The sequence below is a fragment of the Streptomyces sp. NPDC005551 genome (assembly GCF_042871785.1).
Classification (GTDB): domain Bacteria; phylum Actinomycetota; class Actinomycetes; order Streptomycetales; family Streptomycetaceae; genus Streptomyces.
In genome coordinates this window covers 335,543-450,077 of the sequence record NZ_JBIAJE010000003.1, presented here as the reverse complement: position 1 = coordinate 450,077, position 114,535 = coordinate 335,543, and the positions used below count along the sequence as shown (strand labels likewise).

The window sequence follows — 114,535 nt, the reverse complement described above, 5'->3', positions numbered from 1 at the left end:
CGGTGACCGTTCGCTCTCCGACTGTGGGCCCTGCCCGGCCACCCCGGGATGACACCGTCCCCATGTGGGAATCCTGTGACGAAACTCGCAGGCAGTCCCCGTACGGCCCCTGACGGGCCTGCCGGGGCTCCGGAGAAAACCGGGACGACTGAGAACGGCTTCCCGGGGTAGGAGCGCCCTGCAGCAGCTTCAGGACGTCCCGGCTTCCGAGAGAGACAGGCATGATCGAGCACTTGGGCGGAGCAGTGATACCGACTGGCTTCGACGTGCCCGTGGAACCGCTTCGGCGGACGGCGCACTACACGGGCGAGCCGGGGTGCATCGCAGAGGCACGGGCGTTCGCCGAGCTGTTTCTCGAGCAGCTCCGCTCCGAGTGGTGCGCCGAGGCCGACCCGCGGACCGGCGGCGACCTCCTGCTGATCGTCAGCGAACTGGTCACCAACGCGGACCGGCACAGCCAGGGACCGTACATCCTGGAACTCGAAGGAACCGACAGCTCCGTGGCCGTCGCGGTCTACGACAGCAGCGTGGCCCTGCCCCGGCGCTTTCCGCGCGACCCCCAGCGGATCGGCCGGCACGGACTCGAGATCGTCCACGCCCTCGCCACCGAGGTCTCGGTCGCCCGGGTCCCGGTCGGCAAGTGCGTCAGAGCCGTCCTCGACCTGCGCCCTTGAACCGGACACGCAGGATGCGACCACGACCCCGACGGCACACAGCTGCACCCGACGGCCTCCTCGCCCGGTGGACCGGCCGTGACACGGCCCGGTGCGCCGCCGCGGCATGCCCACGCGCAGGTGATTCGAGGGGATGAGCGTGGCAGATCGCCCGCTGGGGATCAGTGAACGCGGTGTCATGCCTCGCCTGGGGACGTCCGACCCGCTCTGGGAACTGGAAGCCGCCCCCGCGCTGCTGCTGGTCGAGGACGACGCCGGGGACGCCCTGCTGGTGCGCGAGGTCCTCGCGGACAGCGGCCTGCCGATGGGCATCACCTGGTGCAAGTCCCTGTCCGAGGCCCGCGCCTTCCTGCAGCGCTCCCGGCACTCCGTGTGCGTCCTGCTCGACCTGCACCTGCCCGACACCCACGGACTCAGCGCGGTCCGCCTCGTCCGCGACGCGTCACCCGACGCGGCCGTCGTGGTGCTCACCGGCGTGGCCGAGAACGAGGCGGGCCTCGCCGCGGTCGCCGAGGGCGCCCAGGACTTCCTCTCCAAGGACGGGCTGGGCCCGGAGACCCTGAGCCGCGCGGTGCGCTACGCCCTCCAGCGCAAGCAGGTGGAGCGCTCCAGCGCCGAACTCCAGGCGAGCCGGCTGCTGGCCCAGGAGAACGCACGTCTGGAGCGCGGGCTGCTGCCCACACCCCTGCTGCGCGGAGACGGCTGTGCGGTGGCCTCCCGCTACAGCCCCGGCCGGGACCACGCCCTGCTCGGCGGGGACTTCTTCGACGTCGTCGAGAGCGCGGACGGCACCGTCCACGCGGTGATCGGCGACGTCTCGGGCCACGGAGCGGCCGAGGCGGCCCTCGGCGTCTGCCTGCGGGTGGCATGGCGGGCCGCCGTGCTCTCCGGATGCGTCGGCACGGAACAGGTCCGCCTCCTGGAGGAGATCCTCGGTGCCGAGCGCGCCGCCGACTACATCTTCGCCACCCTCACCATTCTGCGACTGAGCGAGGACCGCAGCCGGCTGCGCCTCATCCGGGCCGGGCACCCCGGGCTGCTCGTGCGCACGTCCGGCGGGATCGACCTGCTGGAGCCGCCCCCCGGCCCCGCGCTCGGGCTGATCCCGGGCCTGGCCCGGTGGCCGGAGACCGAACTGCCCGCGCACGACATCAGCGCCCTGACCCTGTTCACCGACGGCCTGTTCGAGGGCGTCGTGGCACAGGACAGGCGTCTCGGAGAAGAAGGACTGCTCGAAGTGGCGAGGAAACACATGGGCCTGCACGGGCGGCCGTTCGTCGACGCCGTCGTCGACGAGGTCGCGGAACTGACCGCCGCCCACGGAGGGCTCGCCGACGACGTGGCCGTCCTGCACCTGGCGACGGACGGCGCCTCGTGAACCGTCCGGCAGCGTCCCGGGAGAACGGCGGGGCCACGGTGAGCGGTACGGACGAGAAGCCGACGGGCATGGCCCGGCTGAGCGTGCAGGGCTGGATCAACGTCGTGCTGGCGGCGAACGTGCTGCTGGTCGTCGTCTTCGCCGTGGCCGGCAGCATCCTGCAGTCCCGCGCCGAAGAGCGCATGGACCGGCTCGGCTACCGCATCCAGCCCGCCCGGTCGGCAGCATTCCAGCTGGAGACGTCACTCGTGGACCAGGAGACGGGCGTGCGCGGCTTCGTGCTGAGCAAGGACCCCTCCTTCCTGGAACCGTACGAGTCCGGGGTGCGGGCCGAGAAGGAGCTGAACGACCGGCTCGCCACGGCACTCGCCGGACATCCCCGGATCGCCGCCGACCTGCGCGAGGTCCGGCGGACCGGGGAGGCCTGGCGCCGCGACCACGCGCGGCCCCTCATCGAGGCGGCCCGGTCCTCCGCCGGACGGGACACGCCCGGCCTGGACGCGAGCAAGACCGCGTTCGACACGACCAGGACCCGGCTCGCGCAGCTGGAGAGGGACATCCGGCAGCTGCGCGACGAGACCCGCGCCTCGGCACAGGACAGCCGCCGGCTCCGCACCTACTTCTTCGTCGGCATGCTCGCCGCCTTCCTGGCGAGCGGCGTCGCGCTGACGCTGCTCCTGCGCCGGATCGTGGGGCGCCCGCTGCGCGCCCTCGAGGCGGCCTCCGTGGAGGTCGGCGGGGGAGACTTCACGCACCGGATCCGGCTGGACGGGCCCCGGGACCTGGAGGCGGTGGCCCGGTCCGTCGAGGAGATGCGCCGGCGCATCGTGGACGAGCTGTCCGAGTCGAAGAGCCGAGAGGGACTCCTGCGCGAGCAGACGGCCGAACTGGACGCCCAGACCCTCGAACTGAAGCGCTCCAACGCCGAGTTGGAACAGTTCGCCTACGTCGCCTCGCACGACCTCCAGGAACCGCTGCGCAAGGTCGCGTCCTTCTGCCAGCTCCTGGAGAAGCGCTACGGGGATCAGCTCGACGACCGGGCCAAGCAGTACATCGACTTCGCCGTGGACGGCGCCAAGCGCATGCAGGTCCTCATCAACGACCTGCTGACCTTCTCCCGGGTCGGCCGCGTCGGCGAGGAGCAGGCCGGGGTCGCGCTGGACGACGTGCTGGACCGGGCACTGGCCAACCTCAGCGTGTCCCTGGAGGAGACCGGGGCCCGCGTCGTGCGCGAGGGGCCGCTGCCCACCGTGACGGGCGACCCGACGACCCTCGCGATGCTGTGGCAGAACCTGATCGGCAACGCGGTGAAGTTCCGGCACCCCGACCGGGCGCCCGAGGTCGTCGTCGGCTGCGCGGCGGAGCCGGAGGACGGCCGGTGGCAGCTGTCCGTGAGCGACAACGGGATCGGTATCGAACCGGAGTTCAGGGAGAAGGTCTTCGTCATCTTCCAGCGGCTGCACGGCCGTGACGAGTACGACGGCACGGGCATCGGACTTGCCCTGTGCCGGAAGATCGTCGAGCATCACGGAGGCGGCATCAGCCTGGACGGTGCCGCCGGTGAGGGCACGCGCGTGTGCTTCACCCTGCCCGCCGCGACGCAGCAGCCGAAGTCCCCGGAGCGGGCCGAGGCGTCGCGCCCCCATGAAGGAGCCCGTACGTGACTTCCCCCGCGGAACCCATTCAGGTCCTGCTCGTCGAGGACGATCCTGGCGACGAGCTGATGACCCGTGAGGCGTTCGAGGACAACAAGATCCGCAACACCCTGCACGTCGTCCGGGACGGCGAGGAGGCGCTCGACTTCCTCTACCGCCGGGACAAGCACGCGGACGCGCCACGGCCCGATCTGATCCTGCTGGACCTCAACCTGCCCAAGTACGACGGCCGGCAGGTGCTGGAGCGGATCAAGTCGGACGACGACCTCGCACTCATCCCGGTCGTCGTGCTGACCACGTCCTCCGCGGAGGAGGACATCCTGCGCAGCTACCGGCTGCACGCCAACGCGTACGTGACCAAACCGGTCGACCTGGACCAGTTCATCGCGGCCGTCCGGCAGATCGACGACTTCTTCGTGACCGTGGTGAAGCTGCCCAAGACCACGTGACGCTCCGGTGCGGATGTCACCGAGTGGGCTCCGTTCCCCTTCCTCGCCGGTGACATACGGCGGGGCGGCCGTCCATGAATGCCGCGAGCCGGGGCACAGTGAGAGGGGCGGCACGTCCTTGCCGGCCAGGAGATCCGTTGTCGAGACGCAAGGGTGGGCCGACCATGACAAGGCGTAAGGCATGGCTGCGGGCGGGCGGCGGCATCCGCGGCCTGCCGGGCAGCGGAACGGTGCTGCGGGCAGGCCTCGGGAGCACCGGCGTACCCAAGGGGCGCCGGGTCGCGGCGGGCGGTCTGCTGTGGGCCGCCGCGGCCGCGGCGCTCGGCGCGTCCGGTGACCGCACCGCGCGCCGAGCGGCGCTGCGGGGGCTCGGTACCGTCGCTCTCGCCTCGGCCGCGACCCGTGCCCTCGCCCGCCCGGCGGCGCGCAAGGTCCAGCCGCTCGAGGCCGCCGGGCACGCAGCGTCCGCCGCGGCGTTCGCGGCGGGGGTCGTCCTCGAGGCACCTCGCTACGGCCTGCTCGTCGTCCCCGGCGCCGTCGCACTGACCATGGCCCGCATACGGTCCCGGGTCCGGCACCCCGGTGACGTGGCCGTCGGTGTCGCGATCGGCGTCGGTGCCGCCGCGCTCAGCGCGCGCTGGTGGCCGGTCAAGCCGGACGCGGCAGCCGCGGCGGCACCCCCGCGGCGGCCCGCGCCCGCGCTGCCCGACGGCGCCGGACTCCACGTCGTCGTCAACCCGTCGTCGGGTCTCTCGCGCGGCGACACCCCCGACGCGGCCGAACGCGTACGCTCCCTGCTGCCCAAGGCCGAGGTCACGGTGCCCCGGCCGGGGGAGCCCCTGCCCGGCCTCCTGGAGCAGGCCGCACGCCGGGCCAAGGAGCAGGGCGGCGCCCTGGGCGCCTGCGGCGGCGACGGGACGATCAACGCCGCGACGGAGGTGGCGGCCCGGGTGGGCGTGCCGCTCGCGGTGTTCCCGGGCGGGACCTTCAACCACTTCGCCGTGGACCTCGGCAACCAGTCCGCCGAGGACGTCGCACGTGCCGTGCAGGACGGCGACGCGGTCGTCGCGGACATCGGGCGCGCCAGGACGCCGGGCGGCCCGGAGCAGGTGTTCGTCAACACCTTCAGCCTGGGTGTCTACTCCGAACTGGTCAGCGCCCGGGAGCTCCTGGAGCAGCGGATCGGCAAGTGGCCCGCTCTGGTGGTCGGTCTGGCCAAGGTCCTCGCCACGGGCAGCCCGGTCAGCGTGTCGGTCAACGGCCGGCCCAAGCGCCTGTGGCTCCTGTTCGCGGGCAACGGCATCTACCACCCGGCCGGCTTCGCCCCCACGTACCGGACCCAACTGGACGACGGCCTGCTGGACGTACGCGCCGTCGACGGCGGCACTCCGCTGGCCCGGACGCGGCTGCTGATCGCCGTGCTCACCGGCACCCTGCACAACAGCCGGGTCCTCACCACGGCGCAGGTCCGCAGCCTGCGGCTCGAAGTACTGCACGGCGACCCGCGGTTCTCCTACGACGGAGAGGTGACCAGCGCTGCGGGGCCCCGGCTGGTCCTCGACAAGGTGACGCGCGCCGTGACCCTGTACCGGCCCGCCGACAAGGACCAGTGGCTGCGCTGAGACGTGCGTGAAACGTGCGTCCTTGCGCCGAACGGCCGGTGGCGCCACCCCGGACATCGTGGGGGTGGCGCCACCGGCCGTTCGGTCGCTGTGGCGGAGATACGGGGTGTCAGGCCCGCTCGACGCGGTTCAGGTCGCTCAGCATGCCGGTGCGCAGCTGGGCGATGATCCGCTTGATCAGCCGCGAGACGTGCATCTGGGAGCAGCCGAGGCGTTCTCCTATTTCCGCCTGGGTGGCTTCCTCCACGAACCGCAGGTGGATGATCTGCCGGTCGCGCTCGCTGAGCTCCGCCACCAGCGGCGCCAGCGTGTGGAAGTCCTCGACGAGGCGCATGCCGTCGTCCTCGACGCCGATGAAGTCGGCGAGGACGGCCTCGCCGTCCTGGTTTCCCTCGCCCGTGAGCGCGGCGTCCAGGGAGGAGGAGTTGTAGCCGTTGGAGGCGATCTGGGCCTCGACGACCTGATTCTCGGGCAGGTTCATGAGGGTGGCCAGCTCGGCGACGCTCGGGTCCCGGTCCAGCCGGCTGGACAGTTCCTCCCGCGCCTTGGCCAGCTCGACCCGCAGCTCCTGGAGACGGCGCGGCACGTGCACCGCCCACGTCGTGTCACGGAAGAAGCGCTTGATCTCGCCGACGATGTACGGCAGCGCGAACGAGGTGAACTCGACCTCACGCGAGATCTCGAAGCGGTCGATGGCCTTGATCAGGCCGATCATCCCGACCTGGGCTATGTCCTCCAGGTCGTCGCCGCGGTGGCGGAAGCGGCCCGCCGCGAAGCGGACCAGCGACATGTTCATCTCGATCAGGGTGTTGCGCGCGTACTGGTATTCCCGCGTGCCCTCTTCGAGTTCCGTCAGGCGCTGGAAGAACTGACGGGACAGCTCCCGCGCATCGCGCGGAGCCACGGCACGCGGATCCTCGATGACCGGCAGTTCCTCCCGACCAGTTCCGGTCCGGGCGGACTCCTGGCTGACCTTCGACCGGCTCACGGCGGTGACGGTGTCCATTACCTCTCCCACGAAACTAGTCGCCCTTCCGGGCATCGTGTTCCGCGGCTACCCCGGATGTCCCGGCGCATGTCTGTCTTTTCCGGAGAACTTTCTGACGTACCGTCAGCTCGTGAGGACGGAGTCGTCGGCGGTGCGGGCTCCGGGCAGCCGGTAGCGGGCGGCGATGAGGGCCGCGTCCACGTGCTTGGTGCCGGTCGCGACGCACAGGGTGTAGGCCAGATCGTCCATACGCTGCCGGACCTCCGCACTGCCGCCCTCGGCGTGCAGCACCCGCAGCGTGTCGTACTCCTCGACGAGGTTGGTCAGGACCGCGGGGTGGGCCATCAGCACTGTGTTCTCCATGGGGTAGGTCGGTGACGGTGATCGACCGTCACCGGCGATCGCTCTCGACGGCGCCTACCCGGCATTCGCCGCCGTACGCCGGGCCGGCTCGCCGAGGCATCCGGGGAGCCCTTCGCGGTCGGTGGCGTCCCGCTCGTCCTCCGCCCGCATGCCCGGTGCGGTGGCCGGGTCCCGGCGCCGGTAACAGCCGTGCGCCCGGGCGAAGAAGAAGCCGCTGCCGCCGGCCACGGGGTACGACGCGGTTCCACCGACAGCGGAACCCCCGGGCCTCGCCCGCCCGGCGCTCCTACCCTGAGGCGGTGAGCAACCACATGTCGAACGAAGCCCGCGTCCTCCGTCTGCGCCCGGCGGCGGGACCGTCACCCGCCGCGGCCCCGGCGCGCGCACCGCAGGAGCCGCGGCCCGTCCGCACGCCCCACGGCCCGACCGGCGGCAGGCCGACGGTCAAGGAGCCCTTGTGGCGCGACCTCGTAGGTGATGTGCTGCGGCGCGAGCGCCTCGCCCAGGAGCGGACGCTCAAGGACGTGGCCGACGCGGCCCGGATCTCGATGCCCTATCTCTCCGAGCTGGAGCGCGGCCGCAAGGAAGCCTCCTCCGAGGTCCTCGCGGCCGCCGCCCACGCCCTCGGGCTCGGCCTCGCCGATCTGCTCTCCCGGGCCCAGGGCGAACTGGTGCCGCGTCAGCCAAGGTTCGCCCCGTCGCGACGCCCGGCACGCACTCTCGCCGCACCGGCCGAAAGCCCAAGTACGTCCAGTACGAGGACTTCCGGCCGGCCCGCCGAGAGCACGCACCGGACGCCGCTCCTTGACGGGCGAACCTTGGCTGACGCGGCACTGGTCCGCCTCGCCCAGGCCAGGTCGGCGGGCACCCGCGGCCACGGCAGGCGCACGCCGTCCGCGTCGCCGTACGACGGCATGTGCCTGGCTGCCTGACGAGCCGACGGCCGACGCTCCGGCGGGTTCGTGGCACGTGCCCGCCGGAGCGGGCTGCCGCTGCGCCGCCCCACTGTGGACGGCTCGCGGGATGCCGCGCCGCCGGCACGGAGGTGGGGTGTCAGACCCGCGCGAGCCGACGGCTCAGCACCTCGTCGGCCAGCCCGTACGCCACCGCCTCCTGCGCGGTGAAGACCTTGTCGCGGTCCATGTCCGTGCGCAGGGTCGCCACGTCGTGGTGCGTGTGCCGGGAGAGCACGTCCTCCACCTGGGAACGGATGCGCAGCATCTCCTTCGCCTGGAGGCTGAGGTCCGAGACCGTTCCCTGGCGTCCGCCGCTCACGGGCTGGCCCAGCAGAACCCGCGCGTGCTCCAGTACGAACCGCCGGCCGGGATCTCCGCCGGCCAGCAGCACGGCGGCCGTCGACGCCGCCTGCCCGACGCAGAACGTGGAGATCGGCGCCTGCACGAACGTCATCGTGTCGTAGATCGCCATGAGCGAGGTGAAGGAGCCCCCGGGCGAGTTGAGGTAGATCGCGATCTCGTTCTCCGGGCCCGCCGACTCCAGATGGAGGAGTTGCGCGATGACCACGTTGGCGACGCCGTCGTCGATCTCCGTCCCCAGGAAGATGATCCGCTCGGAGAGCAGCCGGCTGAAGACGTCGTAGGACCGCTCACCCTGCGGCGTCCGCTCGACGACGTTCGGAATCGTGTAGGAACCCATGTCACAGCCCCATCCGTGGACGCGACGCGGCCGGCCGGACGTCGTCGAGGGACTCCACGACCCGGTCGACCATCCCGTACTCCAATGCCTGCTGGGCCGTGAACCAGCGGTCGCGGTCGCCGTCCCGGGAGATCGTCTCCTCGCTCTGCCCGGTGTGCTCCGCGGTGATCCGCTCGATGGCCTTCTTCGTGAACTCCAGGTTCTGCGCCTGGATCTCGATGTCGGCCGCGGTACCGCCGATGCCCGCGGAGGGCTGGTGCATCATGATCCGCGCGTTCGGCAGCGCGAACCGCTTGCCGCGTGTGCCGACGCTGAGCAGGAACTGCCCCATGCTCGCCGCGAATCCCATGGCGAGCGTGGAGACGTCGTTCGGGATCAGCCGCATGGTGTCGTAGATCGCGAGACCGGCGGTGACCGAACCGCCCGGGCTGTTGATGTACAGGCTGATGTCGGTGCGCGCGTCCTCCGCGGAGAGCAGGAGCAGCTGCGCGCAGACCCGGTTCGCGGAGACCTCGTCGACCTGGGTGCCGAGGAAGACGATCCGCTGCCCGAGCAGTTGTGCGGCGAGATGGTCGTCGAAGCGCGTCGCGGGGGTGTCTCCGTCCTCGCCCCGAGGCCTCAGGGCCGGGTCCCAGCCGGTGATGAGTGGCGTCATGGGTCCTCCTTGTCGTGGGCGGCTTCCGTCGCCGCGCACTCCACTGTCGGACCGCCCCCGCCACCGCATCGACTTTCTCTGCCCGCAGCAGATTCGCCAGGAGCAGACGACTTCGGGGATTCGCTCAGCCGGACCGCTTCTCGCGCAACCGGCGGAAGAACGCCCGCACATCAGCGACCAGCAGGTCGGGTTCCTCCATGGCGGCGAAATGCCCGCCGCGGTCGAATTCCGTCCACCGTACGATTCTGTTCGTCCGGTCAGCGACGTGCCGCAGCGGGACGAAATTGTCGTGGGGGAAGACGGCGAGCGCGGTCGGTGCGGCCGACGGGTCCGGAGGCGAACCCCAGTAGTCCGCGTGCGCGCGCTCGTAATACAGGCGGGCGGACGAACCGGCGGTTCCGGTCAGCCAGTACAGCATCACGTTGGTGAGGAGCTGATCGCGGTCGACGGCGTCCTCGGGGCGCTCGCGTGAATCCGTCCACTGCTTGAACTTCTCGGCGATCCAGGCGAGTTGGCCGACCGGTGAATCCGTCAGCGCGTAGGCGAGCGTCTGCGGCCGGGTGGCCTGGATGTCCGCGTAGCCCTGTTCCTCACGGGCCCATCGCTGTCCGCGTTCCCAGGAGGCGAGAGTCCGCTCGCGTTCCCCGGGGGTCAGCCCGGCCAGTTCCTCCGGGGACGGTTCGCAGGTCGCGGACCCCGCGGGCAGCAGGTTCAGATGGACGCCGACCACATCCTCGGGGCGGATCCGGCCCAGCTCTCGGGAGATGGCCGCGCCCCAGTCCCCGCCCTGTGCGCCGTACCGCTCATAACCGAGGCGCCGCATCAGCTCGGCGAACGCGAGAGCCACCCGCCGGAATTCCCAGCCGGTGTCCCGTGTGGGCCCCGAGAAGCCGAATCCGGGAATACTCGGCAGTACGAGGTGGAAGGCGTCGGCGGGGTCGCCGCCATGGGCCCGCGGATCGGTCAGGGGACCCACGATGTCGAGGAACTCGACGATCGAACCGGGCCATCCGTGGGTGACGATCAGCGGAGTCGCGCCGGGTTCCGGGGACCTGATGTGCGCGAAATGGACCGTGGCTCCGTCGATCTCCGTGAGGAACTGCGGCCATTCGTTGAGCCGCGCCTCCGCAGCCCGCCAGTCGTACTCGTGCCGCCAGTACCGCACGAGTTCCTTCAGGTAGTCACGCGGGATTCCGTACTCCCAGCCCACACCGGGGAGCTGGTCCGGCCAGCGCGTGCGGTCGAGGCGCTGCCGCAGATCGTCCAGATCACTTTCGGGAATGTCGATGCGAAAGGGGCGGACGAGAGGCGTGCTGTCCTTCGGCGTGCTCATGTCCACGGATGCTATCGGCACTGTAGGGAGCGCGGCTTGGTGGTACGGGGTCCTGCGGAAACGTTGGCGCTCGCGAGTGATGACCACTGCTCGAGTCGGAGCCGGTCGAGGCCGGCGCGCCCGCCCTATGTCATCGAGACGACGACCTTGCCGGCCTTCGCCCGGCCCTTCTCGACGTACTCCATGGCCTGAAGGGTTTCGTCGAACGGGAAGACACGGTCGACGACGGGGCGGATCTTCCCGACGGCGATGAGACGGTTGAGTTCGCGCAGCTGGTCGCCACTCGCCTTCATGAACAGAAACGAGTACGTCACGCCGAGGCGCTTGGCCCGGCGTCGGGTCTTGTGACTGAGCGCGGTCATCGCCAGGCGGAGGACCGGGTTCGCGTCGAGTTCGCGGGCGAAGGCCGGGTCGGGCGGGCCCGCGACGCTGATGGCATGGCCGCCGGGCCTGAGTACACGCAAAGACCTCGCCAGGTTGTCGCCGCCGAGGCTGTCCAGGACGACGTCGTAGCCCTCGAGGACCTCCTCGAAGTCCTGGGTGCGGTAGTCGACGGCGACGTCCGCGCCGAATTCCTTGACCAGGTCGATGGTGGCGGTGCTCGCGGTGGTGGCCACGTACGCGCCAAGTGCCTTCGCCAGCTGGACGGCGATGGAGCCGAGGCCACCGGCGCCCGCGTGGATGAGGACCTTCTGACCCGGCTGTACCTGGGCCCGCTCGACGAGTGCCTGCCATGCGGTCAGGGCGACCAGGGGCAGGGAGGCGGCCTCGGTCATGGTGAGGGCGGCGGGTTTGGGGGCCAGGTCGTTCTGGTGGACGGCGATGAATTCGGCGAAGGTGCCGATGCGGTCCTTGTCGGGGCGGGCGTAGACCTCGTCGCCCACCGCGAACCGGGTGACGGACGACCCGACCCGCAGGACCTCTCCGGCGAGGTCGTTGCCCAGGACAAGTGGCAGCCGGTACGGCATGAACGCCTTGAAGTCCCCGTTGCGGATCCTGATGTCCAGCGGGTTGATTCCCGCCGCGTGGACCTTGACCAGGACATCTTCGGACCCCACCTGGGGGTCGGGCACGTCGGCGGCGCGCATCCCGGCTTGGTCGCCGTACTTCTCGACCGTGAAAGCCTTCATCGTCGTCTCCGATCCGTTTCCCGTCCATGCGAGGGCGGGCTCTCCGTTCGTCCCGGGCTTCCCCCAGTACGAGACAGTCTGTGTCGCTATTCCGGCTGACGTGCGGGCGGACTGTGTCCTCAGCCGTGCGGGCGCCGTCCGGACGCACGCATCCAACAAATTTAGATTACGGTAGTCATCTAAACACGGTCCACGATAGATGCCAGTCGACATCCAATCCGGCTTCGCGCAGCAGGTGGCCATGGGCCGCGTGCCGCAGGTGCGGGCGGAGGAGAACCGGGAATGCCGACGCAGCCGGTGACCTGGACGATGGGCGCAGCCGGCCAGGGCGTCGCACGGCCGCCTGCCGCGTACGGCGCTCCCCGCGTCACCGATGAGTTTTCGGACGAGGATCGGTCGAAACAGGTGAAGAGGTTCCCGCCCGAGGAGGTATCGCATGTCCACCGACGGATTCACCACCTGCCTGTGGTTCGACGGCCAGGCCGAAGAGGCCGCCGACTTCTACGTCTCGGTCTTCAAGAACTCCCGGCTCGGCAGGGTCGGCCGCTACACCGACGCGGGGCCGGGACCCGCCGGTTCCGTGATGGTCGTCGAGTTCGAGGCCAACGGCCAGAAGTTCGTCGCCCTGAACGGAGGCCCGCAGTTCACGTTCAGCGAGGCCATCTCCTTCCAGATCCCCTGCGCTGACCAGGAAGAGGTGGACCACTACTGGAACCGGCTCACCGAGGACGGGGGCGAGGGCGGTCCCTGCGGCTGGCTGAAGGACAGGTTCGGGCTGTCCTGGCAGGTCTTCCCGGCCCGGCTCATCGACATGATCGCAGACCCGGACCCGGTGAAGGCGGCGCGTACGACCCAGGCGATGTACGCCATGAGCAAGCTCGATCTGGCCGCCCTGGAGAAGGCCTACGCCGGCGAGTAGCGGACCGGGAGAACCGCGGCCGGCCCGCCCACGGTCCAGACGGACCGGGGCGGGCCGGCCGCTTTGCTGTGCCCGCTTCCGGGCCCCTCCGCGCGCCGCCGCCCGGTCTTGTCCTGTCGCACAGTCGGGGGCAAGTTTCTCTGTGCGGACTGTGGACTCAACAACATCAGCGTGCAACTCTCCAACAACTGAACGCAAAAAGACGACCCTTGCTCCCTTGTGGCTCTTGCGCGTCCCCCGTGACACCCCTCCAGGGCAGGAGAAGGATGACCAGACACCGTTGGAGAGGCCGCTTGCTGGCCGCTCTGCTGACCGCAGCGCTCGCCCTCATCGGGCTCCCCGCACTGACCACGACCACGGCCACGGCGGCCGGCGGCCCCAACCTCGCCGCGGGCAGGAGCGCCACGGCGAGCAGCTCCAAGGCCGAGTACGGCGCGTCCCGGACCACCGACGGAAACGCGTCCACGTACTGGGAGAGCTCGGGCTCCGGGTTCCCCCAGTGGGTGCAGGCCGACCTAGGGGCGCCCACCCGCATCGACGAGGTGGTCCTGAAGCTGCCCGCCTCCTGGGAGAGCCGGAACCAGACGCTCGCCGTACAGGGCAGTGGTGACGGCACGAGCTTCGACACGATCAAGTCCTCGGCGTCGTACGCCTTCACGCCGGGCGCGGGCAACACCGTGACCATCGCGTTCCCGGCCACCCAGGCCCGCCACGTGCGGATCGCCATCACCGCGAACACCGGCTGGGCCGCCGCGCAGCTCTCGGAGCTGGAGGTGCACGGCGCGAGCGACTCCTCCGCCAACCTGGCCGCGGGCAAGCAGTTCACGGCCAGCAGCACCACCCAGACATACCTGGCCGCGAACGCGGGCGACGGGAACCGCGCCAGCTACTGGGAGAGCAGGAACGGCGACCTTCCGCAGTGGGTCCAGGTGGACCTCGGCGCGTCCGTGCGCGTCGACCGCGTGGTGCTGCGACTGCCGTCCGGCTGGGGCGCCAGGACCCAGACGCTCAAGCTCCAGGCCGGCACGAACGGCTCGGACTTCAGCGACCTGACCGCCTCGAAGGGCTACGACTTCGACGAGGCGAACGACCTGACGCAGAGCCTGACCTTCAACGCCACCACGACCCGCTTCGTCCGGGTGCTGGTCTCGGCCAACACGGGCCAGGCGGCCGGGCAGTTGTCGGAACTGGAGGTGTACGGGCCCACCACGGGCGACACCCAGGCACCGGCCGCGCCCGCCGACCTGGCCTGCACCGAACCCGCCTCCGGCCAGATCGAGCTGACCTGGAAGGCCGCCACCGACAACGTCAGGGTCACCGGGTACGACATCTACGCCAACGGGGAGCTGCGTACCTCCGTCCCCGGCGACGTCACGACGTACACGGACACCCAGCCCGCCTCGGCGACCGTCGCCTACTACGTGCGCGCCAAGGACGCGGCGGGCAACCAGTCCGCCAACAGCAACACCGTGACCCGCAAGGGCGATTCGGGCGACACCCAGGCCCCGACCGCCCCCGCCGACCTGGCCTTCACCGAGACCGTGAGCGGACGGGTCGAGCTCACCTGGCGGGCGTCCACGGACAACGTGAAGGTGACCGGCTACGACCTCTACGCGAACGGAACCCTGCGCAAGAGCGTCCCCGGCGACGTCACGACGTACACGGACACCCAGCCCGCCTCGGCGACCGTCGCCTACTACGTGCGCGCCAAGGACGCGGCGGGCAACCAGTCCGCCGACAGCAACACCGTCACCCGCAACGGTTCCGCGAGCGACGACGTGAACCTCGCCGTGGGCAAGCCGGTCACCGCCTCGTCCAGCGTCTTCACCTTCGTCGCGGAGAACGCCAACGACGACAGCACCAGCACCTACTGGGAGGGCGGTCCCGGCAGTTACCCGAACAGCCTGACGGTGAGGCTCGGTGCCAACGCCGACGTCGGCACCGTGGTCCTCAAGCTCAGTCCCGACGCGGCGTGGGCCGCCAGGACCCAGCGGATCCAGGTCCTCGGGCGGGAGCAGAAGGCCACCTCGTTCACGAGCCTGGCCGCCGCCAAGGACTACACGTTCGACCCGGCGAGCGGGAACACGGTGCGCATCCCCGTCACCGGCCGCATCGCGGACGTCCGGCTGGTGTTCACCGCGAACTCCGGCTCCTCGGCCGGACAGGTCGCCGAGTTCCAGGTCCTGGGCACCCCGGCGCCCAACCCCGACCTCCAGGTCACCGGCATCACCTCGGCACCGGCGAGTCCCGTGGAGTCCGACGCGGTGAAGCTGACCGCGACCGTGCGCAACACCGGTACGGAGGCCTCCGAAGCCACCGACGTCGAGTTCCGCCTCGGCGGCAGCAAGGCGGGCACCGCCGCCGTCGGCGCGCTCGCCGCCGGTGCGTCCACGACCGTCACCGCCGACATCGGCGCCCGTGACGCCGGGACCTACCGGATCAGTGCCGTCGTGGACCCGGCCGACAAGGTCATCGAGCAGAACGAGGGGAACAACTCCCACACCAGCCCGGCCTCCCTCGTCGTCAAGCCCGTCTCCAGCTCCGACCTGGTGGCCGCCTCCGTCGGCTGGTCGCCCGGCGCGCCGGCCGAGGGCAACACGGTCACCTTCTCCGTCACCTTGAAGAACCAGGGCACGGTGGCCTCAGCGAGCGGCGGCCACGGCATCACCCTCACCGTCCTCGACTCCGCCGGCACGACCGTCAGAACGCTCACCGGTTCCTACGACGGGGCCATCGCGGCCGGTGACACCGCCGCCCCGGTGAAGCTCGGTACCTGGACCGCCGGCAAGGGCAAGTTCACCGTGCGGACCGTGATCGCGGCCGATGCCAACGAACTGCCGGTCAAGCGGGACAACAACACCGCCGGCCAGCCCCTGTTCGTCGGCCGGGGCGCCAACATGCCGTACGACATGTACGAGGCCGAGGACGGCACCGCGGGCGGCGGCGCACAGACCGTAGGACCCAATCGCACGGTCGGCGACATCGCAGGCGAGGCGTCGGGCCGCAAGGCGGTCACCCTCAACAGCACGGGCAACTACGTGGAATGGACCACCAAGGCCCCCGCCAACACCCTGGTGACCCGCTTCTCCATCCCGGACTCCGCGGGAGGCGGCGGTACGAACTCCACCCTGAACGTCTACGTCGACGGCAAGTTCCTCAAGGCCGTCGACCTGACGTCGAAGTACGCCTGGCTGTACGGGGCGGAGACGGGCCCCGGCAACTCGCCCGGCTCGGGGTCACCGCGGCACATCTACGACGAGGCGAACCTGATGCTCGGCCAGACCGTCCCGGCCGGCAGCAGGATACGGCTCCAGAAGGACGCCGCCAACGACTCCACGTACGCGATCGACTTCGTGAGCCTGGAGCAGGTCTCGGCGGTCCCGAACCCGGACCCGGCCGCCTACACCGCGCCGGCCGGCTTCTCCCACCAGGACGTGCAGAACGCGCTCGACAAGGTACGCATGGACACCACCGGCAAGCTCGTCGGCGTCTACCTGCCCGCCGGTGACTACGAGACGTCGAGCAAGTTCCAGGTCTACGGCAAGGCGGTCAGGGTAGTCGGCGCCGGCCCCTGGTTCACACGCTTCCACGCCCCGTCGTCGCAGGAGAACACGGACATCGGTTTCCGGGCCGAGGCCAGTGCCAAGGGGTCGTCGTTCGCGAACTTCGCGTACTTCGGCAACTACACCTCGCGTATCGACGGCCCCGGCAAGGTCTTCGACTTCTCCAACGTCTCCGACATCACCATCGACACCATCTGGAACGAACACATGGTGTGCCTCTACTGGGGCGCCAACACCGACGGCATCACCATCAAGAATTCGCGGATCCGCGACATGTTCGCCGACGGCATCAACATGACCAACGGCAGCACGGACAACCACGTCGTCAACAACGAGGCACGGGCGACCGGCGACGACAGCTTCGCGCTGTTCTCCGCGATCGACGCGGGCGGGGCCGACGAGAAGAACAACGTGTACGAGAACCTCACGTCGATCCTGACCTGGCGCGCGGCCGGCATCGCCGTCTACGGCGGGTACGACAACACCTTCCGCAACATCCACATCGCCGACACGCTGGTCTACTCGGGCATCACGGTCAGCTCACTGGACTTCGGCTACCCGATGAACGGCTTCGGCACCGCTCCGACGACCCTGGAGAACATCTCGGTCGTCCGGGCCGGAGGCCACTTCTGGGGTTCCCAGACCTTCCCGGGGATCTGGATGTTCTCCGCCTCGAAGGTCTTCCAGGGAATCCGCGTCAACAACGTCGACATCGTCGATCCGACCTACAGCGGCATCATGTTCCAGACCAACTACGTGGGAGGACAGCCACAGTTCCCGATCAAGGACACCGTCCTCACGGACGTGACGATCACCGGAGCGCACAGGAGCGGTGACGCGTACGACGCGAAGTCCGGCTTCGGCCTGTGGGCCAACGAGATGCCGGAGGCCGGCCAGGGCCCCGCCGTCGGTGAAGTCACCTTCCACAACCTCAGGATGAGCGACAACGCGCAGGACGTGAGGAACACGACGTCCACGTTCAGGATCAACCGGCTGCCGTAGCGCCCACCGCGTGCCGATGGCCGGACAGCCGCACGGGGCGGCGGGGTCTCCCACCCCGCCGCCCCGTGCGGCACCCCGCCGCCGGGCACCCCGCCCGGTACGGCCGCGTACGCGGTCCCGTTGATCGGCCCGGTACGCGTTGATCGACTGGTGGAGCGGGACACCCCGGCTTACGTTGGTCAAGTGAATGCCGGCGCCCATGCCGGCCTGCGACGACGCACGGACATCCCATGATGACGGCCGCTCACTCGACACCCCCGAAGTCTGCCGAAGCCCCGAAGCGGGGCCACGGCAGCGGTGTCGCACTCCTCGTCATCGCCTCGTGCCAGCTGATGGTGGTCCTCGACATCACCATCGTGAACATCGCGTTGCCGCACATCCAGACCTCGCTCGGCTTCTCGACCGAGAGCCTCTCCTGGGTGGTCAACGCGTACACGCTGACCTTCGGCGGCCTGCTCCTGCTCGGCGGACGGCTGGGCGACATCCTCGGCCGGCGCCGCGTCTTCGTCTTCGGCGTCCTGCTGTTCGTGTTCGCCTCACTGCTCGGCGGACTCTCGCAGGAGGCCTGGCACTTGCTCGCGGCCCGCTCGCTCCAGGGCGTCGGCGGCGCCATCGCGTCCCCCACCGCCCTCGCGCTGATCACCACCACCTTCCGCGAAGGCCCCGAGCGCAACCGGGCGTTCGGCGTGTTCGCGGCCGTCTCGGCGGGCGGCAGCGCGATCGGACTCCTCGCGGGCGGACTGCTCGTGGAGTGGCTGGACTGGCGCTGGGTGCTCTTCGTCAACGTGCCCATCGGCCTGCTGATCGTCCTCGCGACGCCCCGCTACATCCGCGAGTCCGAGCGGCATCCGGGGCACTTCGACCTCCTGGGCGCCCTCACCTCCACCCTGGGCATGGTGCTGCTCGTCTACGGGTTCATCCGGGCCTCCGAGGAGGGCTGGAGCGACACCCTGACCCTCGCGTCCTTCGCGGCCGCGGTGCTGCTGCTGGCCGCGTTCATCGTCGTCGAGCGCCGCTCGAAGCAGCCCATCACGCCGCTGTGGATGTTCCGTGACCGCAACCGCGCGGGTGTCTACGGAATGATGCTGACACTGGCCGCGGCGATGTTCGGCATGTTCTTCTTCCTGACCCTCTTCGTGCAGAACGTCCTGCACTTCAGTCCGCTGCGCGCGGGTCTGGCCTTCCTGCCGGTGAGCGCGATCATCGCGGTGGGCGCGGGCTTCGCCTCGCAGATGCTGCCCCGCTGGGGCCCCAAACCGTTCATGGCGGGCGGCTCCGTCCTGGCCGCCCTCGGACTCGGCTGGCTGACGCTGACCGACGTCGGCAGCACCTATCTCGGCAGCATCCTCGGCCCGATGCTCGTCTTCGGCTTCGGCATGGGCATGCAGTTCGTGTCGCTGACCCTGATGGCGGTCTCGGGTGTCTCGCCGCAGGAGTCGGGCGCCGCGTCCGGCATCCTCAACGCCACCCAGCAGGTGGGCGGTTCGCTCGGCCTGAGCGTGTTGGTCACCGTCTTCGGTACGGCCAGCCGCAGCGAGGCCACCGACCAGATCCGGCAGTTCATGTCTCAGGCCACCCCCGCCCAGCGGCTCGAGTTCCGCAGAACCGGGCAGCTCCCGCCGCCGTACAGCGACCAGGTGCTGACCTCGGGCATCTCGAGCGCGTTCGTCGTGGCGGCCGTCCTCGCCGTCGTGGCCGCACTGATCGCCGTGATCGTCATCCAGGTGCGCCCGGACGACCTGAAGCGGCTCCAGGGCGGCGCGGCCGTCCCCGGTGTGCCGGCCGACAGCGTCCCCGAGGACTCGGCCCACGGAGTGGCGGCAGAGGAACCGGACACCCGCAAGGGCCCGCCCGGCTGAGACCGGCCGCCCGGCCCCGTCAGCGGAGGTGGCCCGCGACGACCCGGGCGATCTCCCGCGTCATCGGAGCGTCCCGACGCTCGCAGCCTCAGAATGACGCCGGGCCAGGCCCGGACACGCCATCGATCACACCCGCAGCGACGCGAGGAGGCGCCGGCGCCTTACCGCTCTCACCGCTCTTGTGTCGGTCCGCGCCGGGGTCGTGGCGATACTCCTGGATCCAGATTCGCTACAGCCAGGAATATGGGATGAGCTGAGTCCGAAAATCCCGCCGCGGCGCCTGAGCCTGACTGCCGTATTGACGCACCCTCCTGCGCTCTGTCCCACTGGAAAATGACGTCAGGTGCTGTGGTCCCGCATTCTGCCCTCCGCGCCGTCCACGGTAACCGTGGTGAAGGACTCGGCGGGCCGTTACTCTTCAATTCACGGGCGTGCGAAGTCCGGCAGTGTCGAAGTCCGCGACATCTCAGTGCCAGCGACGCGTGAGACCATCAGAGCGGTGTCTCATGGATTTTGATGACCTTGACCCCCGTCGAACCCTGTCTTTCCTCCCAGGGGACCCAGACCGTCCCGTCGTAGGAATGTCCGGCCTGGACGGTGCGGGTAACCCACTTCGGTTCGGTTGCCAGCCCGTCACTGTCGAGGAAAACGAACGCGATCTGATACTTGATGGGTGATCGGGCGGTGTTGTGGATCACATAGTCGGCGGAGAACCTGCGGTGGCCGTCGTGCTGCTCGACGCGGTACTCGGACACCTGAACATGTGCGGCTGAAGTGCTGGCGGAGGGTTTCGGCGCTTGGCTGTCGCTACAGGCGCTCAGGGGCAGCGCGGCCAAGGGCAAGCCGAGACCCAGGCGCATGAACCTGCGGCGAGACGGGGGCACTGTCACTGTGGAGTCTCTCTGTTTCGGCGACGGACCCGGTCCCCTGCGTTCGGTGGAATGGGAACAAGGCCCACGGAAGGATTGGCGCCAGTGCTTGCCAAGCGTGGGCTGAAGAATGGGGAAGGCGGAGCGGCTAGTTCTGCGCAAGGACGGCTCGCGCGTTTGCGATTAGCTCGGCGTTGCGGGCCTCCTCTGCGTCCAGCTCCGCCTTGTGGTCGGAGATCTGCTTCGTCTGATAGGCAATCTCCGTCTTGTGCCAGACGGAGACCAGGTTGGAAGACTGTTTACAGCCGACGTCAGCTACGGCCATCTGCGTCTCCTCAGTGGACGGCTGCGCCCCCGTCGACGTCTGAGCGAAGCTCTCACCGGCATGCTGCGGGGTTGGGCCGGTTTGGTAGTTTTCCCGGGACATGCACCCCTGCCAGTTACTGATTGCCGCTTGGACTTTGAGGTTGCTCGCCGTGTTCTCCAGCGATTCAGCGGCCAGGTCTGCGGCGATATCGGTCTCGTAGAGGATGCCGATCTTCTTGTTCGCCTCGGAGACACAGACGTCCAGGGCGTCGAACCAGGCATCACTGCGGCCCTCCGCATTTTCCTCGGCTGCGGTGTCGTCTGCCGGTTCCTCCACCGCGCCTGGCGCCTGGTAGCCGTAGCTCTGTGCGGTCCTGGCGTCGGTGACACCGTACCGGCGCTCCATGTTCATGGAGTCGTAGGACAGGGCCGGCGTGGTCCCGGAAGGTGGCGGGGAGAAGGTGAACCCCTTGCGCGCCATGCACGCCGTCTTGGTCTTGTCCTTGGCGTTTTCAATGTCGACCTCGTCCGGGTAGGCCAGCATGTAATCCTGAAGCGGGAGGCGCATACCGGCGGCGAGGCCACTTTCCACCTGCGGACTCGGCCACTCGGCACGGTCCTGCGCGCCCGGCAGCGCTTGGGCGCCGCGCTGCGTCTCGGCAGTCTGCTGGTCATCGCTGGTGTGCTGGGTCCCGCAGGCGGCGGTCAGGATAAGCGCCGAAAACGAAGCAGCCAGGACAGCGGGGTGAATCCACTTCTTAGTCATGGCTAGTTCCTCTTGCTCGACGAGTTCTTGTTCTTCAGGCCGGTTCCCAGGTTGCGGGCGATGCCGTCGTACCTCGGGATCGTCTTCTTGCTGCCGGTGTAACCGGTGTCTTTGTAGACGGTGTACGAGTGTGAGGGGTCCTGGTTGTAGGCCGAAGCGGCGTTGTTCGCGGCAGTCTGCCCGTCGCCCGTGCCGTCACACGGGTGGGCCATGCCCCGGTGGGTGTCACCGTCGGGATCCACGTAATAACCGGGAAACGCATTGAAGACGTACCGAACGACGGAGGCTCCGTTCGGGGAATAACCCCAATGATCCCTGATCGACTTATTGCTGATCATGCATCCGCTCTGGGAAAGCTGTGTTGTTCCAGAACGTGAGCTGTAATGGATGCGGAAGCATGCCCGGTTGTACCGGGAGCTGCACTCGTCGCCCACGTAGGACGTTGGGGCTGCGGCGACTTGAGGAGCCGTCACGAGCAGGCCGGCAACGTAGAGTGCTGTGGTGGTGAGAACCACCACGGGTCTGGCGGGACGCACTGAACGATTCCCCCTTGTAGCAAGGCAGGGGAGTTCCGTCTCGTACATTGCCGTGCAATGTGAACGTCCCCCCGCGCATGATCCAACCTACCGGGCGGAATTGTCTGGTCTGGACCATTCCGCTGAGGCCCGGTCACTATATCCATGGTGGGATCCATCCCGACAAGGGTTCCTCGCACCTGGGGCGAGAAGCGTTCCTCGCTGCGATCCTCTGGCAGAATGGATCTGCAGAGGCTGTCACCTGTGAATCTTTGCGAAGTGGGGCAGCTGACTGGGGCTCCGGTCGTGCACTAAGGTTGGCCGATTACGAGCCCTTAGCCTCGATCTTGCATGACGGCTCGTCAGCTTGGCTGGCGGGCCGTTTCTGCCGATCTGGCCTGGGTGTTTTGTCGGCAGGGATGGCGATGGCCCGGCAGTCGCGTCGGGTGTGCGTCGGGTTCCACGGCTCCGGAAGTGATCGGGTGCTCGTTGGGATTGGACGTTATCGCTGGTCAGTCGGGGTTCGGCAGCGCCTGCAGGCGCTCGAATGCGCTGGTGATCACGTCGGTCCAGGGCCAGTGGCGGGCCAGGCGGAGCACGCGGAGGCGTCCGGTGGTAACGAGTTGGGCGGCGGCGGAGAGCAGCCTCAGCCGCAGGCGCTTGGGCTCCCAGCGGCGAGCGGGTCCGGTCAGGGCGAGCATGGGCATCCAGGCGACCAGGTCGAGTGCGAGCTGGACGATCTTCAGCCAGACCTGGTTCTGCGCGGCCTGGTGCAGGGGGAGGTTGCGCAGGCCGGTGTCGCGGGCGGCGCGGATGCGGTCCTCGGCGCGGGCCCGCTGGCGGTGCCGCAACTCCAGCTGGGCGACCGGGGTCCCGGTGGTGTTGGTGGCGAAGCAGGTCAGCCGCATACCGTCGGCGTCCGTGAAGCGCAACTGCGCGCCGGGGTGGGGCCGTTCCTTGCGAACGATCAGCCGCATCCCCTTCGGTCAACCCTTCAGCACGTCACCAGAGAGTTCGGCGACCCAGGCACCGTCGCGGACCTTGCCGTCCGGCTCGACGGCCGGGGTCCAGGCCGAGGCCGGGACCAGGAACACGGCCTGGTGGATCGCGTCGGTGATGGTCATCCCCACCGAGTACGACAGCCATCGGCCGCGTGCGGTCATCCAGTTGAGGAACTTATGGGTGCCCCCGCCGGAGTCCGTGCGGATCAGCGTGCGCCGCCCGCACCGGTACTTCCTCGGCAGCTGGGCCAGGGCCAGGCGCGCGGCCTCGATGTGGTCGGCGGCGGTGTTGCTTGCCCGCATTGCCCGGCCGCAGCAGGCCGGCGACCGGTTCCCCGGACCCGGCTGGGCCGTGGTCGACGAACGCGAACAGTGGATGGTGGCCAAAGGTCTTCTTCCAGGTCTTGGCGGCGTGCTCCTCCTCGGAGTGCGCCAGGACCAGCACGCCGTCGATATCCACGATCACCTCACCGGCCGCGTCCGGGGCCGCGGCGCCAGCCAACCGCCATGCCTGTTCACGGACTTCGGCCCGTGCGCGCCGGATAGCCTCGAGCGCCCGCGGTCCGGCCGTGGCCAGGGTGTCGACCAGACGGGAGACGGTCGGGTCGGAGGCCACCGGGCCGAACACGCCGGGCTCGGCCCGCAGCATCGCGACATCGCCCAGGCAGTCCCCGCCCAGGGCAACGGCGAGCGCGACATCCAGCAGGACTTTGCCGGGATCGTGTACCGCTCTGGGCTTGCGCCACGAGGTGAGCGCCGCCGACAGCGCGTCGGCCGGCCCTGTCCGGCGGGACTGTCTCCACGAGTAGCACTGCGCCGGCGTGCGAGACCACCCCGCGGCCGCCTCCCGATATCCTCACACGCGGGTACAACCCGACACGCTTACTCACGTGGGAAGTGCCTCCGACGGGTGCGGGAACAAAGGCCTGGACAACCCTCATGCTGGCTGGTCAGAGGCACTTTTTGCTTAACTGATCACCTGTCGGACGGTAAGCGCGAGGCTAAGGCGTCACGGGTTCCAGCCGCAGCCGCCGGGTCGGCCAGGGTGATGGCTCGGCCGGGCCGAACCAGACCCGGGCGTCCTCCCCGGTGCGGACGGGCAGACGGGGAAAATCGTTCTCGGCGTGCTCGGTGCGGTGCAGCGCATGGCCCGGACCCAGGTGCCGGGCGGCGTACGCATCGAAGGCGGCCGGGACGGTGGGGTGGCAGACGGTCGCGAACACTTCACCGGCGCCGGGCGGAGGTGTGAAGCCCGGGCCGCGCAGCAGCAAGACGTTGTCACTGTCGACCATGGTGGCGTTGGCCGCGTCGCGGTGCTCCCGCCAGACCGGGCCGGTGTAGAACGCCTCCAGCGCGCGCCGGCGGTGCGCCATGTCGGGGAAGGCGCGCAGCCAGACGAAGCGGTCCGGGTCGTCCAGGTCGCGGAAACGGCCTCCGACGGTGATGCCGACCGCCTGCTGACCGATCACGAACTCGCGCTCGAACAGCTCGATCAGTGTCTCCCGGGCTCCAGGATGCAGGGTGTACTGCCGGAGTTCGACGATGCTCATCCGCCGACCCGCCCCGTGCGGGTGAGATCCATGGTCCAGTTGAGCTCCCAGGAGCGGCCGTCGTCGACGGAGAACTCCTGCTCCCAGCGGGCAGCGTCCGGGCCGAGGCGGTACCAGGCGAAGTGCACTCGGATCGGCCGGCCGTTGTAGGTGTCCTCTCCGTGGAAATCGCCGCGGTCACCAGTGAAGCCGCCGACCACCGGCGGATCCAGTCGGCCCGTCCGGCTGTCGGACCAGCGGATCGACCAGCGCTCCGTCTGCCGGTCGAACAGCCGCAGGGTCACGCCCTGACGGCCGAGGGTGGGAAAGGTGATCTCGTCAATGTTGCCAGCACCCCCGAAAAGCGGCCGGACCACCGCGTGACCGGGGAACTCCACCCAGGTGCCGGGGCCCGAGCCGAGTGGTGCGGCGAGACGGCGGTTGGCCGCGTCCCAGGAGCCGTGCAGGAAGTCGAAGTCGTCCATGCGCCGCAGGTTAGGGCCGATCTGCTGACATCCCCTGTCAGTGGATACTGAGCGGCATGCGTGCGAGTCGGCTGGTCACCCTGCTTCTGCTGCTCCAGAACCGGGGCCGGATGACGGCCCGGCAGCTGGCCGAGGAATTGGAGGTCTCCGTTCGGACCGTCTACCGGGACGTCGAGGCGCTCGGCGCCGCCGGTATTCCGCTTTACGGTGACGCCGGACACGCGGGCGGCTACCGGCTGGTCGACGGCTACCGGACCCGGCTCACCGGACTGACCGCGGACGAGGCGCAGGCCGCGTTCCTTGCCGCACTCCCCGGCGCCGCCGCCGAGCTCGGCCTCGGCGAGGCGCTCGCCACCGCCCGGCTCAAGCTGCGGGCCGCCCTTCCGGCGGAGCTGCGCGAGCACGCCGAGCGGATCCAGGAGCGCTTCCTGCTCGACGCCCCCGGCTGGTACGGCGACGCCGACTGTACGCCTCACCTGACCGCGGGCGCCGCCGCGGTGTGGGCCCGGCGGGCGGTGGTACTGCGGTACCGGCGCTGGCGGGCACCGGAGGAGATCGAGCGGCGGGTGGAGCCGTACGGGCTCGTGCTCAAGGCCGGCCGCTGGTACCTGGTCGCCGACGGACCATCCGGGATCCGCACCTACCGGGTCGACCAGATCCTCGAACTCCGGCCATTGGAAGACGAGTTCGCCATCCCGGACGGGTTCGACCTGATTAGGCATTGGAACAGCTATCTGGCCGACTTCCGAGCGCGACTACACACCGGGGAGGCCCTGGTACGGCTCACCCCGGAGGGCGCCCGCCGCCTCGGCGTCACATCCACCGGTGACGGATGGACGGAGGCCCGGGTGCCCATCGAGTCGATCGATCACGCCCACGGCGAGTTCCTGCGGCTGGGCACCGACGTCGAGGTCATGGCACCGGCTGAACTCCGCGACCGCATCGCCGAGACGGTACGGACCCTGGCCACCCGCTACGAAGGGTGGCCCTGGGCAGATGCTTCTCCCGGCCGGGGCACCGACCACCCGCACCCTCCGCCCTGCACCCGCACATGCGTGTAGGACCCTGTACGCATCTTCACCTGGAGTGCAGCTTTCTTGACGACGACAAGACTCTAGACCCGTCCCATCGACCCAGGTCAGCGGCACTCCTCACTTCTTTGATCACACGTCAGACGGCCACGCTCGTGAAAGCGCGAGGTTAGGAAGCCCATGCCCACGACGTCGAACCGGACACCGTGCGGACCATCCAACGAGACAGTGGACGGCACGGAGGCCGTCTGCTTTTGTCAAGCGAGGCTTGTTCCGTCGCGAAGCATGGTGAAGAGGGCGCTGATGCGGTGGTGCGCGAGGCGGAGGACGGCCTGGGTGTGGGTCTCGCCCCAGGCGCGGCAGCGGTCGTGGTAGGTGTGGGAGGCAGGACAGTCGGCGCCTACCACCTGGCCCTGCAGTGCATTGTCGACGCCCATGGATCCGACCCCTGCGACCTCGGGGGTCTACTCCAAGCCCATCACCTTCTTCGGCTTGATGGACGACGAATTGCGTCGGCTGGGCGTGAGTCCGGACCTGCTGCCTCAGGGCTATCTGTTGCCGAGCTGCCCCGTGAGCTGCCTTTCCATTTGAGCCGCCCCGTGGACGGCCCCGACATCGGCATGCTGCCCCTGGCCAATCTCCGCCTCCTGATTGACATGCTTCAGACGGAGCACGACGAATGGGACTTCAAACGGAAATTCGGCTGGTACACCCAAGACACGATCTTCTTCTCCACCGGGGGATGACGTGGGCGAGGGCGAGGGCGAGGGCGAGGCTGAGCGTCGACGCGGCACGTGGCCGGCCGGAATTTGCCCCGCCACGAAAGTCGGCGCCCCATCGGCCCGTGTGCCCACCGCCCCGGCGACGTCGTGAACCTCGACGACCGGTGCCCTGGGACGCCGCCCGGCCGGCGCGTGGTCAGTGCCGGGCGGGCAGGTCGTTCACCAGCACGGCAGCTCCGTCGAAGCGGCCGGCCTTGAGGTCCTGAAGGGCCTCCTGCGCACGCGAGAGCGGGTACGCGTGCGTGGTGGCCTCGACGCCGTACCGCGCGGCCAGGGTGAGGAACTCGCGCCCGTCCGCGCGCGTGCTGGACGTGACGCTGCGCAACTCCTTCTCGTAGAACAGCTCCTCCTCGTAGTGCAGCGGCGGGATGTCGCTCAGATGGATCCCCGCCACCGCCAGGACACCGCCGCGGTCGAGCGCGCGCAGCGCGACCGGGACCAGGTCCCCCGCCGGTGCGAAGAGGATCGCGCTGTCCAGGGGTTCCGGAGGAGCGTCGTAGGTGTCACGCGCCGAGGCCGCCCCCAGTTCGAGCGCGAGCCGGCGCGAGGCCGCGTCACGCGTCAGGACGTGCACGGTGGCGCCCTGGGCGAGCGCCACCTGGGCACACAGGTGGGCGCTGCCCCCGAAGCCGTACAGCCCCAGGCGGCCGCCCGGCGGGAGCGACGCGCGCAGCAGCGCGCGGTGCCCGATGATGCCCGCGCACAGCAGCGGCGCGAGGGCGACGTCGTCGACGTCCCGGGGCAGGCGATGGGCGAAGCCGGCAGGAACGGTCGTGTACTCGGCGTAGCCGCCGTCGGCGTCCCACCCGGTGTACGTGGAAGCGGGGCACAGGTTCTCCGCCCCGCGGGCGCAGTGCACGCAGGTGCCGTCGGTGGAGCGCAGCCAGGCCACGCCGACCCGGTCGCCCTTCGCGAACCCGCTCACGGCCGACCCGGTCGCCGCCACCACGCCGACCACCTCGTGCCCCGGTGTCACCCCGGGCCGGCGGACCGGCAGGTCGCCCTCGCTGACATGCAGGTCGGTCCGGCACACCCCGCAGGCGCGGACGTGCACGAGGAGCTCGTCGTCCCCGGGCACCGGGACCGGCTTCTCGACGAAGCGCAACGGCTCCTGCTCGATCGGCCCGGGCCGGGCCACCTCCCACGCGTGCATCATCCGTGTTCCGTCCCGTCGGTGAACGCCTCCGGCATCTCCCGTGCTGTGCCCAGTCTCGTGCAGGTCGCCGCGCTCGGCGCGCGGCACTGGCCCGGGCTGGCTAGCGTGAGGAACGAAACCAACCGGCGAAGAGAAGAAGGTCGACGTCATGGCCGTGCAACCCGAAGGAACACCGTGCTGGGCCGACGCGATGTTCGGCGATGTCGAAACGGCCAAGAGTTTCTACGGTGACGTACTCGGCTGGACGTTCGGCGAGTCGTCGACCGAGTACGGCAACTACACGCAGGCGTACGCGGACGGCAAGGCGGTGGCCGCCGTCGTGCCGCCGATGCCCGGCCAGGACGGCCAGTCCGCCTGGTGCCTGTACCTCGCCTCACCGGATGCCGCGGCCACCGCGCAGAAGATCCGTGACAACGGCGGCGAGGTGCTGATGGGGCCGATGCAGGTCGGCGACTTCGGCACCATGGTGCTGGCCCGTGATCCGGGCGGTGTCGTCTTCGGAGTGTGGCAGGGCGGCGTCCACGAGGGCTTCGAGGCGACCGCGGTACCGGGCGCGTACTGCTGGGCCGAGGTGTTCACCCGCGAGCCGGAGAAGTCGGACGCGTTCTTCCCGGCCGTCTTCCCCTACCGGGCCCAGCAGGTGGCGGACGAGCACATGGACTTCCGGATCTACCGGCTGGGCGAGGGCCCGGTGCTGGGCCGGATGCGGATGACGGACGACTTCCCGCCGGAGGTGCCTCCGTACATCAACGTGTACTTCACCGTCGAGGACTGCGACGCGGCGGTGGCGAAGGCGACCGACCGGGGCGGAGTACTGCGCTTCGGGCCCATGGACAGTCCGTTCGGCCGCTTCGCCGCGCTGAGCGACCCCCAGGGCGCGTCCTTCACCGTGATCGACATCAGCACGACGCAGGGCGAGATGCCCGAACTCACCGACGTCTCGTGAACGGCTGAACGGCTGAACGGCGGGCCGGGCACCCGACTCCCCTTCGGCCCGGACAATCGCCCGGCACGCCGGATCCCAGCTCCGAGGTCGCCCTCGCGATCGGCATGCCGCTGCCGGGCGTCGGCCGTCAGATCGGTGTGCTGTGTGACAGGGGACTGGTGGCCGGCCACCGCGACGGCACGTACGTCCTGCACTCGGCGACGCCGCTGGGCAGCGACTGATCACCGGGAGCGACGGCGGGGCGACCGGCCCCGGCCCCTTGGCGGGTGTCGGCCCGTGGCATGATCGGGGACATGCTTGAACGCGTTGTGGCGGCCTGTGACGGGGCGTCGAAGGGAAACCCCGGACCCGCCGGCTGGGCCTGGGTGGTCGCCGACGACACGGAGACCCCCGCCCGCTGGGAGGCCGGCCCGCTGGGCACGGCCACCAACAACGTCGCCGAACTCACCGCGCTCGAACGGCTGTTGACGGCGGTTGCGCCGGACGTCCCGCTGGAGATCCGGATGGACTCCCAGTACGCGATGAAGGCCGTGACGACCTGGCTTCCCGGCTGGAAGCGCAAGGGCTGGAAGACGGCCGCGGGCAAGCCCGTCGCCAACCAGGAACTGGTCGCCCGGATCGACGAGCTGCTCGACGGCCGCTCGGTCGAGTTCCGCTACGTGCCGGCCCACCAGGTGGACGGCGACCGCCTGAACGACTTCGCGGACCGCGCCGCGAGCCGGGCGGCCGTCGCCCAGGAACCCGCGGGCAGTGACCTCGGGTCCCCGGAGCCGCCCCCGTCGCCGGACACACCGGCGTCGGGCACGCAGCGCCGCCCCGCGGGCAAGTCCGCCCGTTCGGGTGCCACGGGCTCCCGTACGGGCGGTCCGGCGCGGACGATCAAGGCGAAGTTCCCCGGCCGCTGTGTCTGCGGACGCTCCTACGCGGCGGGGGAGCCCATCGCGAAGAACGCGCAGGGCTGGGGTCACCCGGAGTGCCGTACGGCCGCGGCCGACGCCTGAGTACGTCGTACGCACCAGTTCAGGGCGGCACCGCCGGCCGCGCTGGGGATGCGGCTCGGGCGACGGTGCCGCGTCGGCCTGCTCGGTGACGAACCCCCTCGTGCCGTTCACGCGCTCGCGGGGAACGCGGTCCCGGGGGTCAGGCGGTGTCGAAGGTGTAGTGCGCCGTGTGGTCCAGCAGTTCGGCCGGACGCACGTCGTTCCACGGCTTCATCGTCTCGTTCAGGTCGACCACGTTCGGCGTCGCGCCGACGGGGAGATAGCCGGAACCGGGGTGCAGGCGCTGCCAGTCGGCCCACAGCTTGTCGATGTAGGCGTGGTGCAGCCAGAAGACCGGGTCGTTGGGGGAGACGCCGGTCGCCATCTGGCCCCCCACCCAGACATGGACCCGGTTGTGGAGGTTGACGCCCCGCCAGCCCTCGAGGTGGTTGCGGAAACCGTCGGCGGAACTGTTCCACGGGGCCATGTCGTACGTCGCCATGGAGAGCACCGAGTCGACCTCGGCCCGCGTCGGCAGTTCCCTCGTGCCGCCGCCGAGGGCGCGCCGCAGGTAAGTGCGGCTGTCCACGCGTATGTTGATCGGCCAGTTGCCTGCGGACGCGGCGAAGGGACCGTCCGTCACCCGGCCGTCCAGGCTGCGGCCGGTGCCGCCGAGGAAGTCGGGAGCCCACAGCGAGGAGCGGGGCGAGCGGTCCGTGCTCCAGTCCCAGTACGGCAGCGCGACGCCGGCGTCGACGGACTGCAGCGCCCGCTCGAACTCCAGGAGGAATCTGCGGTGCCAGGGCAGGAACGAGGGTGAACGGTGCCCCGTCCGCTCGCCGTTGTCCGTGTCCCCGAGGACGAAGGCGTTGTGCGTCGTGACGAACGCGTCGTAGCGTCCACTGCGCTTCAGCTGGAGGACGGCGTCGACGAAGCGCCGCTTCTCGTCGGCGGTCAGGACGGCCTGGTTCTTGCGTACGGTCATGTGCGGGTCTTTTCCGGTCTGTTCGCGGTGCGGGTCAGTGGGCGGCGGGGCCGAGCGGGACGAGTGGTGCCCCCTGGAGTTCCACCACGGCGGCGCGGGCGGCGGCGCGCGGCGTGGGCACGGGGTCGTAGTGGCTGACGACGCTGATCCAGCTGCCGTCCGCGTTCTGCATCACGTGCAGTTCCACCCCGTCGACGAACACTCCGTACGCCGAGCCGTGATGGTGTCCGCCGCCGGTCGGGCGGCCCTGTATGCGGCGGCCCCGGTAGACCTCGTCGAACGCTTCCGGTCCGGAGGGGCGTCCGGCGGCCGCGGACGCGGTGGGCGCGGTGACGGTCTGTGATCCGGCCGCCGCGGCGAAGGCGGCCGCGGCGCCGATGGCACGGCGGCGGGTGAGTTCAGGCATGCGAAGTCCTCCTGGAACGGCTCTCTGTGCTGACCCGGCATGCTTATCGGTCTGTCGGAGAGCGGAAGAAATCGCTGCGACCCGGTTGGCTGTGATCCGGACAATTAACCAAATGTCGTGCAAGTTTGAACGAAGATGATCTTGCTGTGGCGGGTGCCCGGGAAGACCGGAAAGGAGAATTCCTCCCGAGGGTGTCCCGTACCGCGATGATCTTGCGGAGGCGGGGGGTGTGCAGTGGCGTGGATCACTCGCGCAGACTGGCGGGAAACGGGGTCCGGGCGGGCCGGCCGGCGGAGCGCCGTGCCTTTCCGACCGGTCCTCGTGCGCCTCGGGTCCGGCTCAGGCAGGCAGGGGTGTGCCGCAGCGGTTGCAGTAGCGGGCGTCGCTCTCCGTCGCCATGCGTCCGCACTCGGCGCAGACCTGCTGGAGCAGGCAGGCGGGCTCACCGCCCGCGGGCGCCGGGGCGGCCCCCGGGGGCGGCGCGGGGCGGCCGGACCGGGGCGGCCGGATGGTGAGGCAGTACATGCCGGTGTCTCCCGCGTGCGCGCGGGCTTCCGTGCCGCGGGGAAGCCAGGCGGCGGTGTGCGCCGCCAGTTCCTCCCGGCCGCTCGGTGATCGCACGTACCCCTGGCCGTCCAGTACGACCAGAAGCGCTTCGGAGTCGTCCGGGAACTCGACCGGCGCGCCCGGCGGGAGCCGGACGGCCGCGACCTCCAGATCCGACTCCGGGGCGTCCAGTCGCCAGACGGTGCACCGTCGTTCGGCGGCAGCGCGGGACAGGTCGTCGAGTGCGGCCAGGACGGGGATGGCGGGCGAACGCATGGTGATGCCTCCGGGTGTGGGCTGCGGGCGAGGGCGCGATCGTACGCCTGGGCGGGGAGATGCGATCGTCCCCGGCGGCAGCGGCAGCGGCAGCGGCAGCGGCAGCGGCAGCGGCGGCGGGCGGAGGCGCGGAGGCATCGGCGGGAGGCGGACGCATCGGCGGCGGGCGGAGGCGCCGTGCCGGAAAGTGGTGGGCGCCCGCACGTCTGATCTCGTTCGCCGGGCGCCGGGCCGTCGGCTCCGCGCTGCTACTCTTCGTGGTCAATTGACCGCAGTTGCGTAACCACAAGGGGGGTGCGCGTGAAGATCACGTGCGTCGGTGGCGGACCCGCGAGCCTGTATTTCGCGATCCTGATGAAGCGCCAGGACCCGTCCCACGACATCACCGTCCACGAGCGGAATCCGGCCGGATCGACGTACGGCTGGGGTGTGACCTACTGGGGCGGCCTGCTGGAGAAACTGCGCGAGGGGGACCCGGAGTCGGCGCTCGCCGTCGCCGACGGATCGGTGCGCTGGAGCGACGGTGTCGCCCACGTCGGCGACCGGACGACGGTGCACCACGGCGACGAGGGGTTCGGCATCGGCCGGCACCGGCTGCTCGACCTCCTCGCCCGACGGGCCTCGTCACTGGGAGTGCGGATCGAGTTCGAGCACGAGATCGCGGCCGGCGACCGGGTCCCGGACGCCGACCTGGTGGTCGCCGGGGACGGCGTCAACAGCGGACTGCGCACCCGGCACGCCGGTCACTTCGGCAGCGACATCACACTCGGGCGCAACCGCTACATCTGGCTCGGCACCTCCAAGGTCTTCGACGCCTTCACGTTCGCCTTCGTCGAGACGGCGCACGGCTGGATCTGGTGCTACGCCTACGGGTTCAGCGGGGACCGCAGCACCTGCGTCGTCGAGTGCTCCCCGGAGACCTGGACCGGCCTCGGTCTCGACCGGGCGAGTGAGGCGGACGGCCTTGCGCTGCTGGAGAAACTCTTCGCCGACCTGCTGGACGGACACGGGCTGATCGGCCGGGCGCAGCCCGACGGCAGCGCCCAGTGGCTCAACTTCCGCACGCTCACCAACCGGACGTGGTACCGCGACAACCTCGTCCTGCTCGGCGACGCCGCCCACACCACCCACTACTCCATCGGCGCCGGCACCACCCTGGCCCTGGAGGACGCGATGTCCCTGGCGAACGCCCTGGGCGCCCGCACGGACCTGCCGACCGCCCTCGCCCGGTACGAACGGGAGCGCAGGTCCGCTCTCCTGCCGGTCCAGAGCGCGGCCCGGCACAGCGCCCAGTGGTACGAGAACCTGCCGCGCTACATCGGCCTCCCGCCCGCGCAGATGTTCGCTCTGCTGGGCCAGCGGCACTCCCCGCTGCTCCCGTACGTCCCGCCGCAGCTCTACTACCGGCTCGACCGGGCGGCCGGCCAGTCGGAGGCCCTGCGCCGGCTGAAGCGCTGGCTCGGACCCCGGCTGGCACGCACGGTGCAGGCCCGCTCCGGCCGCTGACCGCCCGACGGGGCCGGCCGTCCCGGGGGCGGGCCTCCCGCCGCGGTGGGCACCCTAGTTCACGCCCTGCGGGCGGAACTGGACGCTGATGCGGGGGCCGGTGGCGCGCGCCGTCTTCGGGACGGCGTGTTCCCACGTGCGCTGGCAGGAGCCGCCCATCACGATCAGATCGCCGTGCCCGAGGGGGTAGCGGAGGGTCTCGCCGCCGTCGCGGGGGCGCAGTGCCAGGTCGCGTGCCGCACCCACGGACAGGATGGCGACCATCGTGTCCTCGCGGGCGCCCCGTCCGATGCGGTCGCCGTGCCACGCCACGCTGTCGCGGCCGTCGCGGTAGTAGCAGAGCCCGGCCGTGGCGAACGGCTCGCCGAGTTCGGTGGCGTACCGGGCGCCGAGTGCGTCGCGTGCCTCGTCGAGGACGGGGTGCGGGAGCGGGGCGCCGGCCCGGTAGTAGCAGAGCAGCCGGGGTACGGCGACGACCTGCTCGTACATCTGCCGGCGCTCGGCGCGCCAGGGGACATCGGCGGCGAGCTGTTCGAACAGCGCGTCCGCGCCGCGGAGCCAGCCGGGCAGCAGATCGATCCAGGCCCCGTCGCCGAGCTCGGTCCGGCGCAGTCCGCCGAGGGAGTTCAGGCCCACGTCGTCGGTCTGGTCGAACAGTGAGCCCTGGAGGTGCATGGACATATCTGCAGGATACCTCGCTATTCGAAAATGTGTTCAATATGGCGAGCGGATCGGAAGAGTGGCCTCCGTGAGGCAACCTCGCGAGCGCCGCCGCCGTCTTGATCGGCAACGGGCCGGTGGCCCGCGACGGTGGACCAGGGGTGTTCCGGGCTGGCGTCCGGGTCAGTATGCGCTCGATGTATACACATGGTGTATAGATGCGAGTGCGCCGGTGCGCGGACGAAGCGAGGTGCTGGTTCCGCGCGCGTCTGTCCGTCCCGTCACGTCCCAGACCGGCCGTCGGGCACCAGTCGGCCCCACTGACGGCAGACCGAAAGGCACGCATGTACGACAAGGCCTTCGCCCCGGAATACCAGGGCGCTTTGACCACCCTGTCGGTGAACTCCTCACTGACCGACGTCCTGGCGGCGGGCACCGAGCAGCTGCGCGCCGCCGAACGCACCGGAGCACGGCGTGAGGCGGCACGCTCCGGACTGGCGGTCGCCGAGGCGCACCGCAGGCTCGGCCAGGTGACGGACGCCGACCGGGCGTGGAAGGCGAGCTACCGGACCGCCCGCGAGGCCGGGGACACCGGTGCCATGGCGTGGGCGCTGTGGAGCGGCGGCACCCTGGCCCGGCAGCGCGGCGCGTTCCCTCTCGCCCGGCGCCTGCTGCGGCTGGCCGCAGACCTGGGCGGGTCGGCCGGGGACGTGGTGGTCCGCGGTTACTCCCTCGCCGGCCTGGCCGAGACCGGACGGATCCAGGGTGACTACGAGGCGGTGGCCGCCCTGCACGAGCAGCTCCTGGCCGAGGCCCGCAAGCGCGGCGAGGCCCGCCACACCGTGTGGGCCCTGGAAGGCATCGCCCAGATGCACCGCAACACCGGCTCGCTGGACACCGCGTACGCGATGTTCAAGGAAGCCGCCGAGATCGCCGCGGGCGCCGAGGACCGGCGTGGCCACGCCTGGGCGCTGCGCGGACTGGCCGACATCGTCTCCGCGCGCGATGGGGACACGCGCCGCGCGCTGGAACTGCTCACCGAGGCCGAGCTCTCGTGCCGACAGATGAACCTGGTCAGCGCGCTCGCCTACAACCACAAGATGCGCGGCAACGTCCTCTACCGGGCCGGGCGTCACGCGGAGGCCCGGGACGTCTACGCGCAGGCGCTCGCCGAGTTCGAGGGGATGAGTGAACCCCGCGGCCGGGCGCTGGCCCTGCTGGGGCTGGTCAAGTCCCGGGCCCGGCTGGGACGGGACCGCGCCGCCACGGCCGCGGACCTGGCCGAGCTGACCCGTGTATTCGAGCACATAGGCCTGCGACACGGTCGCACGATGATCGACCGAGCTCGCGCGGAACTGGGGCTCACCGAGCCGCCGTCGGCCGGGACGGCGCCCTCCGCAAGCACCGGGTGCGCGGTGGGTGCGGTCCCCGCCCAGCGCGGAGGCGGCGACGCGGTCCCCGCCCCGGCGGACGGCGGCGGCGTCCCCGCCCCGGCGGACGACACAGACGAAGCGGAGGCCGGCGTCGTCGTCCCGGACCCGGCGGACGGCGGCGACGGGGACGGGGACCGCCGTCCGCAAGGCGGTACGGACAGCGTCGCGCACGCCGAGACGGAGGCCCGCCCGTGACGGCCCTGACCACACCCCCGTACGCCGGGAAACGGACGGCGCCCGCCGACGCCTCGCACCTCCTGCACCGCTGCCGTGAACTGGTCGCCCCGGCGCTCGCGGCGGCGGTCGGCACCCTGCACCCGTGGATCGGCGAGATGGCGCGCTACGCGCTGGGCCGCCCCGGCGCCGGCGGTGCGGCCGCCCCGCGCCCGGGCAAGGGAGTACGGCAGGCACTGGCCGTCCTCGGAGCCGAGGCGGCCGGAGCGCCCGCCGGGACCGGCGTCCCGGCCGCGGTCTGTGTCGAACTCGTGCACACCTTCTCGCTGTTGCACGACGACATCATGGACGGAGACCCGATGCGCCGGGGCCACCCCGCGGTGTGGAAGGCGTACGGCACCGGGGCGGCCGTCCTCGCGGGCGACGCCCTCTTCGCCCTGGCCGTCGAGACCCTGACGGCCGCCCCCGCACCGGCCGGCCCCTCGGCCGCGGATCCACGCGACACCGGGCCGCCGTCCGCGCACGTCCCGGCGGCCGTACGGCACCTGACCGCCGCCCTGAACGACCTCGTCCACGGCCAGGCGGACGACCTGCTGTTCGCCCGACGCCCCTGGGAAGGGCCCGAGGCGGTCAGCACAGGGGAGTACGAGACCATGGCCGAACGCAAGACGGGTGCCCTGCTCGGCTGCGCGCTGGCACTGGGGGCCCAACTCGCCGGGGCGCACAGGGAAACGGTGACGGCGCTCGACCGCGCCGGCCGGCACCTGGGCGTGGCCTTCCAGATCGTCGACGACCTGCTGGACATCTGGGGCGACCCGGCGGTCACCGGCAAGCCCGTCCACGGCGACCTCCGGCAGGGGAAGAAGACCTTTCCGGTGCTCGCCGCCCTGAACGCGCCGGGCCGCGGCGAACTGGCCCGGCTGCTCACCGCGCCCACCGCCCTCGACGACTCCGCCGTACACCGGTCGGCACTCCTGATCGAGCGGTGCGGTGGCCGCGCGGCGGCGCTGACGGAGGCCCGGAGTCATCTCGCGGCGGCCGACGCACTCCTGGAGTCGGCCCCGCTCGCGCCGCGCCCGCGCGCGGAGTTGCGGACCCTGCTGTCCGCTCTCACCGACCGCACGCTCTGACGTCCGCCGTGCCCCCGGCGCCCGAGGGCCGGGGGCACCCGGATCAGTGCTGCTGCGCCTTCTGCGGCGTCACCTCACTGGGCCGCACGACGACGACACCGTCACCCTCCAGCTTCAGCTGCACCGCTTCGCCCGAGCCGCCCCGGATCATGGACCCGAACGACTGCGACCGGTGCAGCGACGTGGTCAGATGCGCGCTCCAGCCGACCACCGCGTCGGTGTCCACGTACACCGGCTGCTGCGGCGACACCGGGATGACCAGCGGGTTGCCCTCGCAGATCAGCCCCAGCCTGCCCTGCCCGGTGAACACACTGTTGAACAGGCCGCCGCCGGAGATGCCCGCACCCTTCACGGTCTTTATCTCGTACGACAGCGAGGCGTCGAAGCAGAGCACGTTGCGCCCGTTGACCGTGAACACGTCGCCCGGCTCGACGTCCACGATGAAGCAGTTCTGCGCCTCGTGCGCGAACCAGGCCTCGCCCTGTCCGCGCACCGACATCAGCGCCAGCCCCTCACCGGTGACCGCCCGCTTGAGCATGCCGCCCACGCCCTGGCCCTTGCGCTCGAACTGCAGCGCCCCACGCCAGGCGATCATCGCCCCCTGCCGCGCGAACATCTCACCGTTGACGGCGTACTTGATGGATTTGGCGTTCTGCACGGTCATGCCCGGCGCTACGGCCGGCCGCACCATGTGCTCACTGGAAAAGAGGTCACCCTTCATGCGGGTCATCTTGTCCCGGAGCCATCGGTTCCGCCAAGATCGCTCAGCGTCCGGGACCAACTGCCCGCCAGGGTCCCGCTCCCGAGGCGGCCGCGCGGTTGCTTCCGTACGCTGGGCATGGAGGCCCACATGACAGTTCGCCGTATCGGCCTGGTCGTCCACGGAGGCCGCCGGGAAGCCGTGGACGCCGCCGACCGTGTCCGCGCCTGGTGCGCCGAGCACGCCGTGCAGTGCACGGACATCGACGTGTGGAACGACGGCGGCCGGCACAGCGCCCACGAGGAGAACGAGGCGGCCGGCAACCCCGATCTCGTCGTCACCCTCGGCGGTGACGGCACCTTCCTGCGCGGAGCCCGCCTGGCCGCCGACAACGACGCGCTGGTCCTCGGCATCGACCTCGGACGGGTGGGATTCCTGACGGAGGTGTCGGCCACGGCGGTGCGCTCGGCGCTGGACGCGGTGCGCGAGGACCGCCTGACCGTCGAGGAGCGCATGCTGCTCACACTGCGCGCCTCCCGCCCGCTGGAGGTGCCGGCAGACATGGCCGCACTGATGCGCTACGGCCGCGGGCCGCTCCTGCCGCCGCCCCGTGTGCGCACCGACTGCGAGACCGGTGACGAATGGGGGGTGGCCCTGAACGTCACCGCCCTGAACGACATCGTCCTGGAGAAGCTGTCACGGGACCGGCAGGTGTCCGCCGGCGTCTACCTCGCCGGGAGGCTCCTCGCGTCCTACTCCGCCGACGCGCTCCTGGTCGCCACGCCCACCGGGTCCACCGCCTACAGCTTCGCCGCCGGTGGTCCTGTCGTCTCTCCCCGTGCGGACGCGCTGGTGTTCACCCCGGTCGCCCCGCACATGACCTTCAACCGGTCGGTCGTGGCCGCGCCCGACGAACCCGTCGCCCTGCGCCTGCTGGAGCGTTCCGGGCAGGCCGCCGTCAGCATCGACGGCCAGGTGCGCGGCGTTCTCGAACCGGGCGACTGGATCGGCGTCTACGCCTCTCCCCGGCGGCTGCGGGCCGTCCGGCTGGGGCCGACCGACTTCTACGGCCGGCTGCGTGAGCGGATGAACCTCACCGACGCCCCGGCCGCCGTCGCGGACGGGGACGCCGCCCCGCTGTGGCCGCAGACCTCCCCGCCGCCGCCGGACCTCGCCCACCTGGCCATGCCGCCCAGGCCCGCCCCGCCCGCCTGACGCTTCGACCGGACGCGGCGGGGGATTCCTCCGGCAGACAGGTGCGCCCGGCGGACGGGGGACCCCGCAAAGAGACGTCCGGGCCGGCGATGGTGCGTGCCGGCCCGGACGTCAGGTGTGCGCTCAGACGAGGTCGAACCGGTCCAGGTTCATGACCTTGTCCCACGCCGCGACGAAGTCCTTCACGAACTTCTCCTTCGCGTCGTCGCTCGCGTAGACCTCCGCGAGGGCGCGGAGCTCGGAGTTCGAGCCGAAGACGAGGTCGGCGCGGCTGCCGGCCCACTTGAGCTCGCCCGTGGCGATGTCGCGTCCCTCGAAGGCCGTCTGGTCCTCGGAGGTCGCCTTCCACGTCGTGCCCAGGTCGAGCAGGTTGACGAAGAAGTCGTTCGTCAGCACGCCGGGGGTGGTGGTGAGGACGCCGAGCTGCGACTGCTGGTGGTTCGCGCCGAGGACGCGGAGACCGCCGACCAGGACGGTCAGCTCCGGGGCGCTCAGGGTCAGCAGGTTCGCCCGGTCGAGGAGCAGGAACTCGGCCGGCAGCCTGCTGCCCTTGCCGAGGTAGTTGCGGAACCCGTCGGCCGTCGGCTCGAGCGCGGCGAACGACTCCACGTCGGTCTGCTCCTGCGATGCGTCCACACGGCCCGGCGTGAACGGGACCTGGATCTCGAAGCCGGCCTCCTCGGCGGCGCGCTCGACGGCCGCGGCGCCCGCGAGCACGATGAGGTCGGCGAGGGAGATCCGCTTGCCGCTCACCTGGGCGGCGTTGAAGGATTCCTGGATGCCCTCCAGGGTCCGCAGCACGCCCGCCAGCTGGTCCGGGTCGTTGACCTCCCAGCCGTTCTGCGGCTGGAGGCGGATGCGCGCGCCGTTGGCGCCGCCGCGCTTGTCGCTGCCGCGGAAGGACGAGGCCGAGGCCCACGCGGTGGACACGAGCTGGGACACGGTCAGGCCGGAGCCGAGGACCTGCTCCTTGAGCGCGGCGACGTCCGCGGCGTCGACGAGTTCGTGTGTGAGGGCGGGCAGCGGGTCCTGCCACGACAGCACCTCGTCCGGGACCTCCGGGCCGAGGTAGCGCACGACGGGGCCCATGTCACGGTGGGTCAGCTTGAACCAGGCGCGGGCGAAGGCGTCCGCGAACTCGTCCGGATTCTCGAGGAAGCGGCGCGAGATCTGCTCGTAGGCCGGGTCGAAGCGGAGCGCGAGGTCGGTCGTCAGCATCGTCGGCGCCAGGCGCTTCGACGCGTCGTGGGCGTGCGGGATGGTGCCCGCGCCCGCACCGTCCTTCGCCACCCACTGGTGCGCGCCGGCGGGGCTCTTCGTCAGCTCCCACTCGAAGCCGAACAGGTTCTGGAAGAAGCCGTTGCTCCACTGCGTGGGCGTGCCGGTCCAGGTGACCTCGAGGCCGCTGGTGATCGTGTCGGCGCCCTTGCCGGTGCCGAACGTGTTGTTCCAGCCGAAGCCCTGCTCCTCCATCGAGGCGGCCTCGGGGTCGGCGCCGACGTGGTCCGACGGGCCCGCGCCATGGGTCTTGCCGAAGGTGTGGCCGCCCGCGATCAGGGCGACGGTCTCCTCGTCGTTCATCGCCATCCGGCGGAACGTCTCGCGGATGTCGCGGGCCGCGGCCAGCGGGTCCGGGTTGCCGTTCGGGCCCTCCGGGTTGACGTAGATGAGGCCCATCTGGACCGCGCCGAGAGGGCTCTCCAGCTCGCGGTCACCGGTGTAGCGCTCGTCGCCGAGCCAGGTGGTCTCCGGGCCCCAGTACACGTCCTCGTCGGGCTCCCAGACGTCCGCGCGGCCGCCGGCGAAGCCGAAGGTCTCGAAGCCCATCGTCTCCAGGGCGACATTGCCGGTCAGGATCAGGAGGTCGGCCCAGGACAGGCTCTGCCCGTACTTCTTCTTGACCGGCCACAGCAGACGGCGGGCCTTGTCGAGGTTCACGTTGTCCGGCCAGCTGTTGAGCGGGGCGAAGCGCTGCTGGCCGGCCCCCGCGCCGCCGCGGCCGTCACTGATCCGGTAGGTGCCGGCGCTGTGCCACGCCATGCGGACCATGAGCGGGCCGTAGTGGCCGAAGTCCGCGGGCCACCAGTCCTGCGAGGTCGTGAGCACCTCGGCGATGTCCTGCTTCACCGCCGCCAGGTCCAGGGACGTGAAGGCAGCGGCATAGTCGAAGTCCTCGCCGAGGGGGTTCGCCACGGCGGGGTTCTTGGCGAGGATCTTCAGGTTGAGCCGCTCCGGCCACCACTGGCGGTTGCCGCCGCCCTGGGTCGGGTGCGGGGCGCGCCCGTGTGCGACCGGGCAGCCACCGCCGTCCTCCGTCTTCGGGTCCGTGACGATTGCATCGTGATTCTCAGACATGGGAATCCTTCCGACCAGGCGGATCGCGGTGCTCAAGAACTGCGGGGGGCGGAACAGTTGAGGCACGGGGCCCGTACTGGGTCTTCCTGTCCCTTGGCTATCGCCGGAACTGATCCTACAATGGACAGAGTCCAAGTCAATAAGGATGCCAAATCCACAGAGAATCAGAACCCGGACGTCCGCCTCCGTACACGCACATCCCACCCAACCCGAAGAGGTGACCGATATGAGCGACCTGCTGGAGCGACTGCGCGGGCGTGGCTGGCGGATGACCTCCCAGCGGCGTGTCGTTGCGGAGGTCCTCGACGGCGACCACGTGCACCTCACGGCCGACGAGGTGCACGCCCGCGCGGTCCGGCGGCTGCCCGAGATCTCCCGGGCCACGGTCTACAACGCCCTGGGAGAACTGGTCTCCCTCGGTGAGGTCGTCGAGGTCTCCACCGACGGCCGTGCCAAGCGCTACGACCCCAACGCGCGTCATCCGCACCACCACTTGGTGTGCTCGGGCTGTGGCACCATCCGCGACGTCCACCCGACCGGCAGCCCGCTGGCCGACCTCCCGGAGGCGGAGCGGTTCGGCTTCACGGTGTCCGAGGTCGCGGTCACCTACCGCGGGCTGTGTCCCTCCTGCGCCTGACGCGGCGAAGGGAAACAACCGCTCTGGGCGGGTGCCGTGCTGACGTCGTGCCGGCTCAGCCGCCCCCGTCCGTGAGGTGTTCCACGCCGAACGGCTCGAAGGCGACGCGTGTCATCGAGCCGTCCTCCGCCCACCGCACCTCGACGGCGTCCGCGCCCGCGACCACGTCGCCAACCACTCCGGCGGAGGAGGCGGGAGAGGCGGGAGACGCGGGAGAGCCGGGAGAGGCGGGTTCGGGTTCGCCGGTGAGCGTCGCCAGGCACGCGTACACCGCCGTGCCCGCGGCCTCGGCCGTGAGCCGTGGGACCCGGGCCCACGCCGTGAAGGCCGTGCCCCGAGGCGCCCGCACCTCGTCCCGGCCGCTCCAGCCGTGCAGGGGAAGCAGCACGGAACGCAGCGGCTCCTCGGGGCCGGTCGCCCAGCCCGTCTGCTCGACGACCGCACCGGGCGGGGCGCCCACGACGCGGTGCACCCGCAGCTCGTGACAGCCGCGGACCACGGTGACGCTCTCCACCCGCAGTCCGGGAACCATCGGCGGACCGGCGGTGAACACCGGCCGGTGCCAGGAGGCCGCCCAGCCCCAGCCGTTGCCGCCGCCCGCGCCCATCGGCTGTATCCGGCGCCGCACACTGCGCGCCCCACCGACGACCAGGCCCAGGTGGTTGTCCGCGACGTTCCCGGCGGCCGTCGGGCCGGTACGGGTGGAGTACGCCTGCCGGCCGTAGAGCGGATCGTCCTCGGCGGCCGACTCGCCCTCGTGCGGGCGGACATGGTCGCTGCCGTGGTTGTGCAGCCGGACGATGCCGTCGGCACGCGTGCTCTGCACCAGGAGTCCCGGCGCCGGCAGCGCCAGCACCCGGTCGGACCGCTCGCTGGGCGCCGCCTCCTCACGGGCCGTCCACAGCGGGTGGTCGGCGGGCGCGAGGAGTCCGACGAACGCCTTGGACGCCCAGTAGGGGGAGGCGGGGCCCGAGTAGCGCTGGAGCGTCGCCGCGTGCGGACCGTGCCAGCCCGCGCTGAGCAGGCCGTTCTCGTCCACGGCGCCGCGGACAAGGAAGTACCGCAGGGCCCCGCTCATCAGCCTTCGGGATGTGCCGGGCGTCAGCGGGGTGTGGCCCGTGACGGCGCCGAGCGCCACCGCGGAACCCGCCGCGAAACGGTAGGTGAGCGAGCGGCCGAAGTGCACCGGCGCCCCGTCGGCTCCGAACAGCAGGGAGAAGCTCTCCAGATGCTCGCGCAGCCTGGCACCGTACGCGGTGGTCCCCGCCCCGGCGAGGTGCGCGTCGAGCACCGGATACAGGTGCAGGGCCCAGCCGTTGTAGTGGTCGAAGGCCCGGCCGTCGCCGTCGGCGTACCAGCCCTGGCCCCGGTACCAGCCCTCCAGAAGACCGAGCGCCCGCTCCCGCACGCCGGCCGTCCGCGCGTCACCGCGGCCGACCGACTCCAGGAACCCGGCCACCGTGTACGGGAAGAGGTACCAGTTGTTGGGCGCCGGTACGTGCCGCAGGGCGCCGCGCAGCCACTCCTCGGCCCGGTCCTGCACGTCCGCGTCGAGCCGGTCCCACAGCCACGGCCGGGTCAGGCGCAGGCCGAGCGCCACCGACGCGGACTCCACCATCGGCTGGCCCTGCACATGGTGGTCCAGGATCAGCGGCCACGACTCGGCGTCGTCGCGGCCGGGTGTGCGGGTGCCCGCGGCGAGCCCCTCGGCGTACCGGCCGAGCCAGCCGTGCGGGTCCTCGCCCGCGGCGCCCGCGACGCGGAAGGCGGCGGCGAGGAACGTCCGCGCGTACCCCTCCAGGCCGTCGGAGCGGACACCGGAGACCGATGGACGGCCCGGCAGGCCGAGCAGGGCCCCGCGCGGGGTGGCCCAGCGCCAGGCGGCGCGCAGCAGCAGGTCGGCGGCCGTCTCCCAGTGGGCGCGGGAGTAACCGGTGACGGGACTCGACTCGCGGTCGTCGGCGGGAAGTCCGGGCATGGTCATGCGAGGTAGGCCAGCCTTTCGTGTCGTACGGGATGGGCGAAGCCGTCTCCCGCGGACCACCGGGCGACCTCGCCGACGGCGAGCTCCGCCAGGCGCTCCCATTCGTTGCCCTGGGATCCGGCGAGGTGAGGGGTGATCAGGGCGTTGTCGCAGTCCCACAGGGGGTGGTCCGGGGGCAGGACCTCGGGGTCGGTGACGTCGAGGACCGCCCGGATCCGGCCCCCGGTGACCGCCTCGGTGAGGGCGTCCTGGTCGACCACCGCGCCGCGGGCCGTGTTGACGAGGACGGCGTCCGGCCGCATCGCCGCGATGAGCCGCCGGCCGACCAGCCCCCGGGTGACGGGAAGCAGGGGGGTGTGGACACTGACGACGTCGCACCGGGCGAACAGCTCGTCGAGTTCCACGGCCTCCACACCGAGCGCGGCGGCCTCCCCGGCGGTGACGTAGGGGTCGTGCAGCAGCACCCGCAGATCGTGCGGACGCAGCAGTTCGATGACCCGGCGTCCGATCAGGGAGGCGGACAGGATGCCCACCGTGCGGCGGAAGTTGCCGACGTCCCGCGGGGTGTCGAGCCAGTCGTCGCGGTGGCGCGCCGCGCGGTAGTCCCGGGCCCGTTCGAGGGTGCGCTTGCCGGTGAGGAGGATCATGGCGACCGTGTACTCCGCCACGGGCAGGGCGTTGGCCGCGGCGGCGGAGGACACCGCGATGCCCCGGTCCCAGCAGGCCCTGGTGACATGGTGGCGGACGGACCCGGCGGAGTGGACCACGGCCCGCAGCCGGGGGGCGCCGTCCAGTACGGACGCGTCCAGGACGGGACAGCCCCAGCCGGTGACCAGGACCTCCACGTCCCGCAGGACGGCGCGGGCCCGTTCGGTGCCGAAGTCGTGCAGGGCGGGCGGCGGTTCGAGGTCGCAGACCCGCCCGAGTGCCTCGACGGCCTCGGGGGTGAACACGGCCGCCGCCGCGTCCGTCCCCATCGCGAGAGCGGTCCGCGGAAGGGTACGGCCGCCTGAGGAGGTGTGCATGGTGCTCCCGTTGTGCATGGTGTTCCCGTTGTGCGTGCGTTGCCTGCGTGAGGTGCGTGCCGCGCCGTTCCGGCGTGTGAACTGCGCGCCGGAACGGTCCCGTTGCGGCTATTTCACCGCGCCCGCCGTCAGCCCCGAGCGCCAGAACCGCTGGAGCAGCACGAAGGCGGCGATGAGCGGCAGCACCGCCAGCAGCGAGCCCATGATGACGACGGGGTAGTACTCCGGGGAGACGGACGCGGAGCTGTTCCAGGTGTACAGGCCGAGGCTGACCGGATAGAGGTCCTGGTCGGACAGCATGACCATCGGCAGGAAGAAGTTGTTCCATATCGCCGTGAGCTGGAAGAGGAAGACGGTGACCAGGCCGGGACCGAGCATCCGCAGCGAAACCCTCACGTACGCGGTGAGTTCGCCCGCGCCGTCCACGCGGGCCGCCTCCAGGACCTCGTCCGGGACGTAGCCCTGACTGAAGATCCGCCCCAGGTAGACACCGAAGGGGTTGAACAGCGACGGGACGAACACCGCCCAGAAGCTGTTGACCAGCCCGGCGCCGGACGCCATCAGGTACAGCGGCAGCGCGAGCACGGTCTGCGGCACCATCACGGCGGCGAGGACCAGCCCGAACATCTTCTCCTTGTGCCGGAAACGGTACTTGTCGAAGGCGTAGCCACACGCGACGCCGACCAGCGCGCTGACCGCGGCGCCGACCACGGCGTACAGCAGGCTGTTGGCGTACCAGCGGCCGTACAGACCGCCGTCCATGGCGAACAGGTCCCGCAGGTTCTGCGCGAAGGAGAAGCCGCCGGGCGACAGCACGTCGCTGCCGAACAGCGCGTCCCGGTTCTTCGAGGCGGCGAGCACCAGCCACAGCACCGGCAGCAGGGTGTACAGCACCCCCATGCCGACCACGGTGTTGACGGCGGTGCGGCCGAGCAGGCGGGGGCGTGAGGCGGTGGGGGAGTCGGCGCTCATCGGGCGGCCTCCTGTGCGCCGGCGCGGTTCGTCCAGCGGGTCACGCCGTACGAGAGGGCGATGGTGAAGACCAGCAGGATCACCGAAGCGGCCGCGGCCAGGCCGTAGTTGTTGCGCGTGAAGGCCGCGTCGTAGATGTACATGCTGGGCGAGAAACGGGAGTTGATCATCGGAGTGGACTGACTGAGCAGCATCGGCTCGGTGAACAGCTGGAGCGCCCAGATGAGGGTGAACATGGCGACCATGACGACGGAGGAGCGGACCAGCGGCGCCTTGACCCCGAGGGCGGTACGGACCGGCCCCGCCCCGTCGATCACCGCGGCCTCCAGGACCTCGCGGGGGACGGCCTGCAGCGCGGCATAGAAGATCACCATGTTGTAGCCGAGATTGCTCCACAGGGCGATGTTCACGATGGCCGGCAGGACGGTGTGCACCCCGAGGAGGTCGACGGTGATGTCGGCCCTGCCCAGCAGTTCCACGACCGGGCTGATGCCGGGCGTGTAGAGGTACAGCCAGATGAGGGCGGCGATGATGCCGGGCACCGCGTGCGGCAGGAACAGCGCGAGCTGCGCCCAGGACCGCAGACGTACGACTCCGGAGTCGAGCAGCAGGGCGAGGGCGAGGGCGCCGGTCACCATCAGAGGGATGTAGACGAGGCAGTACAGCACCACGACTCCGAGCCCGCCGAGGAACGTGGGGTCGGAGAGCACGGCCGCGTAGCTGCGCAGGCCGACGAAGATCCTGCGCTCGGGGCCGAAGCCGAGTCCCGGCTGGTCGTCGGCGAAGAAGCTGAGCCACACGGCGGTGGCCACCGGCACCAGGAAGACCGTGGTGAGGAGGAGGAAGAAGGGCGCCATCAGGACGCCGCACGCGAAGCGTTCACGGCGGCGCGCCAAGGCCCGGGGCGTGGCCCCGGCCGCGGAACCCGCCCGGCGGGCCGTTGCGCCGACGGGGGGTGCGGTGGTGGTCATGGGGGTCACCTGCCTTACTGGTGAGGTGCGGTCCGCGTCGGTCAGTCGCTGTGCTCGGTGGTGGCAAGACCCAGCGCCTTCAGGTCCGGCATCGTCCCCCGCTGGGCCGCCCGCACCGCGTCGGTGAGCGACATCCGGCCGGCACCGGCGCGGGCGAAGCCGTCCTGCATGACCCGGTTGGTCGCGGACATCCGCGGGCCCCAGGTCCAGCCGTCCCGGATGGTCGCCGCCTCCCGTGCGAAGAGGCGGTAGACGTCCTCGCCGCCGTAGTAGGAGCGGTCGAACGCCTCGCGTCCGACGGCCACGAGGTGGGGCGCCGCCGGGTACTGGCTGCTGGTGCCGCTGGAGAGCCGGGCGCGCAGCGCGTCGGGGTGGGAGACCTGCCATTCGATGAACTCCATGGCGGCCTCGGGGTGCGCGCAGTCCTTGGTGACCGCGAAGGTGGAGCCGCCGTGCGTGCCGACCGCCGGGCGGGCGGTGTCCCACTGGGGCATCGGCGCGATGGACCACAGGCCCTTCTGGCCCGGGCGGGCGTTCATCTGCGCCCCCGCGTCCCAGGCGCCACTGAGCCGCACCAGGACCAGCCCGTCGCTGATCTGGGCGTCGCTGCGCCGGCTCTCCACAGCGTTGACGTGCACCAGGTCGTCGTCGACGAGACGCTGCCAGTAGGCGGCGACCTCCCGGGTGCGGGCGTCCGTCAGCGAGACGTTCCACGCGCCGTCGCGGGTGTCGAACCACCGGGCGCCCGCCTGCCAGGCGTACGCGGCGAACTGGGTGGCCCCGTCGGTGGGGAACAGGGCCAGCCGTCTGGTGCGGGACGCGCGGCGCACGGTGCGCGCGAGGCTCTCGAACTCGTCCCAGGTGCGCGGGACGCGGAGTCCGTGGTGGTCGAACAGGTCGGTGCGGTAGTGCATGACCATCGGTTCCACGTCGAGGGGGACCGTGAAGACCCTGTTCTCGAAGGTGGTGAGGCCGAGGGCCTGGGGGAGCAGCTTGCGGCGCAGCCGGTCGCTCACCAGGGAGGTGATGTCGCGGGCGACGCCGTCGATGGCGAAGCCGGGCACCTGGGGGTACTCGATGGTGGCCACGTCCGGGGCGTTGCCGGCCCGGGCGGCGTTGCTGAGTTTGGCGTAACCGCCCTGCCCGCCCGAGGGGATCTGCTGGAAGTCGACCTGCACGCGGTCGTGCGTGCGGTTGAACGCGTCGACCACTTCCTGACTGCCCCGCAGCGCGGACCAGAAGGTGATGCGGGTGGCCCCGCCCCTGCTCCGCGCTCCCCGGTTCTCCCCCGGGGAGCAGCCGCTCGCCGCGCCCGTGAGGGGAGCGGCGGCGAGCGTGGTGAGCAGGGACCGGCGGCTCGGTCGGCCAGGCATGGACGCCTCCTGCGGCTCAGGTGCGAGACACGGGCATCCTGATCGACTGAGTGAGCGAGGGTCAAGAGACCGATCAGAAGAAACTAAAGCGGTCAAACGGTCGCCACGGCACGGGTGGATCCCCGCACCTTCAGCTCGGGGAGCAGCTCCACCCGGCGGGGCCGGCCGGCCCCCGGCCCTGCCGGCTGTGCGAGACGCTCCAGCAGAAGCGCGGCGGCGACCCGGCCGACCTCGGACTTGGGCGGCGAGACGGCGGTCAGCGGCGTGCTGCCCAGGGCCGCCACCACGTCGTCGTAGGCCACGACCGAGCAGTCCTCGGGAACGCGCACCCCGCTGTCGTTCAGCTGCTGCACCAGCATCAGCGCGTCCACGTCCCCGTGCAGCACGGCGCCGGTCGCGCCCCGCTCGCGCAGCAGGGCCGCCAGGGACCGCGGCACCGCCTCGGCGGAGTCCGCCCCGGCGTCCTTCGCGCTGAGGACCACCACCGAGTCCTCGATCCCGGGCCGCGCGGCGACGATGCCGGCGAAGGCGGCCCGCAGGGCGCGGGCCGTCGGGCTGTCGTCGCGCGCCGCGAGGACGATCCGCCGGTGGCCGAGGGCGGTCAGGTGCTCCACGGCGAGCCACATCCCGTACCAGTGGTCCGAGCAGACCGAGTCGACGGCGTGCAGCGGGCTGCCGGGGCGGGGCCGCCGTTCCATGACGACCGTGGGCACCTCCGTGCGCGACAGCCAGTCCGCGTCGGAGTCCTCCGCCGCGGCGGTGCGCCAGCGGGGCGCGATGAGCAGACCCCGGGCGCCGTCGGCCAGCGCCCGCTCGACGATGGGACGCTCAGTGCCGGGCGCCTGCGGGGTGATGTGCAGGGCGACGCGTGTCCCGGCCGCCTCCAGGACGGCCCGTGCGCCGTCCATCGCCTCGTACAGATAGGTGTGCCGCTCCGGCACCACCAGCGCCACCGGGCCGCCCTGCCGCTCCGGCCCGGCGGACGGGGCGACGGCGGGCTCCAGCGCGGCGGTGACCGGGCGGGCCACCCCGTGGCCGCGGCGCAGCCTGCCGGCCCGGGCCAGCTCCTCGACGTCCCGCCGCGCGGTGACGACCGAGACCTCCAGCTCGGCGGCCAGCTCGGTCACCTTGACGGCCCCGCGGGACTCCACGACCGCGAGGATCCGCTGCCGCCTGACATCGCCCGGTTCCCGCATGTCGTGATCCCCTCGCGGCACGATCGCCTCGTGTTCGTTTGACCGTTTCGAGGCGAGCATAGCGGCCGGGGGTCCGCCACGGGACCGGAGGGGATCACTCCTTCGGAGCACCGGTCCGGCGCGCGATCCGGACCGGGCCGCATCGCGCGCACCGGATCGACGGGGGCGTTCAGCTGAAGGGGTCCAGCGTGAGGTAGGCCTGCCGCGGGTTGCCGTCGTGCACCAGCGACTCGTGGTTGCCGACGTCGTCGAAGGCGAACGCGTAGGCCTTGCCGTCGGCCATCTGCGCGTGGATCTTCCGGGCGTAGTGGTTGGTCACCCCGTCCTGGTAGAAGGCCGCCGAGCCGGTGTCGGGCTGGTTGGGATTGACCAGGAGCGTGGAGCGGTTGAACCCCGCGCACAGGGTGCGGGAGATCGGGCCGCGCACCAGGTCGTTCGGGGCGTCCAAGCGCTTGTAGCAGCCGAAGATGCTGTCCGAGTCCGGCTTCTGGAAGCTGGTGACGACCGTGCCCGAGCTGTTGGTGAAGTTCATGACGTTCCCGGAGACCCGGCCGTAGTACCTGGTGTTCGGCTGGTCCGCGAACGGCGTCACCGTCAGCGTCGACGAACTGTACTTCTGCCACACGCGGTTGACGTAGTCGTCCATCACGGTGGCCGGCAGCGCGCCGCTCTCGATGCCGTGGCCGGGGGCGAGGGCTCGCAGGACGGTGCCGTCGGGGGCGGTCTGGATCAGGTTGGCCCACCCGCCCGGCTGTCCCCTGAGTGCGTTGAAGAACCCGTTGTATCCGCCGGCCTTGAGGTGTCCGGTGTTCTTCGTGGTGCCGTCGGCGAGCTGCACCCCGACGGCGTACGGTGCCGAGAACATGTCGACCTGGGTGCTGTTGATCCACAGGCCGCTGTCGTTGAGCGTGTACTCGGACCAGTTGAAGAGGATGTTGCGGTTGGGATCGCTCGGGTTCTGCACGGCCGGCTGCACCAGACCGCCGGTGGTCAGCCGGAAGTCGAGCTTCCTGCCGTAGGAGAAGTAGATCCGCCCGGAGAACTTAGGGATCCGGATCGTCTTCGACTGTCCGTTGGCCGGTCCCGTGATCGACGCGTCGGGCGCGGGAGTCGGCGGATTGCCGCCCGCGGGCCACGGGTGGAAGGTGCCGCTCTCGTCGGCCCAGCCCTGCCGGCCCGTCGACAGCTGGGTGCCTAGGTCGTAGATGTAGACCGGGTCGCCGCGCCCGGAGTTGTTCGTGAACTGGAGCGGAATGGTGGCCGGGACGGCCGCCTCGGCCGGGGACGGGGCCCCGAACGTCAGCAGGGCCGCGGCGATCGTCGCCGCGGCCGTCATCAGGGATCGCAGTCTGAGTTGTCTGGACACTCTCAGCCTCCTCACGAGGTGGATCTCCTACGGACGGAAGCCGTCCGGATGCTGTGAGAGCGCTCTCAATGTTGCGCCAGGTTGCGTACATGTCAACTACTTGCGCACGGGACGCTGCGCAACGAACCATGCTGCGAGGCCTGTTGGGCGCGCGGCGCGCCACTGCCTGTTCACACCCGAGCGGTGTGCCCACCCCAATGGCCCGGCGCGGCTCGCGGCGTCCGGAGTCCGCGACAAGCATGGGGCGTACGCGTGCGTACGACGGGCGCCGGACCGGCGGGAAGAGGACGAACGGCCATGAAGACACGAATCGCGGAAGACGGGGACCGACCGCGCCCAGCAGGTCGGAGCGACATCGCCGACCGCCACCGGCTCCGGCCCCGCGGGACCGGAGATCGCGCGGCCCGGACCGCGCGCGGTCGCCGGACCGTCGCTCTGGTGTCCGTGCTCCTCGGCAGTGCCGTGCTCGTCTCGTGTGCCACGGACAGCGGCGGCGACGAGGGCGGGGCCTCGGTCAGCTCACGGCCGAGTACACCCGACAAGTCCTCGTTCACCGGGACCCCGCCGTCCGCGCTGGCCTCGTCCGCGGCATCGGCCATCAACTCCGCCCGGGCGTCCGCGTCGGCCGCCGCCTCCTCGGCGTCCGCCGCCGCGTCCTCGTTCGGGGCGTCCGTCGACGCCGACACGGCCCGTGCCGCCGCCGCGGCGGCGGCGGAACTCAAGAAGGTGCGGGGCCGCGGCAACGCCCTGTCCGAGGTGGCGATGAGCGGGCTCCCGAAGTCGGAGACCGGCGGACTGCTCGCCGTACTCGTCGCCATCACCAACAAGAGCGGCGGGCAGGCCTCGTACGCGGTGCGGGTCGACTTCAGGAACGCCGACGGCGAGGTCGTGGAGACCAGGTACGCGGGAGCTCAGGACCTCGCCCCGGGGAAGAAGGCCCAGCCGGTCGTCATCAGCCGGGAGCCCGCCGAGCCGAGACTGACCCCGTACCTGGCGAAGGCCCAGCGCTACTGACCCGCGCCGCGGGGAGCGCTCACCGCCCGCGGCCCTCCTCCGGTTCCCGCACCAGGTGCACCGCCGTGCTGGACCAGTCGCCCGGCGGCAGTTCGAGGCTCAGGCCGTACTCGCTCAGCACGGTGGCGTGGTGGACGGTGCCGGTGCGGGTGTCGCGGTAACGGGCCGCCGGCGTGAGACCCCGCAGCCGGACCGGCAACTCCGGGCTGCCGTGGCGGGCGGTGCGCCGCCAGGCGAGCAGCAGGGCCTGTGCGCCGTCGACGGCCGTGTACTGCACCACCGAGGGAAGATCCTGCGACGGCGGTGACAGCCGGTCCAGCCTGCCGTGCTGCACGAGATGGCGCACCCGCTTGTACTCGGCCACCAGATCGGCCCCCTCCCGCAGTTCCTCCTCGGTCCACCGGGTGAGATCACCGCCGATTCCGAGCGCCCCGGCCATCGCCACGTGGAAGCGGAAGCGCAGGGGGACCGTGCGTCCGGTGAGCTGATTGGGCACGTCGGTCACCCAGGCGCCCATCGTGCGGGCGGGGTACACCTGGCCGTAGCCGTGCTGGATCCACATCCGGTCGGCGGCGTCGGTGTTGTCCGACGCCCACGCCTGGTCCGTACGCGACAGGATGCCGAGGTCGACGCGTCCGCCGCCGCCGCTGCACGACTCGACGCGCAGCCCCGGATGGTCGGCCCGCAGCCGGTCGAGGACGTCGTAGAGGTTGCGCACGTACTCGTGCCACAGACGGTCGGCGCCGTCCTCGCGCCCCGGCCAGCCGGCCTCGCTGAAGACCCGGTTCATGTCCCACTTGAGGAAGTCGACGCCGTGGTCGCCGACCAGGCGGGTCAGCCAGTCGTACGCCCAGTCCGCGACGTCGCGGCGCGCGAAGTTCAGCACGAGCTGGTTGCGCAGCTCGGAGCGGGGACGGCCCGGGAAGTGCAGGACCCAGTCGGGATGCCGGCGGTACAGGTCGCTGTCCGGGTTGACCATCTCGGGCTCCACCCACAGGCCGAACCGCATGCCGAGTCGGTGCACCGCGCGGACCAGCGGGGTGAGCCCGTCGGGGAACCGGTCCGGCGAGGGCGTCCAGTCGCCCAGCCCTGCCCGGTCGCTGCGGCGGGCCCCGAACCAGCCGTCGTCGACGACGTACAGCTCGACGCCGAGAGCCGCAGCCCGCTCCGCCAGGGCGAGTTGCCCCGACGCGGAGACGTCGAAGCCGGTCGCCTCCCACGAGTTGTAGAGGACCGGCGCGACCTCGTCGGGGTGCGGCACCACATGGGCGAGGGCGTACGCGTGCCAGGCCCGGCTGGCCGCGCCGAACCCGCCGTCGGTGCACACCCCCGCGAACACCGGGGCGGTGAACTCCTCGCCCGGGGCGAGCGGCACGCTCGTGCCGTCGTGGGCGACGCCTCCGGTGAAGGCGGCCCGGCCGTCCGGCGTGCGCTGGGCGGTGATCCGCCAGCTCCCGCTCCAGGCGAGGGCCGCGCTCCACACCCGGCCGTGTTCCTCCGTCGCGTCGCCCGCGTCGAGCATCACCCACGGGTTCGCGTGGTGGCTCGTGATGCCGCGGCGGCTGGTCAGCACCGTCTCGCCGTACGGCAGGTGGTCGCGGCGCAGTTGGCTCTCGGCGGACCACTGGCCGGTGACGTGACTGAGGCGGTAGTCCGCGAGGGCCGGCAGCGTCCACGCGGCGGAGTCGGCGCGCAGCAGGGAAACGGGCTCCTCACCGTCGTTGCGGACGACGGTCCGGCGTTCGATCACGTCCGTGTCGTCCCGCACGCGGTAGTGCAGGGCCACATGCAGGGGGTAGTGGCGGTCGCGGAACGACAGCACCAGCTCGCCCCCCTCGCTGCGCGCACCGGTCGGCACCCACTCGAAGGCGCGGGATCCGTCCGCGAACCTGACCTGGAGCGACGGCGGTCCGTAACGCGTCCCGCCGTCCACGGGAAGCTCCTCACCCACACCGGGAGTCCCCTCGAAGCTGTTCGCCGCCGGGACACGGGCCACCGCGAGTTCCCCTGCCTCCTCCAGGGTCAGCCGGGGGCCCCACGCGAGGTGGCAGGGGGTTCCGGCCTCGTCCACTTTCAGCGCGTACGAGGTCCGCGGGGTGGTCAGCAGCCAGACCCCGGTGTCCGGGGCGAAGGAGATCATCGACGGGGTTCCTCACGGTCCGGTGGCGCGACGGGACGTCCGAAAGCCAACCGCGACCTTCGATCATGTGTCAACACCCCGTCGCAATCTGAGATCCGCAGGCCGAAGGGGCTTCGGTAGAGCGGCTCACCATGATTCCGCTTCTTTCATTGACGACAGAAAATAAAGCACCTAGGTTCCGGCCATGCGCTCCACCGACCGGACCGAGGCGTTCCCGGCCCACACGCCGGCCGCCGCCCAGATCTTCACGACCGTGCTGTCCCACGGTCCACTCACCCGCGCGGAGATCGCCGGCCGGACCCGGCTGTCGGCCGCGGCGGTCACCAAGGCGGTGCGGCCCCTCATCAAGGCCGGTTACCTGCGGGAGGACGCCGCCGAGGACGCCCGGCAGGTGTCCCTCGGACGCCCGGCGAACCCGGTGCGGGTGGACGGGGGAAGGGCGCTGTTCATCGGCGTCAAGATGACGGGCGACGAACTCGTCGCCGTGCTCACGGACCTGTGCTGCCGTATCAGGGTCGCCCGGCACGTGCCGCTCACCTCGCACGACCCGCAGGCGGTGCTGTCCTCGACCGGGGCCCTCGTGCAGGAGCTGCTGACCGAGGCCGACGGCTTCGGGGTCCGGGTCCGGGGGCTCGGCATCTCGGTGTCCGGTGACGTGGACCGCGCGGACGGGGTGGTGCGTTACTCGCCGTTCCTGAAGTGGCGTGACGTCCCGCTCGCCGAACTGGCGGCCATGACCACCGGCCTGCCGGTCACCGTCGACAACGACGTCCGGGCGCTGACGGTCGCCGAGCAGTGGTTCGGCGCCGGGGTGGGCCTGGCCGGCTTCGCCCTGGTGACCGTCGGCGCGGGCATCGGCTGCGGTCTCGTGGTGCACGGGCAGGTCGTGTCGGGGGCGTACGGCGTCGCCGGTGAGATCGGGCACGTCGCCGTCGACCCGGCCGGGCCCGTCTGCCACTGCGGCAACCGCGGCTGCGTGGAGGCCGTCGCCTCCGACTCGGCGATCGTCGGCGGGGTCAGGGAGGTGACCGGCGTGCACGTCGCCGACGCCGCCGAGGCCCTGCGCCTGGCCCACGACGGTCACCCCGGCGCCCGTGCGGTGTACGCCCGGGCGGGGGAGGCGATCGGCCGGGGCATCGCCACGGTCGCCAACCTGCTGGGCCCCGAGCGTGTGATCATCTCCGGCGAGGGCCTGGCTGCCTACGACCTCTTCGCCGAGCAGATCCGCGACGCCTTCGCGGCGGCCGCCTTCGGCTCGGCCGCACGGTGCGACGTGCGGACGCGCCCCCTGCCCTTCGAGGAATGGGCACGCGGAGCCGCGGCCACCGCGATCCAGTCCTTCATCGCCTCGGACTCGGACTGAGCCTGTGTCCGGCTGCCCCGTGACCTTGCCCGGCGTTGACGTGGCGCGCCCGGGCCGGAGGCACTCGACCGGCCGGTCCGGCCGGTCCGCGGCGCGCCTGCCCGGCTCACCCGGCCGGGGGCCGCGGCGGGGCGCTGTCCGGGAGGGGCGCGGGGAGCGCGGGACGGGCGGCGGCCGCCTGCTCCTTCGTCAGCGCGTTGATCACCTTCCGGGCCAGGAGGGGATCGGCCGGAAGGGTGTGGGAGGCGAACCAGCGGGCGGCCGAAGGGTCGGGTGACGGTTCGGCGAACTCCGCGCCCGCGTAGTCGTCGAGCGGGGGATCGTAGACGTATCCGCAGACCAGCCCGTGTCCGACCAGGCGGTGCAGCAGGGCGTCCCGGTCCTCGACCAGGAGCGGGACCCGGAAGAGGGGGAGAGGGACACCGTCCGCGGGCCGGGCGCGGAGCGGCGGTGCCGCCCAGCTGGTCCCGGACAGCAGCGAGACACCGATCCGGCGCCGGTCCAGGTCGGCGTCCAGCCGGGCCATCCGCAACGCCAACTGCCCCCGCACCAAGGCCCCGTGACGGGACCTGAAGCCGTGCAGATCCACGCGGACCCAGGGTTCGTAGGCCTCCAGACTCGGTGCCCGGCGGGCACAGTCGGCAAGGCGCGGTGCCTCCAACGCCATGCGGTAGGCGTCGCGTTCGAGCATCCCGAGGCGTTCCATCGTGCGCCACACGGGACGCACCAGGTTGAGGCCGCGCACGGACGAACGCGCCAGCGGCCGCAGGGTCGTGGCCAGGTCCCCGCCGAGGCGGCGCGGCACCAGGAGTTCGTCGCGCAGCCGTTCCACCTCCCTGCGCGTGCGCGCGTCGTCGACGGCGAGGAAGCCGCCGGCCATGCCCGCCACGTGCTTGGACAGGCTGAAGGCCGCCGCCGTCCCGAACGTGCCGACCGGTCGTCCGTCCACGTGCGAGCCGATCGCGTGCGCCGCGTCCTCGAACAGCGGGATGCCCAACTCCGCGCAGCGGCGCCGCAGCTCCACCACGCGGTCCGGCACGCCGTACAGATTCGAGGTAAGGACGGCGTCCACGTTCCGCCAGGCCGACTCCGGGACGGCGGCCGGATCGATGTTGCCGTCCCACACGGACACCGGTGCCTGCACCGGACGCAGTCCGGCCGCGAGGACCACGAAGAGGATCACGTCGTCGGTCACCGGTGACATCAGGACGCGGGCGCCCGGCCGGCACCAGTGCCGCAGTGCGAGGTAGAGGGCCAGCCGCGCCGACGGCGTGTAGACGCATTCGCGCCCGAGCCGCCGTGCCATCACCGCGGCGAGCCGCGATCCGTACGGCATCGTCACCTCTTTCGTCGAAGGACTCGGAGCGCCCTCCCGGACGTCACCGGACGGGAGTTGAGCGTCCTCGCAAACGTCGCCGGTCGGAGCCGCGCGGGCCCTCGGCCTGCGGCGGCCCCCGTCGTCGTCACCGCACGTCCGGCGGGGCAGGTGGACGGCGACACTCGCCGTCCCCGGAACGGGAGCGGGGGAGCGCGTCAGCGGGCGCGGTTGCCCGACCTGGCGAGGTCCGGCCGGCCGGACGACGCCCGCAGGGTGCCGACCGTCTTCAGCAGCCGGTCGGCGGGGTCCCGCAGCGTGGGATGGGCCAGGACCGTGTTCCGCAGGCCGCGCACCGGACGGCGCCACAGCCGGTGGGCGGCCGCCACCGGATGCGGGCGGGTCGCGAACCCCTCGCCCACCCGCAGCTCGCGGGTCTTCAGCCAGTCCTTGTACTCCTTGTCGCCGCGCCCCATGTCCATGAGGCGCACACCGTCACGCCCCGCGGCCTCGGCCATCCTGAGGTGCATGATCAGCCCGGGCGAGTAGTAGCGCAGTTCCGGGTCGTACGCGGTGAACCAGGCCGCGAACACGGAGCGCGACGTCGGCCCGAAGTGCGCGGCCACCGGCCGGTCCCCGGCGTAGACCACGGACAGCACGCCGGTGAAGTGCTCCTCGCGGACCCGGAAGAGATGGTTCACCAGAGCGACGATCCACGGCCGCGCGAAGCGGTCCATCCGTCCCGTCCTGCGGTACTGGGCGGACTTCCATTCCATGAGCGTGCGCAGCGCCCCCGGGTCGCGCTCGTCGTAGACGAACCTCAGCTCGCCCAGGTCGCGCCCCAGCCGGCGTTCCTTCTTCAGCGTCGTCTTGGCCAGCCCGGGGTAGGCACCGCGCAGCCACTGCGCGTAGCTGTCACCGCCGTGGTCCAGGTCGATCACCGGGGAGGCGAACCTTCCCGTCACGTGCCTGGCGAACGGCTTCTGCTCCTCGACGAGATGGTCGAACTCGAAGACGCAGAGGCCGCACGCCCGCAGCAGTTGCCGGGTGTCCCAGGTGACCCCGGGGCGGTGCACCAGCGCCTGGCAGTCGGAGAGACCCAGACCGATGGCCCGGCCGACGCCGAAGGAGTTGCGTTCGTACGGGAGGAAGCCGACCGGTTCCCCGTCCTCGTGCAGGACCGCCACCAGGGCCCCGCCCCGGTACTGGGCGACGCCCGTCGCGAACTCCGGTGACAGGAAGGGGTTGGCGTACTCGGGCGACTCGTCCATCGCCTGATGCCAGGCCCGGCCGAGCGAGGCGCTCAGCCCGTCGAGCCTGTGGACCGTGATGCCCACCTCAGATCAACCGCCCTTCCACGGGCTCCGCGACGGATGCCCCGCCCACCGCACGGGCCGGCAAGGCAGGTGGGTCACTGCTCATGCACCGCCTGGACGGCTGCTCCCCCCACCACGCACCGGCCGCGTCGTGCCACCTTCTCCGGTCGGTCATGTCCTCGGTGTTCCCCGATCCACGCCGGTGCGCCCTCGTCCCGCGGTCGACGACCGAGCTCCGAACCGTTCGGCGGGGCTCAAACGTCGCGAAACAGTACGCATGTGTCAAGGGTGCCTGCCGGACCGGTGGGCGTGGCCGCAGGCGGCACGGCCCTTGCGTAGCCGTGTTCCCGCCCTGCCGGCGCCGTCGGCGGTGCCCGGCGGCGTTCAAGATCTGAAACCACGAGGACCGCGGGACCCCGTGCGGGGTGAGTCCGGCGTGAACTCTTGACGGCGCCATGACACTGCGGTTGACTCGCGGCCCAGCGCCGGAACCGGTACCGGTACCGGTTCCGAGCGGTGAAGTCGCCCTGCCGGAGCGTCAGGAGGCAGCCATGCGCGTCACGATCGCCGATGTGGCTCAGGCGGCCGGGGTGAGCAAGACGACCGTCTCGCGGGTGCTCAACACCCGCGGGGAGGTCGACGCGTCGACGGCGGCGAAGGTCCGCGGAGTCATCGACCGCATGGGTTACGTGCCCAGTTCGGGCGCCGTCGGTCTGGCACGCGGCAGCAGCAGGACCGTCGGCATGCTGGTTCCCTCGCTGACGTGGCCCTGGATGGGCGAAGTCCTGCAGGGCGTGGTCGACACGGTGGAGGCGGCCGGCTTCGGCCTGCTGCTGTTCACGTGCAACCGGGGTGCCGAGTCCGTCGCCCGGTTCACCCACCAGGTGTCCGCCCGCGCCTTCGACGGACTGCTCGTCGTGGAGCCGGAGAACACCCTCGACATGCTGACGGCCCTGCACCGGGACGGGCTGCCCGTCGTGCTCGTCGACGACCGCGGCCGCCACCCCGAGTTCCCGTCCGTGACGGCCGCCAACACCGAGGGCGGAGCGGCGGCCGCACGGCACCTGCTCGCCGGCGGCCGGCGCCGCCCGCTCGTGCTCACCGGCCCGCTGCGGTTCGGCTGCGTACGCGATCGGCTCGACGGCTTCCGTGCCGCTCACGCCGACCACGGCATCGACGTCGGCCTGGTGGTCGAGGGCGACTTCACCGAGGCCGACGCCCGGGCCCGGGTACGGGGACTGCTCGCCGAGGGACGACGGTTCGACGCGGTCTTCGCGCACAACGACCTCGCGGCGATCGGCGTGCTGGGTGCCCTGCGGGACGCGGGGCTGCGGGTACCGGACGACGTCGAGGTGATCGGCTTCGACGACATCCCGGTGGCCCGGCACACGGAACCCTCCCTGACCACCGTCCGCCAGCCGATGCGCGAGATGGGGGAGACGGCGGCGCGGCTCCTCCTCGCCCGGCTGGCAGGAGCGGGCTCGCCGGCCTCGCCGGTCGTCCTGCCCACGGAAGTGATCGTCCGCGCCTCGGCCCCGGCCCGATAGCCCGCGTACCCACCGCACTCCGCGAGTCGCCCCGCAGGGGCTCGTGAAGGCTCGACCCCGCGCACCCAAGTCCGGCTCGACCCCGTACGCCAGGTACAACTCCGGCCCCGCACAAGCAGGTCCGGCTCCGGTGCCCGCGAGTCGAGCCCTCGCTCCGCCCCGCAAGTCCAGTCCCGCCCCGCAGTCCGGAGCCTCTCGCACCACGGCACAGCAGCCCGCTCCCGCCCCGCAGTCCGGCACCGCCGCCCCCCCCGGCACATCGGCGCCCCCGCAAGGAACGGCACTCCCCGCAAGGAACGGCCCCCCGCAAGAAATGGCACCCCCCGCAAGGAACGGCACCCCCTCGCAAGGAACGGCACCCCGACTCCCCAAGGAGAGCCGCATGTCAGCCCGTACTCCCCGCACGCTGATGACCGCCCTCGCCACCCTGTCCGCCCTGTCCCTGCTGTCGGCGGGAACGGCCGTCGCGGCCCAGGACCCGCAGTCCGGCGCGGTCGCCGCGGCGGCCTGGGACACCGACCGGGCCGCCGCGGCGTATGCCGCCAGTCCGGCCGCCGTCACCGCCTCCGGCAGCGAGAACGCCGGCACCGCGCCGGGGCTCGCCTTCGACGGCAACTCCGCGACGCGCTGGTCCAGCCAGTTCGCGGACGACGCGTGGATCCGCGTCGACCTCGGCGCCACTCTCCGGATCGACCGCGTCGCCCTGGACTGGGAGGCCGCCTACGGCAAGCGCTACGTCCTGGAGGTGTCCAGGAACGGCACCGACTGGACCCCCTTCTACACGGAGACCGCCGGCACCGGAGGATCCGTCACCGCGCACACCTACCCGCAGGAGGTGACGGGCCGGTACGTGCGCCTGCGCGGCCTCGAACGCGCCACGCCCTACGGCTATTCGCTGTACTCCTTCAAGGTCTACGGCGGCGAACCGGCCCCCGCCTCGACCACCCGGGCCAACCTCGCGCTGAACCACCCCGCCTACTCGAACCGCTACCAGCACGCGGGCAACTCACCCGCCTTCGTCACCGACGGCGGGTGGCCCGCGGACCTCAAGAGCGACGCCACCCGCTGGTCCAGCGACTGGAACGCCGACCGCTGGATCTCCGTCGACCTCGGAGCCACGTCCACCATCGACACCGTCGACCTCTACTGGGAGGCGGCCTACGCGGTCGACTACGAGATCCAGGTCTCCGACGACAACAGAACCTGGCGCACCGTCCACCGGCCGTCCGCCGCCGAGGTCGCCGCTCGCCGCGCCGACGTGAAGTCCCCGGGCGAGGCGGTGGGCCGCCACGACACCGTCCGGCTGTCCCAGCCGGCGACCGGGCGCTACGTGCGGATGCTCGGCAAGGAGCGGCGCTCCTTCTACAACCCGGCGCCCGCCACGGCCCAGTTCGGCTACTCCCTCTACGAGTTCCAGGTCTGGGGCACGGGAGGCAGTGCCTCGGCCGCCTACCCCGCGCTGCCCGGCGAGCAGTCCGGTACCTACCAGACGACGTTCTTCGACGACTTCACGGCGGCGAGCCTCGACCGCTCCAAGTGGCGCGTGGTCAGGACGGGTCAGGAGATGGGCCCGGTCAACGGGGAGTCCCAGGCCTATGTCGACTCCGCCGACACCATCAGCACGCAGAACGGGAGCCTGCTGCTGAAGGCCAAGCACTGCAAGGGCTGCACACAGGCCGGCGGCGGCACCTACGACTTCACCTCCGGGCGCGTCGACACCAACACCAAGTTCGACTTCACGTACGGACGGGTCAGCGCGCGCATGAAGCTGCCGGTCGGCGACGGGTTCTGGCCCGCCTTCTGGATGCTGGGCAGCGACGTCGACGACCCCTCGGTGTCCTGGCCGGGGTCCGGCGAGACCGACATCATGGAGAACATCGGCTACGCCGACTGGACCAGCACGGCACTGCACGGCCCGGGCTACTCGGCCGACGGCAACATCGGTGCCCGCCAGACCTACCCCGACGGCGGGCGGGCCGACCAGTGGCACACGTACGCGGTCGAATGGACGCCCACGGGCATGCGTTTCTACGTCGACGACCGGCTGGTCCAGGAGACGACGCGCAACAAGCTGGAGTCGACGCGAGGCCAGTGGGTCTTCGGCCACAACCAGTACGTCATCCTCAACCTCGCTCTCGGCGGCGCCTATCCGGCGGGCTGGAACAAGGTCACGACGCCCTACTGGGGCCTGCCCCAGTCGAGCGTCGACCGGGTCGCCGCCGGGGGAGTGCGGGCTGAGGTCGACTGGGTGCGCGTGGAACAGAAGCGATGACCGCAGCCGTACCCTCACCTACGGTCCGGCGACCGGCCTCGTCCACCTGACCGCGTGCGGCAGCCCTCCCGGAGGAGTCCGGACGGGCTGCCGGAACCCGGCCCCACAGCACGTCAGCTCTGCTCGCCCGCCCGCGACATCCGCAGCGCCAGTTCCTGAAGAAGATCGGCCGACGTGACGTCGGTCCGCCCGGAGTCGTGCACGTCGGCGAGCTCGGAGAAGAGGAAGGCGAAGGCGCCCACGAGCGAGATGGTGGCGGGCAGATAGGCGTCCGCGACGGCCTGTCCGGCTTCGGCGGGACCGGCGTCCGCGGGCACCTCGACACTCGGGAACACCTCCGTCACGAGCGCGCCGAGCTGGCTCTCGGTCGAGTCGACCTCGGCGTCCTCGTCCTGAGCGATCCTGCGGACCATCGCGTTGGTCTCGGTGAGGACGCCGATGGCTCGCAGGATGATCTCCGTCTGTTCCATGCGGTGAGCCTAGACGTGCGATCGGCTCCCCGGTCATGACCTCCGGTTTCCGTCCTCGGTCACGGCCTTGCGAATCCGTCCCCGGTCACGCCTCCCGGTCCGTCGTCCGACAGCGGGCCGGGGGGTGGGTCAAGCGGACATGACCATGTCCGCCCTCTCCGCCCGCCCCGGCGGCAGTCGTCACGCACCGTGTTCACCACCTGTCCCTGGAGTGCCGGAACGTGTGGTCTGGCGCAGCCTGGATACGCGGGCTGCAAGACAACACTTCCGTCCGTCCGGAGGACACAGACACCATGAGCAGTCAGGACAACGAAGAAGTCATGGGCGACGAGGTCTACCAGCCCGACGGCGCCGAGGGCCGCGAGGACGACGGCATCCTCGATCCGGAGGACACCCTGAACGACCGCGAGTCCGACCCCTACGAGGGGGGCTGGTCGCCGCCCGAGCGCCCGCTGGCCGTGGAGCACGAGGGGACGACCGCGCGGGAGCAGCGGGAGGGCGAGAGCCTGGACCAGCGGCTGTCCGAGGAGCGTCCGGACCCCGCCCTCGCGGAGCCCGATGCCGGTGACGGACTGGGCGACCTCCCCGGCGGCGAGGGGGAACCGGTGGGCGACGAGGTCGGGCAGGACCGCGCCGGGCGCCTGGTCGCTCCCGACGAGGGCGCCCACGAGGCGGCCGAGAAGGACATGCTCGCCGAGGACATGGGCATCGACGGGGGCGCCGCCTCCGCCGAGGAGGCGGCCGTCCACCTGATCCCGGACGACGAGACCGACTCCCTCTGAGTGACCTGTCCGGCACTTCCCGCCCGCCTGGCGACGCCACGCGCCGACATGGGCGAGGCCGTCTTCCCGGTGACGACGGGAAGTGCCGGACAGGCCCCGGCGGCCCGCAGCCACCGACCCCGCGCCGGCAACCCCCACCTGGAGGTCATCCGTGGATCCCGACTCCCCGCACGGCACCGCCCCACCCGACCGCCACCACTCCGAGGTGACCCTCCGGGTGAACGGCAAGCCGCACACCCTGACCGTCGACCACCGCTCCGTCCTGCTGGACGTGCTGCGCGAGGACCTCGGCCTCACGGGCGCCAAGAAGGGCTGTGACCACGGCCAGTGCGGTGCCTGCACCGTCCTGGTGGGCGGCCGGCGCGTCAACAGCTGTCTCCTGCCGGCGGTCGCCCTCGACGGCAGCGACGTCACGACCGTCGAGGGCCTCGCCGGCGGCGACGGCGAGGCCCTCCATCCGATGCAGCAGGCGTTCGTGGACCGCGACGCGTTCCAGTGCGGCTACTGCACGCCGGGACAGATCTGCAGCGCCGTCGGCGCGGTGGCCGAGGCGGAGGCGGGCCACCCCTCGCACGTGACCGACCCGGCCACCCCCGCCGGCAGGCCCGTGCCGCTGGACGCGGACGAGATCCGTGAGCGGCTCAGCGGCAACCTCTGCCGCTGCGGCGCCTATCCGCACATCGTCGAGGCCGTCGAGGACGTGGTCCGGTGAAGCCCTTCGCGTACGTCCGGGCCGCCAGCGTCGAGGAGGCGACCGCCGCACACGCGGCGCAACCCGGCGCCCGCTACCTCGGCGGCGGCACCAACCTCATGGACCTGATGAAGCTCGGCGTGGAACGGCCCGCCGCCCTCGTCGACGTCAGCCGGCTGCCCCTGGACACCGTGGAGGAACTGCCCGACGGTTCCGTACGGGTCGGAGCGACCGTCCGCAACAGCGACCTCGCCGCCCACCCGACGGTCCGGGACCGCTACCCCGTGCTCTCCCAGGCGATCCTCGCGGGCGCCTCGGGGCAGCTGCGCAACGTCGCCACCACCGGCGGCAACCTCCTCCAGCGCACCCGCTGCTCCTACTTCCAGGACGTCACCAAGCCCTGCAACAAGCGCGAACCCGGCTCGGGCTGCGGCGCCCGCGACGGCGTCCACCGCGACCACGCGGTGCTCGGCCACTCCGAGCAGTGCATCGCCACGCACCCCTCCGACATGGCCGTCGCGCTCGCCGCGCTCGACGCACACGTCGAGTTGTACGGCCCCGACGGCGACCGCACCGTGCCGGTGGCCGAGTTCCACCGGCTGCCGGGGGACCGCCCCGACCTGGACACCGAGATCGCACCCGGGGAACTCATCACCGGGGTGGTGCTCCCCGCCGCCACGTCCGGCTTGCCCTGCGCCTACCGCAAGGCCCGCGACCGCGCGTCGTACGCCTTCGCCCTCGCCTCCGTGGCAGCCGTGCTCCAGGTGGGCGACGGCGTCGTCCGGCACGCCGGGATCGCCTTCGGCGGGCTGGCCCACCGCCCCTGGCGGGCCCGCCGCGCCGAAGCGGCACTGCTGGGGGCGGCCCCCACCACCGCCGCCTTCGAGCACGCCGTCGGCCTCGAACTCGAGGACGCCCGGCCGCTGCGCGACAACGCCTACAAGGTGGGCCTGGCCCGCGATCTCGCCGTCGACGTCCTGAGCCGGCTCGCGCCGCCCGCCGTCACCTGAACCCAGCACCCGGACCGGCACCCGGCACGGCCGGAACCCCGCACGCACCAGGAGGACCCCATGGCCGACACCGGTACCGCGCTGGGCGCGCCCGCCGAGCGCCGGGAGGGCCGGGACAAGGTCACCGGCGCCGCCCGCTACGCCGCCGAACACCCTTTGCCGGGCCGGGCGCACGCGTGGCCCGTGCCCGCGTCGGTCGCCGCCGGATCCGTCCACGCCATCGACACCGCGGCCGCCCTCGACGTGCCCGGCGTGCTGTCGGTGCTCACGCACGAGAACGCGCCCCGGGTCGCCGAACCCGACGACGCCACGCTCGCCGTCCTGCAGAACGACCGGGTCCCGCACCGGGGCTGGTTCGTGGCACTGGTCGTCGCCGAGACACTGGAGGCGGCCCGGGCCGGCGCCGCCGCCGTGCGCGTGGACTACACGGCCCGGGACCACGATGTGACGCTCACCGAGGGGCATCCCGCGGCGTACGTCCCCGAAGAGGCCAACGGCGGCTACCCCGCCCACCGCGAACTCGGCGACCCCGAGGGCGCCTACGACTCCGCGGCGGTCCGGGTCGACACCGACTACCGGGTGCCGCCGCTGCACAACCACCCCATGGAGCCGCACGCCGCGACCGCGCGCTGGGAGGGCGACCGGCTCGTGGTGCACGACTCCAGTCAGGGCGCCAGCACGGTACGTACCGTGCTGGCCCAGATGTTCGAGATCCCGGAGGACCGCGTCACCGTCGTGTCCGAACACGTCGGCGGCGGCTTCGGGTCCAAGGGCACACCCCGCCCGCACGTGGTGCTCGCGGCGATGGCGGCACGGGTGACGGGCCGACCCGTCACGGTCAACCTGCCCCGGCGCCACCTGCCCGCCGTGGTCGGGCACCGCGCGCCCACGCTCCAGCGCGTCCGGCTCGGCGCCGCCGCGGACGGCACCCTCACCTCGGTCCTCCACGAGGTCACCACGTACACGTCGCGCATCAAGGAGTTCGTGGAGCAGGCCGCGATGCCCACCCGGGTCATGTACGCCTCGCCGCACAGTCTCACCACCCACCGGGTGGTGCCGCTGGACGTCCCCAGCCCGTCCTGGATGCGTGCGCCGGGCGAGGCCCCGGGCATGTACGCGCTCGAGTCGGCGATGGACGAACTGGCCGTCGAACTCGGCATGGACCCCGTGGAGCTGCGCATCGCCAACGAGCCGGACACCGAGCCCGACAGCGGCAAGCCCTTCAGCAGCCGGCACCTGGTGGAGTGTCTGCGGGAGGGGGCACGGCGGTTCGACTGGGCGCGCCGCGATCCCCGCCCGCGGTCACGGTCCGAGGGCCCCCTGCTGGTGGGGTCGGGCGTGGCGGCCGCGACCTACCCGGTACTGGTGTCGCCCTCCACCGCGGCCGCCCGCGCCCTGCCCGACGGTGACTTCGTGGTGCGGATCAACGCCACGGACATCGGCACCGGGGCCCGCACGGTCCTGGCCCAGGTCGCCGCCGACGCCCTCGACGTGCCGCTCGGACGCGTCCGCACCGAGGTGGGAAGCAGTGACCTGCCCGCCGCTCCACTGGCCGGCGGTTCGTCCGGCACCGCGTCCTGGGGCTGGGCCGTGCACGAGGCGTGCACCCGCCTCAAGTCCCGCCTGGCCGGACACGCGGGACCGCTGCCGGACCCCGGGATCGAGGCGCGTGCGGACACCGCCGGCAGCGCGGACGCCGAGAGCGACTACGCCCGGCACGCCTTCGGCGCCCACTTCGCAGAGGTCACCGTCGACACCGTCACCGGCGAGGTGCGGGTGCGCCGCCTGCTGGGTGTGTACGCCGCCGGACGCATTCTCAATCCCCGTACGGCACGTTCCCAGTTCATCGGCGGCATGACGATGGGGCTCGGCATGGCGCTGACCGAGGGAAGCACGATGGACGCCGCGTTCGGCGACTTCGCGGAGTCCGACCTGGCGTCGTACCACGTGCCCGCCCACGCGGACGTGCCCGCCGTCGAGGCCCACTGGATCGACGAGGACGACCCCCACCTCAACCCCATGGGCAGCAAGGGGATCGGCGAGATCGGCATCGTCGGGACGGCGGCCGCCATCGGCAACGCCGTCCACCACGCGACCGGCGTCCGCCTGCGTGAACTGCCCCTGACCCCGGACCGGGTACGGACCGCCCTGGCGGGGTACGGAGCCGGGACGCGCCTTGGGTGAGGGCGGGCCCGGCCGGCCCGAACGCCGACGGCAGGTCGTCCACTCGGGGCTCAGGGCGCCGGGCCGGACAGACGTGCGCGGGCCTGCGGATCGCAGGCCCGCGCAGTCGGCGCGCAGGGGGCCGGCTCGCGGCGGCCACTGATGTCACTCCGGTGTGCGCCGGGCCTCCGCAAGCGGCCGGCGTTCGGGACGCCCGCCGAGCTTCTCCGAAGCGAGGAGCGCCAGCAGGGCCGTGACGGCCGCGAGCGCGGCGATCACCGACATGAGACCGGCGGCCCACGGCGGCGCGACGGTGATCTCCAGGGCCTGGGACAGGCCCGGCGACCGGAGCCTGCCTTCGAACAGCTGCATGACGGCCAGTGCCGTCGGCACCACCACGGCGGTCGCGAGGACCGGCAGGGCGTTCCTCAGGACCAGCACCAGCGCCATCAGCAGACACAGCGCCGAGGCGCCGAGGGCGAAGCCGTAGGCGTTCGCGGACGCGCTGCCCCGGTGCAGCGGGAAGTAGGCCAGCGCGCACAACAGGAGGGCCGCGGCAGCCAGTCGGCTCGGCCAGGCCGGGGCAGCGCCTTCCCTGCGCGGCGGACGGGGGCGCCGCTGAAGCGGCGCTGGGCCGTGACCGTCCGGCGCCCAGCGGTCGTCCGGCGGCAGGTCCGCCGGGGACGTCTGCGACGACGGGACGACGGAGAGTCCCGCCAGCAGACCCGTCCCGTGCACCGGCAGGTCCCGCTCCCGCTCCTGGGCCAGTCGGCCGATCAGCTGTACGAGTTCCTCGACGGGCCGGTTCGCTGCGGCCCGTACGGCCTCCTCGCCGCAGTGCTGCTCCAGCGGCGCGCGGTTCAGCAGCGTCATCAGCCGGGTGACGTCCTCCACGGGACGGGACTCCGCCGCGGCGCGGATCGCCTCGTCGGCGCAGTCGGGACTCCGGGGCGGGCGGGTCAGCAGCGCCACGAGCCGCGTGACGTCCTCGACCGACCGGTCCACGCCTACGGCCCGCAGCGCGTCGACGGTGGCACGCGCGTACTCCGGTGACTGCTCCAGGAGCGTGATGAGCTGCACCACCTCTTCCAGCGGCCGGTCGGCGACGGCGGCGTGCACCAGACCGCGCACAGGATCGGCGTACTGGTCCTGAGTCGCGGGCCCGGCCCGCACGGGCCCCTCCTGTGCCGGGCGCGCGGGCGGCGCCTCAGCGGCCGGTTCCGGGTCCGCGGGCGGCACGGGGGGCAGGGGCGGCGCGGGCGGACGGGCCGCGCTGTCCGCGGGTATCTCCGGCTGGTCCGGGCTGGGAGAGAAGGAGAAAGAGCGGGTGGTCATGGTCGGCTCCATGAAGAGGGTGCGGCTGCCATCGCTCCCCGAAGCGATAGGCAAGCTGATGCTGACCACTTCTATGGGGCCGCCAACCACCTCGCCACTTGGGTGCGGCACCTGTGTGAGTCCGGTCCTCCGCAGGGGTGAGACCCGTCGGTACGCGGCGGGCCGGTCTCCGGACGGCGGCCGGGGACGAGACACCGGTGCGGGTGGTTGCCCGGGTCGACGACAGTGAATGCTGTCACCGGAAGATGTATCGAGCATCCAGGACGGCCGTGGACACCACCAGCAACACCACCGACAACGACGCGGAGCCGCACGACGCGACGGCGGATCCGGCGGAGGCGGCCACGCCCCGCGGCGGCTGGCGCCGCTGGGGCATGGACACCCGGCCGCTGCGCCGGCCCGCCTACCGCCGGCTCTGGTCGTCGACCGTCGTCACCGCCGTGGGCAGTCAGCTCACCGCCGTCGCGGTGCCCAAGCAGATCTACGACCTCACCGGCTCCTCGGCCTGGGTCGGCTACGCGAGCCTCGCCGGCCTCCTGCCGCTCGTGGTCTTCGCCCTGTGGGGCGGCGCCGTCGCCGATAGCGTGGACCGCCGCAAACTGCTCCTCGTCACCAACACCGGGGTCGCCGTCACCTCGCTGCTGTTCTGGATACAGGCCGTCACCGGACTCGGTTCGGTGCTCGTACTGATGGTGCTGCTCGCCCTCCAGCAGGCGTTCTTCGGCCTCAACGCCCCGGCCCGCACCGCGTCCATCGCGCGGCTGGTCCCCACGGAGGAACTGGCCGCCGCGAACGCCCTCGGTTCGACCGTCATGCAGACGGGACTCATCGCCGGGCCGTTGCTGGCCGGCGCCCTGATCCCGGTGATCGGCCTGGCCGAGCTCTATCTCATCGACGCACTCGCCCTGTGCCTCACCGTGTGGGCCGTCCACCGGCTCCCCGCGCTGCCGCCCCTGACCGACGCCGCGTCCCGGCGAGCGGGACTGCGCGAGGTCGTCGCGGGCTTCCGCTACATCTCGCTGCACAAGGTGCTGCTGCTCTCCTTCCTCGCCGACATCATCGCCATGGTCTTCGGCATGCCCAGGGCCCTCTTCCCGCAGCTGGCCTCCCAGACGTACGGACCCTACGGGGAAGGGCTGGCGCTCGGACTGCTGTTCGCGGCGATCCCCGTCGGCGCGATGGCCGGCGGACTGCTGTCCGGCACGTTCTCCCGGGCCCGCCGGCACGGCCTCATGGTCCTCGTCGCCGTCATGGCCTGGGGAGCGGCGATCACGGGCTTCGGCCTGAGCAGCAGCCTGTGGGTGGCCGTGGCCTTCCTCGCCGCCGCGGGCGTCGCCGACATGGTCTCCATGGTCTTCCGCGGCGCCATCCTGCTCTCGGCCGCCACGGACGAGATGCGCGGACGCATGCAGGGCGTCTTCACGGTGGTGGTCGCGGGCGGCCCCCGTCTGGCCGACGTCCTGCACGGGACGGCCGGATCGCAGTTCGGTGCGCGTACGGCCGTCGTGGCCGGCGGACTGCTGGTCGTGGCCGGCACGCTGATCCTGGCCCTAGCGACACCGGCCCTGCGCCGCTACGAGGTCTGAGGCCCGGACCGCCACCGTTCCCGCGCTGCTACGAGATCCGGGGACAGCCCCGTCAGGGCAGATCGGCCGCGGAGTCCTCCGGCGCCAGATCCGGCCGGAGCCGGTGCCACGACGGCTGCCTCAGCATCCCGGCGCGCGTCCGGGTGCTGTAGCGCACCTCGCCGACCAGGAGCGGCAGCACCCAGTGCGCCCCCGGCACGGGCGGCGCCGGATCGAAGGGGCAGCCGGCGCTCCCGGCGGCGTCCAGGAGCCTGGCGAGCGCCAGTCGTTCGTCCTCGCTCCAGCCGGTGCCCACGCTGCCGACGTAGCGCAGCCGTCCCGCCTCGCGCTGTCCCACGAGCACGGCGCCGGGCAGCCCGGTGAGCCGTCCCCGGCCGGGCGACCAGCCACCGATGACGACGTCCGCGATCCGCATGTTCCGGATCTTGATCCAGGCGCGGGAGCGCACTCCGGGCTCGTACACGGAGTCCAGCCGCTTGCAGACCAGCCCCTCCAGGCCGTTGTCGCGGGTGAGCTGGAGCGCCGCCTCGCCGTGCCCCACGATCGCCGACGGCGTGGACCAGGCGGGCCCGTCGAGACCGAGCGCCTCCAGTTCGGCGCGCCGGCGCGCATAGGTGAGCTTCGTCAGGTCCTTCCACAGATGCATCACGTCGAACAGCATCAGGTGGGCGGGTTCCTCGGCCGCCCGGCGGGCCGCCCTGGCCGGGGCGTGCGCGAGGCCCATCCGTGCCTGGAGCCGCTGGAAGTCGCCCCGCCCCAGCTCGTCGAGGACCAGGATCTCCCCGTCCAGGACCGCCGGTGTGCTCCCGAGCGCCTCAGCCAGGGGCAGCAGTTCGGGGTACGCGGCCGTGATGTCCTCCCCGGAGCGGGCGCGCAGCACCACGCTGCCGTCGCCGGGCAGATAGACCACCACGCGCTGGCCGTCCTGTTTGGTCTCGTAGGCCCACCGCGGGTCCTGTGCGGTGGGGGGCAGCACACCGGGCGTGGCGAGCATGGGGGCGATGCGCGGGAGTGTCACAGCTCAGTTGTCGACCGGCCAGGGCCTACTCCACTCGCTCCGCGCCGGTTTTCCCCTGAACGGGGCCGCCGGTCAGCGGTCCAGCGCCTGCGCCATCAGGGTCTGCAGACGCAGACCGCGGCGGACGTCCAGCTCGCCCGGCACCCCGGCGCGTACGGCGGTGGCGAACTCCCGGCGCAGCACGGGCCAGCCCTGCTCGCCGTCGAGCCCGGTGCTGTCGAACACGAGCGGAGGCCGGGCGCTGAACAGTTCGACGCGGGTGACGCCCTGCGGGACGTTGACGGAGCCGGAGAGCGAGGCCTGGCTGACGGCGCCGTTCGCGTGCTCGCAGGTCAGCTCGATCCAGCGGCGCGGGTCGCCGGTGCCCCGGATGTCCACGACGGGCCCGACGGCCGCGTCCAGCAGGTCCAGCAGGTGGGGCCCCAGGTCCAGCAGCGCGCCGTGTTCGAGTCGCCAGGAGGTCGCGAAGTCGCCGCCCAGGAAGGCGCCGTGCACCAGACAGGAGCGGGCCCCGAGGACGTCGAGCCCGCGAGCGGTGTCGAGGAACGACCGCACCACCGGGTGATACCGGTTGCTCAGCACGAGCTGGGAGACGACCCCGGCCTCCTCGACGGCGTCCGCGAGCCGCCGCGCCGACGGCAGATCGTCGCCGAGCGGCTTCTCCAGCAGCAGCGCGCGGCCCGCCCGCGCCGCCCGGGGTGCGAGGTCCGCCTGCACGGCCGGGGGCACGGCGAAGGCCACCGCCTCGCAGCGGTCGAGCAGTTGCTCGAAGCTCGCGGCGACGCCGGCTCCGTACGGCGCGGCGGTCTCCCGCGCCGCCTCGGCGCGCCGCGCCCACACGGCCGTCAGCCGCGTCTCGGGACCGGCGGCGAGCACGCGTGCGTGTACGGCCCGCGCCCAGGGACCCGCACCGACGAGCCCGACTTCGACCGGCGGAAAGGACCAGGCCGACGTAGTGCCGTTCACGTAAGTCCGTTCTGTCGTCCGTCGTCTGTCGTCTGCTGGTTGTCTGCCGGGCGCCGTGGACGCCCGGCATACCGGAACTCCATCACGAACGGGCGGGTCCTGACCAGGTCCGAAGCGCTGTCCGTCGCCGGGACCGCGCACGCCGGGGAACCGCGCCTCGCGCCTCTGCCGTGCAACCGGTGCACAGCGTCATCATTCGGTCATGGATCCCACACACGACGAAGCCGGCATCACGGACGGCCCTTCTCTGCCCGCACTGCCCGAGGACTGGCAGCGGTGTCTCGCGGTGGCGGCGCACCCCGACGACCTGGAGTACGGTCCCGCCTGCGCGGTCGCCCGCTGGACGGCCCAGGGCAAACAGGTCGCGTATCTCCTCGCGACGCGCGGCGAAGCCGGCATCGACGGTCTGCACCCGGACCGGGCGAAGCCGTTGCGCGAGGCCGAGGAGCGGGCCGGGGCCCTCGAAGTCGGCGTCGACACGGTCGAGTTCCTCGACCACCGCGACGGTGTCGTCGAGTACGGGCCGGACCTGCGACGGGACATCGTGCGGGCGCTGCGGCGTCACCGCCCCGAGGTCGTGGTCACCGGCGCGTTCACCGTCCGCATGATCGGCGGCATGACGAACCAGGCCGACCACCGCGCCGTGGGCCTGGCCGCCCTCGACGCGGCCCGGGACGCCGGCAACCGCTGGATCTTCCCGGAGCTGGAGAACGAGGGACTGCGGCCCTGGAACGGCATCCGTATGGTGTGCGTCGCCGGCGCCGAACACCCCACCCACGGCGTGGACGTGACGGGAGAGCCGCTGGAGCAGGGCATCGCCTCACTGGCGGCACACGCCGAGTACACCAGGGGACTGGGCGACCAGGGTTTCGCGCCGGGCCCGTTCCTGACCTGGGTGGGCCGCGCGGCGGGCCGGGCGCTCGGCGTCGAGGCCGCGGTCCTCTTCGACGTCCATCAGCTCATCCCCGACGGCCCGCCGCCCTGGGTGTGAGCGGCCGCAGGGCCGGCGGGAGACGACGGACGTGCGGCCTGCCGACGGGACTTGACCTGATCGAGGGTTTCTCCGGCCGGTCCTGAGCCTAGGCTGTACGGCGTTGATCACCGCCACCTCCCCTGGAGCGAACGTGACTCTGCCCCGTCAGCAGGCCTCCGGGCGCCCGGCCGTCCTCCGCCGGGAAGCCGTCGCCGCGGTCGTCCCCGTCGCCGTCGCCGCCCTGCTGGCGGCCGCCTCACCCGGGGCGGCCGGGACGGGCGCAGCCCCCGGCGCCGGGGACCCGTACTTCCCCCTCGCAGGCAACGGCGGCTACGACGTCCGCCACTACGCCCTGACCCTCGGCTACGACCCGGCCGCCCGCCACCTCGACGGCAAGGCGGTCGTCACCGCCCGGGCCACCCAGCGGCTCACCCGCTTCGACCTCGACCTCAAGGGCCACAAGGTCACCGGCGTCACGGTCGGCCACGAGAAGGCGTCCTTCCGCAGGGACGGCCAGGAACTGGTGGTCACGCCACGGCACCCCCTGCGCAAGCACCAGGAGTTCCGCGTCACCGTCACCTACGGGGGCACCCCCGGACCGGTCACCGATCCGGACGGCTCCCCGGACGGCTGGATCCCCACGGACGACGGCGCGTTCGTGGCCGGTGAACCGCAGGGCGCCATGACCTGGTTCCCGGCGAACAACCACCCCACGGACAAGGCCGCCTTCGACATCGCCGTCACCGTCCCCGAGGGACGCACCGCGGTGTCCAACGGCGTCCTGATCGGACAGCGGACCGCCCACGGCCGCACCACCTTCCGCTGGCGGCAGTCCGAGCCGATGGCCGCCTACCTCGCCACGGCGACGGTGGGCACGTTCGAGGTCGAGCGGTACACCACCCCGGACGGGCTCGAGGTGTACAACGCGGTGGACCCGCGCGAGGCGGCCGAGGCTGCCCCCGTCCTCAGGAAGCTGCCCTCGGTGCTCGCCTGGGAGAGCGGGCTGTTCGGCCCGTACCCCTTCCGGGCCGCCGGCTCGATCGTCGACCACGCCCCTCGGGTCGGCTACGCACTGGAGACCCAGACCCGTCCCGTCTACGACCGCGCGCCGGACCTGAGCACCCTCGTGCACGAGAGCGCCCACCAGTGGTTCGGCGACTCCGTCTCGCTGACCAGCTGGAAGGACATCTGGCTCAACGAGGGCTTCGCGACCTACGCCGAGTGGCTCTACGCCGAGCAGCACGGCGGCGACAGCGCGCAGCGGACCTTCGACGGCCTGTACGCGCGCCCGGCCGGTGACGACCTGTGGGAGTTCGCGCCCGCCGACCCCGGCGACGGCGCACACATCTTCGCGACCCCCGTGTACGCCCGCGGGGCCATGGCCCTGCACAAGCTGCGCACCGCCGTCGGCGACCCGGTCTTCTTCCGCGTCCTGCGCGCGTGGGCCACCGGCCACCGCGGCGGCCACGGCACCACGGCGCAGTTCGTCCGGCTCGCTGAGCGGCTGTCCGGCAAGGACCTCGGCGCGCTGTTCCACACCTGGATCGGCACCGCGGGCAAACCGCCCGCGGCGTGACGCGCGCCGAGTGACCGGAGCCGTCCCGTCAGGCCGGCCGCAGCCACAGCGTCGTCAGCGGCGGCAGGGTCAGGCGCAGCGAGGCGGGACGGCCGTGGCTCGGCTCCGGTTCGGGCTTCAGCGGACCGGGGTTCGCGATGTCGCTGCCGCCGTAGCGGGCGAGGTCGGTGTTGAGGACCTCGTGCCAGGCGGGCACGTCGTCCGGGACCCCGAGCCGGTAGTCGTGCCGGACGACCGGGGAGAAGTTGCTGACGGCGAGCAGCGGCGTGCCGTCGGCGGCGTGGCGGAGGAACGCGAACACGTTGTCCTCGGCCGCGTCGCCCACCACCCAGGAGAAGCCCGCGGGGTCCGTGTCGCGCTGCCACAGGGCGGGCGCGTCCCGGTAGACGGTGTTGAGATCGCGGACGAGGTCGCGGACACCGCGGTGGTCCGGCTCGGCGTCGTAGGCGGGGTCGAGCAGCCACCAGTCGGGCCCGTTCGCCTCGGACCACTCGCCGCCCTGCGCGAACTCCTGCCCCATGAACAGGAGTTGCTTGCCGGGGTGGGCCCACATGTAACCCAGATAGGCGCGTTCGTTGGCGCGCTGCTGCCACCAGTCGCCGGGCATCTTGGCCACCAGCGCCTGCTTGCCGTGGACGACTTCGTCGTGGGAGACGGGCAGCACGTAGTTCTCGCTGTACGCGTACACCATCGAGAAGGTCATCTCGTTGTGGTGGTACTTGCGGTGCACCGGGTCCTTGGAGATGTAGACCAGCGAGTCGTGCATCCAGCCCATGTTCCACTTCAGCCCGAAGCCCAGGCCGCCGTCGGAGGTCGGGCGGGTGACGCCGTCCCAGGCGGTGGACTCCTCCGCGATGGTGACGACGCCCGGGTTGCGCCGGTACACGGTGGCGTTCATCTCCTGGAGGAAGGAGACGGCGTGGAGATCCTCGTTGCCCCCGTACATGTTGGGTGTCCACTGGCCGGGCTCGCGGGAGTAGTCGAGGTAGAGCATGGAGGCGACGGCGTCCACGCGCAGGCCGTCGATGTGGAACTCCTCGCACCAGTACACGGCGTTGGCGACCAGGAAGTTGCGCACCTCGCGGCGCCCGTAGTCGAACTCCAGCGTTCCCCAGTCGGGATGGGCCGCCCGGTGCGGGTCTCCGTGCTCGTACAGCGGAGTCCCGTCGAACTGGGCCAGTGCCCAGTCGTCGCGCGGGAAGTGCGCGGGCACCCAGTCCATCAGCACGCCGATGCCCGCCCGGTGCAGGGCGTCGACCAGGTACCTGAAGTCGTCCGGTGCACCCAGCCGGGACGTCGGCGCGTAGAAGCCGGTGATCTGGTAGCCCCAGGAGCCGCCGAAGGGGTGTTCGGCCACCGGCATCAGCTCGACGTGGGTGAAGCCGAGCTCGGCAACGTAGGCGGGAAGCTGCTCGGCCAGCTCGCGGTAGGTCAGACCGGGCCGCCAGGACGCCAGGTGGACCTCGTACACCGAGAACGGCGCCTCGTGCAGCGGCACGTCCGCCCGGTGCGCCATCCAGTCCGCGTCGCCCCACTCGTAGGACGACTCCGTCACGATCGAGGCGGTCGCCGGCGGCACCTCGGCACGCCGGGCCATCGGGTCGGCGCGCAGGGTGTGCGTCCCGTCCGGACGGGTGATGTCGAACTTGTACGTCGCGCCCGCACCGAGGCCGGGGAGGAACAGCTCCCACACGCCCGTGGAGCCGAGCGAGCGCATCGGGTACGCGGTGCCGTCCCAGTGGCAGAAGTCGCCGCAGACCCTGACGCCGCGGGCGTTGGGCGCCCACACCGTGAAACGGGTTCCGGTGACGCCGTCGTGGACCATCGGCCGGGCGCCGAGCGCCCGCCACAGCTCCTCGTGCCGCCCCTCGGCGATCAGATGCAGGTCGAGGTCGCCGAGGGCGGGCAGGAAGCGGTACGGATCCGCCACCTCGGACTCGTCGCCGTCGTACGCCACGAGCAGCGTGTACGCGGGGACGGCGTCGAGCGGCAGGACGCCGGAGAACAGCCCGTCGCCCTCGTCGTGCAGCGGTGTCCGCTTCCCGTCGACCCGGACGCTCACGGTCCGGGCGTAGGGCCGCAGGACGCGGAACCGGACACCGCCGGGGACCGGGTGGGCGCCGAGCAGGGAATGCGGGTCGTGGTGGGCACCCGACAGCAGACGCGCGCGGTCCGTCGCGTCCATCGCGGCGGCCCGCCGTACGCCGCGGGTGTCCCGGCCGGACTGCGGCGGTCCCGCCCGGGAGGTCATGGGGGCGGGTTCCGGCGTGCCGGACGGCGGGGCGGGGGCCGACGGATCGGGAACGACTGTGGTGTGGGGTGCCACGGCTCTGGAGCCTCCTTGGACAGGGAAAGGGAGAAGGGCGGGGTGGGCCGGACGCGGGCTACTGCCGGCGCGGATTCAGCGGCGTCTCGGCGAACCGGGTGATCGCCGCCATCGGCACGGGAAGCCAGTCGGGCCGGTGCCGGGCCTCGTACAGCACCTCGTAGACGGCTCGGTCCGTCTCGTACGCGCGCAGCACCTCCGGTTCCTCCCGGGGGTCCCAGTGCGCTTCGGCGGCGTAGCCGGCGCAGTAGGCCTCGCGGCAGCGCTGCGCCCATTCCGGGCGCCACGGTCGACGGGAGCGGGCCGCGTAGTCGAAGGAGCGCAGCATGCCGGCGACGTCGCGGGCGGGGGACTGGGCGCGTCGGCGCTCGGTGAGCGGGCGGGCCGGTTCGCCCTCGAAGTCGATGACGAACCAGCGCCGGCCCGCGCACAGCACCTGACCGAGGTGCAGGTCGCCGTGGATCCGCTGGGCGGGACGGACCTTGTCGAGCCGCGCGAGCGCGTCGTAGGCGCTCTGCAGCCCGGTCACGTACGGCAGCAGCGCGGGGACGGACCGGGCGGTGGTGTGGAGCCGTTCGGTCATCGCCTCCGCGAGCCGCCTGTTGTGACGCCGGCTCGGGGTGTCGAGGGGGAAGGCCTCGGCGAGGGCCAGGTGCACCTCGGCGGTGGCCCGGCCCAGCGCGTACGCCTCCTCGGTGAAGTCCCGCTCCGAGGTGAGCGTCCGGAGCGCCAGCGCCCAGCCGTCGGTGGCGTCGCGCAGGTACGGCTGGAGCACGCCGAGGGTCGCCCGCTCGGGGTGCGAGGTGTGGAACCAGGCGGCCGGCGCGGGTACCCGCGTGCAGCCCTGCCGGGCCAGCGACGCGGGTACCTCGAGGTCCGGATTGACGCCGGGCTGGATACGGCGGAAGACCTTCAGGATGAAGGAGTCGCCGTACACCAGTGAGGAGTTGGACTGTTCGGCGTCGAGCAGGCGCGGGGCGAGCCCGGCGGGCAGCGGAACCCGGGTGTCGCGCTCGAACCGCAGCGGCCCGGCGGTTCCCGGGTGGCGCAGCCGCTCCAGCAGCAGCCCCGCCGCCTCGGAGTCCTGAAGGGCGTCGTACACCATGAGGCCGGCCAGCGGGCCCTCCTCGGCGCGGCCGATGACGGCGGGCGCCAGTCTCGGCGGCAGGAACTCCCGCACGCCCAGCAACAGCTGGTAGCAGTCGTCGGGCGGGGGAGTGGCGCCGGGCCCGCGTCCGGCGGGCGGGGACTCGTGCTCGGCCCGTACCAGAAGATGCAGACAGCCCGGGTGCAGCTCCGTCACCGACAGCAGGGTCAGGTCCGTGATGGTCCGGCCCTTGCCCGCGAACCAGCGCTGCCGCGGCAGCCATGCGTGCAGCAGCTCGGCGAGCGAGCTGAGCAGCGGGGCGCGATCGAGGCTGCTCGGTCTTTGCAGTGCGATCTTCGGCATGGCGACGCGTCCTTTCAGATGTACGGTCAAGAACGCCGGGTGACGCGGGAGGAGAGGGCACGGAGCCGGAACCAGTAGAAGCCGTGGCCCGCCAGCGTCAGCAGGTACGGCAGCTCGCCGATGGCCGGGAAGCGCACGCCGCCGATCAGCTCCACCGGGTGCCGGCCGTCGAATTCCCGCAGGTCCAGCTCGGTCGGCTGGGCGAAGCGGGAGAAGTTGTGGACGCACAGGACGAGGTCGTCCTTGTACTCCCGCAGGAACGCGATGACGGCGGGGTTGGTGGAGGGCAGTTCGGTGTAGGAGCCGAGGCCGAACGCCTTGTTCTGCTTGCGGATCTCGATCATGCGCCGGGTCCAGTGGAGCAGGCTGGAGGGGCTGCTCATGGAGGCCTCGACGTTGGTGACCTGGTAGCCGTAGACCGGGTCCATGATGGTCGGCAGGGAGAGCCGGCCGGGGTCGCAGGTGGAGAATCCCGCGTTGCGGTCGGGGGTCCACTGCATGGGGGTGCGGACGGCGTCGCGGTCGCCGAGCCAGATGTTGTCGCCCATGCCGATCTCGTCGCCGTAGTAGAGGATCGGCGAGCCGGGCAGTGACAGCAGCAGCGCGGTGAACAGTTCGATCTGGTTGCGGTCGTTGTCCAGCAGCGGGGCGAGCCGGCGCCGGATGCCGATGTTGGCGCGCATCCGCGGGTCCTTGGCGTACTCCGCGTACATGTAGTCGCGCTCCTCGTCGGTGACCATCTCCAGGGTCAGCTCGTCGTGGTTGCGCAGGAAGATGCCCCACTGGCAGTTCGCCGGGATCGCCGGGGTCTTGGCCAGGATTTCGGAGACGGGGTGGCGCGATTCTCGGCGGACGGCCATGAAGATGCGGGGCATGACGGGGAAGTGGAACGCCATGTGGCACTCGTCGCCGCCGGCCGTGTAGTCCCCGAAGTAGTCGACGACGTCCTCGGGCCACTGGTTGGCCTCCGCCAGCAGCACCGTGTCCGGGTACTGGGCGTCGATCTCGGTGCGGACCCGCTTGAGGAACTCGTGGGTCGCGGCCAGGTTCTCGCAGTTCGTGCCCTCCTCCGTGAAGAGGTAGGGGACCGCGTCGAGCCGGAAGCCGTCGATGCCCAGGTCCAGCCAGAAGCGGAGAGCCGCCAGGATCTCCTCCTGGACCCGGGGGTTCTCGTAGTTGAGGTCGGGCTGGTGGGAGAAGAAGCGGTGCCAGAAGTACTGCTTGCGGACGGGGTCGAAGGTCCAGTTGGAGGCTTCGGTGTCGACGAAGATGATGCGGGCGTCCTGGTACTGCTTGTCGTCGTCGGCCCAGACGTAGTAGTCGCCGTAGGGTCCTTCGGGGTTGGCGCGGGACTCCTGGAACCACGGGTGCTGGTCGCTGGTGTGGTTCATGACGAAGTCGATGATGACGCGCATGCCGCGCTGGTGGGCGGCGTCGACGAACTCGACGAAGTCGGCGAGGTCGCCGAACTCGGGCAGGACTGCGGTGTAGTCGGAGACGTCGTAGCCGCCGTCGCGCAGCGGGGACTTGAAGAAGGGGGGCAGCCACAGGCAGTCGACGCCGAGCCATTGCAGGTAGTCGAGTTTGGCGGTCAGGCCCTTGAGGTCGCCGACGCCGTCGCCGTTGCTGTCCTGGAAGGAGCGGACCAGGACCTCGTAGAAGACGGCTCGTTTGAACCATTCGGGGTCGCGGTCCTTGGCGGGGGTGTCCTCGAAGGTGTCCGGGACGGGCTCGTTGACGATCATGAGGTGGCTGACCCTCCGGTCTGCGATGAGGACGGGCGCCGGACGGTGCCGTGCTCATCCGGGCAGTCGTGGTCTGCGGCCTCCCGGACCACGGTGAGGACATGCGCACCACCCGGGGCCAGGCGCACGTAGTTGGCGCTGCCCCAGTGGTAGGTCTCGCCGGTGAGCTCGTCGCGCACGGGCACCGTCTCGTGCCGGTCCAGGCCGAGTTGCGGCATGTCCAACGAGACCGTGGCCTCCTGGGTGCGGTGCGGGTCCAGGTTCGCCACCACCACGACCGTGTCCGCCCCGGCACGCTTGCTGTAGACGATCAGCGCGTCGTTGTCCGCCCGGTGGAAACGGAGGTTGCGCAGCCGGCGCAGCGCCGGGTGGGACCGCCTGATCCGGTTGAGCCGGGTGATCAGCGGGGCGATGGTCCTGCCCTCGCGCTCGGCCGCCTCCCAGTCACGCGGACGGAGCTGGTACTTCTCCGAGTCCAGGTACTCCTCACCGCCCGCCCCGGCCGGGGTGTTCTCGCACAGCTCGTATCCGGCGTAGAGGCCCCACGCCGGGGAGAGGGTGGCGGCCAGCACCGCCCGCACCTCGAAGGCGGGCCGCCCGCCCTCCTGGAGGTAGGCCGGCAGGATGTCGGGGGTGTTCACGAAGAAGTTGGGCCGCATGAAGGCCGCCGACTCGTGCGACAGCTCGGTCAGGTAGTCGGTCAGCTCCTCCTTGGTGTTGCGCCAGGTGAAGTACGTGTACGACTGCTGGAAGCCGACCGCGGCCAGCCGGCGCATGATCGCGGGCCGGGTGAACGCCTCGGCCAGGAAGATCACGTCCGGGTCGGTGCGGTTGACGTCCGCGATGACCCGCTCCCAGAACACCACCGGCTTCGTGTGCGGGTTGTCCACCCGGAAGATCCGCACACCGTGCCCCATCCAGAAACGCAGCACCCGGGTCGTCTCCGCCACCAGTCCCGGCATGTCCCGGTCGAAGGCGATGGGGTAGATGTCCTGGTACTTCTTCGGCGGGTTCTCCGCGTACGCGATCGTGCCGTCCGGGCGGTGGTGGAACCACTCCGGGTGCTTCTCCACCCACGGATGATCGGGAGAGCACTGGAGCGCGAAGTCCAGGGCCACTTCCAGGCCGAGGTCCGCGGCCCGCCGTACGAAGGCGTCGAAGTCGTCGATGGTGCCCAGGTCCGGGTGCACCGCGTCGTGGCCGCCCTCCGGCGAGCCGATCGCCCACGGCACCCCGACGTCGTCGCGACTCGCCGACAGTGTGTTGTTCGGGCCCTTGCGGAAGGTGCTGCCGATGGGGTGGACCGGCGGGAGGTAGACGACGTCGAAGCCCATCTCCGCGATCGCGGGCAGCCGCTCCGCCGCGGTGCGGAAGGTCCCGCTCACCGGCGGCCGGCCCGCACGGACCACGGCGCCCTCGGAGCGCGGGAAGAACTCGTACCAGGCGCCGTACAGCGCCCGTTCGCGCTCCACGAGCAGTGGCAGGGGAGCCGTACGGGAGAGCCGGTCGCGCAGGGGGTGCGCGACCAGAACGGCGTCGACGCCGGGGTCCAGCGCCGCCGCGAGCCGGACGTGCGGCGGGCGGGAGTCGTCACGCAGCGCCCTGGCGGCGGCCTTGACCGTCCTGCGCCCGGCACCTCGCGGCACGGCGGCGGCGGCCCGCTCGTACAGCTCGGCGCCTTCCTCCAGAACCAGCGGGACGTCGACACCGGCGGGGATCTTCACCCCGGCGGCACGGCGCCACGCGCCGACCGGATCGCTCCACGCCTCCACGAAGTACGTCCACGACCCGGCCGCCCCGGGCGTGATCTCGGCGCCCCAGCGGTCGGAGCCGGGGGCCAGTTCGCGCATCGGGGTCCACGGGCCCGGGCGGCCGTCCGGGTCGCACAGCACGACGTTGGAGCCCACCGTGTCGTGGCCCTCGCCGAAGAGGGTGGCGGTGACCTGGAAGGTCTCGCCCACGACGGCTTTCGCCGGCCGGGTGCCGCGGTCGACGACCGGCCGCACATCCACGATCGGGATGCGGCCGGTGGCCGGGTTGCCGTCCAGGTCCATGGGTGTCGCCTCCGCCGTCCTCAAGCACAGCCTGCGGTTGAGAGCTGCATCGGAAAGGCCCGGCCGTGCAGCGGGGTTCGTTGTCGTTATCTGCCGAGTGCCGGGCTCGTGCCGCGGCTCGGTGTGCTCGCGCCGCCGTGGGGCCGGCCGCTCCTGTGCTGGAGGGCCTTGGCCGCCGTGCGGGGGCGCAGATAGCGTTCGGCGGCGTCGGCGGCCTCACGGGCGCAGCGCTCGCCCATCAGTACGCACAGGGTGTACGCCGTGTTCTCGAACTTCCCCCGCACCGTGTGGTCGGCGGGGGCGGCGAGCAGCAGGCGTTCCCACGCCCGGTATCGCTCCAGATGCCGGGCGACTTCAGCCTTCGCGGGTAGCAACATCTCGCTGGTCACCTTCCCACTCTGTGGAGTGTGCGCGGCTCGACCGGGGTTCGCCCGGAGGCCGCGCACGGAGAGGTACCGGTCGGTTACGGCACCGGACCCTCCCCCATGGTGCACGGGAGGTCCGCGAGCGTCTTGTTGGCCGTTCAACGAAAAGCCGGGGGTGGCTTTCGAGTTGCACGAACGGACTAGTGCTCCCACCCTGAGAGTGACTCAGGAGCGATCACTGCTCACGCTTCGTGTTCGGGGCTCGGCCCGTCAGGGCGGTGGGAGAAGCGAGAGCTTCGCCGGTGAGGAGCCAACGACGATGAACGCTGTAGTGCCCTGCTACTACCACCTCGACGTGGAGGTCAGCCCGGAAAAGGTCGGGCAGGTCAGGCGTATCCTGGCCGCCCATCTCCGGTACTGGAACCTGGAGATTCTCGCCGAGTCCGTCTGTCAGTGCGCGGAAGCGCTGCTGCACACGATCGACCGCCACGCGACGGACAAGAACACCTCCATCGAGATGTGGTGGAACGGTCAGCACCTGATCACCGCCATCTCGGACAACAACCAGGACATCCGGCCGCACTACGCGCCGCAGGGATGCCTGGCCCGGATCGCCGCACTCAGCGACGGCTGGGGCTGCTGCGCCACCGGCGTCGGCGGCAAGATCATCTGGTTCGCCCGCCGCGTCCAGTCGTCCGAACGTGCCCCGCTGGTGCCGGCGGTACCCTCGCCCGCACTGCTGGAGGCGCTCCAGGCGCCGCGCGAAGTCCCGGTGCCGGCCCTGGCCGGACCCGCGGCGGACGCCCCGGTCGAGGCCGAGACCGAGCGCGCCCGAGCCCGGACGCCGGACGAGACCGCGCCCCGGCCGACGACCCGTCCGCGGGTTCCCGTGTGACGCGCCGCCGTGTGACGCACGGCCTCCCCGCCCCGCGGGGCGCTTCACCGGGCCGCGGCCTGCTTCGGCAGCCGCGGCCCGGTGACGTCCGGCCGGTCCCCCGGTCCCGGACGTGCCGCCCGCGCGGCGGCCGGGGTCAACTCCCCTGCGCGGCGAGCGACATCGCCGGGTGTCCCCGGTCCGCCGCCGCCAAGTCGGGTGCGCACGCGAGGACTTGACTTCAAGTGCACTTCAAGATCCAGACTCCCCACCGGGCCGGCGACCGCCGGGCCCACAGGGGAGGCACACACCATGAAGTACCGCATGATCGGCACCGATCCGGCGACCCGCCGCGAGGTGAGCGTGCTGGCGCTCGGCGCGATGCTGTTCGGTTCGGTGACCGACGAGAAGACCTCCTTCGCCGTCCTGGACCGCTATGCCGAAGCCGGCGGAAACTTCATCGACACCTCCGACAACTACGCCTTCTGGACCGACGGCGGCCAGGGCGGGCAGAGCGAGAACCTGCTCGGGCGGTGGCGGCGCAGCCGCGGCGTCGGCGACGAGATCGTCGTCGCGACCAAGCTCGGCGCACGACCGCTTGCCCCCGGAACCAGCTATCTGGACAACCCGGAGGGACTGTCGGCGAAGGTGATCCGGGAAGCGGCCGAACGAAGCAGGGAACGGCTGGGCATGGACCGGCTCGACCTGCTGTACGCCCACATCGAGGACCGGACGGTCCCGCTGCGCGAGACCGTCGAGGGGTTCGCCGAACTGGTGGCCGAGGGGACCGTCGGACTGCTCGGGGTGAGCAACCACGCCGCCTGGCGAGTCGAGCGGGCCCGCGCGCTGGCCGCCGCCGCGGGACTGCCCGGCTACGAGGTGCTGCAGTACCAGCACAGCCACCTGCGGCCCCGCACCGACGTGCCCGACGCGCTCTTCGAGGACGGCAGCCTCGGCGGAGCCACCCCGGACCTCCTCGGCTACCTGAGGGCCGAGCCCGGGCTGACGCTCGTCGCCTACTCGCCACTGCTGGGCGGCGCCTACGTACGGGACGACAAGCCCCTGCCGCCCGACTACGACCACCCCGGCACACCCGCCCGCCTCACGGTGCTGCGGGACGTGGCCAGGGAGACGGGGGCGACGCTCAACCAGGTGGTGCTCGCCTGGCAGATCGGCGGCGCGCTGCCCGTGATCCCGCTCGCCGGGGCGTCCTCGGTGGCCCAGCTGGAGGAGAACCTCGCCGCCGTCGACCTGGAACTGACGGCGGAGCAGCGCGCCCGGCTGGACGCGGCGCACTGACCCGCCGGTCCCGGCGCCGAAGTGGCCACGACGTATCGCCGGGAGAGGGAGCACGGCACGGCGTCCGTCAGTGCCGCCGCGTCCTCCGCTCGGACCGGCACGTGGTGAGCAGAAGCGCGATGTCGTCGGGACGCTCCGCGGCGCGCCGGGCCTCCTCGGTGAGCCGGTTGGCAGTCCCGGCCAGCGAGGGGCCCCCGGTCCGGGTGTACGGGGCACCGGCCTGGGACAGGGCCGTACGCAGGTTCGCGATGCCCTCGTCGATGTCCCGGCCCGGCCTTTCGACCAGCCCGTCGGTGAACAGGGCCAGTACGGCGTCGGGCTCCAGGAGCAGGTCCGTCACCGGATACACGGCGCCCGGGTCCACTCCCAGCACCACCCCGCCCGGCAGATCCAGCACCTCCGTACGGCCGTCGGGGTGACGCAGCAGGGGCTGCGGGTGGCCGGCGCGGGCGGCCCTGGCCCGCCCCGTGCCCGGATCGAGCCGGATGTAGCAGCAACTGGCGAACTGTCCCGGATCGAGGTCGATGAGCAGCCGGTTCGTGCCGCTCATCACCTCGTCCGGGGGCTGGTCGCCGAGCGCGAACGCCCGGACCGCGCTGCGCAGCTGACCCATGGTGGCCGCCGCCTGGACACCGTGCCCCTGTACGTCGCCGATGACCAGCGCGAGCCCGTCACCCGCCTCCACGACGTCGTACCAGTCGCCGCCCACATCCATCCCCTGGGTGCCCGGCAGATACCGGCCCGCGGTCTCCACCAGCGGATGCGCGGGCAGGCGGTGCGGCAGCAGGGCCTCCTGGAGCCCCCGGGCGAGGGCGGCCTCGGTGTCGTAGCGCCGAGCGCGTTCCAGGGCCTGGGCGATCAGTCCGGCCAGGGCGGTCAGCACCGTGCGCTCCTCGGCGCTGAAGGCGCGCGTCCGGTCGAAGCCCAGGATGCAGGAGCCGACCGGCCGGCCGGAGGCGATCAGCGGCAGGAACGCGCGGGCGCCCTCCATGGCGTCCAGCGGGATGTCCGGATACGCGGCCGCCAGCTGCGACATCGACTCGAAGAAGAGGGGACGGCCGCTGGTGAGCGTATCGACCCCCGGCAGCCGGGTGTCGAGGCCGACGCCGTCGAACGGCGCGAGGAATCCCGCCGGGAAGCCGGTCTCCCACGCCAGGTGCAGATGCCGCTCCTGCAACAGGTAGATGGCCAGCCGACGGCCGCCGAAGGCGGGCAGCAGCTCGCGCATCACCACCTCGGACACCTGGCGGGCCGTCACCGCCTCGGTCAGCGCGATGGCGAGGACGATGGGGCGGTACTGCGCCGGGGCCGAGGTGATCCCGTCCGCGGATCCGTCTCCCGCGACCTCGTCGGCGGTGAGCTGCCTCGCGTCCATCGGGGCGGACTGCGCCGCGGAGGCCGCTCCGCCCACCGGCACCACCTCGCAGGCCAGAGTGTCCGGGCCCGGATGGACGGACAGCGCGAGCCACTCGTCCTCGTCCCGCGCCGACCGCCCGCTGCCCGGATCGCCGGACGGACGTCTGACCTGGAAGTGCACCGACCCCGGCGACAGCAGGGCACCGCGCAGATGATCCTCGTACCGGGGACGGTCCAGCCACGGCACGGCCTCCCACAGCGGCCGCCCGAGCAGCTCCGGGCGGGGCAGGCCCAGCAGTTCGGCGGCGCGCGGGTTGGCGTAGGTGACCGTCCCCAGCCGGTCGAGCGCGAAGACGCCCTCCGTGAGCAGGTCGGCCGCCTCGGCGGCGGCCGATCCCGGGCCGGGATCGATCACGAGACCGTTCACCCGGCGGGAGCGCGGCGCCAGACCCGCGGCGCCCGCGGCGGTCCAGAGCTCCAGCAGCCGCCGCCCGCCCGCCCCTCCACGCACCGACAGCGGTTCGGACGGGGGACGGCCGGTGGACGTCTCGCGCAGGGCGGCAAGCAGCCGCCCCGCGTCGTCCGGGGTCACCGCCGAGGCCAGCGCCTCCGGCGTTCCCGCGAAGTCCTCGGGGCCGGTGCCCAGCAGGTCCCACAGGGCGTCGTCCCCCGTCACCATGGCGTTCGCCGGATCCCAGGTGAAGCGTCCGAAGCGGGCCGGGCAGGTGCCGAGCGCCGGCGGCCGCACACACAGCGGCTCATGGTCCCAGGTCACCCCCGCGTCGTCCTCCAGCGACAGCAGGGCGGTCCCCAGCCCCTCCGCGACCGCCGTCATCCGGTCCCGGTCCAGCACCGCCTCCGGCGGGTCCGGGACCGACGGATGCAGCACCGTCAGGACCCCGAAACAGGTCGACGCGCCCACCACCGGGACGTACGCGGAGCCGAACTGGAACGGCAGGCCCGCGGCGAGCTGCGGATAGCGCCGCATCGTCTCGGTGGCGTCGGCGAGCAGCACGTCAATGCCGAGCCGGTGGGCGTCGGCGACCGGGAAGGGCCGGTCCACGTGAATACGCCACCAGGGGCGGAACAGCGGTCCCGGCAGTCCCGCGAGCACCGCCAGCTTGAGCAGCCCGGGCGTGCGCGAGCGCAGATACACGCCGCCCGCGTAACCGCCGATCGCCCGGATCGAGTCGGCCACGGCGCCGTGGAGCAGCGCGGTCAGCCGTTCCTGCGCCTGCTCCGTACGGTCGGCGCTCCCAGTCATCGGTCTGTCCTCGTCCGCGCAGCACCTGGTCGGTAACACAGCAAGAATGCGCTTCTCCGCCCCCACCGCGCACCTCGGCGTCCACCGGCGGCCCTCGGCGGTGACCTCCTAGGGCCGCCGGTAGAGGGTGATGGAGTGACCGACGTCGTCGACGGGCCTGCTGCCGGCGAGCAGCTCGGCGAGCCGGCCCTCCGCCTTGGCGGCGGCGGAGTCGGACACGACGAGCAGCCCGTGCACGGACGCCGGAGGCACCTTGCGCGGATCGGAGGCCCGGATCCCGTAGAAGGCGGGCACGCCGCTGCCCTTGTAGACCAGCCAGACCCGCTCGCCGGGATAGCGCGTGCGGAGCCGGTCGGCGAGCCGCCCCAGATCCTGGCCCCAGTCGACGTTCGAGTCGTGCAGCCGCAGCCGGGTCCCGGCGGGCCCGCCGAACGCCTCGTTCGAGTACGGCAGGTAGTACGGGTAGGTCAGCAGGGAGCTGACGGCGACGAACGCGGCCAGTGCCGCCGTCACCGGCTGTGACCACCGTCGGCGCCACACGGTCACCGAGGCCGCCGCGACGGCGAGGAACACCGGCAGGAAGATCGCGTAGCGGACGCCCAGGTCACGGGAGCCGAGCATGGCCGCGCCCAGCAGGACGGCCGGACAGACCAGCACGTACGGTGCCGCGGCGCGCAGCCGGGGGACGGCCACGAGCGACGCCGCACCGGCCGACCACAGGGCGAGCATGCCCAGCGGCGTCTTGATCAGCAGCGCCACGGGCAGGTAGTACCAGAGGGATCCGCGGTAGTGCCGGCCGAGCAGGAACCCCTCCCACGTGGCGTACTCGAAGCCGAACTGGATCCGCATGCCGTCCTGGTACGGCCGCGGGAACGGCAGCCGGCCCGCGATCAGCCCGCGCGTCCCGCGGACGTCCGGCACACCGGCCGGCGCCGTCCACCGCAGGCGTGGATCGACGGCGAGGTAGGCCGCCCACACCACGGCCACCGCGACCAGCGCCACCCCGGCCGCCGACGCGACGCCCACCCCCAGGCGCCGGGCCCGGCCGCGGGCACCGGACGCGCGGCCGCCCTGCGCCGCCCACACCGACCCGACGACCAGGCACAACACCACGGGCACCGCCGCGAGCACGCTCATCTTGGTCGCCAGAGCCGCGCCCAGCGCCACCGCGGCCGGGAGCAGGCACAGCCCGGGCCGGCGCCGCGCCCGCCACACCAGCCACACCGAGGTGAGCAGGAAGGCGGCCGCCGGAACGTCGAGCGTCGCCAGCGATCCGTGGGCGATCAGGTCGGGCGAGAACGCGTACAGGGCCAGTGCCACAAGACCGCCCCGGGGACCGGCCAGATCACGGGCGAAGGCGAAGACGACCAGCCCGCACAGCAGCGTCAGCACGATCACCGGCAGCCGCGCCCACAGCAGCAGCCGCCCGGGGTTGTTGCCCGACTCGTACAGCAGATGCCGTCCCAGCGCCGTCTGGCCGCCGGTGAAACCGGGGTCGAGATGCGGGCGGGCGAGCGCCAGACCCGATCCGATGAGGAGCTTGCCCAGCGGAGGATGCTCCGGGTTGTAGCGCAGGCTGTGCTGCTGCACGTAGACCACCGCCGTGCCCGCGTACACCGGCTCGTCGATCGTCGGCGTCTGCCGCACGGCCGTGGAGACCATCGCGAACGCCATCTCCGCGAGCAGGGCGAGCACGGCCAGCGGCAGCAGCCACCGCCGGTGGCGCCGCGGCCACCGGACCGTCCCGGCCGCGGGGGAGTCCGGTACGGGGGCGGGTGTCGTCCGCGCGCCGTCGCCGGGACCGAGCACGGCGGGTCCCGGGTTCATCGCCCGCGCACCCCGGTGAGCGTTCCGGTCACGTCGCCCCTTCCTCCGCCCGCAGGGGGTGACAGCCTCACGGCGTCATCTGCCCGCCCCTGGTACGCGGTTGTGCCCGGAACGGTTCAACCCCCGCCACCCGAGGGAGATGCCCGACGCGAATCACCACGACAGCGGGTGGCGGCGCCGGCCCTCTTCAGCCGGTGCCCGCGGTATGGAGCCGGTCGGTGGCGAATGGGTCCGGGCCCGGTGCTGTGCCCTCAGTCGATACTGGTGTCGGCGCCCTCTTCGGACCGGCCGTGGGGGGCAGTTGCCGCAGGCACGGCCGTCAGGGTCAGGACGGCGAGGTCGTCGCGCAGACGCCCGCCCCACCAGCGGTGCGCGTCGTCCATCAGGGCGGTGGCCATGTCCCGGGCGGGATGTGACGCGTCGCCCGGCGGCAGGGAGGTGACGATGGCAGCGAGGTCTTCCGGGGTCCGCTGGTCTGCGGCGCCGGCACCTTCGGTGAAGCCGTCGGTGTAGAGCACCAGAGTGTCGCCGTCCCGCAGTTCCACCTCGGTGACCGGCAGGTGTGGCGTGTCCAGTACACCCAGCAGGGTGCCCCGTGTCTCCAGCGGTGCGGTGTCGCCGTCTGTTCGGCGCAGGAGTGGTGAGGGGTGGCCGGCGCTGGCGATCCGGAGGCGGGCGGGCGTGTGGGCGGTGTCGATGACCACGTAGATGAGCGTGCAGAAAGGGGTGTTCTGGCGGCGGAGCGCGTTGTTGACCAGGTTCAGGACGTGCGCGGGGTCGCTGGTGTGCTGCGCGGCGGTCCACAGGGTGTGGCGGACCAGGCCGGTGATGGCGGCCGCGTCGGGTCCCTTTCCGCAAACGTCTCCCAGGACCAGGACATGGCGGCCGTCGGCGGCGGTGAAGGCGTCGTAGAAGTCACCGCCGATATGCAGGCCATGGCTGAAGGGGGTGTAGCGGGCGGCGAGGTCGAAGCCCGGCAGATCGGGCAGGCGTGGCGGGAGCAGGGGACGTTCGAGGGCACGGGTTGCCTCCCTCAGACGGTTGAGCAGACGGTCCTGCTGCGTGCCGACAGCTATCTGGTCGGCGATGTTCTCCAGGGTGGCCAGGACGGAGCCGGGCAGCGCCAGGCGCGTGGTCATCGACAGAACGCCGAGCAACTCTCCGCCGGAGACGAGAGGGAAACCGGCGAACGAGCTGCCGCTGCCCGAAGGCTGAGAGGGGTGCGGTGCCTGTCCACCAGGATCGGTTCGGGGCGGGATGTCGGTCAGGTGCGGGCGGCACGACGTGACGACCTGTTCAGCCAAGGCTCGCTGAGTCGTGTGACACGAGGAGGTGTCGGGGGACTCGGCGTCGTCCGCGGCACAATTGGCGTGTGCGAGTTCACCGCGGGTGTTCAGGGACCAGATGCAGACGCGGTCGGCCCCCAGGCGGTCGGTGGCGGCACGCACGCACCTGTGCAGGCGTTCGTTCAAAGGCCCTGGCGCTGTCATCGCGGCGGCGACTTCAGCGGTGAGCAGAGCGTGGACGGTGCGTTCGGCGAGTTTGCGCTGGGCGTGCAGGCGGTCGGTGACGTCCTCGGTGAGGATGAGGGTGCGGCTGCGTCCCTCGGCGTCCAGCACCTGCTGGACAGCCATGCGCAGGGCCTGAGAGGTGCCGTCGCCGCGGACGCGTTCGAAGACCGCGTCGGGTTCGGCGGCCCGGTGCTGCCCGGGGGCGGCCAGGTGATGGTGCAGCGCGGTGCGCTGGTCTTCCGGGAACAGGGCGCTCACGGGCCGGTGCAGCGCCTCCCGCTCGGTCAACTCCAGGACATCGGCGGCCCGGCGGTTCCAGGCGATCACCGCGTCACCGTCCAGCATGAGCACGCCGATCGGAGCCTGGGTCAGGAATCGTCCCAGCAACCGCTCCCCCAACTGCCGGTCGATCGACGCGCCCGAGGACAGCCGCTGTTGGGCCACGGCCTGCACCGCGGCATGCGCACGGCGGCGGGTGAGCTGCTGAAGCAGCTCGCTCACCACTCGAGGCATGCGCAGTGCCGTCTCCCCGCCCCGTACGCGGCGCACGACATCGTCGGAGAACAGAAGCGGAAGTACGGCGAGCTTGTCCTGCGTGGCGGGGACGGCCGTCACGGCGACCGCCAGGTCCGCGGGGTGCGGCCGCAAGGAGTGAACGACGCCGACAGGGGCCGTGACCGTCTCCCCGACGACAACCACAGTAGGCCGGCGCCGGCCGGGAGTTCCGCCGGTGTAGGCCAGCACGTCTTCGGCCGTGGTCTGGATGATCTCGGTCGTCGCGGCCAGTTCCGCGGTGATGGCGTTGACCGTCCGCTGCGGGACGTCGACGAGCAGCAGCAGGGGCAGACCGTGGTTCATCGTGTCAGCCCTCGAGGAGCGGTTCGTCGAGCAGGGCCCTGCCGGTCCATACCCGCAGCAGGTCGGTCCCCGGTGACATCACGTGCGCGGCGCGGGCGTCTCGGAGCAGACGGTGCAGGGGGGAGTGCTCGCCGTAGCCGATCCCGCCGACCAGTGTCAGTGCGTCGTTCACGGTGGCCTCGGCGGCCTCGGCCACTTCGGCCTTGGCGGAGGCCAGCCCCAGCAGAGCCTCGGGGCTGCCGATCTCCGCCTCGGCCGCGGCGTGGTAGATCAGCCGCCGGGTGCGTTCGACCCGGGCCCACATCGTGCCCAGTCGGTGCTGAGCGACCGGCTGCGCGGCGGGGGACCGGCCCACGCGCGTCCCGTTGCGCCGCAGCAGGTGGGCACGGGCCTCTTCCAGGGCCGCCGCAGCCACTCCCAGATAAGTGCCGGCCATGGCCATCAGGAAGTAGGGGGCGACGACGTTGAAGACATACCAGATCTCGTCGCCCTCTTCCCCCAGCAGGCACCAGTCGGCGATCTCGGCCCCATCCAGCTCCAGTCCGCGGGAGGAGTTGCCGCGCATGCCGAAACCCTGCCATGTCGGTCCCCACCCGAGTCCCGGAACGGCGGCGTCGACCACCGTGCAGGAGAACTGGCCCGGCGGCGTTCCCGGCCCGGCGGCCAGGGTCGAAACGACATAGGAGTCCGCGTGGCCGGCGTTGGTGACGAAGCTCTTCGCTCCGGTCAACCGCAGCCGGTCATCCCCGACACGCTCCATGCGGGTCTGCGGCAGCCAGAACTCCCCGCCCGTTCCCGGCTCCGACAAGGCCAGAGTCGTCAGGTGTTCACCGGCGGCGATCGGCTGCAGGTAGTGCTCCCGCTGCCGGCGGCTGGCCTTCGCAGCGATCACCGCTGAGCCGACGAGGTGCATACCGAAGCAGATCGACGTGGAGGCGCAGGCGCGTCCCGTCGCCTCACCGACCTTCGCCACCGCCAGCAGCCCGTGTCCCATTCCCCCGGACTCGGTCGGCACCACCAGCCCGCCCAGCCGGGACCGCAGTGCGGCCATACCCTTCTCCGGCCATCTCTGCTCCTGGTCCACTGCCGCAGCCTCCGGAGCGAGGACCTGCTCACCGATCTCCCGCGCCATGGACACCGCAGCCCCGAGTTCCACTCGCACCACCGCTGCACTCCGTTGCTTCAAGGCCCGGTCGACAGCGTCGACGGGCACGACAATCCTCCCTCGGCGCACTTCTGCCAGACGCCCATGCCCTCTCACTCTATGGCGTACTCGATCGTCACCCTGCGGGGCCACCGCTCTGCGGTACTCGGCCACCCACATCCGCACCGATCGCTCGCCTCCGCGGGTCAGCTCTCAGTGGGCGACGGCATGACCGGGCGGGCCGTATCCGTGCCGGGCAGGTCGCCGTCGATCAGGTAGCGGTTGACGGTGTCGTCGATGCACTTGTTCTGCGGGGCGAACAGTCCTGCGTAGACGGTGTGGCGGAAGGCCCCGCTCAGGGTGACCAGGCGGGAGCCGGCCAAGGCCCGGTGCGCGGCCCGCTGGCCCGGGTGGACGGCGGCCGGGTCGCCGGTGGCACCCACCATCAGGACCGGGACGCCGTTGTGGACCGCCGTGGCAGGCTCCGCCGGGGCGGGCGGCCAGAACGAGCAGGGGGTGACGTTGCGGGTCAGCGGTCCGAACACCGGCTCGTCGGCGCGGTGGGCCTGGATGTCCCGGTAGTAGACCTCAGGATCGCGGGACGTCGCGGCCCGGTCCGCCCCGCGATCCGCAGCGTCGCCGCAGGCGGCGCGGTGGTCACCCCCAGGGTCACCCGCCGCCTGCTGGAGAGCTTCGCCGACCGGCTTCCCGCCGACGGCGGCACCGAGATGGACGAGCGAGTGCAGCGGCTCACCGCCCGCGAGCGTGAAGTGCTCGTCCAGGTGGCCTGCGGCCTGTCGAACACCGAGATCGTCGGCTGTCTCCACCTCGCGGAAGCCACCGTGAAGACGCACCTGAGCCGGATCCTGATGAAGCTGGAACTACGCGATCGAATCCAGGCCGTCGTCTTCGCCTACGAGACCCGCCTCGTCCGCCCGGCGTGAGGGTTCTACTGGTCATTTCGGAATGAGAGCCGTCGGAAGAGTCCTGAAGGCGGTCTGCAGGCGTGGTCGGGCCCTCGCCCCCGTCGACCGGGTGTGTCCAGGGCCCGGCACGCGGAATGCGTACGGGGGCCCACCGGCGTGCGGCCCAGTGCACCGAGGAGGCCCTCGGTGCACTGGGCCGCCAGGGAAATTCCCGGGTGAGGCCCATGCCGTTGACGGCGGCTCATGGGTTCGGCGACCGCCGTGCCCGCACCGCCGTCGAGCCGCTATTCGGGGATGTTGATCTGGGCGGTGCTGGTCGTGTCGTAGACGATGCCGTTCTTCGTCGCGTGATGGGTGCAACTCACCGTGACAGTGCGGTATCCGCCGATGCCGTAGACGAAGTTCGACGCGAAGTGGACGTCGACGAGCGCCCCGTTGTTCTCGGAGTCGTATTCGGTCGTGTAACCGCCGAGAGCGTCGTACGCGTAGCACCGGACGTTGATGTAGTCGGCGTCCACCCGGCCGTTGCCGGAGTCGGCGAGCCGTGAGTAACCGCGGATCTTCACCCGGCGGCCTTGCCCGCTGGACTCGTATCCCTCGTTCTGGATGACACCCTGCAGGACGTACGTCGCCGGGGTTCCACCGCCACCACCACCGCCCCCCGTGTCGCCACCGCCGCCGCAATCGCTGTCGATGGGGCAGGGAGGGGTCACGGTGGCCTGCGCGGGAACGGCCGCCAGCCCCGTGCCCGCGAGGGCGGCCACCATGGCTAATCCTGCTAGCGCGCGTCGCACCACGTCATCTCCTGTCGAAAAGCTGGAAGAATCGGGCACCTGCCATGCGCAGGCCGTCCCACAAAGTACTGGATGGGAACGGGAGTTATCGCTGAAACGTGCGAATCGCGGCGACGGTGGCGGGCGGTCCCGCCGTGTCTCCCGGCCCCGCTCGGGGCGGATCACCGGAACACGTTGTCCGACTCCTCCCAGATCGAGGGGTCGCCCCGCATGTACTCCCGCGAAGTCCTCGAGGACGTCTGGTACATCGCGTCGATCTCGGCGGCGAAGCGGTGCACGATCGCGTCCCTGCGCAGCTTCATCGACGGCGTGAGCAGGCCGTTGGCCAGATCGAAGGGCTCGGGCAGGACGCGGAAGACGCGGATGGACTCCGAGCGGGACACCGTGCTGTTGGCCGCGGCGACGGCCCGCCTGACCTCCTCCCGCAGCTCGTTCTCCTCCCGCACCTCCCGGCCCGGCGTCTCCCCCTGGAGTGTGCGGGCGGTGCGCCAGTGCGCGAGGAAGGCGGGGTCCAGTGTGATCAGGGCACCCACGCAGGGCCGGTTGTCGCCCACGACCACCGCCTGATGAATCAACGGGTGGACGCGCAGCCGCTCTTCGAGCAGTGCGGGCGCCACGCTCTTGCCGCCGCTCGTGATGACGATGTCCTTCTTGCGGCCCGTGATGGTCAGATACCCCTCGGTGTCGAGGCGGCCGATGTCCCCGGTCGCCAGCCAGTCGTCGAGGAACGAGGCGGCCGTGGCCCCCGGGTCGTTGACGTATCCCCGGAACACCGACGGTCCCCGGACGAAGATCTCCCCGTCGTCGGCGACATGGATGTCGGTGCCCGGCAGCGGGCGGCCCACGGTGCCGAGCTTCTCCCGGCCCACGGGCTGTGCCGTGACCCCGCCGCTGGTCTCCGTGAGGCCGTACCCGTCGTGGACGAGGATCCCGATTCCCGCGTAGAACAGGGCGAGTTCACGGTTGAGGGGGGAGCCCCCGGAGACGGCGCCGCACACCCGGCCGCCGAGCGCGGCGCGCAGCTTGCGGTACACGGTCTTCTCGTAGAAGGCGTGTTGCAGCCGAAGATCGAAGCCCGGCGCGGGACCGGTGCCGAGCCGGTGCCGTTCGGTGACCGTCGCGAAGTCCGCCGCCGTACGGGCCGCCCGCTCGAACAGCGCGCCGTGGCCGGCCTGTTGCGCGGTCCGCAGGAAGTTCTTGTAGATCTTCTCGAAGACGAACGGGACGGCGTACAGGTACGTGGGCCGGAAGGAGCGCAGTGCCGCGGAGAGCGCGTCCTCGCTCAGGTCGGGTTCATGACCCAGCAGCAACCCGCCGCGTATGCACAGCCCTTGGATCATGAGGCCGTACACGTGGGAGAAGGGCAGGAAGGCGAGGACGGCCGGCTGTTCCCCGGCAGGCGCCGCGGTGTGGCCCCAGCCCGCGAGCAGGGTGTCGCAGGGGCTCGCAAGGCCCCGGTGGGACAGCGCGCATCCCTTCGGCTGCCCCGTGGTGCCGGAGGTGTAGGCGATGACCGCGGTGGAGTCGGGCGGCACGATCCGCCGCAGCGAGTCCACCGCCATCGGGGGAATGGCACGTCCCCGTTCGACCAGGTCCGCCACCGCCCCGCCGTCCAACTGCCATACGTGGCGCAGCCGGGGCAGTGCGGCGCACGCCGAGCCGACCGTCATGACGCCGCTCTCGTCCTCGACCACCACGGCGACGCACTGTGCGTCCTTGAGGATCCACGCGACCTGGTCGTGCGAGGAGGTGGGGTAGATCGGCACAATCTCGGCGCCAAGACACCACAGGGCGTGGCTGAACACGGTCCACTCGTACCGCGTGCGCGCCATGATGGCCACGCGGTTGCCGGGGGAGATGCCGGAGGCGATGAGTCCCCTGGCCAGGTCGACGACCTCGTCCCGCAGCCGCGCCGCGGTCACCGGCGTCCAGGACGCGGCGGAACCGTCCGCGCGACGCGCGACCTGACGGAGGCCGGGGGTACGGAGCGCCGTGTCGAAAAGACTGTCGGCCAGTCCTCCCTGCACGGGGGCCGTGACCACGGGAGGAAGATCGAACTGGTGCATGCGCCGCTCCGCAATTCTCCGCGACGTGACCTCACCGAGAGGCGCTGGGTCGAGGATCTCGAATGTAGCCCACGGCGACGACCACTGCGCGGGTAATCACCGACCGGTCCGCGATCCGGCTCCGGTCGCCTTCCGTCAGCCTGCCCCGCCGTTCAGGGCGTTGCGCAGGGAGGCCTTCAGATTCGCCACGAACGTTTCCCGGGTCCGGTCGTCGCAAAGGTCCAGGGAGAGGTACGGGTTGAGGTCCTCCAGCTCGACCAGGAGGAGTTCACCCCCCGGGGCACGGCAGGCGTCGACGCGCTGGATGCCGTGGCCGACGGTGTTCCACGCGATGAAGAGGCGGGCGAACTCCAGGTCGGCGGGGGAGGGTTCGTACCGCTCCAGGGCCCAGCGCCGGTCGGGGCGGGGCGCGTACAGGGCGTACTGGAAGGCGTCGTCGATGAAGTAGAAGGACACCTCGTACCGGAAGGGGATGCGCGGCTGGACGAGGACGCCGTCGGCGGCGAGGTCCGCCAGCCGGTCGCGGGGCACGAAGCGCAGGCCGATGGAGTCCGCGCCGGCCTTCGGCTTGACGACGTACTCGTCGGCCTCGGGAAGCCGGTCCAGGTCCCGGGGACGGTCGACGGTGGGGATGACGGGAAGGCCCTGTGCGCTCAGGTCCAGCAGGTACTGCTTGCCGGCCATGTCGGCCCGGCCCGTCAGCTGGTTGTACACGAGCGTGCCGCGCTCGACGGCCGCGGCGCGGAAGGCCTCGTACGCCGCGGGGTAGTGCAGCACCGGCCCGCTGTTGCGGACGACGACCACGTCGAAGTCGTCCATCAGCGCGGCCGCGTCGAGAGGGTGGCACAGGGCCACGGTGAAGTCCTCACGCAGCCGGGAGGTGAGGAAGATGTCCTCGTCGCAGTACCTGCGCCCGCTCGCCCGGTAGGCGAGGTCGGTGACGTACAGGACGCGGGGCGGGTCGGTCGGCATGTCTCTCCTGACGAACAAGGGCGCCCCCGCACGCTATCCCGGCCCCCGCGCGCGGCGGGAGACGGGTGGTCGGTGCCGTGGAGGACCGTCTCCGGTCCGGCCGGTACTGGTCCCTCCGATTCGGCTTTCGGGGGGAACGGATCCCGATTCCGTGGCCGTCCGGGTTTGGAGCCGCATTCCGTGGTCAGCCGTAGTGACAGATCGCATTGTCGAGCAACAAGGATGTGAGCTGACGTGTCGGAGAACCAGAAGGCCGAAGCCAAGACCGAGCAGGCCAAGGGCAAGGCCAAGGAAGCCGTTGGACGCACGGTCGGCAACGAGCGTCTGGTCGCCGAGGGCAAGGCGGACCAGACCAAGGGCGACGCCCGTGAGGCCAAGGAAAAGGCCAAGGACGCCTTCCGGCACTAAGGATCGGTGAATCCGCCGGGCCCGCCGCACGTTTCTGTGGCGGGCCCGCCTTTTCGGGGGACGGGTGGCCCGGAACCGCTGCCCGGCGAATTCCGCACGTGAGCGTTTGCAAGCGGCCCGATCGCGTGAATGAGTCACCCGGGCGAGACCGCATGAGCAGGATCGCATAAACAAGATCTATTGCGCCGGGATCACGCAGGCGAGAGCCCGCAAGGCACGGTCATCGGAAGTTCGGCACGACGAGCAAGAGATCCACACGACGAGGGTTGAGGAGCGAAGGATGTGCGGGGAACACAGGACGCACACCACCGACACGGCGATCGCGGCGGACCGGCCGCGCTCGGCCGGGCCGAACAGTCCGGCCGAGGCGCGCCAGGCGGTCAGAGACGCTCTCGAAGGACGATTCCAGGGCCGTGACCCCCGCGGCGACGACGACGCGGTGGGCGACGCACTGCTCGTGGCCTCGGAACTCACCACCAACGCGATCCTGCACGGCGGAGGTGTCACCGACTTCGAGGTGACGCTGGTGGACCGCGCGGTACGGCTCTCGGTGAGCGACCGCAGCGACGAGGTACCCCGCGCCAGGAGCCGGGTCGACGACCGCGGGCGTATGCGGGTCGGCGGCCACGGATGGCCGATCATCTGCCGCCTCGCGCGCGACGTCGTGGTCTCCAATTTGCATCCCGTCGGCAAGCGCATCACCGCAGTGGTGCCGCTCGCGTTCGCCTGAGGCGCGTTTCTCGCCCTGGCCCGAACCGGTCTGACATATGCGCCGCCGTGCACGGCGGCCGCACAACTCCTGCGGGCACGGCTGCGATTCGGCAGCCGTGCCCGCAGTGACGAGGAAATCCGGACCTGTTCCGCTCGGCGCGCGATACGCGTGACAGCGCGGCGAGCCACGTCGCTCACGCCCCGGGGGTATGCACGGCGCGGCCGAGTTGCGCGGCGCGGCAGCCCGTGCGGCACGTACCGGCACCGCCGAAAGTCACCCCGCGATCCCTCTATTCGCGTCGGTTCCCAGCTCGGGAGACCATTTCGCTGAAGGTGCGAACACGCTTGTTTGATCGCAGGATGGCAGGGCAACCGAATTTCGTGCTTCGGACCGGAGGCGCGCCAGCGGGAGTGGTCTGCCGCCTCGGCCGTCCCTCGGGGACCGGCGGCGCCGACTCCCGCGGTCATCACCAGACAGCACCGTGGAGGAGCGATACCGCATGCTCACCGATGTATCCACCTGCCGACCCGCCGACGCCCCCGGCAAGTCTGCCGCCAAGCGGCCGCACGACGATGCCCCGGACACCGCGTCGGCCTTCGCCCGGCTGGCCGAGTCGAGCGACGGGCACGAGCGCGACACCATCCGCGACGAACTGGTCGAGGCGTGGCTGCCGATGGCACACCGCATCGCGGGACGCTTCCGCGACCGGGGCGAGTCCATCGAGGACCTGCGGCAGGTCGCGGCCCTCGGCCTGGTCAAGGCCGTCGACCGTTTCGATCCCTCCCGGGGCGCCTTCGAGAGCTACGCCGTCCCCACCATCACCGGTGAGATCAAGCGTCACTTCCGCGACCGCATGTGGGCCCTGCGGGTGCCGCGCCGGGTCCAGGAACTGCGGAACAAGGTGCGGGTCGCCCGCCGCGAACTCACCCAGAGCCCCGGTTCCCCGGAGCCGTCGATCGCGGAGATCGCGGCGCACTGCGGCCTGACGGAGGAAGAGGCCGCCGACGGCATGGAGGCCCTGGAGAGCTTCAGCACGCTCTCCCTCGACGCCGAGCTGCCCTCCGGCGACGACGGTTACAGCCTGGTTGACACGCTCGGCGCCGCCGACTCCTCCTTCGACACGGTGGTGGACCGCGAGGCCGCGAAGAAGGGGCTGAGCCGCCTGCCCGAGCGGGAACGCGCCATCCTGTACATGCGCTTCTTCGAGGACATGACCCAGAACCGCATCGCCGACCGGCTCGGTATCTCGCAGATGCACGTCTCCCGGCTCATCAGCAGCAGTTGCGCCCGGGTACGCGCCGAGGCGCTCGCGGACGAGACGCACCGCCCCGGTTCCGCGGCACCGGGCGGCACCGCCTGACCCGCACCCCCCGCCACCGCAGCGGAGGGGCCGCACTGCTTGACCTGCGCCGCCCCTCCGCACGTGCGCTCCCGCTCCACCCGCCCGGCCCGGCCGGTTTCGACGCCCTGTGACCAAGGAGTACGACCATGCTGATGCCCCACCCCGAGACGCTGCGCAGGCTCGTGGAGGAGTACGAGGCGCTTGCCGGCCAGGCGGCGGACACCACGGGAAAGCCGCCTCAGCGCGCCCAGGACCTGGCCTACACGCTCTGCGTGTCGACCGGCACCCGTGAGGTGCGCCTGGCGCTCGCCGCGGCCCGTCGGCAGCTGGCCGCCGCGGCGCCGGTGCCGCCCCACCCGCAGGGCACCCTCGGCCCGGCGACGGTCGGCCGCCGGGTCATCACGAACGGCAGCCTCGGCATCGGTGCCCCGGACGTCGTGACCCCGGCCCTGAGCGACTGATCCGCAGCGGCGAGCGCACAGACGACTGGCCGGCCACCCCCTCGGGGTGTGGCCGGCCAGTCGTCTGTCGTCCGTGTGCCCCGACGGGGAGGCCGCCGGGGCGCGCCGGTCAGCTCTTGACGATGCTGCGGACGTTCTCGACGGAGCCGCAGTCCGCCTTCAGATGGCGCTCGCGCTCCTCGAGGAAGGCCGCGCCGAGTTCCTCCCGGCGTTCCATGGCGACGTTCTCACGCGCGCCGTTGAGGATGGTCCGCTCCTCCTCGTCGGCGTGGTGCGTGATGGCCTCGACGAGTTCCTCCAGCTTCTCGTCCCACTCGTCGGAGCCGACCTCGTCGACCTCGAGAAGAGCGAGCAGCGCCTCGTTGCCCTCCTCGTGTTCCGACTCACCGTGCTCGACTTCCTCGTCGTCGATGCCCTTGTAGCGCTTGAGGGCGGGATAGACCTTGCTCTCCTCGGCCTGGGCGTGGGCGATCAGCAGGGCGGAGAATTCCTTGAGTGCGGCCGCCCGGTCGGCCTCGACGCTGCGCATGGCACGGAAGAGATCCTCCATCTTCCGGTGATCCTGGAGAATGAGTTCGACGACGTCCTGTGTAGCAGCCACGGCGTGACACGCCTTTCCTCGATGAGATCGGTCCTTCCACGCGCCTACCCAGGTCCGCCCGGACCATCACGGTGAAAATGCGGCGTGTGGATGAAAAGTCGATCCGCCGGGGCGGCCGTCCCGCAGCAGGAAAGAAGGGAACGTGGCGAGTGCGGATCCGGCCGAGTCGCGCGTTCAACGCCGCCGACGGGGCACTGGACCACGAGCGCCCGCTTTCGACGGGCGCGGCGACCGGCCCCATCCGGCCGGCCGACCGGAGTATCGAGAGGAGTACAGGGTGAACGACTCCCTGTGGAACTACGGGCCCAGCAGCGGCCACACGCCCGACGACGATCTGACGGGTTACGGGGTCGAGGCGGAGGACGGGCACATCGGCAAGGTCGACAAGTACTCGAACGAGGTCGTCGCGCAGTACATCGTGGTCGACACCGGTGTGTGGATCTTCGGCAAGCAGGTGATGCTGCCCGCCGGCACCGTCAAGGACATCGACCACGAGGCCCGGAAGATCTTCGTGGCCCGGACCAAGGACGAGATCAAGGCGTCTCCCGAGTTCGACAAGGAGAAGCACCTCGGGGACCCGGCCTACCGGGACCAGCTGGGCGGCCACTACGGCTCCGGTCACTGAGAGCGTCGCCGAGGGCCCGCCGTCCCGCGTCTCGCAGCCGGCGGGCGGCCGGCCCCGTGCCCTCGGCGGTCAGGCGGTGAGGGCGTGCTGCGGAGCACCCGTCACGGACGGCGTGCTCCGCCCGGCGACCCGCACCGGGTACGTGGCCCTCGGCTCCGGGACCCGCACCGGGCCGGCGGTCCTCGACTCGGCGACCCGTACCGGGTACGTGGTCTTCGACGGGTCCACCACGGGCTCCCCGAGCACCAGCCGGCCCGCCGCGTGCAGCGCGTCGCACTCGTCCGTGGGCAGCGCCACGTAACAGCCCCCGCGCCGGGCCGCCGAGGAGACGGGCTGCCAGTACCCGTACCGGCGGCGCCCGTTGGCGTGCACGGTGAGACAGACGGAGATCCGCTGTTCCGTGATCAGACGCAGCACCTCGGCACCGCCCGCACTGACGGGCGTGTGAGGGCGGGGGACGGACCGGAGCATCCTCACCGGCCCCTGGTCGCGGCCCGCGGACCCGGCAGCACGGTGGAGAGGGAGCGTCATGTGCAGGCAGCCTTTCGACGGACGTGGTTCGATCCCGTACCGCCGAAGCGGTGCGTTCTCGCTGCCCGGCATTGTTGCGGAGGCCACTGACAACGCGGGCAGGGCAGGGCTGCGGAAACTCTGCCTGTCAGCCGGATGCTCACTTTCGCGGCTTCCACACCTGGTCGGGCCGACCTGTACACGACATCCGTGCGACCGGCCGATCACCACGGCAGGAAGGCGTGCACGTCCTTGCCCTCGGCGCGCACGACCACGCTGACCTGGTCGGAAAGCGCGTGGACGAGGTGCCAGCCGATCCCTCCGCCACCGCGCTGGGGGTGGAAGGGCCGGGGCGCGGGCACCGTGGTGCTGCTGTCCCGCACGGTGACATGCACCCCGTCGAACGTGCGCCGCAACTGGAGTTCGAAGGGTCCGGGCGCGTACTGGATCGAATTGGCCGCCAGCTCCGTCACGACGAGGAGGATGTCGTCCCAGTGCTCGGGGGCGCGGGGCGGTGCCACTCGCGCGAGCACGCTCAGGAAGCCCTCCGCCGTCAGGCGCGCATCGGTCACATCGCGCAGCCGGCCGTCGAAGGAGCTGGTGAGCGTCTCGATCTGCTCGCGTGACAGGTTCTTGTCCCCACTCGGATTGCTTGCCATGTCGCCTTCCCGGACATCGCCCCCGGGATGCCTGCTTTTCCCGCCACGGCCTGCGGGCCGCCCTGACGGACCGGCGGCCGCGGGTCGCGCGCCTGGTGACCGGTGAGCCATGAGGCGGGCGTCCCGCCCGTTGCCGAGTGCCGTCGGTACGGCGGCACCCACGCGGGGCTCCCTGTCAGGCCGCTTCCTGCCGGGCCCGGCGGACCGCCCTCCGCCGCCTCAGCGCACGGCGTTCGTCCTCACTCGTGCCGCCCCAGACGCCCTGCGTCTGCCCGGCCTCCAGCGCCCACTCCAGGCACTCCTCCCGCACGGGGCAGCCCTGGCAGACGGCCTTCGCCTCGTGGATCTGCAGCAGCGCAGGTCCTGTGTTGCCGATGGGGAAGAACAGATCGGGGTCGGCGGTACGGCATGCTGCGGACTCGCGCCAGTTGTCCATGAGGGCCTCCAGCCATCGCGGTCGTACGGGGGTCGGCGGTGAGCTTCGGTTGTCGTCCGGGTCACCCGTGATCGCCCATGTGAAACGGCCGGAGGGCTGCGGGTTCCGCGTCTCCGGGCCTCGGAGCGTCCCGAATTCTGCTCGCCGACGACTCCGGGACACCGCCGCAGCGACGCCGCACGGCGGCCCGGCCGGGTGCGGGAGGGCCGGTCACGGCACGGCGCGGGGCAGAGCCGATGGTGGCAAGATGGAACCGCCAGGTGAGCACCGGCCGGTTGCGGTTCAGCGAGTAGGCAGGTGGACATGTCGCAGGAGTCCGGCGAGGTCTGGGAGCGGTTCGCCGTCGGTCTGGCGGACATGGCGCGCGACCTGCTGGCCCAGGACTCGGTCCAGGACACGCTGGACCGGGTGGTCGAGCACGCCACCGTGCTGATCCGGGGATGCGACGAGGCCGGCATCCTCACCGTGCGCCGCGGCGAGGTCCACGCGCTGGCCGCCACCGACGACGTGGTCCGCCTCGCCGACCGCATCCAGGAGGAGCTGCGCGAGGGACCCTGCTTCGACGCCGTCGCCGACCGTCAGCAGGTGTACGCCATCGAGGATCTGCGCCAGCCGCACGAGCGCTGGTCGCGCTTCGCCCCCCAGCTCAGGAAGCTGGGCATGGGCAGCATGATGGGGTTCCTGCTCTTCACCGAGGACGACTCGCTCGGCGCGCTCAACGTGTACTCGCGGCAGCCGCACACCTTCGACGAGACGGCGCAGCGCGCCGGCTGGATCCTCGCCTCCCACGCGGCGGTGGCGTTCTCGGCGTCCCGCACGCACGCGCAGCTCAGCCACGCACTGGAGACGCGGCACGAGATCGGGGAGGCCATGGGCATCCTCATGGGCCGCCACGGACTGAGCGAGGACACGGCGTTCAAGGTCCTGAAGAAGGCCTCGCAGGATCACAACATCAAACTCCGCGAGGTCGCCCGGCAGATCTGCGAGACCGGTGACCGACCTGACAACCCGTTGGAATAGGGCGGCATTCGGCGGGCATTCGAACGGTCGGGAAACGAAGGAGCGCCCGGAATTCGGAGGGTGCTCTCGTCAACTGCACCGACAGTGGGAGAATCTGATGACGAGTTATGGCAGCTCCTCTGCCGCGTCCTCCGGATCGCGCACCAACGGTCTGGCCATCGCGAGCCTTGTCTGCGGAATCGTGGGAATCTTCTTCCTCAACGTGGTTCTCGGTCCCCTCGCCATCGTTTTCGGTGTGATCGGAATGCGTCAGGCCGGAGTCAAGGGCGGCGGCGGAATGGCGAAGGCCGGTGTCGTGCTGGGAATCGTCGACCTGGTCATCTTTGCCGTTCTGCTGACGCTCGCCGCGTCCAATGGCGGTTTCACCTGGTACGTCGGCAGCTGACCGGCGTACCGCGCAGTCGTCGAGGGGCCCCACCGGACCGACCCGGTGGGGCCCCTCTCGTCCGCGCGCTCCTGCCCCCTCACGTCAACACCCGACGGTCGGCACGGTCTCCTGCCGTGCGACGACCGTGGACACGGCCGGGCCGATCGTGGCCGGCACGCGTCCGTCACCGTACGAGCCGAGGACCGCTCCCTCGCGTGGCGCGGTCCGCCGGCTCCCGGCCGTGCCAGTCCAGACACACCACGAGGGCGTCGTCCTGCGGCTTCGGTCCGCCCCGGTGGCCGGACAGCTCCCTCAGGACCGCACGGGGCACCTCGGCGGCCGGCAGCAGGCTGGTGGACGTGATGGCCCGCTCCAGGGCCTTCTCGCCGTACCTCTCGCCCCCCGGTGCGGCGACGGCGTGCACCCCGTCGCTGACGAACAGCATCCGGTCGCCGGGTTCGCACTGGAACTCCTGCACGACGTAGTCGGTCTCCTCGAACATGCCCAGCGGAAGCTGCGCGTCGAACTCGACACGCTTCACACTTCTGTCCCGCAGCCGGAGCATCTGGGGCGAGCCCGCGTCCACGACCCGCATGCACCCGGTGGACAGCTCGATGTCCACCATCAGCACGGACAGGAACGAGGAGCCGCGGTACTGCGCGTAGATCGCCTGGTCGGCGAGAGCCGCCTGGTCCTCGATGGAGATGCCCGCCCGGCGCGCGTTGCGCAGGGCGTTGATGCCCAGATTGGTCAGCAGCGAGGCCTCGATGCCCTCGCCCATGCCGTTGGTGATGTACAGCACCAGCCGGTCTGCGCTGGCCGACCAGTCGAAGTTGTCGCCGAAGATCGCGTAGGCGGGTTCCAGCTGGGCGCCGAGCTCGTACTCGGGCCGGGAGCACGAGCGGCCGGGGAGCAACTGCCACTGCATCTCCGCGGCCAGCGTCAGCCGGTCCTTGCGACGCGCCTGAAGGTACAGGTCGGTGTCGCGCTCGGCGACGAGCACCTCGTGGCCGAGCACCTGCGCGATGTCGGCGAGCTCGCCGAGGGTCTCCGCGGTGAGGCGGTCGGCCGGCAGCGTGACGATCAGTACGCCGAGCCGGTCGCCGCGCACGGTCACCGGCAGATGCGTACGCCGCAGCCCCCCGGCCGCCTCCTCCACGAAGGGCTCCTGGGAGCCGAAGGCCCGGCCCGCGGGAGTGCTGTGCACCGGCACGGGGTCCTCGGTGTGCGGGAGGGCGGAGACGGGCTGCAGGACGGTGAGCCCGTAGTCGGCCATGAAGAGCTCCACGGACTCGGCCGCGTAGCACTCGCGCAGGACGTCCCGGACGGCGTCCAGCAACTGATGGGGAGCCGCGGTGCGCAGGGCACGCTCCGCGGCCACGAAACTGTTCACCATGTCGGATACGCCGTTCTTCGACTAGTACGATTCCGGGTCCACGCTCCGGAGAGGTCGCCCGTCCGTCCGCGGCCACCGGTGTCTACTGTTCTGTCACTGACGTCGTCCTGGCGGGCTGACACCGCTCGAGAAGACTGGGAGAGTGAGACAGTGACTTCGTCCGGCCCGCGTCCGCAGCCAGGTGAGGTGGCTCGCGTGACCTCGGAGGCGGCTGAGCTGCTGGAAATCCTCTGGGGACGAGCCTCCACGGCTCCGGTCTCCGCCTCCCAGCTGCGTGTGCTCTTCATCCTGGAGTACAACGAGGGGATCAACCTGCGCACGCTCGCCGACGCGCTCGGCTCCACGCCGCCGTCCACGAGCAGGCTCTGCGACCGGCTCCAGGCCGTCGGATACGTCGAGCGGGCGCCCAGCACCACCAGCCGCCGGGAGCTGCGCCTCTTCCTCAGCCGCCAGGGCAGGTCGTTCCTGCGGGAGCTGCGCGCACGCCGGGAGCATGCCCTGGAGTCGGTGCTGGCCCAGATGCCGGCCGCGAAGCGCACGGCGCTCCTGCAGGGGCTGGAGGCCTTCTGCGCCGCCGCGGCCGCGCAGCTCCAGGACGACACGCAGATGGACGTACGGACGGCCTGACCGCCACCCGGGCCAACGACCGGCGCCGGGACGTCCGCGCCCGCGGGCCCGAACCGGACGGCACCGGCAGTCGGCTTCAACCGGTACACCATCCCTGATCCCTTCCCCGCGTCCGACACGTCGTCACCCTGCTGCCCCGTCGTCATGGTTGCCAAAGGGCAACTACTGTTCGCGTCTCACCACCCGCGTCCGCGGGAACCCGCCTGCCCGCGCGGGCGCTAACGCCTACCGGTGACTTCGCCCACCCGGGCAAGGGCGTCGTCCACGCTGTCCGAGGACGGCACGGCCATGTTGACCCCGGTGAGGTCCAGGATCCGCCGGACCGCCGGTGTGGGAGAGATGAGACGCACGCTTCCCCCGACGGCGCGGGCCTCCGCGCGGGCCTGCACAATGGCGTTTATCCCGGACGAGTCCATGAAAGAGACCGCGGCCAGATCCAGCAGCAGATGGCGGCTTCCGCGGCTCACCCGACCGGACAGGTGGCGGCGCAGCTCGGGAACCGTGTCGACGTCCAGGAAGCCCTCGACGGTGAACAGGGCGACGTCGTCCCCGGGAAGGGTGACGTCGACGGACACGGGGGCTCGCTCGGCCGGCACACTTACCTCCTACAACACCGCAGTCGGGCTTCCCGACGCGGAACAGAGCTCGATGCGCCTGATGCCGGCCTGTCAGGGTGACCAGGCCGTCGACGACGATCCGTCCGGTGCCGGACGCGGGGAGCACGTCCACGACTACCCCTCGGACCCGCCTGCACACCCGAAGGTTGAGGGCCCGGCGGGCCGGACAGCGAGCCCCCGGGGATCAGGCCACCCGGATCCCGACGATGCAGGTGTCGTCATCGGTGTCGGACCTGCTGTAGGTCAGCAGCCGGTCCAGCTGGTGGTCCAGCGAGGGAGCGGTCGCGCGCGCCGAGGTCAGCAGCTGGGTCAGCGACTCCTCCACCGACCGGTCCCGCCGCTCGATCAGACCGTCCGTGTACATCAGCAGGGTGTCGTCCACGGCCAGCTGCACCTCGGTTTCCTCGAAGGTGGCCTCCGGCACGGCGCCGAGCAGTATCCCCTTGAGGAGAGGCAGCGGCGTCGCGTCCGCGTCGCGGATCAGCACCGGCGGCAGATGACCGGCCCTGGCCCACCGCAGCCTGCGGCTGGCCGGGTCGTAGAGCCCGCAGACCGCCGTCGCCGTGACCGCGCCCGTCAAGTGGTGCGCCACGATGTTCAGCCACGACAGCAGCTGGCCGGGACCCGCGCCCGTCACGGCGAGGCCGCGCAGCGCGTTGCGCAGGACCACCATGCTGGTCGCCGCCTCTATGCCGTGCCCCGCCACGTCGCCGACACACAGGAGGACCAGCCCGGAGGGCAGCACCACGGCGTCGTACCAGTCGCCGCCCACCAGCTGCTCCGTCTCCGCCGGGCGGTAGCGGACCGCCGCCTGGATCCCCGGCACCGCCAGGGGGGCCTGGGTCGGGGGCATGATCGCGTGCTGCAACTGGAGGGTCAGCCGGGCGCGCTCGTGGGCCTGCTGCTCGCTGTGCGCCAGCTGGTCGCGCGTGGCCGCCAGGGCGACCTCCGTCCAGTGCTGCGCCGAGATGTCCTGGTAGGCGCCGCGGAGGACGAGGGGGCGGTCGTCGACGCCGAGCACCGGTTCCGCCACCACCCGGATGTGCCGGGTCACGCCGCCGGGACGCTGCAGCCGGAACGCCGCCGTGGCGGGCCTGCCGTGATGCAGCAGGGTCCGCAGGAAACGGCCGATGGCGACGGCGTCGTCCGGGTGGGCATGCGCCGGCAGCTCCTCCAGCGGTACCGGAGTGCTGGTCGTGGGGCGGCCGTACAGGTCGAAGAGCGTGCCGTTCCAGGTGATCTCACCGGTGAGGAGGTTCTCCTCGAAACCGCCGATCCGGCCGAGCCGCTGAGCGTGCTGGAGCAGGCTCGCGAGGCGTGCCGTCTCGTCCTCGATCCGCCAGATGAGCAGCACGCTGCCACCGTGCCGGCTGACACTGATGTCGGCGACCGCCGCCAGCGGCAGCTGGTCGACCAGAGCCGTGAGATCCATCCGGCGGGCGCGGAACGGCTCACCCGTGGCGTAGACCCGCTCGATCTGCCGGAAGAGCTCGCTCTCCCCGGCGGACATCGGATACGCCTCCAGCAGCAGAGCACCGTTGATGACACCGCGCGGACGGCCCGCGGGGTCGAGGAAACGGCTGTTCACATGGCGGATGCGGAAGTCCGAGAGCTGTCCGTCGTCACCGAGGTGGGGTACGAGGACGAGCGCCGGGTCGTGCAGCCCGTCGACCAGGTCCACCAGCTCCGAGACGTCCGGCGTGAGGCGCGGGACACGGGGTTCCCGCCCCTCCGCCAGGTCCGGGTGGGTCTCCAGGGTGTGGGCGCACAGCTCCGCCAGGGCCTCGACCTGGCGGACGACCTGGGGGGACTGCGGCTCCAGCGGCGAGGGCCAGGCGATCTCCAGGACGCCGTGGATGCGCCCGCCCGCCCCGGCGGGGGCGGCGACCCGTCCGCCGCCCGGGAAATGAGCGTGCCCGATGGTCGGCAGGCCCTCCTCGGCCAGCGACCCGGTCCACTGCGTCGTGCGGTGCGACAGGGCACGACGCGCCACCGTCGCCACGGCCGGCGGCACATAGCGCCAGCGGGCGGCCTCCGCCGTGGAGAAACCGGCGCTGCCCGCCAGCGTCAGCGATCCGTCGGCACCGGCCGCCCAGATGGCGACGGCCGCCGCTCCGAGCGGCGCGAGGGCGTGCTGGAACAGGGAGTCGGCCACCGCCTGGGTGTCATCGGCGGCCAGCGCACCGCTCTCGGCCGCCCTCAGCCGTACGGCCGAGGAGACGTCCTGCGCGCCGTCGGGGTCCGCCGCCGTGGCCAGGAACGTGTTGGTCACCTCGGACAGCCGGTCGCGGGCCGCCTGGTTGATGACGTCGACGGCCAGTTCGAGCATCGGGACCTTGGCCTGCTCGGTCAGCTCGGCGAGCTGGTGGGCGGCCTGTGCGGGCCCGCAGCCCAGGCGTTCCACCAGGATGCCCTTGGCGAGCTCGATCAGGGCACGCCCGTCGGCCTCGGCCTGGGCGGCCTGCACCTCGCGACGCAGCCGGTCCACGGTGGCCGCCAGCCGGCCGACCTGGGACGTGGACGGCGCGCTCGGCACGGTCGCCGCGGGCAGGTCGGCGTCCTTGGCGGGCAGGGCGGGAACGCCCGACGGCACGGCGGGAGCGTCGGATCCGACGGGCTGTTCGCCGGGGCCGGACCGGCCGGACTCCTCAGGAATGCTCACTGTGCGGTTGCTCCTCGGTGGGACGCCGGCAGGCGCGGGGGAGAGGGAGTGCGGAACGGCGCCCGGCCGGCTCGTCGAACCGGCCGGGGCCCTCCTGGTGTCACACGCTCAGCCAGCGCCGGACACAGGCGATGAGGTCATCGGTGTCGACCGGCTTGGTCACGTAGTCGCTGGCGCCCGACAGAAGACTCTTCTCCCGGTCGCCGGGCATCGCCTTGGCCGTGACCGCCACGATGGGCAGGTCGGCGTACTGGGGCATCTTACGGATCTCGGCCGTGGCCGTGTATCCGTCCATCTCCGGCATCATCACGTCCATCAGGATCAGTGCGATGTCGGGGTGGTTCACCAGCGTCTCGATGCCCTTTCTGCCGTTCTCCGCGTGCAGCACCTGGAAGCCGTGCAGCTCCAGGATCCCACTGAGCGCGAAGAGGTTGCGGGCGTCGTCGTCGACCACGAGCACCGTGGCGCCGTGGAACGCCTCGCCTGCCAGCTCCAGGGGCTCCTGCTGGGATTCCTCGGCACCCCGGACGAGCGGCAGCACGTCCCCCGGTTCCTCCGCGGACAGGTGCAGCGCGATCCGCTCGCGCAACTCGTCCAGGCTGGAAAGGAATTCCAGCGGCCGGTCCCCGCACAGGGACCGCAGGGCCCGCTCCTGCGCCAGGTCCAGCCGGTTCCCGTTGTGGATGAGCACGGGCACGTTGGCCAGCGCCGAGTCGCCCTCGACCGCCTGCAGGAAGTGGGCCGCCTCGCCCTCCGGCATGCCGAGTTCGAGGACGACGCAGTGGCACGGCTCGGCGGCCAGCGCGCTCGCCGCCTCCTGCGCGCCCACGACGGTGATCACGTCGACCGTCTCGCGCCCCTCCACCTCGTCACGGCTGCGGGTGACGTCGCCGACCGCGCTCTCGGCGACGAGGGTCAGCAGCCCGCGGGGGCGCTCCTCGACGACCAGCAGCCTGCGCCGGTTCTGCCGTGCCGGTCCTGAAGTGCCGGGCGCCGGACGCCGTACGGTCACGACCTCGGCGGCCGGCTCGGCCGGCGCGGACTCCAGCGGCCGGGTGCCGCTCAGCAGCTCCTCGAAGTCCGGCCGCGCGACGGGCAGGAACAGCGTGAAGGTACTGCCCTGGCCGGGCGTACTGTCCACGGTGACCGCGCCGCCGAGCAGGTGGGCGATCTCCCGCGTGATCGACAGACCGAGGCCCGTGCCGCCGTACTTGCGGCTCGTGGTGCCGTCCGCCTGCTGGAAGGCCCCGAAGATCGTCTCGAGCTGCTGCTCCGGGATGCCGATACCCGTGTCCTTCACGCGGAAGGCGACGACCGTGCCCTCGCGCAGGACGCCCTTGGGGACCTCTTCGCCGGACGCCGGTTCGATCCGCAGCTCGACGCTGCCCTGCTCGGTGAACTTGACCGCGTTCGACAGCAGGTTCCGCAGCACCTGCCGCAGCCGGGAGTCGTCGGTGAGCAGGTCGGCGGGCGCGCCGGCCGCCGTGCTGATCGTGAAGTCCAGGCTCTTCTGCGAGGTCATCGGCCGGAAGGTGGCCTCGACGTACTCCAGGAGCTGACGCAGGGGGACCCGCTCGGGGGTGACGTCCATCTTGCCCGCCTCGACCTTCGACAGGTCGAGGATGTCGTTGATCAGCTGCAGCAGGTCGGAGCCCGCGGAGTGGATGATCCCGGCGTACTCGACCTGCTTCGGCGTGAGGTTGCGCGAGGGGTTCTGCGCCAGCAGCTGGGCGAGGATGAGCAGGCTGTTGAGGGGCGTGCGCAGCTCGTGGCTCATGTTCGCCAGGAACTCCGACTTGTACTTCGACGCCAGCGACAGCTGCTGCGCGCGGGCCTCGAGTTCCTGCCGTGCCTGCTCGATCTGCAGGTTCTTGGCCTCGATGTCGCGGTTCTGCGTGGCCAGCAGCGAGGCCTTGTCCTCCAGCTCCGCGTTCGAGCGCTGCAGTTCGTCCTGCTGGACCTGCAGCTCCTCCGAGCGGGCCTGCAGCTCCGCGGTCAGCCGCTGGGACTCGCCCAGCAGCTCGTCGGTGCGCGCGTTGGCCACGATGGTGCTGACGTTGACGCCGATGGTCTCCATCAGCTGTTCGAGGAAGGTCTGGTGGACGGGCGTGAAGCGGGCCACCGAGGCCAGTTCGATGACGCCGAGCACCTGCTCCTCGACCACGATGGGGAGGACGACCAGCGCCGTCGGCACCGTCTGGCCGAGTCCCGACGAGATGGTCACGTACCCCGGCGGCAGCTGGTCCACCGTGATGGCGCGGCGGCTGCGGGCGGCCTGCCCGACCAGCGAGCGCCCCATGGGGATGCGGGCGGGACGTTCCTCGTCGTCCGGGTAACCGTACGAGCCGACGAGCCGCAGCTCCGTGCCGCGCGGGGTCTCCTCGGCGAGGTAGAAGGCGCCGTACTGCGCGGACACCAGGGGAGTCAGCTCGTCCATGATCAGCTCGGCGACCACGTCCAGGTCCCGGTAGCCCTGCATCAGGCCCGAGATGCGGGCCAGGTTGGTCTTCAGCCAGTCCTGCTCCTGGTTCGCCCGCGTGGTCTCCCGCAGGGACTCGACCATGGAGTTGATGTTGTCCTTGAGCTCGGCGACCTCGCCCGACGCCTCGACGGTGATCGAGCGGGTCAGGTCCCCCTCGGCCACGGCGCTCGCCACCTCGGCGATGGCCCGCACCTGACGGGTCAGGTTGCCCGCGAGCTCGTTGACGTTCTCCGTCAGGCGCTTCCACGTGCCCGAGACGCCCTCGACCTCGGCCTGTCCGCCCAGGCGGCCCTCACTGCCCACCTCGCGGGCCACGCGGGTGACCTCGGCGGCGAAGGCGGAGAGCTGGTCGACCATCGTGTTGATGGTCGTCTTCAGTTCCAGGATCTCGCCGCGGGCGTCGACGTCGATCTTCTTGGACAGGTCGCCCTTGGCCACGGCGGTGGTCACCAGCGCGATGTTGCGCACCTGGCCGGTGAGGTTGTTGGCCATCGAGTTGACGTTGTCGGTGAGGTCCTTCCACGTGCCCGCCACGTTCGGCACGTGCGCCTGGCCGCCGAGGCGGCCCTCGGTGCCGACCTCGCGGGCGACGCGGGTGACCTCGTCGGCGAACGCGGACAGCGTGTCGACCATCGTGTTGATCACGTCCGCCAGCGCCGCGACCTCGCCCTTGGCCTCCACCGTGATCTTCTGGGAGAGGTCGCCGCGGGCGACGGCGGTGGCGACCTGAGCGATGGAGCGCACCTGGCCGGTCAGGTTCGACGCCATCACGTTGACGTTGTCGGTGAGGTCCTTCCAGGTGCCGGACACACCGCGCACGGTGGCCTGCCCGCCCAGATTGCCCGCGGTGCCGACCTCGCGGGCGACGCGGGTGACCTCGTCGGCGAAGGCGGACAGCTGGTCGACCATCGTGTTGATGGTGTCCTTCAGCTCCAGGATCTCGCCGCGGGCGTCCACGGTGATCTTCTGGGAGAGGTCTCCCTTGGCCACGGCCGTCGCCACCTGGGCGATGGAGCGGACCTGCGAGGTCAGGTTGCCCGCCATGAAGTTCACGGAGTCGGTGAGGTCGCGCCAGGTGCCCTTGACACCCTTGACGTCGGCCTGTCCGCCGAGGCGCCCCTCGGTGCCGACCTCGCGGGCGACGCGGGTGACCTCGTCGGCGAACGCGGAGAGCTGGTCGACCATCGTGTTGATGGTCGACTTCAGCTCCAGGATCTCGCCGCGGGCGTCCACGGTGATCTTCTGGGAGAGGTCTCCCTTGGCCACGGCCGTGGTCACCTGGGCCACGTTGCGGACCTGCGCGGTCAGATTGCCCGCCATCAGGTTCACGGAGTCGGTGAGATCGCGCCAGACACCGCCGACGCCCGGCACCTGCGCCTGGCCGCCGAGACGCCCTTCGCTGCCGACCTCGCGGGCGACGCGGGTGACCTCGTCGGCGAACGCGGACAGCTGGTCGACCATCGTGTTGACGGTCTCCTTCAGCTGGAGGATCTCGCCGCGGGCGGGAACGTCGATCTTCTGGGAGAGGTCTCCCTTGGCCACGGCGGTGGCGACCTGGGCGATGTCGCGGACCTGGGTCGTGAGGTTTCCGGCCATGGCGTTGACCGAGTCGGTCAGATCCGCCCAGGTGCCGGAGACTCCGGGGACTTCCGCCTGGCCGCCCAGGGTGCCCTCGGTGCCGACCTCGCGGGCCACGCGGGTCACCTCGGAGGTGAACACCGACAACTGGTCCACCATGCCGTTGAAGACGGTGGCGATGTCGCCGAGCAGGCCTCCGGCCTCGTCCGGCAGACGCGTGCCGAAGTCGCCGTCGCGCACGGCGGTCAGTCCGGCCAGCAGCTGGCGCAGCTCCTGCTCGCCCGGCGTCCGGCTCGGAGGCTCGGTCGTTGTGACGGTCATGCGTACCCCTCGTTCCGCTCCCCAAGAGTCCCCGGGAGAAGGACTCGGAACCACGCCGCACCCGCGGACGATCTCACACGCCGTACGCGGTATTCCTGCAGATCACGGATCTGCCGATGAGAAAATACGCCGCAGGCTAACCCACAAGGCACGTGCTGAACAAAGCGGCGGAGCGTGACCTTCGGTACTCCGGAAGAATTTGCCGGGGGGAGGCATGACCTCGCAAAGCCTGGATATGTGAATCTCTTTGGTCTGTCCCCCTCCGGGCGCCCCGAAACCCGCCGTCCCCGAACCGGTCGTCGCCGCCGGTGGGTGCGGCGACGGGAGTCCGGGCCGGCACACGAAAAGATCCCGCCGTCCTGGCTCACCGGGTGGAGGGTGATGGCCGGGACGGCGGGATCTCATGTCCCCGCGGGGCCGGATGTCAGGCGACGGCCGGGTCCAGCAGTCCCGTGCGGAGCCGCTTCAGGATGCGGGTGATCAGCCGGGAGACGTGCATCTGGGAGACACCGAGCTCCTCACCGATCTGGGCCTGGGTGCGCTCCTCGACGAACCGCAGGTGGACGATAAGCCGCTCCCGGTCGTCGAGCTGGGCGATCAGCGGCGCCAGGGAGTTGAAGTCCTCCACCAGCTGGAGGGACGGGTCGTCCGCACCGATGAAGTCGGCAAGGACGCTCTCGCCGTCCGCTCCGCCGCTGCCGACGAGCGCCGCGTCGAGGGACGTGGGGCTGTACGCGTTGGCGGCCTTGCGGGCCTCGATGACGTCTTCCTCGGGAAGGGACATCAGCTCGGACAGCTCGCGAGTGGTGGGAGTGCGGCCC

Annotated in this window: 92 protein-coding genes and 5 pseudogenes (1 of these 97 only partly in view); 40 read left to right on the top strand and 57 right to left on the bottom strand. The window is 71.6% G+C overall.

The window, feature by feature from the left end; translation table 11 throughout:
* The first annotated feature begins 221 nt into the window (after window positions 1-221).
* The 5 genes from ACFYP4_RS10295 (at window position 222) to ACFYP4_RS10275 (ending at window position 5,778) form a co-directional block, all read left to right on the top strand.
* Complete coding sequence (locus ACFYP4_RS10295) at window positions 222-674, top strand: ATP-binding protein (RefSeq protein ID WP_388784532.1); 453 nt, start codon at window positions 222-224, stop codon at window positions 672-674.
* A gap of 133 nt (window positions 675-807) precedes the next feature.
* Entirely contained in the window at window positions 808-2,052 is a 1,245-nt protein-coding gene (locus ACFYP4_RS10290; RefSeq protein WP_388784529.1) for a PP2C family protein-serine/threonine phosphatase, read from the top strand.
* The gene (locus ACFYP4_RS10285; protein ID WP_358855190.1) at window positions 2,049-3,716 is read left to right on the top strand and encodes a CHASE3 domain-containing protein; all 1,668 of its coding nucleotides are present in this window, start codon (window positions 2,049-2,051) and stop codon (window positions 3,714-3,716) included. The genes ACFYP4_RS10290 and ACFYP4_RS10285 overlap by 4 nt, the downstream gene beginning before the upstream one ends.
* Window positions 3,713-4,156 carry a response regulator gene (locus ACFYP4_RS10280; protein ID WP_358855191.1) on the top strand — a complete coding sequence of 148 codons (444 nt, stop codon included), beginning with the start codon at window positions 3,713-3,715 and terminating at the stop codon, window positions 4,154-4,156. The genes ACFYP4_RS10285 and ACFYP4_RS10280 overlap by 4 nt, the downstream gene beginning before the upstream one ends.
* A gap of 164 nt (window positions 4,157-4,320) precedes the next feature.
* Window positions 4,321-5,778: a diacylglycerol/lipid kinase family protein gene (locus ACFYP4_RS10275; protein WP_388784525.1), complete on the top strand. Its 1,458-nt coding sequence runs from the start codon at window positions 4,321-4,323 to the stop codon at window positions 5,776-5,778.
* A gap of 109 nt (window positions 5,779-5,887) precedes the next feature.
* Here the strand turns inward: ACFYP4_RS10275 and ACFYP4_RS10270 are convergent, their stop codons facing one another.
* The 3 genes from ACFYP4_RS10270 to ACFYP4_RS10260 form a co-directional block, all read right to left on the bottom strand.
* The gene (locus ACFYP4_RS10270) at window positions 5,888-6,784 is read right to left on the bottom strand and encodes a SigB/SigF/SigG family RNA polymerase sigma factor (protein ID WP_358856004.1); all 897 of its coding nucleotides are present in this window, start codon (window positions 6,782-6,784) and stop codon (window positions 5,888-5,890) included.
* Window positions 6,785-6,889: 105 nt separating this feature from the next.
* The gene (locus ACFYP4_RS10265) at window positions 6,890-7,117 is read right to left on the bottom strand and encodes a DUF5133 domain-containing protein (protein ID WP_358856005.1); all 228 of its coding nucleotides are present in this window, start codon (window positions 7,115-7,117) and stop codon (window positions 6,890-6,892) included.
* 66 nt (window positions 7,118-7,183) lie between these two features.
* A complete protein-coding gene (locus ACFYP4_RS10260) occupies window positions 7,184-7,357 on the bottom strand; it encodes a hypothetical protein (RefSeq protein ID WP_388784521.1) in 174 nt (57 codons plus the stop codon).
* Between the two features lie 71 nt (window positions 7,358-7,428).
* On the opposite strand from ACFYP4_RS10260, the pseudogene ACFYP4_RS10255 reads away from it, so the two are divergent.
* Window positions 7,429-7,836 (top strand): annotated as a pseudogene (locus ACFYP4_RS10255) (helix-turn-helix domain-containing protein); the annotation flags it as partial.
* A gap of 346 nt (window positions 7,837-8,182) precedes the next feature.
* Here the strand turns inward: ACFYP4_RS10255 and ACFYP4_RS10250 are convergent.
* The 4 genes from ACFYP4_RS10250 to ACFYP4_RS10235 all read right to left on the bottom strand — a co-directional run bounded on the left by ACFYP4_RS10250 (window position 8,183) and on the right by ACFYP4_RS10235 (window position 11,903).
* A complete protein-coding gene (locus ACFYP4_RS10250; protein ID WP_388784518.1) occupies window positions 8,183-8,785 on the bottom strand; it encodes a ClpP family protease in 603 nt (200 codons plus the stop codon).
* Window position 8,786: 1 nt separating this feature from the next.
* Complete coding sequence (locus ACFYP4_RS10245; protein WP_358856002.1) at window positions 8,787-9,440, bottom strand: ATP-dependent Clp protease proteolytic subunit; 654 nt, start codon at window positions 9,438-9,440, stop codon at window positions 8,787-8,789.
* Window positions 9,441-9,564: 124 nt separating this feature from the next.
* Complete coding sequence (locus tag ACFYP4_RS10240) at window positions 9,565-10,773, bottom strand: epoxide hydrolase family protein (RefSeq protein ID WP_358856001.1); 1,209 nt, start codon at window positions 10,771-10,773, stop codon at window positions 9,565-9,567.
* 125 nt (window positions 10,774-10,898) lie between these two features.
* A complete protein-coding gene (locus ACFYP4_RS10235) occupies window positions 10,899-11,903 on the bottom strand; it encodes an NADP-dependent oxidoreductase (RefSeq protein WP_388784514.1) in 1,005 nt (334 codons plus the stop codon).
* Between the two features lie 436 nt (window positions 11,904-12,339).
* Between ACFYP4_RS10235 and ACFYP4_RS10230 the strand changes: the two genes are divergently transcribed.
* From ACFYP4_RS10230 to ACFYP4_RS10220, 3 genes are all read left to right on the top strand, one after another.
* Window positions 12,340-12,822, top strand: a complete 483-nt coding sequence (locus ACFYP4_RS10230) for a VOC family protein (protein ID WP_388784512.1) — start codon at window positions 12,340-12,342, stop codon at window positions 12,820-12,822.
* 266 nt (window positions 12,823-13,088) lie between these two features.
* Window positions 13,089-17,387 (top strand): discoidin domain-containing protein, encoded by a 4,299-nt coding sequence (locus ACFYP4_RS10225; protein ID WP_388784509.1) that lies wholly within the window; start codon window positions 13,089-13,091, stop codon window positions 17,385-17,387.
* Between the two features lie 233 nt (window positions 17,388-17,620).
* Window positions 17,621-19,246 (top strand): MFS transporter, encoded by a 1,626-nt coding sequence (locus ACFYP4_RS10220; RefSeq protein ID WP_388785051.1) that lies wholly within the window; start codon window positions 17,621-17,623, stop codon window positions 19,244-19,246.
* Window positions 19,247-19,737: 491 nt separating this feature from the next.
* On the opposite strand, the gene ACFYP4_RS10215 is transcribed toward ACFYP4_RS10220, so the two are convergent.
* The 6 genes and pseudogenes from ACFYP4_RS10215 to ACFYP4_RS10190 all read right to left on the bottom strand — a co-directional run bounded on the left by ACFYP4_RS10215 (window position 19,738) and on the right by ACFYP4_RS10190 (window position 24,717).
* Complete coding sequence (locus tag ACFYP4_RS10215) at window positions 19,738-20,001, bottom strand: hypothetical protein (RefSeq protein ID WP_388784506.1); 264 nt, start codon at window positions 19,999-20,001, stop codon at window positions 19,738-19,740.
* Between the two features lie 262 nt (window positions 20,002-20,263).
* Window positions 20,264-21,187 carry a hypothetical protein gene (locus ACFYP4_RS10210; RefSeq protein ID WP_388784503.1) on the bottom strand — a complete coding sequence of 308 codons (924 nt, stop codon included), beginning with the start codon at window positions 21,185-21,187 and terminating at the stop codon, window positions 20,264-20,266.
* Between the two features lie 2 nt (window positions 21,188-21,189).
* Window positions 21,190-21,399 (bottom strand): hypothetical protein, encoded by a 210-nt coding sequence (locus ACFYP4_RS10205; protein WP_358853355.1) that lies wholly within the window; start codon window positions 21,397-21,399, stop codon window positions 21,190-21,192.
* Between the two features lie 815 nt (window positions 21,400-22,214).
* Window positions 22,215-23,593 (bottom strand): annotated as a pseudogene (locus ACFYP4_RS10200) (IS1380 family transposase).
* Between the two features lie 111 nt (window positions 23,594-23,704).
* Window positions 23,705-24,253 (bottom strand): NIPSNAP family protein, encoded by a 549-nt coding sequence (locus ACFYP4_RS10195; protein WP_388784500.1) that lies wholly within the window; start codon window positions 24,251-24,253, stop codon window positions 23,705-23,707.
* Window positions 24,250-24,717 (bottom strand): hypothetical protein, encoded by a 468-nt coding sequence (locus tag ACFYP4_RS10190; protein ID WP_388784497.1) that lies wholly within the window; start codon window positions 24,715-24,717, stop codon window positions 24,250-24,252. Before ACFYP4_RS10190 ends, ACFYP4_RS10195 begins: the two co-directional genes overlap by 4 nt.
* Before the next feature lie 56 nt (window positions 24,718-24,773).
* On the opposite strand from ACFYP4_RS10190, the gene ACFYP4_RS10185 reads away from it, so the two are divergent.
* On the top strand, window positions 24,774-25,778 hold the full coding sequence (locus ACFYP4_RS10185; RefSeq protein ID WP_388784494.1) for a helix-turn-helix transcriptional regulator: 1,005 nt from the start codon (window positions 24,774-24,776) through the stop codon (window positions 25,776-25,778).
* 227 nt (window positions 25,779-26,005) lie between these two features.
* Here the strand turns inward: ACFYP4_RS10185 and ACFYP4_RS10180 are convergent.
* Window positions 26,006-26,137 (bottom strand): annotated as a pseudogene (locus ACFYP4_RS10180) (IS110 family transposase); the annotation flags it as partial.
* A gap of 210 nt (window positions 26,138-26,347) precedes the next feature.
* Between ACFYP4_RS10180 and ACFYP4_RS10175 the strand changes: the two are divergent.
* Window positions 26,348-26,494 (top strand): hypothetical protein, encoded by a 147-nt coding sequence (locus ACFYP4_RS10175; RefSeq protein WP_358853356.1) that lies wholly within the window; start codon window positions 26,348-26,350, stop codon window positions 26,492-26,494.
* A 172-nt stretch (window positions 26,495-26,666) separates the two neighbouring features.
* Here ACFYP4_RS10175 and ACFYP4_RS10170 read toward each other — a convergent pair whose 3' ends face one another.
* A complete protein-coding gene (locus ACFYP4_RS10170; protein WP_358853396.1) occupies window positions 26,667-27,683 on the bottom strand; it encodes a zinc-binding alcohol dehydrogenase family protein in 1,017 nt (338 codons plus the stop codon).
* Between the two features lie 151 nt (window positions 27,684-27,834).
* Here ACFYP4_RS10170 and ACFYP4_RS10165 point away from each other — a divergent pair, with 151 nt between their 5' ends.
* Window positions 27,835-28,632, top strand: coding sequence for a VOC family protein (locus ACFYP4_RS10165; protein WP_358853357.1), 798 nt, complete (start codon window positions 27,835-27,837; stop codon window positions 28,630-28,632).
* Between the two features lie 281 nt (window positions 28,633-28,913).
* Window positions 28,914-29,633, top strand: coding sequence for a ribonuclease H (locus ACFYP4_RS10160; RefSeq protein ID WP_358853358.1), 720 nt, complete (start codon window positions 28,914-28,916; stop codon window positions 29,631-29,633).
* Between the two features lie 139 nt (window positions 29,634-29,772).
* Here the strand turns inward: ACFYP4_RS10160 and ACFYP4_RS10155 are convergent, their stop codons facing one another.
* From ACFYP4_RS10155 to ACFYP4_RS10145, 3 genes are all read right to left on the bottom strand, one after another.
* The gene (locus ACFYP4_RS10155; protein WP_358853359.1) at window positions 29,773-30,597 is read right to left on the bottom strand and encodes a tyrosinase family protein; all 825 of its coding nucleotides are present in this window, start codon (window positions 30,595-30,597) and stop codon (window positions 29,773-29,775) included.
* Window positions 30,598-30,631: 34 nt separating this feature from the next.
* Complete coding sequence (locus tag ACFYP4_RS10150; RefSeq protein ID WP_358853360.1) at window positions 30,632-31,003, bottom strand: tyrosinase cofactor; 372 nt, start codon at window positions 31,001-31,003, stop codon at window positions 30,632-30,634.
* Window positions 31,004-31,342: 339 nt separating this feature from the next.
* Complete coding sequence (locus tag ACFYP4_RS10145) at window positions 31,343-31,825, bottom strand: hypothetical protein (RefSeq protein ID WP_358853361.1); 483 nt, start codon at window positions 31,823-31,825, stop codon at window positions 31,343-31,345.
* Window positions 31,826-32,125: 300 nt separating this feature from the next.
* Between ACFYP4_RS10145 and ACFYP4_RS10140 the strand changes: the two genes are divergently transcribed.
* Window positions 32,126-33,331: an FAD-dependent monooxygenase gene (locus ACFYP4_RS10140; RefSeq protein WP_358853362.1), complete on the top strand. Its 1,206-nt coding sequence runs from the start codon at window positions 32,126-32,128 to the stop codon at window positions 33,329-33,331.
* Window positions 33,332-33,385: 54 nt separating this feature from the next.
* Here the strand turns inward: ACFYP4_RS10140 and ACFYP4_RS10135 are convergent, their stop codons facing one another.
* Window positions 33,386-34,012 (bottom strand): alpha-ketoglutarate-dependent dioxygenase AlkB, encoded by a 627-nt coding sequence (locus ACFYP4_RS10135; RefSeq protein ID WP_358853363.1) that lies wholly within the window; start codon window positions 34,010-34,012, stop codon window positions 33,386-33,388.
* Between the two features lie 323 nt (window positions 34,013-34,335).
* Between ACFYP4_RS10135 and ACFYP4_RS10130 the strand changes: the two are divergent.
* Together ACFYP4_RS10130 and ACFYP4_RS10125 are read left to right on the top strand one after the other, a co-directional pair.
* Window positions 34,336-35,361, top strand: a pseudogene (locus ACFYP4_RS10130) (tetratricopeptide repeat protein); the annotation flags it as partial.
* A 263-nt stretch (window positions 35,362-35,624) separates the two neighbouring features.
* Entirely contained in the window at window positions 35,625-36,728 is a 1,104-nt protein-coding gene (locus ACFYP4_RS10125; protein WP_358853397.1) for a polyprenyl synthetase family protein, read from the top strand.
* A gap of 43 nt (window positions 36,729-36,771) precedes the next feature.
* On the opposite strand, the gene ACFYP4_RS10120 is transcribed toward ACFYP4_RS10125, so the two are convergent.
* Window positions 36,772-37,449 carry an AIM24 family protein gene (locus tag ACFYP4_RS10120; RefSeq protein ID WP_358853364.1) on the bottom strand — a complete coding sequence of 226 codons (678 nt, stop codon included), beginning with the start codon at window positions 37,447-37,449 and terminating at the stop codon, window positions 36,772-36,774.
* Between the two features lie 129 nt (window positions 37,450-37,578).
* Here ACFYP4_RS10120 and ACFYP4_RS10115 point away from each other — a divergent pair, with 129 nt between their 5' ends.
* On the top strand, window positions 37,579-38,643 hold the full coding sequence (locus ACFYP4_RS10115; protein WP_358853365.1) for an NAD(+)/NADH kinase: 1,065 nt from the start codon (window positions 37,579-37,581) through the stop codon (window positions 38,641-38,643).
* A gap of 123 nt (window positions 38,644-38,766) precedes the next feature.
* Here ACFYP4_RS10115 and katG read toward each other — a convergent pair whose 3' ends face one another.
* Window positions 38,767-40,998 (bottom strand): catalase/peroxidase HPI, encoded by a 2,232-nt coding sequence (katG, locus tag ACFYP4_RS10110; protein WP_358853366.1) that lies wholly within the window; start codon window positions 40,996-40,998, stop codon window positions 38,767-38,769.
* Window positions 40,999-41,224: 226 nt separating this feature from the next.
* On the opposite strand from katG, the gene ACFYP4_RS10105 reads away from it, so the two are divergent.
* The gene (locus tag ACFYP4_RS10105; RefSeq protein ID WP_358853367.1) at window positions 41,225-41,635 is read left to right on the top strand and encodes a Fur family transcriptional regulator; all 411 of its coding nucleotides are present in this window, start codon (window positions 41,225-41,227) and stop codon (window positions 41,633-41,635) included.
* A gap of 55 nt (window positions 41,636-41,690) precedes the next feature.
* On the opposite strand, the gene ACFYP4_RS10100 is transcribed toward ACFYP4_RS10105, so the two are convergent.
* From ACFYP4_RS10100 to ACFYP4_RS10070, 7 genes are all read right to left on the bottom strand, one after another.
* Window positions 41,691-43,619 (bottom strand): DUF2264 domain-containing protein, encoded by a 1,929-nt coding sequence (locus ACFYP4_RS10100; RefSeq protein WP_388784485.1) that lies wholly within the window; start codon window positions 43,617-43,619, stop codon window positions 41,691-41,693.
* Complete coding sequence (locus ACFYP4_RS10095; RefSeq protein WP_358853369.1) at window positions 43,616-44,644, bottom strand: hydroxyacid dehydrogenase; 1,029 nt, start codon at window positions 44,642-44,644, stop codon at window positions 43,616-43,618. Before ACFYP4_RS10095 ends, ACFYP4_RS10100 begins: the two co-directional genes overlap by 4 nt.
* 108 nt (window positions 44,645-44,752) lie before the next feature.
* A complete protein-coding gene (locus ACFYP4_RS10090) occupies window positions 44,753-45,616 on the bottom strand; it encodes a carbohydrate ABC transporter permease (RefSeq protein WP_388784482.1) in 864 nt (287 codons plus the stop codon).
* Window positions 45,613-46,587, bottom strand: coding sequence for a sugar ABC transporter permease (locus tag ACFYP4_RS10085; RefSeq protein WP_358853371.1), 975 nt, complete (start codon window positions 46,585-46,587; stop codon window positions 45,613-45,615). Before ACFYP4_RS10085 ends, ACFYP4_RS10090 begins: the two co-directional genes overlap by 4 nt.
* Window positions 46,588-46,628: 41 nt before the next feature.
* Window positions 46,629-47,960: an extracellular solute-binding protein gene (locus ACFYP4_RS10080; protein ID WP_358853372.1), complete on the bottom strand. Its 1,332-nt coding sequence runs from the start codon at window positions 47,958-47,960 to the stop codon at window positions 46,629-46,631.
* A 92-nt stretch (window positions 47,961-48,052) separates the two neighbouring features.
* Complete coding sequence (locus ACFYP4_RS10075) at window positions 48,053-49,156, bottom strand: substrate-binding domain-containing protein (protein ID WP_358853373.1); 1,104 nt, start codon at window positions 49,154-49,156, stop codon at window positions 48,053-48,055.
* Window positions 49,157-49,325: 169 nt separating this feature from the next.
* Window positions 49,326-50,492 (bottom strand): glycoside hydrolase family 64 protein, encoded by a 1,167-nt coding sequence (locus tag ACFYP4_RS10070; protein ID WP_358853398.1) that lies wholly within the window; start codon window positions 50,490-50,492, stop codon window positions 49,326-49,328.
* 468 nt (window positions 50,493-50,960) lie between these two features.
* Between ACFYP4_RS10070 and ACFYP4_RS10065 the strand changes: the two genes are divergently transcribed.
* Window positions 50,961-51,536: a hypothetical protein gene (locus tag ACFYP4_RS10065; RefSeq protein ID WP_388784477.1), complete on the top strand. Its 576-nt coding sequence runs from the start codon at window positions 50,961-50,963 to the stop codon at window positions 51,534-51,536.
* Between the two features lie 19 nt (window positions 51,537-51,555).
* On the opposite strand, the gene ACFYP4_RS10060 is transcribed toward ACFYP4_RS10065, so the two are convergent.
* Window positions 51,556-53,676: an alpha-galactosidase gene (locus tag ACFYP4_RS10060; RefSeq protein ID WP_388784474.1), complete on the bottom strand. Its 2,121-nt coding sequence runs from the start codon at window positions 53,674-53,676 to the stop codon at window positions 51,556-51,558.
* 184 nt (window positions 53,677-53,860) lie between these two features.
* Here ACFYP4_RS10060 and ACFYP4_RS10055 point away from each other — a divergent pair, with 184 nt between their 5' ends.
* On the top strand, window positions 53,861-55,039 hold the full coding sequence (locus ACFYP4_RS10055) for an ROK family protein (protein WP_388784471.1): 1,179 nt from the start codon (window positions 53,861-53,863) through the stop codon (window positions 55,037-55,039).
* Window positions 55,040-55,145: 106 nt separating this feature from the next.
* Here ACFYP4_RS10055 and ACFYP4_RS10050 read toward each other — a convergent pair whose 3' ends face one another.
* On the bottom strand, window positions 55,146-56,375 hold the full coding sequence (locus ACFYP4_RS10050) for a DegT/DnrJ/EryC1/StrS family aminotransferase (RefSeq protein ID WP_388784468.1): 1,230 nt from the start codon (window positions 56,373-56,375) through the stop codon (window positions 55,146-55,148).
* Window positions 56,376-56,572: 197 nt separating this feature from the next.
* Complete coding sequence (locus ACFYP4_RS10045) at window positions 56,573-57,691, bottom strand: GNAT family N-acetyltransferase (protein ID WP_388784465.1); 1,119 nt, start codon at window positions 57,689-57,691, stop codon at window positions 56,573-56,575.
* A 530-nt stretch (window positions 57,692-58,221) separates the two neighbouring features.
* Between ACFYP4_RS10045 and ACFYP4_RS10040 the strand changes: the two genes are divergently transcribed.
* Window positions 58,222-59,217, top strand: a complete 996-nt coding sequence (locus ACFYP4_RS10040; protein ID WP_358853379.1) for a LacI family DNA-binding transcriptional regulator — start codon at window positions 58,222-58,224, stop codon at window positions 59,215-59,217.
* Window positions 59,218-59,599: 382 nt separating this feature from the next.
* Entirely contained in the window at window positions 59,600-61,489 is a 1,890-nt protein-coding gene (locus ACFYP4_RS10035) for a discoidin domain-containing protein (protein ID WP_358853380.1), read from the top strand.
* 113 nt (window positions 61,490-61,602) lie between these two features.
* Here ACFYP4_RS10035 and ACFYP4_RS10030 read toward each other — a convergent pair whose 3' ends face one another.
* Window positions 61,603-61,959 (bottom strand): hypothetical protein, encoded by a 357-nt coding sequence (locus tag ACFYP4_RS10030; protein WP_358853381.1) that lies wholly within the window; start codon window positions 61,957-61,959, stop codon window positions 61,603-61,605.
* Window positions 61,960-62,252: 293 nt separating this feature from the next.
* Here ACFYP4_RS10030 and ACFYP4_RS10025 point away from each other — a divergent pair, with 293 nt between their 5' ends.
* The 4 genes from ACFYP4_RS10025 (at window position 62,253) to ACFYP4_RS10010 (ending at window position 66,626) form a co-directional block, all read left to right on the top strand.
* Window positions 62,253-62,741, top strand: coding sequence for a DUF5709 domain-containing protein (locus tag ACFYP4_RS10025; RefSeq protein WP_388784461.1), 489 nt, complete (start codon window positions 62,253-62,255; stop codon window positions 62,739-62,741).
* A gap of 151 nt (window positions 62,742-62,892) precedes the next feature.
* Entirely contained in the window at window positions 62,893-63,453 is a 561-nt protein-coding gene (locus ACFYP4_RS10020; RefSeq protein ID WP_388784458.1) for a (2Fe-2S)-binding protein, read from the top strand.
* Window positions 63,450-64,442, top strand: a complete 993-nt coding sequence (locus tag ACFYP4_RS10015; RefSeq protein ID WP_388784455.1) for an FAD binding domain-containing protein — start codon at window positions 63,450-63,452, stop codon at window positions 64,440-64,442. Before ACFYP4_RS10020 ends, ACFYP4_RS10015 begins: the two co-directional genes overlap by 4 nt.
* A 60-nt stretch (window positions 64,443-64,502) precedes the next feature.
* Window positions 64,503-66,626 (top strand): xanthine dehydrogenase family protein molybdopterin-binding subunit, encoded by a 2,124-nt coding sequence (locus tag ACFYP4_RS10010; RefSeq protein WP_388784452.1) that lies wholly within the window; start codon window positions 64,503-64,505, stop codon window positions 66,624-66,626.
* A 144-nt stretch (window positions 66,627-66,770) separates the two neighbouring features.
* On the opposite strand, the gene ACFYP4_RS10005 is transcribed toward ACFYP4_RS10010, so the two are convergent.
* Complete coding sequence (locus ACFYP4_RS10005; protein ID WP_388784449.1) at window positions 66,771-67,940, bottom strand: hypothetical protein; 1,170 nt, start codon at window positions 67,938-67,940, stop codon at window positions 66,771-66,773.
* 245 nt (window positions 67,941-68,185) lie between these two features.
* On the opposite strand from ACFYP4_RS10005, the gene ACFYP4_RS10000 reads away from it, so the two are divergent.
* On the top strand, window positions 68,186-69,526 hold the full coding sequence (locus tag ACFYP4_RS10000; RefSeq protein WP_388784446.1) for an MFS transporter: 1,341 nt from the start codon (window positions 68,186-68,188) through the stop codon (window positions 69,524-69,526).
* Window positions 69,527-69,578: 52 nt separating this feature from the next.
* Here the strand turns inward: ACFYP4_RS10000 and ACFYP4_RS09995 are convergent, their stop codons facing one another.
* A complete protein-coding gene (locus tag ACFYP4_RS09995; protein ID WP_388784443.1) occupies window positions 69,579-70,544 on the bottom strand; it encodes an ATP-dependent DNA ligase in 966 nt (321 codons plus the stop codon).
* 72 nt (window positions 70,545-70,616) lie between these two features.
* The gene (locus tag ACFYP4_RS09990) at window positions 70,617-71,510 is read right to left on the bottom strand and encodes a Gfo/Idh/MocA family oxidoreductase (RefSeq protein ID WP_358853389.1); all 894 of its coding nucleotides are present in this window, start codon (window positions 71,508-71,510) and stop codon (window positions 70,617-70,619) included.
* A 202-nt stretch (window positions 71,511-71,712) separates the two neighbouring features.
* Here ACFYP4_RS09990 and ACFYP4_RS09985 point away from each other — a divergent pair, with 202 nt between their 5' ends.
* Both ACFYP4_RS09985 and ACFYP4_RS09980 read left to right on the top strand, forming a co-directional pair.
* Window positions 71,713-72,501 (top strand): PIG-L deacetylase family protein, encoded by a 789-nt coding sequence (locus ACFYP4_RS09985; protein WP_358853390.1) that lies wholly within the window; start codon window positions 71,713-71,715, stop codon window positions 72,499-72,501.
* A gap of 133 nt (window positions 72,502-72,634) precedes the next feature.
* Window positions 72,635-74,059, top strand: a complete 1,425-nt coding sequence (locus tag ACFYP4_RS09980; protein ID WP_358853391.1) for a M1 family metallopeptidase — start codon at window positions 72,635-72,637, stop codon at window positions 74,057-74,059.
* 28 nt (window positions 74,060-74,087) lie between these two features.
* Here ACFYP4_RS09980 and glgB read toward each other — a convergent pair whose 3' ends face one another.
* The 5 genes from glgB to ACFYP4_RS09955 form a co-directional block, all read right to left on the bottom strand.
* Window positions 74,088-76,385 carry a 1,4-alpha-glucan branching enzyme gene (glgB, locus tag ACFYP4_RS09975; protein ID WP_358853392.1) on the bottom strand — a complete coding sequence of 766 codons (2,298 nt, stop codon included), beginning with the start codon at window positions 76,383-76,385 and terminating at the stop codon, window positions 74,088-74,090.
* Between the two features lie 58 nt (window positions 76,386-76,443).
* A complete protein-coding gene (locus ACFYP4_RS09970) occupies window positions 76,444-77,835 on the bottom strand; it encodes a maltokinase (protein ID WP_388784438.1) in 1,392 nt (463 codons plus the stop codon).
* Between the two features lie 26 nt (window positions 77,836-77,861).
* Window positions 77,862-79,580, bottom strand: coding sequence for a maltose alpha-D-glucosyltransferase (gene treS / locus ACFYP4_RS09965; protein WP_388784435.1), 1,719 nt, complete (start codon window positions 79,578-79,580; stop codon window positions 77,862-77,864).
* On the bottom strand, window positions 79,577-81,634 hold the full coding sequence (locus ACFYP4_RS09960) for a maltotransferase domain-containing protein (protein WP_388784432.1): 2,058 nt from the start codon (window positions 81,632-81,634) through the stop codon (window positions 79,577-79,579). The genes treS and ACFYP4_RS09960 overlap by 4 nt, the downstream gene beginning before the upstream one ends.
* Window positions 81,635-81,720: 86 nt before the next feature.
* Window positions 81,721-82,011, bottom strand: coding sequence for a DUF5133 domain-containing protein (locus ACFYP4_RS09955; RefSeq protein WP_358856024.1), 291 nt, complete (start codon window positions 82,009-82,011; stop codon window positions 81,721-81,723).
* A gap of 307 nt (window positions 82,012-82,318) precedes the next feature.
* On the opposite strand from ACFYP4_RS09955, the gene ACFYP4_RS09950 reads away from it, so the two are divergent.
* Window positions 82,319-82,894: a pep a2 gene (locus ACFYP4_RS09950; RefSeq protein WP_358856023.1), complete on the top strand. Its 576-nt coding sequence runs from the start codon at window positions 82,319-82,321 to the stop codon at window positions 82,892-82,894.
* Between the two features lie 291 nt (window positions 82,895-83,185).
* Complete coding sequence (locus ACFYP4_RS09945; RefSeq protein WP_358853299.1) at window positions 83,186-84,172, top strand: aldo/keto reductase; 987 nt, start codon at window positions 83,186-83,188, stop codon at window positions 84,170-84,172.
* A 67-nt stretch (window positions 84,173-84,239) separates the two neighbouring features.
* On the opposite strand, the gene ACFYP4_RS09940 is transcribed toward ACFYP4_RS09945, so the two are convergent.
* The 5 genes from ACFYP4_RS09940 to ACFYP4_RS09920 all read right to left on the bottom strand — a co-directional run bounded on the left by ACFYP4_RS09940 (window position 84,240) and on the right by ACFYP4_RS09920 (window position 92,677).
* Window positions 84,240-86,792 (bottom strand): SpoIIE family protein phosphatase, encoded by a 2,553-nt coding sequence (locus ACFYP4_RS09940; protein ID WP_388784427.1) that lies wholly within the window; start codon window positions 86,790-86,792, stop codon window positions 84,240-84,242.
* A 108-nt stretch (window positions 86,793-86,900) separates the two neighbouring features.
* A complete protein-coding gene (locus tag ACFYP4_RS09935) occupies window positions 86,901-88,619 on the bottom strand; it encodes an ArnT family glycosyltransferase (protein WP_388784424.1) in 1,719 nt (572 codons plus the stop codon).
* A gap of 251 nt (window positions 88,620-88,870) precedes the next feature.
* Window positions 88,871-90,988 (bottom strand): SpoIIE family protein phosphatase, encoded by a 2,118-nt coding sequence (locus tag ACFYP4_RS09930; RefSeq protein ID WP_388784421.1) that lies wholly within the window; start codon window positions 90,986-90,988, stop codon window positions 88,871-88,873.
* Between the two features lie 4 nt (window positions 90,989-90,992).
* Window positions 90,993-92,153: an acyl-CoA dehydrogenase family protein gene (locus ACFYP4_RS09925; RefSeq protein WP_388784419.1), complete on the bottom strand. Its 1,161-nt coding sequence runs from the start codon at window positions 92,151-92,153 to the stop codon at window positions 90,993-90,995.
* 185 nt (window positions 92,154-92,338) lie between these two features.
* A complete protein-coding gene (locus ACFYP4_RS09920) occupies window positions 92,339-92,677 on the bottom strand; it encodes an alpha/beta hydrolase (RefSeq protein ID WP_388784417.1) in 339 nt (112 codons plus the stop codon).
* Window positions 92,678-92,755: 78 nt separating this feature from the next.
* On the opposite strand from ACFYP4_RS09920, the pseudogene ACFYP4_RS09915 reads away from it, so the two are divergent.
* Window positions 92,756-93,076 (top strand): annotated as a pseudogene (locus tag ACFYP4_RS09915) (response regulator transcription factor); the annotation flags it as partial.
* Window positions 93,077-93,342: 266 nt separating this feature from the next.
* Here ACFYP4_RS09915 and ACFYP4_RS09910 read toward each other — a convergent pair.
* From ACFYP4_RS09910 to ACFYP4_RS09900, 3 genes are all read right to left on the bottom strand, one after another.
* Window positions 93,343-93,825 carry a hypothetical protein gene (locus ACFYP4_RS09910; protein ID WP_388784415.1) on the bottom strand — a complete coding sequence of 161 codons (483 nt, stop codon included), beginning with the start codon at window positions 93,823-93,825 and terminating at the stop codon, window positions 93,343-93,345.
* A gap of 188 nt (window positions 93,826-94,013) precedes the next feature.
* Window positions 94,014-95,918, bottom strand: coding sequence for an AMP-dependent synthetase/ligase (locus tag ACFYP4_RS09905; protein WP_358853294.1), 1,905 nt, complete (start codon window positions 95,916-95,918; stop codon window positions 94,014-94,016).
* 135 nt (window positions 95,919-96,053) lie between these two features.
* The gene (locus tag ACFYP4_RS09900) at window positions 96,054-96,890 is read right to left on the bottom strand and encodes a hypothetical protein (RefSeq protein WP_358853293.1); all 837 of its coding nucleotides are present in this window, start codon (window positions 96,888-96,890) and stop codon (window positions 96,054-96,056) included.
* Window positions 96,891-97,124: 234 nt separating this feature from the next.
* Here ACFYP4_RS09900 and ACFYP4_RS09895 point away from each other — a divergent pair, with 234 nt between their 5' ends.
* From ACFYP4_RS09895 to ACFYP4_RS09880, 4 genes are all read left to right on the top strand, one after another.
* Window positions 97,125-97,298, top strand: coding sequence for a CsbD family protein (locus ACFYP4_RS09895; protein ID WP_358853292.1), 174 nt, complete (start codon window positions 97,125-97,127; stop codon window positions 97,296-97,298).
* A gap of 280 nt (window positions 97,299-97,578) precedes the next feature.
* Window positions 97,579-98,028, top strand: a complete 450-nt coding sequence (locus tag ACFYP4_RS09890) for an ATP-binding protein (protein WP_358853291.1) — start codon at window positions 97,579-97,581, stop codon at window positions 98,026-98,028.
* A 481-nt stretch (window positions 98,029-98,509) separates the two neighbouring features.
* Window positions 98,510-99,370 (top strand): RNA polymerase sigma factor SigF, encoded by an 861-nt coding sequence (locus ACFYP4_RS09885; protein WP_358853290.1) that lies wholly within the window; start codon window positions 98,510-98,512, stop codon window positions 99,368-99,370.
* 128 nt (window positions 99,371-99,498) lie between these two features.
* Window positions 99,499-99,813 carry a DUF5133 domain-containing protein gene (locus ACFYP4_RS09880; protein ID WP_388784412.1) on the top strand — a complete coding sequence of 105 codons (315 nt, stop codon included), beginning with the start codon at window positions 99,499-99,501 and terminating at the stop codon, window positions 99,811-99,813.
* Between the two features lie 109 nt (window positions 99,814-99,922).
* Here ACFYP4_RS09880 and ACFYP4_RS09875 read toward each other — a convergent pair whose 3' ends face one another.
* Window positions 99,923-100,414: a hemerythrin domain-containing protein gene (locus ACFYP4_RS09875; protein WP_358853288.1), complete on the bottom strand. Its 492-nt coding sequence runs from the start codon at window positions 100,412-100,414 to the stop codon at window positions 99,923-99,925.
* Window positions 100,415-100,691: 277 nt separating this feature from the next.
* On the opposite strand from ACFYP4_RS09875, the gene ACFYP4_RS09870 reads away from it, so the two are divergent.
* On the top strand, window positions 100,692-101,039 hold the full coding sequence (locus tag ACFYP4_RS09870; RefSeq protein ID WP_358853287.1) for a PRC-barrel domain containing protein: 348 nt from the start codon (window positions 100,692-100,694) through the stop codon (window positions 101,037-101,039).
* 69 nt (window positions 101,040-101,108) lie between these two features.
* On the opposite strand, the gene ACFYP4_RS09865 is transcribed toward ACFYP4_RS09870, so the two are convergent.
* From ACFYP4_RS09865 to ACFYP4_RS09855, 3 genes are all read right to left on the bottom strand, one after another.
* The gene (locus ACFYP4_RS09865; RefSeq protein ID WP_358853286.1) at window positions 101,109-101,456 is read right to left on the bottom strand and encodes a hypothetical protein; all 348 of its coding nucleotides are present in this window, start codon (window positions 101,454-101,456) and stop codon (window positions 101,109-101,111) included.
* A 317-nt stretch (window positions 101,457-101,773) separates the two neighbouring features.
* The gene (locus tag ACFYP4_RS09860) at window positions 101,774-102,208 is read right to left on the bottom strand and encodes an ATP-binding protein (protein WP_358853285.1); all 435 of its coding nucleotides are present in this window, start codon (window positions 102,206-102,208) and stop codon (window positions 101,774-101,776) included.
* 175 nt (window positions 102,209-102,383) lie between these two features.
* Entirely contained in the window at window positions 102,384-102,644 is a 261-nt protein-coding gene (locus tag ACFYP4_RS09855; protein WP_358853284.1) for a WhiB family transcriptional regulator, read from the bottom strand.
* A 303-nt stretch (window positions 102,645-102,947) separates the two neighbouring features.
* Between ACFYP4_RS09855 and ACFYP4_RS09850 the strand changes: the two genes are divergently transcribed.
* Window positions 102,948-103,664, top strand: coding sequence for a GAF and ANTAR domain-containing protein (locus tag ACFYP4_RS09850; protein WP_358853283.1), 717 nt, complete (start codon window positions 102,948-102,950; stop codon window positions 103,662-103,664).
* 97 nt (window positions 103,665-103,761) lie between these two features.
* Window positions 103,762-104,049 carry a DUF4190 domain-containing protein gene (locus ACFYP4_RS09845; RefSeq protein ID WP_358853282.1) on the top strand — a complete coding sequence of 96 codons (288 nt, stop codon included), beginning with the start codon at window positions 103,762-103,764 and terminating at the stop codon, window positions 104,047-104,049.
* A gap of 166 nt (window positions 104,050-104,215) precedes the next feature.
* On the opposite strand, the gene ACFYP4_RS09840 is transcribed toward ACFYP4_RS09845, so the two are convergent.
* Window positions 104,216-105,424, bottom strand: coding sequence for a PP2C family protein-serine/threonine phosphatase (locus tag ACFYP4_RS09840; protein WP_388785048.1), 1,209 nt, complete (start codon window positions 105,422-105,424; stop codon window positions 104,216-104,218).
* Between the two features lie 198 nt (window positions 105,425-105,622).
* On the opposite strand from ACFYP4_RS09840, the gene ACFYP4_RS09835 reads away from it, so the two are divergent.
* Complete coding sequence (locus tag ACFYP4_RS09835) at window positions 105,623-106,054, top strand: MarR family transcriptional regulator (RefSeq protein WP_358853281.1); 432 nt, start codon at window positions 105,623-105,625, stop codon at window positions 106,052-106,054.
* A gap of 218 nt (window positions 106,055-106,272) precedes the next feature.
* Here ACFYP4_RS09835 and ACFYP4_RS09830 read toward each other — a convergent pair whose 3' ends face one another.
* The 4 genes from ACFYP4_RS09830 to ACFYP4_RS09815 all read right to left on the bottom strand — a co-directional run.
* Entirely contained in the window at window positions 106,273-106,650 is a 378-nt protein-coding gene (locus tag ACFYP4_RS09830) for an STAS domain-containing protein (protein WP_358853280.1), read from the bottom strand.
* Window positions 106,651-106,855: 205 nt separating this feature from the next.
* The gene (locus ACFYP4_RS09825) at window positions 106,856-109,222 is read right to left on the bottom strand and encodes a SpoIIE family protein phosphatase (protein WP_388785046.1); all 2,367 of its coding nucleotides are present in this window, start codon (window positions 109,220-109,222) and stop codon (window positions 106,856-106,858) included.
* Window positions 109,223-109,433: 211 nt separating this feature from the next.
* Window positions 109,434-113,714 carry a HAMP domain-containing protein gene (locus ACFYP4_RS09820; protein WP_388784407.1) on the bottom strand — a complete coding sequence of 1,427 codons (4,281 nt, stop codon included), beginning with the start codon at window positions 113,712-113,714 and terminating at the stop codon, window positions 109,434-109,436.
* A 424-nt stretch (window positions 113,715-114,138) separates the two neighbouring features.
* Window positions 114,139-114,535, bottom strand: partial view of an RNA polymerase sigma factor SigF gene (locus tag ACFYP4_RS09815; RefSeq protein WP_358853278.1) — the 3' portion only. 473 nt of this gene lie beyond the right edge of the window; 397 of the gene's 870 nt are visible here — the last part of the coding sequence; its start codon lies beyond the right edge, outside the window — the gene reads right to left on this strand; its stop codon occupies window positions 114,139-114,141.

Excerpts from the sequence above, each read along its gene's own strand:
- ACFYP4_RS10085 (WP_358853371.1), bottom strand. The coding sequence starts at position 46,587 with ATGACCACCACCGCACCCCCCGTCGGCGCAACGGCCCGCCGGGCGGGT.
- ACFYP4_RS09970 (WP_388784438.1), bottom strand. The coding sequence starts at position 77,835 with ATGCCGAAGATCGCACTGCAAAGACCGAGCAGCCTCGATCGCGCCCCG.
- ACFYP4_RS10235 (WP_388784514.1), bottom strand. The coding sequence starts at position 11,903 with ATGAAGGCTTTCACGGTCGAGAAGTACGGCGACCAAGCCGGGATGCGC.
- ACFYP4_RS10210 (WP_388784503.1), bottom strand. The coding sequence starts at position 21,187 with ATGACTAAGAAGTGGATTCACCCCGCTGTCCTGGCTGCTTCGTTTTCG.
- ACFYP4_RS09935 (WP_388784424.1), bottom strand. The coding sequence starts at position 88,619 with ATGAACCCGGGACCCGCCGTGCTCGGTCCCGGCGACGGCGCGCGGACG.
- ACFYP4_RS09855 (WP_358853284.1), bottom strand. The coding sequence starts at position 102,644 with ATGGACAACTGGCGCGAGTCCGCAGCATGCCGTACCGCCGACCCCGAT.
- ACFYP4_RS10155 (WP_358853359.1), bottom strand. The coding sequence starts at position 30,597 with ATGACCGTACGCAAGAACCAGGCCGTCCTGACCGCCGACGAGAAGCGG.
- ACFYP4_RS10195 (WP_388784500.1), bottom strand. The coding sequence starts at position 24,253 with ATGAGCATCGTCGAACTCCGGCAGTACACCCTGCATCCTGGAGCCCGG.
- ACFYP4_RS09940 (WP_388784427.1), bottom strand. The coding sequence starts at position 86,792 with ATGACTGGGAGCGCCGACCGTACGGAGCAGGCGCAGGAACGGCTGACC.
- ACFYP4_RS09905 (WP_358853294.1), bottom strand. The coding sequence starts at position 95,918 with ATGCACCAGTTCGATCTTCCTCCCGTGGTCACGGCCCCCGTGCAGGGA.
- ACFYP4_RS10090 (WP_388784482.1), bottom strand. The coding sequence starts at position 45,616 with ATGAGCGCCGACTCCCCCACCGCCTCACGCCCCCGCCTGCTCGGCCGC.
- ACFYP4_RS09845 (WP_358853282.1), top strand. The coding sequence starts at position 103,762 with ATGACGAGTTATGGCAGCTCCTCTGCCGCGTCCTCCGGATCGCGCACC.
- ACFYP4_RS10170 (WP_358853396.1), bottom strand. The coding sequence starts at position 27,683 with ATGCACGCGTGGGAGGTGGCCCGGCCCGGGCCGATCGAGCAGGAGCCG.
- ACFYP4_RS10205 (WP_358853355.1), bottom strand. The coding sequence starts at position 21,399 with ATGGCCCACCCGTGTGACGGCACGGGCGACGGGCAGACTGCCGCGAAC.
- ACFYP4_RS10275 (WP_388784525.1), top strand. The coding sequence starts at position 4,321 with ATGACAAGGCGTAAGGCATGGCTGCGGGCGGGCGGCGGCATCCGCGGC.
- ACFYP4_RS10115 (WP_358853365.1), top strand. The coding sequence starts at position 37,579 with ATGACAGTTCGCCGTATCGGCCTGGTCGTCCACGGAGGCCGCCGGGAA.
- ACFYP4_RS09880 (WP_388784412.1), top strand. The coding sequence starts at position 99,499 with ATGCTGATGCCCCACCCCGAGACGCTGCGCAGGCTCGTGGAGGAGTAC.
- ACFYP4_RS10185 (WP_388784494.1), top strand. The coding sequence starts at position 24,774 with ATGCGTGCGAGTCGGCTGGTCACCCTGCTTCTGCTGCTCCAGAACCGG.
- ACFYP4_RS10160 (WP_358853358.1), top strand. The coding sequence starts at position 28,914 with ATGATCGGGGACATGCTTGAACGCGTTGTGGCGGCCTGTGACGGGGCG.
- ACFYP4_RS09900 (WP_358853293.1), bottom strand. The coding sequence starts at position 96,890 with ATGCCGACCGACCCGCCCCGCGTCCTGTACGTCACCGACCTCGCCTAC.
- ACFYP4_RS10105 (WP_358853367.1), top strand. The coding sequence starts at position 41,225 with ATGAGCGACCTGCTGGAGCGACTGCGCGGGCGTGGCTGGCGGATGACC.
- ACFYP4_RS10150 (WP_358853360.1), bottom strand. The coding sequence starts at position 31,003 with ATGCCTGAACTCACCCGCCGCCGTGCCATCGGCGCCGCGGCCGCCTTC.
- ACFYP4_RS10225 (WP_388784509.1), top strand. The coding sequence starts at position 13,089 with ATGACCAGACACCGTTGGAGAGGCCGCTTGCTGGCCGCTCTGCTGACC.
- ACFYP4_RS10270 (WP_358856004.1), bottom strand. The coding sequence starts at position 6,784 with ATGGACACCGTCACCGCCGTGAGCCGGTCGAAGGTCAGCCAGGAGTCC.
- ACFYP4_RS10060 (WP_388784474.1), bottom strand. The coding sequence starts at position 53,676 with ATGATCTCCTTCGCCCCGGACACCGGGGTCTGGCTGCTGACCACCCCG.
- ACFYP4_RS10145 (WP_358853361.1), bottom strand. The coding sequence starts at position 31,825 with ATGCGTTCGCCCGCCATCCCCGTCCTGGCCGCACTCGACGACCTGTCC.
- ACFYP4_RS09820 (WP_388784407.1), bottom strand. The coding sequence starts at position 113,714 with ATGACCGTCACAACGACCGAGCCTCCGAGCCGGACGCCGGGCGAGCAG.
- ACFYP4_RS10080 (WP_358853372.1), bottom strand. The coding sequence starts at position 47,960 with ATGCCTGGCCGACCGAGCCGCCGGTCCCTGCTCACCACGCTCGCCGCC.
- ACFYP4_RS09860 (WP_358853285.1), bottom strand. The coding sequence starts at position 102,208 with ATGGCAAGCAATCCGAGTGGGGACAAGAACCTGTCACGCGAGCAGATC.
- ACFYP4_RS10050 (WP_388784468.1), bottom strand. The coding sequence starts at position 56,375 with ATGCCGTACGGATCGCGGCTCGCCGCGGTGATGGCACGGCGGCTCGGG.
- ACFYP4_RS10040 (WP_358853379.1), top strand. The coding sequence starts at position 58,222 with ATGCGCGTCACGATCGCCGATGTGGCTCAGGCGGCCGGGGTGAGCAAG.
- ACFYP4_RS10190 (WP_388784497.1), bottom strand. The coding sequence starts at position 24,717 with ATGGACGACTTCGACTTCCTGCACGGCTCCTGGGACGCGGCCAACCGC.
- ACFYP4_RS09910 (WP_388784415.1), bottom strand. The coding sequence starts at position 93,825 with ATGGTGGCCGCCCTCGCGGGCACGGGGCTGGCGGCCGTTCCCGCGCAG.
- ACFYP4_RS10220 (WP_388785051.1), top strand. The coding sequence starts at position 17,621 with ATGACGGCCGCTCACTCGACACCCCCGAAGTCTGCCGAAGCCCCGAAG.
- ACFYP4_RS09850 (WP_358853283.1), top strand. The coding sequence starts at position 102,948 with ATGTCGCAGGAGTCCGGCGAGGTCTGGGAGCGGTTCGCCGTCGGTCTG.
- treS (WP_388784435.1), bottom strand. The coding sequence starts at position 79,580 with ATGATCGTCAACGAGCCCGTCCCGGACACCTTCGAGGACACCCCCGCC.
- ACFYP4_RS09890 (WP_358853291.1), top strand. The coding sequence starts at position 97,579 with ATGTGCGGGGAACACAGGACGCACACCACCGACACGGCGATCGCGGCG.
- ACFYP4_RS09960 (WP_388784432.1), bottom strand. The coding sequence starts at position 81,634 with ATGGACCTGGACGGCAACCCGGCCACCGGCCGCATCCCGATCGTGGAT.
- ACFYP4_RS10290 (WP_388784529.1), top strand. The coding sequence starts at position 808 with ATGAGCGTGGCAGATCGCCCGCTGGGGATCAGTGAACGCGGTGTCATG.
- ACFYP4_RS10165 (WP_358853357.1), top strand. The coding sequence starts at position 27,835 with ATGGCCGTGCAACCCGAAGGAACACCGTGCTGGGCCGACGCGATGTTC.
- ACFYP4_RS10295 (WP_388784532.1), top strand. The coding sequence starts at position 222 with ATGATCGAGCACTTGGGCGGAGCAGTGATACCGACTGGCTTCGACGTG.
- ACFYP4_RS10135 (WP_358853363.1), bottom strand. The coding sequence starts at position 34,012 with ATGTCCATGCACCTCCAGGGCTCACTGTTCGACCAGACCGACGACGTG.
- ACFYP4_RS10095 (WP_358853369.1), bottom strand. The coding sequence starts at position 44,644 with ATGCACACCTCCTCAGGCGGCCGTACCCTTCCGCGGACCGCTCTCGCG.
- ACFYP4_RS10055 (WP_388784471.1), top strand. The coding sequence starts at position 53,861 with ATGCGCTCCACCGACCGGACCGAGGCGTTCCCGGCCCACACGCCGGCC.
- ACFYP4_RS10030 (WP_358853381.1), bottom strand. The coding sequence starts at position 61,959 with ATGGAACAGACGGAGATCATCCTGCGAGCCATCGGCGTCCTCACCGAG.
- ACFYP4_RS09955 (WP_358856024.1), bottom strand. The coding sequence starts at position 82,011 with ATGTTGCTACCCGCGAAGGCTGAAGTCGCCCGGCATCTGGAGCGATAC.
- ACFYP4_RS10120 (WP_358853364.1), bottom strand. The coding sequence starts at position 37,449 with ATGAAGGGTGACCTCTTTTCCAGTGAGCACATGGTGCGGCCGGCCGTA.
- ACFYP4_RS10240 (WP_358856001.1), bottom strand. The coding sequence starts at position 10,773 with ATGAGCACGCCGAAGGACAGCACGCCTCTCGTCCGCCCCTTTCGCATC.
- ACFYP4_RS10245 (WP_358856002.1), bottom strand. The coding sequence starts at position 9,440 with ATGACGCCACTCATCACCGGCTGGGACCCGGCCCTGAGGCCTCGGGGC.
- ACFYP4_RS10230 (WP_388784512.1), top strand. The coding sequence starts at position 12,340 with ATGTCCACCGACGGATTCACCACCTGCCTGTGGTTCGACGGCCAGGCC.
- ACFYP4_RS10100 (WP_388784485.1), bottom strand. The coding sequence starts at position 43,619 with ATGACCATGCCCGGACTTCCCGCCGACGACCGCGAGTCGAGTCCCGTC.
- ACFYP4_RS10035 (WP_358853380.1), top strand. The coding sequence starts at position 59,600 with ATGTCAGCCCGTACTCCCCGCACGCTGATGACCGCCCTCGCCACCCTG.
- katG (WP_358853366.1), bottom strand. The coding sequence starts at position 40,998 with ATGTCTGAGAATCACGATGCAATCGTCACGGACCCGAAGACGGAGGAC.
- ACFYP4_RS10025 (WP_388784461.1), top strand. The coding sequence starts at position 62,253 with ATGAGCAGTCAGGACAACGAAGAAGTCATGGGCGACGAGGTCTACCAG.
- ACFYP4_RS10010 (WP_388784452.1), top strand. The coding sequence starts at position 64,503 with ATGGCCGACACCGGTACCGCGCTGGGCGCGCCCGCCGAGCGCCGGGAG.
- ACFYP4_RS09945 (WP_358853299.1), top strand. The coding sequence starts at position 83,186 with ATGAAGTACCGCATGATCGGCACCGATCCGGCGACCCGCCGCGAGGTG.
- ACFYP4_RS09985 (WP_358853390.1), top strand. The coding sequence starts at position 71,713 with ATGGATCCCACACACGACGAAGCCGGCATCACGGACGGCCCTTCTCTG.
- ACFYP4_RS10075 (WP_358853373.1), bottom strand. The coding sequence starts at position 49,156 with ATGCGGGAACCGGGCGATGTCAGGCGGCAGCGGATCCTCGCGGTCGTG.
- ACFYP4_RS10000 (WP_388784446.1), top strand. The coding sequence starts at position 68,186 with ATGTATCGAGCATCCAGGACGGCCGTGGACACCACCAGCAACACCACC.
- ACFYP4_RS10070 (WP_358853398.1), bottom strand. The coding sequence starts at position 50,492 with ATGACGGCCGCGGCGACGATCGCCGCGGCCCTGCTGACGTTCGGGGCC.
- ACFYP4_RS10005 (WP_388784449.1), bottom strand. The coding sequence starts at position 67,940 with ATGACCACCCGCTCTTTCTCCTTCTCTCCCAGCCCGGACCAGCCGGAG.
- ACFYP4_RS09885 (WP_358853290.1), top strand. The coding sequence starts at position 98,510 with ATGCTCACCGATGTATCCACCTGCCGACCCGCCGACGCCCCCGGCAAG.
- ACFYP4_RS09930 (WP_388784421.1), bottom strand. The coding sequence starts at position 90,988 with ATGAACCACGGTCTGCCCCTGCTGCTGCTCGTCGACGTCCCGCAGCGG.
- ACFYP4_RS10250 (WP_388784518.1), bottom strand. The coding sequence starts at position 8,785 with ATGGGTTCCTACACGATTCCGAACGTCGTCGAGCGGACGCCGCAGGGT.
- ACFYP4_RS09950 (WP_358856023.1), top strand. The coding sequence starts at position 82,319 with ATGAACGCTGTAGTGCCCTGCTACTACCACCTCGACGTGGAGGTCAGC.